The organism is Ensifer adhaerens (assembly GCF_002940685.1).
GTDB lineage: Bacteria > Pseudomonadota > Alphaproteobacteria > Rhizobiales > Rhizobiaceae > Ensifer > Ensifer adhaerens_E.
On record NZ_PNFP01000004.1, the window covers coordinates 1 to 113,040 of the forward strand.

Below are 113,040 nucleotides of genomic sequence, written 5' to 3' on the forward strand. Positions count from 1 at the left end.
TCGCTACGGCGCTGTCGAGGGCGCGCTCGCGAGCGGCTTCGCTACCGCCCAGCTACACCACTTGTGGGGACGCGACCCATCCGAAACCAAAAATGCCGCGCGATGACCTTGAACAGGTCACGGAGAAGGTACGCAGGCAAAATCAAGGCAGTAAGGAGCGACATTGATACGATAAATAAGGGGTAGCTTAAGTATCTAGCGATCATGCCGCTAAATCCGTTTCCAAAAGAAGTGACGCGGAACCAGCGTTCTTTTAGGCGGACAAGATTGCGTAAATGAGACGGGCCTCGGCGCTTAAACAAAATCGACTGTCGTCGCCTCGAAACGGAAAACGGCACTCCAGCGCATCGGCTAACCGCGTCTGTCGTTAATTGATTTCGCTCAATCTTGGCACGCCCAACGGGACTCGAACCCGTGTTACCGCCGTGAGAGGGCGGCGTCCTGACCGCTAGACGATGGGCGCCTTGGTATCCGATCGAAGCGCAGGCGACTACTGCGCATTCGCGTATCTTATGCTTGCCCGGCGAAAACGACGAGAAAAATCGATGCGCGGTCGTTTAGGTGCGGATGGCATGGTCTTCGATGTCAGGGAGATCAACACAGTGGCACGCCCTAGGGGAGTCGAACCCCTCTTCCCAGAATGAAAATCTGGTGTCCTAACCGATAGACGAAGGGCGCACTCGCTGTGTGGGCGCCTTATAGCCAGCGACTCTGGATATCGCAAGCGCCAGATTCAGTTTTTTTGTGCTTTTCCTGTTGAAATCGGCGAGAAAAATTCGGCACCGGAAGGCCCGGAATCGGAGACATGATCGAGACAGCAAACTGCTGTTTCGGATGTGGAAAACGTCGATTTTCATGGGGGGGAGATCAACACAGTGGCACGCCCTAGGGGAGTCGAACCCCTCTTCCCAGAATGAAAATCTGGTGTCCTAACCGATAGACGAAGGGCGCACTCGCTGTGTGGGCGCCTTATAGCCAGCGACTCTGGATACCGCAAGCGCCAGATTCAGTTTTTTGTGCTTTTCCTGTTGAAATCGGCGAGAAAAATTCGGCGTCGGAGCGCGTGAAATCGGAGGCGCGGTCGAGACAGCAAGCTGCTGTTTCAGGTGCTGAAAACGTCGATTTTCATGGGGGAGGAGATCAACACAGTGGCACGCCCTAGGGGAGTCGAACCCCTCTTCCCAGAATGAAAATCTGGTGTCCTAACCGATAGACGAAGGGCGCACTCGCTGTGTGGGCGCCTTATAGCCAGAGGATTTCAGAACCGCAAGCGGCAATTTTCATATTCCTGTAAAAAATCCACAGGCGCAAACAATTGGGGGCTTTCTCGGAATCTCCCATGGAAACAAATGCTTGCGTTCAGCCCTTGGCGCGCCGGCAGCGCCAGTTCCAATCCCGCTGCGTGCCGATATCGATATGGACCGACTCCGTATGGCAATAGGTCCCGACGCCGCCGCGGCCGGGGATGCTGCGCAGGAACTCGGCGAGATCCCACTTGCTGACGCCCTGGACCTGAATGTCGGCCGCCTCGCAACGTGTGTGCAGCGACTGCTTGGCGCGGTTGACCTTGATCGGCCTCAAGCCCGAGGTCACCATGACCTGTTTGCCGTAATGCGTCTCGACCTTCTTCAGCATCTGCATGAGTTCGGGCTTGAAACAGCCGGCATCGACCTTCTCGGTCTGCAGGATGAGCCCGCTTGGCGCCAGCCGGGCGAGACCCGAAAGCGAGGCGACCTGAACAGGAGCGCCGTCGTCATCATCGCCGAGATGCTCTTCGTGCTCGTAGTTATAGAGCGAATTCAGTTTGACGCCCGGAAGCGTGTAGGCGAGGGAGGCCGTTTGCGGCTGGCTCGCATTGCTGGCGGTAATCGTCTTCTTTTCCGCCGGCGGCGTTGCGCGAAGCGCCGCCTGCTGCGGCTTCTCCTTGCGCTTGCCGGCAAAAAGGGCCGCGAGCGTCCAGGTTTTGGATGAATCCTTGTTGTCGTCGGCGGGTGTGACCGCGGGTGTCGGCTGCAGCGCGGTCGCGACCTCGGTCGCCGTTGGTGCGATTTCGGCGTTGGCCACCGCTTGCGGCGTCGACGAGGTTTGGCCGCTGGCGGCTGCCTCGGCGCTCAGCGGCACCGGAACGGCAACGGGGAGGGTGGCGTCCTGCGCGGGAGAGGGAGCATAGGCGGCGACGGCGGCGTCCTTCGCTCCGTCGGTGGCCGTGTTGGCGGCTCCCTGCTGCGGCGTCATGACCGGAAGCGGCTGTTGCTGGGTGCCGCTGAAGAGACTGTTGGACGTTGCGTTCATGCCGGGCTGTCCGGCAGGAACAGGCACCGTTCCGGTTGTCTGCGGCTGGGCGCCCGTCGCTGCCTGCGCCTGGCCATAGATGCTTGAGGAAGCGGCGCGCAGGCCGGTGCCCTGCATCGTCAGTGATTGAGGTTGTCCGGTGTCCTGGGATGTCGCATTTGCGGCTGCCTGTTGCGCCTGCGGATTGCTGCCGAGCGCAACCACCTGTCCGTCCTGAGCCGTGCCTTCCGATTCGGCGGCTTGCGCCGGGACTGCCTGATTTTCGGCTTTCAGTGCGGTCGCGGCATCGTTTTCCCCGGCGGCCGACATGCAGCCGCTCAAGGCCAGCAGCGAAACGGATAAGGCTGCCGCCCGCGCAATTGTGACGAGCACTGCGCCCTTCGTGTCCGGATGTTGCAACGTCCTATCCCCGCTCTCCGTGCATGATCGGCGAAGCGTCACCGGGCCATGCATTAAGTCTCAGTTCCGAAACATCGCTCAGAACAAACAAACTCATGATTCTCGCGGCGACCGGAAGGAGCGCCACGGGAAAAGATCAGGCCAAGTACAAAAGGGGGTCGCCGCCACGAGACATCGCGGATAGGACCCGGCATCAACGTTTCGCGCGAAAAAATACTCAACGATACGCGATTTGTAAACCGGCGCTAACCTTGGGGCCGCATGTTTCCAACATACAAAGGCCCGGCTAGACCGGGCCTGGATCATTCATAGCTGCTGCTGATCGACGGCTCGGCCATGCCCGCCGGGTGTCGCCGGCTGCATGGGGCCATCTTCGTCCGCGAGAATTGTGCGGAGCTTACCAGGCGCCCGTATTGGCCATCGACGCCCAAGGTTCCTGCGGCGGGCGGTTTTCGCCCTTCTGCAGGATCTCGATCGAAATGCCGTCGGGCGAGCGCACGAACGCCATGTGGCCGTCGCGCGGCGGACGGTTGATGGTCACGCCGTTTTCCATCAGGTGCTGGCAGAAGCTGTAGATGTCGTCGACTTCATAGGCGAGGTGGCCGAAGTTGCGCCCGCCCGTATAATCTTCCGTATCCCAGTTGTAGGTGAGCTCGAGGCAGGGCGAGAGTTCGCCGCGGGCGCGGTCGATGTCGCCGGGCGCAGCCAGGAAAACCAGGGTGAACCGGCCCTTTTCATTTTCGTAGCGGCGGATTTCCGTCAGGCCGAAGATCTTGCCGTAGAAGTTCAAGGCTTCGTCCAGATTCTTGACGCGAACCATCGTGTGCAGATAGCGCATTGCAATGTCCCTGTTTTGCAGAAGTTGGCGTATACTGGGCTGTCAGCAAGCCAGAGGCAAGGCTGCGTCCCCATATTAGTTCTCGGCCAAAATATGCCGAGGGTCTTGCGTATCCGCGGCGGGACGATGTTATTCTGGTCAATAAGAATCAGTTAACCGTATCGGTAGTCGCGCGTAAACGAGGGGCTGGGAGAGAATGGCGGATAGGACATCTTCGAAAGACGTCATGCATGGTGACGACTTTGGCAGCGATGCTCTCGACCTCATCGAAATCACCGGCGTGATCAAATGGTTCGACGTCGCCAAGGGGTTCGGTTTCATCGTGCCCGACAACGGCATGCAGGATGTGCTGGTCCACGTGACCTGCCTCCGGCGCGATGGCTACCAGACGGTTCTTGAAGGCGCCCGGGTGGTTGCTCTCATCCAGAAGCGCGACCGCGGTTACCAGGCCTTCCGCATCCTCTCCATGGACCAGTCGACGGCGGTGCATCCGTCGCAGCTGCCGCCGGTCCGCACCCACGTCCAGGTGACGCCGACCAGCGGCCTCGAGCGCGTCCTCGTCAAGTGGTTCAACCGCACCAAGGGTTTCGGGTTCCTCACGCGCGGCGAAGGGACCGAAGATATCTTCGTTCACATGGAGACGCTTCGGCGCTTCGGCCTCACCGAGCTTCGCCCCGGCCAGGTGGTTCTCGTGCGTTTCGGCGACGGAGAGAAGGGCCTGATGGCGGCAGAGATCCATCCGGACGGGCCGTCGCCGGCGAGCCGGTCGCACTAATGGTCGTCGCTCGTAATCTTGTCGGAAAAAGCGCCCTTTTGGCGCTTTTTTTGTTGTTTGCACTGACGGTATCGTCGTTGGCCGACGTTCAGTTCACGCGGGACACGATGCGCCTGGTAACCGCCGACAAGGCGGTTCACGAACTGACGGTCGAACTGGCCGTCGATCCGGCCCAGCGCGAGCAGGGGTTGATGTTTCGCACATCGATGGCGCCGGATCACGGCATGCTGTTCGATTTCGGCGAGACGCGCCGCGTGATGATGTGGATGAAAAACACGCATCTGCCGCTCGATATGCTGTTTATCGACAACAGGGGTATCGTGCGGACGATCCACGAGGACGCCGTGCCGTTTTCTGAAGCGATCATTGATTCCGGCGAGCCGGTGGCTTTCGTGCTTGAACTCAACGCCGGCACGGTCAAGCGGTTGAACGTCAGCCCCGGCGACCGGTTGGAGGGTTCCCGTATCCCGGCCTCTCGGCCGTAAGCGCGCGAGGCGGCTTCGCCCTCCTTGTTCTTCCCGGTTCCGCCCCTAAATTATGTACCGGAACCCGACCGGTTTCACGGTTGAGGTTGTGAAGCCTTTCGGGCATGCTGCGCGTTAATGCGTTGCTAATGTTCTTCTGATGACAGCAGGAGGCATCCGTGGTGATCCGGAGTGTGCTTGTTGCAATCATGGCGGTCTCCGCCGCTGTGCAGACGGCGATGGCGGCGGATCTCGCGGCCGATTTAAGCCAGCCGCCGGCCCCGGTGGTGCAGACATCGCCGGGGTTTGTCTGGACCGGCGGCTATGTCGGCCTTCAGGGTGGCGGTGGCTGGCTCAACGGGGACTTCAGTGCGCCTGGCGGCAGCGCTTCGGAAGACTTCAATGGCGGATTGCTCGGCGCCTTTGCCGGCTTCAACTTTCAGCAAGGCGACTGGGTCTACGGCATCGAGGGTGACGTCAATTATAATTGGAACGACAAGACGTTGGATGTCGGCGGGACCTCCACCGAGGTCGGCACCGATGTTTCCGGCGCGGTACGCGGCCGCGTCGGCTATGTGCTGAACGACAAGGCGTTGCTTTACGGCGCCGGTGGCTGGGCCGTGACCCGCGGCTTCGTCGATGTGCCCGGCGCATCGAAGGAAAAGGAAACCTTCAACGGTTGGACGATCGGTGCCGGTGTCGACTACTCGTTCACCGACAGGGCATTTGGCCGCGCCGAGTACCGCTACAACGACTATGGCGACAAGGATTTCGGCGGCGTCAATGTCGACCTCGACCAGCACCAGTTCACAGTCGGTGTCGGCGTAAAATTCTGATATGAAAGCATATTCTGATCACGGAGCGCCGGCGCTATGCCCGGCGCTCCGTGAGGCCCGCTGGGCTACGAAGCCAGAAGGGCACGCGCGGCGATTTCGGCGCGATCATCCTGCGCTGAAAGATCGAGGACGATGCGGCTGCCATGCCTGATCGGGCGTTGCAGGCCTTTTCGCGCCTCGGGCACAAGCGTGAGCAGTCCACCAGCTTCGAACCTGGTCAGCCTGGCCCGCGACACCGCGAGTTCCGTCGATAGCAGGCGGTCGACACGCAGGCTGCTTACTTGCGCGGCGACAAGAACAATATCGAGCCGCGTGCAGGCTGTGGTCCCGCTCATGACGCGCCTTTCCACATGGCAATCGGCGAATTCCTCGATCCGGTCCGTGCATTGACGAAGCCCTTCGATGTCGAACGCCACCTGGCGGATCCAGCCCGGATCGTTGCCTTGGAGCGCTGCAAGCGCCTCGGGATCGACATTGGCGACATTCCGCCGCTCGAAGATCGGCCGGTTCCAGGTGTCTTCGCAGGCCGCGCAGCGATAGATCAGCCAGGCATCGAGGCGACGGCCATTGGCGTTGAGCCGTGTTTTGCCACTGCATGTGAAAGGGCGGTGGCCGCCGCATCGGCTGCAGGCAAGAAAGGGGCGCGGTGCGGTAACTGGTGTGATGGTCCACTGGACCGTCAATGTGTGAGACATGTCGTCTGGTTCTTCCAATTGGAAGTCCATCGAGACGACGGTTTGAGTACCCGTTCCGGGGACGCGGTCTGGCAGCGTTTGGATGTGATGGTTCCGCCTGACGAAGTTACGTCGGGCTTGAGATCGGCAATGCCATTCCGGTCTCGAACCGCCACCTCAACGAACGCATGAAAATTCAATCCGACAGCTTAGACGCTATCGGGCGTACGGAGTGAAACTAGCGAGACCGGATTTTATAAAGGCAAAGCGAAACTCCAGGAGAGACAGCGCGATTGTGGCTGCCCGATCGTCCTATACGCTTGCACACGCGCCGAAAAGTGCAGCAAAGCCACACGCTCGCGCCAAGGTGGCAATTTCTGGCGGCCTAGGCAAGATTTGGCCACACGTGAATCGAGGCACATTGCGGTAAAATGCGCCTCATACCTCCATCTGAAGCGGATCGGGATATGCTTGGGTCCGCTTCCCTTTTTGAAGGTGGATTGCGGCCAGGTGCTGCCTGAATCAACTGGCGCGATCGAGGCTCAAGACGAGCGGTTCCGGTTCGGCTGGCGCCAAGTCGGACGCGACGCGGTTGCGGCCGCCGCGCTTGGCTGCGTAGAGCGCCGCATCGGCTCTGTTGAACAAATCCTCCCAGGAGCGCTCCGTGCCGCTGGCGGCGGTCAGCCCGATGCTGACGCTGACCGCCACGCTTTGCCCGTTGCTCACCACCTGCAGTTCTTCCACGGCGCGGCGCAGCCTTTCGGCGATCGCGAATGCCTGGGCCTTGTTCGTTCGCGGCAGATAGAGCCCGAACTCCTCGCCTCCGAGGCGCGCGAAGCTGTCGCCCCGGCGCAGGTTTTTTTGGACGAGATCGGCGAAGGCCAAAAGGACCTGATCCCCCGTGTGGTGACCGTAGCGGTCATTGATGCGCTTGAAATGATCGAGGTCCATGACGATCAGGCAATCGCCCTGCCAGCTTGATTTCGGCAGGTGGGCGAGAAACCAGCGCCGGTTGCCGACGCCGGTCAACGCATCGGTGTCAGCCGACCGGCGCAGCGCCGCTTCCGCCCGTTCCTTGACGAGCACGAGGGCGAAGAGCGCGATGGCGAAGTGGCAGATGATCGAGAGGAAGAAGGCGTAGGTGGTGGTGATCGGCACGATGCCAGGCTTGATGAGACCAATGACCACCGCAAGGCAAAGATTGGCCCCGACAGCCATGGCGGCCGCCAGCATGGCGCGGGCCGGGAGCGGCTCTCGCGAGCGATCGGAGATGATTGCAACGGCCGAAGCCGCGAGGAAGAGGAAGGCGGTGGCGTTGAAGACGCTGGCTCGGATGTAATTGACCACCTGAAAATGCGTGATGAGACCGATGAGCGCACCGGTGACGGGCACGCAAAGCGCCAGCCAATCCGCCAGACGACGGCGGCCGGCGCTGAGGCGGCGCACGCCGATCCAGAACAGGGCGTATCCGCCGATCCCGAGCGTGAAGCTGGAGAGTGTCCACAGATAGGGCGGCAGCAATTTCTGCTCGCCGTAGCCCGCGAGCGTCGAGGCAAGCGCCAGGAAGAGGAACCCGCTTGCCAGGATGCCAAGACCTTCGTCGCGCGGAGATTGCCAGCGCGCATAGAGGAAGCAGAAGGCGCCGACCAGGAACGACGACTTGTGAAGCAGGAGAACGGTGGCGAGGTCGAGTTGGGCAGTCATTGGATCGCTCGGGCGGGCTTGGGAGGCGGGCAGCGCCGTTTCGCTCTATCCACAATGGATTTAGTGATTCCTAAATTCGAATGACAAACCCGTATTTTTGTTCCAAATCGGGACAATTTGCGCGGCACGGAACCATGGTTCGATGAAGGCGGACTTGTCCGATACCAAATGTCAGCGAATTTTCATGTTGCAGCCCAAGGGCGAAGCGTGTATCTCCGGCGCCGTTGGCACGGAGTGTAGCGCAGTCTGGTAGCGCATCTGGTTTGGGACCAGAGGGTCGGGAGTTCGAATCTCTCCACTCCGACCATCGTTGAAGCGCGATTGTGGCGCCTGTCTCCCCGATTTCCCTTGGCTAATTGTCCGGCTCTGCGGAGCGCCGCCGACGCTCAATTTGGGTTGTCGGGAAAGATTGGCGGTTCTCCCGCAGAAAGCCAAATTTATCCGGCCAAAAGTCATTCCGTTTTAAATCATTCTGCGTTATGGGAAGACGGAATGCTGGCGCCCGTGAATGTTGCCAGTGACAGTATGGAGCCGCTCGAAACCATGTCCGCAAAGATCTATCGTCCAGCAAAGACCGCCATGCAGTCTGGCAAGGCCAAGACGAATCTGTGGGTGCTGGAGTTCGATCAGGAAAAGCCGCGCACCATCGACCCGATCATGGGCTACACCAGCTCCGGCGACATGAAGCAGCAGCTGCGGCTGACCTTCGAAAACGCCGAGCAGGCGATTGCCTACGCCGAGCGCAACGGCATCGAATACCGCGTGATCGCGCCGAAGGAAGCGACCCGCAAGAGCGTGTCCTATCCGGACAATTTCCGTTTCAACCGGATGCAGCCCTGGACCCACTGAGGTCCAGCCGCATTCGCCGGGCCTCGCCCGGAACGGCCCCTTAGCTCAGTTGGATAGAGCACCTGCCTTCTAAGCAGGTTGTCGCAGGTTCGAATCCTGCAGGGGTCGCCAACGATTTCAATGGCTTACCGGCGGATTTTCGCCCTCTACTGGACCCAGTTTACGGCTTTCTCATAGTCGTTTACAGACTTCATTCACGTGATGTTCTTTTCCATCCGCAGAATGACCGCATCGCTGGTCTGCTAATCCGTCGCCAGATAGTGCTTTTTCAAGCACTCTTCCACCTCTGCAATCGAGTACCCGGCGATCGACGCGTAGCTGATCAGACCGGGACAGACCCGGCCGAGCAGGTGAGGGGGACGTATCGCGACGAGGAACGTGCTCTCGCTTTCGTCGCCCGATCCGGCGGCCTCGTTCCAATGATCGACAATGGGGTGCAGCCGCTCGGCTATTCTCGTACCCAGACGCCGGTCACCGGCGACATCAGCATCATCATGGCGGCTTCGGACCTCGACGGCACCCTCAAGGAAATCGGTGCGATCCGCTTTGGTCCGTTCTGGGCAGTTCTAGCGCCAGCCGGCGTCCGAGCGAAACGATGCGACTCTATTGCGGCGTGGAGCCGGGGAGATAAGGCTTGATTCTTCTTTATGAGAGTGCGCCATCGGAAGAGATCATCCATCGCGTGCGGGTCGATTTGTGCGCGTGCTCTTCGCACGACAGCCCCGTCCTCTTCGATCCGATCTTCACGCCAATTTTCACCGCGCCGTTCACGCCGATCTTCGGCGCCGGTACTGCTCTGACGACGTTCGCCGTCGGCGCCGCCACTGCTGCTGCGATCACGGCCTTGACCGTCGGTTTGCAACTGCTGCTCGCGCCAAGCGTCAGAACGCCGAAATCGGAGGACGGCAAGGTACCGAAGATGCAAGCGATCCCGTATCGTTGGTGGGGAGTTGGGCGCACAGGCGTTGCCGGAGCCTACTCTGGGAAGCAAAGGGGAAGCGCCTGTTCGCGGTTCAAGCCCTCGTCGGGCACCGGATCAAAGCCATCAACCGATACTTTTTGCACCATGACGAAGCCACGATCGGAAGCGGAAACATAGTGAAGGGCTTGGCTGACGGTCGATATGGCAACGGGACGGTGCAGTGTTCTCCCGTCTCGGGGCGGACCCAGAAACGGCTTATGCCGATGTCGTCGCCGGCATTCCGGAGTCGTGGACGAACGCGCATCGGGGACAGCTGACGCGATCGGCACTGCACCGTTGCCTTCAGTGTCACGACATATCGCGCCTGCCCGACGTCGATGGTGACAAATCCAGGCTGCAACGCTTCAAGCGTTATCCCATCGGCTTCTTTCACGCGGACATTGCCGCGTCCAGACGGCTGAGGGCAAGCCTTTTTTCTCTTCGTAGCAATCGACCGTATGAGCAAGTTCGCGGTCACCCGGCTCGTCGACAAGGCCGACAGGCGGGCGGCATGGGAGTTCCTGGAGCATCTCCTTGAGCTGCTGCCATACCGGATCCGCACGATCCTCACCGACAACGGCATCCAATTTGCAGAGCAGCCCCCGCAACCGGAACACCATCTATTCCCGGCCAATGCGTTTCGACATGATCTGCGAAGCAAACGGGATCGAGCATCGACTGACGAAGCCAAGCCACCCATGGACCAACGGTCAGGTTGAGCGGATCAACCGCACGATCAAGGAGGCCACCGTCAAACGCTTCCGCTACGACAACCACGCTCAGCTGCAGGCCCGGCGACTTTGCCATCGACGCGTCTTTGGGCTTACCAATGCAGACAGCAAGGGATGTAGCCTATAAGCAAGCGCCCAATGAAGATCAGCGCAGACCGGAACTCTCCGTATTGGTTCCACGGCATCACGCAGTTTAGCCCCTACCTCAACGGTGGGAGAATGGACAACGTCCTCTTCGCTGATTAGGAGGAAGCCGTGATGGATATCCGGGAAGTCGTTGATGGAGAGGTGACGCGACTACATGGCAAAGTAGAAAATAGGTTGGCGCATCACCTCAATCTTGTCAAAGCTTGATTAGGGACCAAGCCGACCAGAACTTGTAGTGCCGGTAGAAATTGTCCGGCTCACCCTCCGTCGGGCCATGTGGCGACTGTACGAAGCGGTTGTAAGCTTCGATGTCAAACATCAAGCCATGGTCCTGCAGCTTCTCAGTCCAGTAGGAAACTGGCTTGATATTCACGTGCGTGGGATCACCCATGTAGATGTCTTTGGTTTCGCCATATCGAATAGCGTCGAGGACCACGAACATGCGGCCACCCGGCCGCAGGACACGCGTGAATTCAGACATCATCTTGTCAGTGAGCTCGTCGGGGATGTGCTCCAGAACCTGATGAGAATGGAGCAGCGAAACCAGACCACTCTCGATCGGCATCTCGGTGAGTGATCCGTGGACCAGTTGATCCGGTGAGAAGTTGAAGCGCTGCCGGCCGAGCTTCACCATGTGTTCTGTGATATCGATGCCGCAAACGCGAGAGTAAACGCCAGTCTCTCGGAAGCCGTTCAAATGGGTGCCGCAGGCCGCGCCAACATCTAAGACCGAAGGATCTTCGTATTCTTGCTGCAATGTGGCTTCAGTTACCATCCTGGCATAGGAGGAATGCCAGTAGCCATAGGTGAGGTAGTCGAGACCGGATTCCTTGTGTTCGTTGTAGTAGTCTCTGCTATATTCCGTTGTTCGAAATGTGCTTGGCTGCTTCTTCCGCCAGAAGCCCCAAAGGCAATGAGGTGTGCCCATAAAACACCGCCGGGTTGTCGGTTTACAAGCTTGGTCAATTGCAAGTATGTGTTTAGGTAGGCTCCCTACCACGCCCACAGATGAATACGCAAGGTAGAGGAACCGTATCGCGCGCCGTCTGCACTGGAGGGTCGCAAACTCATCTGGTTCAGAGGTTACCAATGTCAGGCAGTCAACATGAAAAGTGCTCTTGCTAAGGTCTTCAATTTCGGTCTAAGCGTTCGGGCAAAGTCCGAACGAGAGGAAGCGAGAATGCGGGCACCTGCTGATTACGCATATTTGGGCAACGGAGTGGGAGTTACAAAAACCCACCGTGGGCACCGTATCTTCGTTTACACGAAGGACTTCGGGCTTACCCCGCACATCATCATGAATGGCGTCTGGGAATGGGGCATCGAGCATGCGATCCTCAAACTAGTCGGGGCCGGTTCCACTGTCGTCGAAGTCGGTTGCAATATGGGCTACCATACCCTGGCGATGGCAGAAGCCATTGGTCCGGATGGAAAATTGTTTGGTTTCGAAGCGAACCCTGAAATCTACCGTCTTCTCCATTGGTCGGTTGACCACAATGGTTTCTTTCCGCGCGCGAAGCTCTACAACCATGCTGTCACCCAAGTTCCAGGCCAGGTGAAGTTCACTTACGATCCGTCCGCGGTTGGGGGTGGTAACGTGTTGAACGGCGATCCGAAGGAAGGCGTGAAGGTTATCACGGTGCCAGGTGTCCCGCTCGATGAAACCTTGGCCACTGTCAGCAACGTTGATCTCCTCCGCATGGACGCGGAAGGCTTCGAGCCGCTGATCATCCGCGGGGCGAAGGGGCTGATTGAGCGGTCGCCCAACATCAAGATTGTTGTTGAATGGTCCGTGCTGATGATGGCCACCCGGCTCAATCTGGGAGAGTTTGTCAAGGAACTTGAGGCAACCGGTTTCCGCGCGTGGGTGATCGATGGGGATTCGAACTTCAATTCGGTAGCGATGTCGGAGCTCACATCGCTACCGCACTGCGAGGTCACATTCTCCAAGTCGGATATCTCGTCGCTGAACACTCCTCAGCAGCGGTAACACAAAACAAAGTTGAGCCTCACCACAGAATGGTGGGGCTCGGCGCTTGCACATCACGGCACTCTCAGAATTGAAACTTTAGATGGTTTACGTTTTCTGCGGGCTTCCTGCGCCTTACGCAACATTCATTGTCAGGTTGGGGCTTGACATTCTTCGGGAGTTCTATGGCGACTTCCAGTACGTGGCGGCAAACACCTTGGACCAACTTCGAGAGGGGTTGGAAAAGAGAGGTGATCGGCCGATCATGATCTACTTTGATGTGCCTGATATCAAAATCGCACAATCTGTGGTGCATAACGGCATCCCCACCGTTCTCGTGACCGAGCCTGTCGAGCAGGCAATACTATACGCCATGAAGGCGCGGTCTCTATCTGCCCTGGCTGCCTCGCGGTTTGTTACTCAGTCAGCGGCATCCTTGTTCCCCGTCGTTTCCGCCAACACGATCTCACCACTACGGATCGGAACACAGTTAAACGAGCTTGAGAGTCTAGTGAATCGTGTTTCATTTTCGCTCGGACTTTCGCTGACTTCAGTGAATGTGGACAACATCCTGGCTCTATACGATCAGGCAAACCGCAACCACTTGAGGCCGCTGACAGAGATCATCTATGAGCGCGTCGAGCATGCTAGCGAGGCTGCTACCGGTACATCTGAATTGACGCCGGAAGAGGTGGAAGTCGTGCAGGCCACCGCGGCGGCGTATGATATGTTGATGTCGGGACAAATACCATCCCGAATCAAATGGCCAGTTGCTGCTTGCTTCAGTGGACAGAGGCCAACCGGCGGCCTTGCCGGTCCAATTGAAATGGTTGGGCCTGCGAGGATGCTTAGCTGGGGACCATATTTTCACTTGCCTGCGGGGGAGTGGCTGGCCGACGTGACTTTCTCAGTCAAAGGCAACTACTCAGGCAACATTATTGTTATTGACGTGTTAGCTGACGGCAAGGTCACTGTGGTGGCAAAATCGGTTCTGCCAAAGAACGGGACCTTTTCGGCGCAACTGGAATTTGAGGTGTCGGCTCCCAACCAACCTGTTGAAGTCCGGGTGGTTATGGCCGAAGGCGCGATAGAAGGAGAGTTCGAACTTGTCAGCCTAACGATTGAAAGGGTGGCATCTTAAATTCTCACTGGGGTGGATTTGTGCCAAGATGAGCGTCGTACGTCATTTCATCTCCGTGGAGTGCGCTAGCGATGCCCTCAGTGAAACGCATTCCCTTATGTTTCGTCCAGAGATGTCTCATCCGCCAAGAGCGAGATCGCAGACGCGCCACCGCGCGGCGCGTGGTTGCGGTCGGTTCTGGCTCCCTCGAGCAGGAAGCTTACCCGCGTTTCCGGAAGCAAGAAAGAAGCGCGGTGACGGGCTTGAACAAAAGCCTGTGGCCCTTGGTGTACATGCGGCCGGGCCGGTGGATCGTCAGCGCGTAGCGATAGGAGCGCCGCTGTTGCAGATAGGTCCGGAATTTCTGGACCACCTGGCGTCGTGCATCGTTCTGTCGGGCCCGCTTACCGTCCGTGAGGCTAAGGTGCTGCGTGACCAGGCTTTCTTCGCAGCCGGCGATCAATCCGCCTCCCAAGGCAAAACGAATGGCCCATTCACGATCGACTGCCCGGCGGAAATTCTCGTCGAAGGTGAACTTCCGCAAGGTCGAAACCCGGGTCAGCATCGTGCAGGTGCCGACCCTGCCGTCGCCGGGGAGGGGATCGTCGCAAAGCAGATGGAGAGCAACCGCGTCGCCACCGACCGGCTGCGCGGTACCCATGGCGCTCAATGTCGTCGTCTTGCCGGCGGAGATCACGCGCCGCGTGCAATAGACCGAGACCGGCGCCGAATGGCGTTCCTCCGCAGCCAGCAGCTTTGCCACCTGGATCTTCAGCCGCTCCGGAGCGTTTTCGTCGTCCGAATCGAGGAAGGCCAGGATCTCGCCCGTGGCTTCGCGTGCAAGCGTGTTGCGAGCGCCAGCGTTGCCCTTGTTGGCGCTGTGAACGACCAGCCTTACACGCGGGTCCTGCTGAATGATCGATCGAACGATGTCTCCGGATCGGTCCGTGGATGCATCGTCGCAGACCAGGATCTCCAGATCATCCCACTCCAGCTGTCTGGCCGACGCGAGGGTCCGCTCGATCGTCTCTTCGGCGTTGTAGCAGCATATCGCAAGTGTTACGCGCATCGAGGCCAGTTCCTATTGCGATTTGCGCTGGCCCAACGGCACTTTTGTCGTTGTCGGGCGCGCTGGATATTTCAGTGGAGGTTAATTCTGCTTGCGCACTAGCCGACCGTACGGACAGGAACGGCGTTGGGTTCCAGCGCCGGGCTGCCCGCGCGGACGAAGAGCACGTCGACGAGGCGATTGTGCGACCGGTGGGGGATGACGTCGGCAACTTCGAAGCCTTGCTCGGCCATGAAGGCGACAAGTTCCGAAAACCGATAACCGCCTTCAAACCGGCGACGAAGACTGGCTTCGGTAAAGACGAAGTGCGTTTCCCGAAGCGTTTGTACGGCACCTTTGAGGACATCAAGGTCGAAGCCCTCCGTGTCGACTTTCAGCCCAAACGGACCGGAATAGCCTTTGTTCGCCAGAAGCTCGTCAAGCGGCGCGATTTGGATCTCTACGGTTTTTTCCGCTTGTCGCTTCCAGTCCCTGCGCTTCATCAGGCTGGAGGAGGGGCCCTCGAGTGCAAGCGTTGCCGTATCTCTTGCCGCGCCTGCTCCTGACTGGATGTAGTCGAAATCGAGGCCCTTTACGCTCTCGGCGGCCTTTTCCATCGTATCAGGCTGCGGGTCGATCAGGATGAACTTCTTGTCCTTGAAAAGCTCGTAGAACACCGGACTGCCTTGATAGACGCCGATATCGATGAATGTGTTGATCTCAAAGCCATAGCGCTTCAGGTACGCCGCCGAATAGCGCTCCTCGGAAACATGGAAACCCTGTCGCGTCAGCATCGAGGCTGCTGAGCGAAGCGCCCGTTTCAACAGCTTTCCCTTGATCATGGTTCCCTCGGCAATTGCAGTGTCTTGCGGACGAAGCGCCCGGCCAGAACGAACGCGGTGATGGCTTAGATTTTGAGGCAGTTGTCCGGCATGTAGAACACGGACGTCCGCCAGGGGCGACCGTTGACCGGTCCGAAGCCGTCGAAGTCCAGGCGGCGATAGCCGCTGTTGATCAAGAGTTCGTAGCCCTCCTGATACCTCTCGCGTTCGCTGTTGTCCCAGATGATCGCGGATGGCTTCTGTTTCAGGTTCATCGTGGCCTTTGCGCAATTTACGCGATCACGGCCGTCAATGACGACAACGTCGAAAGGGATGTCCTGATGGCGCGTCACCTCGGTGGAGTAGTCTCCTCCCTCCACCAGTTCGCGATAGTTGTAACTGACGTTGGCGGGGGATTGCATCGAAATCAATTCGAACCAGCCACGGTCGTGTTCCACGCTGACCACCGATTTCGCGTTGCGGCTCCACCAAAGGGTGGAATTGCCGCTGCCGTATTCAAATATCCGCAGATCAGCCAGGTGCCTGGTATCAAGAAAGTGCAGCATCGGATAGGTGTACCAGGGGCAGGGCTCGCCATTCGCGGTCATTGGCTTGTGCTGCTTTGCACTCTCCAACCAGCCCATCTGCCGTGCGCTTTCGACGAATTTGGGGAAGAAGTCGCGCGGGATATCCGGGGTTTCCCAAATAAGCAGGTCGAGCTTCTGCTCGATCTTTGGAATGCGGCCGATGAGCTTTGTCGCTTTTACGAAGTTCTTCATCGCCCCCAGCATCATAGTCTCCCTCAGTTGCGGAGATGCTTAATGACTTATATGCGTTGCCAGCGCAAGCCGCGGCGATGAGGATACTCGGAGCATCGAAGCTAGGCACGCAACACGCTTCCGCGCCGAGACGGCCGGCGCCTGCGGCCACGGAACCGTGTCGCCTGCCTTCCATCGATAACCGTCGCTCTTGTTGGTGGAAGCTAGCCCAGGTGTGGCACGAGACGGCGCGAAACTTGTCGTCTGCGCTTCGAAAAACACGCCACAAAAAAACGGGCCGGCGGAACATTTCCGACCGGCCCGTTCCGGCAAAAGGCGGAAAGGGGAACGTCTCTGCGCGGGGCTGCAGCGCCGCGCGTAGGGAGATCGATACGGTCTGATAATGCCCGAAAGGCGATGCGGGAATTGACAAATCCCGCTTGAAATTTGACATTTCCCGCATGCCTTCCGATGGACGTCTACAATCTGTGATCGAAGTTTCCGTCGTCATCCTGCCGGAGTCGTCGATCATGTCGCTCGCCTCGGTGCTTGATCCGATGCGCGCCGCCAACCGCATCTCCGGTCGCGAGGTGTTTCGCTGGCGGCTGCTTTCGGCCGACGGCAAGCCGGTGGTCCTGACCTGTGGTGTGCCGATCGCGGTCGAGGGCATGCTTGGCCAGCCGCTTGCCGGCGACGCACTGCTGGTGATCGGCGGCTTCAACCTGGACCGCCATGCCGGCAAGAAATTCATTGGCGCGTTGCAGGAGTGCTCGCGCCATTTCGACATCGTTGCCGGCATCGAATCGGGCTGCTGGCTGCTCGGGCGCAGCGGCCTGCTCAACGGGCGCAAGGCAACGGCACACTGGGAAGAGCTGGAGGATTTCAGCCAGGCCTTTCCGGAGCTTGCCGTGCTTGGCGATCGCTTCGTCATCGACGGCAAGTTCTGGACATCGGGGGGCGCTTCGCCAACATTCGACATGATGCTGCACTGGATCACGCAGAGGCTGGGGTCTGCCTTGGCACTCGATGTCGCCAGCATCTTCGTCTACGACCAGACACACAATGCAGCCGACGTGCAGCCCTATGTCTCGCTCGGCCGGATCGAGACGCGCGACCCGAAGCTTGCCGAGGCTATCCGCCTGATGGAACGCACGCTGGAGCGTCCCTTGACGGTTGCCGCGCTGACGAAGCGGCTGTCGGTCTCGCAGCGCAAGCTGGAGTCGCTGTTTGCAAGGGGATTGTCGACCAGTCCCGGCGCTTACTACCTTCGCCTCCGCCTTCAGTTCGCCCACCGGTTGGTGCGCGATTCTGCCAGTCCGATCCGGGAGATCGCCCTTCGCAGTGGCTTTGACAGCCTGTCGGCCTTTTCGCGCGCCTATAGCCGCGAGTATGGCATGAGCCCGCTGAAGATGCGCTTGGCACGAAGAGGCGCGGTGGCGTGACAATGGGTTCAGGCCACGTGCGGTTGCTGCAGGCCCGGCTCAAGCGCGAGCCCGTCGTCCCTCGGACCTGGCGATCTGGTCTCAGTGGACGGTTTGCGGCGGTTCGTCGGTAAAGGCCTGGATTCCGTCCCGCTGGACGGTGGCGATGAATTCTTCGAAGGCTTCGCGGTCCGTGGGGAAGGGATCCTCCCAGGTGGTGGAAAAGCCCTCCTCGTCGATGACTTCGAGGGTCCAGTCGCGATTGGTGCCAGCCTGTCGGTAGATCCGCAATTCCACGACGACGCCATCGTCACTGAACTGGCCGGAAAACTCTGAAAATTCGTAGCTCTGCTCTTCGTCAATCATTTCGACAGTGTAACACGCTTGATTGAGGACGTCCTGCCAAGTTCGGCCTCGGCCAGATTTCCTTGAGATTCAGCTGGGCGTGCAGGCGCATTCGATCGTTTCCGCAAAGGATTTGACCGGGTTGCGCCTGTCGCCGTGGAGGATGGGGGCGCCCTTACCGGCAGCGTGCCTCGTACCGGCGCCCGTAGCGATCACGATAGATGCAGTAGCCCTGGCGCTCCTGGGAGCGCCCGATGAGGTTGCCGATAACGCCACCGGCCACCGCGCCGATAGCCGCGCCGCCCCAACTGTCGCTCACCGCGCCCCCGATGATCGCACCGGTACCGGCGCCGATGGCGGTCCCTTTCTCTGTTTGCGTGCAGGACGCAAGCGTACCAATCAATCCAAGCGCAATGACAAGATTTCTCATGCTCTTACCCCTTTGCTCGATACCAATCTCAGCGGTTCAGGATCTTGCATCCTCAGCGTGAAGCTCAGCATCTACGCAACGCGACGAATTGTCGAGTGTGGTGTTTCCTGGAGCGAGGATTCCTTCAGGCAACCACGCCGTGGTCAAGCGGCGCCTTCAACCGGCGACAAGGGCTCGTGGGCAATGGAACGCTTACCAGTAGCTCTGCCGGCCATCGACCGATGATCGGCCCATGACGAAGCCAATCGCAAAAGCCAGGAAGCCGACAGCAAGCGTCAGGCCAGTTGCTGTGTATGGGGGAGCGGCGGCTCCGACGGCCACGGCGTTGGCCTGACGGCTGACAGCTCCGGCGGCAGCCTTTGCGAACTTGCGGGCGCCGGTGGAGGGTTCGGTCGGCCCTCGGGTGAAGCCCGCCTTCAGATCGATCGCCACTTTGTATCTCCCTGTGGTGCTCAAGGAGGGAACTGTCGATTCGGCGGGAGAGTTCCGACACGACACGCCGGTCCTCCCGGACATGTCGTTCACAGCGCCCGTTCCGGTGGCACTTTAATCCGTGTGGGCTAGGTATTCATCGGAGGTTCAGGCTCATTAGCCCAAAGTGATTGCCAGATAGGAGGAGTTACAATGAGAAAGCTCTTGTCCGCCTTCGCAGTGATCGGCTTGGCAGCATCTTTCGCCATGCCGCTGAGCGCTGCTCCGGTTTTCGTACCGAAACCCGAAAACGCACAGGTTAACTCCGTCGAACAGGTCAACCATCGAAGCCATCGTCGCTGGCACGCCGAGCGCCGATGGGACCGTCGGTCGGATAGGCGGCACGCCTGGCGTTCGTGTGGCTACTACGGCCGGTGCTATCCGCGCCAATACGGGTACCATGGCGGCTATCGCGATCGCCGCTATTACGGCTACCGTGACGACTACCGCTACCAGCGTCGATCCGGCGTCACGGTCTATTTCGATTTCTAGCACACGGGTCCCGACTTGCCGTCCGCGGCGGCAGGCCGACGAGATCAATTGCCCGGGCTCCAGGCTGAATGGACGTGGCCTGCTGCCAGCGCCAGCGAGCGCTTGCAGCGACGCGCGGTGTCCGCCAACGGCGCGTCAACCGGGGAAGCAATCGATAGGGGGATGTACATGCTCCTGATCGGGCTCGCGCTCGGAACGCTTGCGGAGATGGCGCTGAAGAAATGAAGCCATCGTATGGCATCGCGTCTTCAGTGCCGCGTGCTTTCGGAGGCAAGCTCGATGTATCTGCCGATCGACCAGAGGTAGGAAACGATCTCCAGCTTCAGGGGATCGCGGTCGCCGTATTTCTCGCCGATACGCTGGGCATCTTTCATAGCCCGCTCGCCCGCATCAACGTCTCCGATGACATACATTTCGTGGCCAACTGCGGTGATGTCGCAGTGCGCCGCGATCATCTCGGCCACGAAATTCGGGATTTCACTCCGGCTCATTGTTCGTCGCTTCTTATCGGCCATCTCATGTACTCCCTTGACCAAGGCTAAGCCAAGCAACGCGGGCCGACAGGCGCACAGATGCCTCCTTAAATTTGAGGGTATGGGGCTTAGTGGACCCCAGAGCGCTACATTGGTGGGGCTGGGCCGCGCTCTGGGATCACTCGCGCCAAGTGCGGTTGACGCGCAACTAGGAATGGCAATGCGTTCGAGATTCGGCAATGCGGGTAGGACCTTTGCCCGACCATGTCGGACCTAAGTCCTATCGGGCGGCTTCTTCCTTGCTATCCAGGATGATCCGCAGGGCACGGATCATGTCCGCAGCGTTGGGCGGCGTATCCTGGTGTGAGAAGGTTTCGGCGGCTATTTCCCCAAGCAGAGACCGGCGGCGACTTCCACTGCGGCAAGGATGTTCGTCGGAGAAGCGAGATTGTAAACTACCGATGAAATGCGCTGGCGATTTATCATGGATCACGTCATCAAACCGATCGCGCGCATGTGCCATGTGCCGCAAACATCGTAAAATTACGACGCATTGTAAGGCCGGAAATTCAGCTCAAAGTGTTGATTTTATTGAGAATTCTATGGTGAGCGCGCAGGGATTCGAACCCTGGACCTACTGATTAAAAGTCAGTTGCTCTACCGGCTGAGCTACGCGCTCCCTGGCCGCGGCCCTGAAGCCCGGCGGAAGTGGGCGGACATATGCACGCGTGTTTCCCCCCGGTCAACCCAAAAATTGCGGGTTTTGTGAAGAAACGGTGCATGGCGCAATGATCGCCAAAAGGTGATTGGTATCATCATGATCCTGCGGCTAAGGAATGGCCCAAATGCCGCATGCCGGAGTTCTTGCCGTTGTCGATCGCCGATATTTCCATCTGGACCGCCGTACTTGCTGGCGCCCTCTCGTTCCTCTCTCCCTGCGTTCTGCCCCTGGTGCCGCCCTATTTGTGCTATATGGCGGGTGTCTCGGTTGATCAGTTCCGCAGCGGTGATGCGGCAACGATCGGCAGTACAAGGCGTGCGGTCCTGCCGGCAGCGCTTCTGTTCACGCTTGGTTTTGCGACCGTCTTCGTGGCGCTTGGGGCCGGCGCCTCGTCGATCGGCATGCTGCTGCGGCAGCATATGGATCTGCTGTCGCGCGTCGGCGGCGTAATCATCATCATCATGGGCCTGCATTTTCTTGGCGTGTTCAAGATCGGGCTGCTCGCGCGCGAGGCCCGCTTCCAGGGGGGCGGCAAGCCGGCGACGCTGTCGGGCGCCTATATCATGGGGCTCGCCTTCGCTTTCGGCTGGACGCCCTGCATCGGCCCGGTGCTCGGCACGATCCTCGGCGTCGCCGCTGCGCGCGATACCGTTTCCGACGGCGCCATGCTGCTCGCGATCTATTCGCTCGGCCTTGCCGTGCCGTTCTGGATCGCGGCTGCGTTTTCCGGCTCCTTCATGCGCTTCCTCTTCCGCTTCCGCAGTCATCTCGGTCTGGTCGAGAAGCTGATGGGCGGGCTGTTGGTGCTTGCGGGCCTTGCCTTCCTCTTCGGCTTCATCAGTTCCGTCGCCATCTGGTTCCAGACGACCTTCCCGATCCTGATGAAAATCGGCTAGGGCATACCCTCGTATTTTAGAATCACTTTTCGCTGGGACTGGCCTAATCGTCTGGCCGGTTCATGCGCTAGGCGTGCGGGCGTCGGCGCGGGACGGTGAAGGATGCGAGGGACAAGATGACGGAAATCGCGGGCCTGGTGCTGCCGTTCTTCGGCCTGATCTTCCTCGGCTATCTGACGGCGCGCTTCGTACAGCATCCGGGCGAGGCGATGGGATGGCTCAACACCTTCATCATCTACCTCGCGCTGCCGGCATTGTTCTTCAAGCTCGTCTCGCGCACGCCGATCGAGCAGCTGGCGCGCGCCGACTTCATCCTGACGACGGTCGGCGCCACCTACATCGTCTTTTCGCTGATTTTCCTCATCGGCGTCTATGTCAGGCGCAACTCCATTGCTGAGGCGACGATCCAGGGTTTTGGTGCGGCTTACGGCAATATCGGCTACATGGGCCCCGGTTTGGCTCTTCTTGCCCTAGGGGATGCGGCCGCCGTGCCGGTGGCGCTGATCTTCAGCTTCGAGAATGCCGCCCATTTTGCCGTGGCGCCTGCAATGATGGCGATATCGGGCGGCCGGCAGGAAAAGCCGCTGGCGCTTGCGGCCAGCGTCGCGCGCAAGATTGTCCTGCACCCGTTCATCCTGGCGACGCTTGCCGGCGTCGTTGCCGCCTTCTTCGCCGTTCAGCCGCCGGTGCCGGTTCAGCGGCTGATCGATTATCTCGCTCAGTGTGCCGCCCCTTGCGCGCTTTTTGCCATGGGCGTGACGCTGGCGCTGAGGCCTATCAAGCGCATTCCCGTCGAGATCGGCTACATCGTGCCGGCGAAACTGCTCTTGCACCCGATGGTCATGTTCACGGCGATGAGCCTGACAGGCAACTACGATCCGGTCTGGGTGCAGACGGCGGTGTTGCTCGCAGCGCTCCCGACGGCAACCAACGTCTTCGTCATCGGCCATCAATATGGCGTCTGGCAGGAGCGGGCCTCGGCGACGATCCTGATCACCACGACGCTTTCGGTGGCGACCGTGACCGGCCTGCTTTACCTGATCCGCTCAGGCGCTCTTCCGCCCGATCTTTTCCCCTAAGCCTTCCTTGAAGGCATTGAGCGCGCTGCCGGGGTGAATGCCTTCGCGCATCAGCAGGCTGCGCAGCGGCCCCACGGCGGAAAGCACGTGCAGCCCGAGCGCCCGCAGCGCCTGCACCGGCAGGAAGCCGGACAGCAGCGAGCGGTTGAGCAGATCGACGCTCGCCGTGCGGCTGATGATGTCAGGCCGGCGGCGGCCGTCGAAGCGGTCACCGATATCGCCGGCAAGCGGCTCTCCGTTGGGGGCGCCGATGATATCGACGAGCGTCATCACATCGCGCAGGCTGAGGTTGAGCCCTTGTGCGCCGATCGGCGGAAAGGCGTGCGCCGCTTCGCCGAGAAGCACGACGCGGCCCTTGCCGAAACGCTGTGCCGTCATGCCAGAGAGCGGGAAGGATTGCGGCGCGCCCTCGACGGTCACCTTGCCGAGGATCGATTGCATCCGGTCTTCGACGGCGCGGGAGAGTGCCGCAAGGTCCAGCGTCAATGTCTCGGCCGCATCGTCGGGTTTGCGCACCCAGACCAGGCTGGAGCGATTGCCAGGCAGGGGCACCTGGGTGAAGGGGCCGCTTTCCGTGTGGAATTCGGTCGAGATGTTCTGATGCGGCAGCTCGTGCGCGAAATTCAGAACGACTGCCGTCTGCGGATAGGACCAGGTGCTGACGGAGATCTTCGCCGCGTCGCGCACCGGCGAGCGACGACCGTCGGCGCCGACGAGGAGATGCGCGCTGCATTGACTGCCGTCGGTAAGCGCGATCGTCGCGACGGTATCCGAAAGGTCGAATCCGGTTGCGGAGGAGGTGATGCGGGTCAGCGTCGGGCTTTCTTCGGCGCGCTGGCGGAGGATATCGATGAAAGGCGCGTTCGGGATGTTGTAACCGAAGGCCTCGAGCCCGACTTCGGAGGCGCGGAAGTTGACCGGCGGGGCGCGCAACAGCCGGTTGGTCCCGTCGAGAATGCGCATGGTCGCAAGCGGTGCGGTCAGCGGCTCGACCTTTTCCCAAAGGTTGAGTTTCTTGAGATATTCGATCGACTGATCCATCAGCGCCGTGGTGCGCCCGTCGGCGACCGCCGGTTCCGGTCCGATCAGGGCTACGCGGTAGCCGGCGTCGGCAAGCGCGATCGCCGCGAGCGATCCGGCGAGCCCGGCCCCGATAATGGCGATGTCGTAGTGATCCATGATGCAACCAACCTTTCACGCAGGCACCGAGGCGTCTTGGTCCAGACCCGATCATACCTCTAGTCGCCGGTGCGCGCGAAATAAATGGGTAGAATCAGCGCAGAAGCAATTTGCAGGTGTCCACAGGACAATGGGGCGAGGGGAGGCTGTAATACTTGAATTTTAGTGGCGATGCGTTGCAAAGGGTGCATATTACGGGCGACGCGCCGCAGAGCGGTCGAGGTGGGCCAAGGCCCGCACGGGGAAAAACAGCAGGGGTGGGCGGCGTCCGCAGATGAAGTTCTTTAACTACAGACGAGTTCCCTACGCCGAGATCCGCGCCTTCTCCGTGCATATCTTGACCGCATCGGGATCGTTTCTGGCCTTTCTCGGCGTGGTGGCTGCGGCCGAGCACCGTTTCGTCGACATGTTCTGGTGGCTGGGGCTGGCGCTGCTCGTCGATGGCATCGACGGACCGATCGCCCGCAAGGTTCGCGTCAAGGAAGTGCTGCCCAACTGGTCGGGCGATACGCTCGACAACGTCATCGACTACGTCACCTACGTGCTGTTGCCGGCCTTTGCGCTCTATCAGAGCGGCATGATCGGCGAGCCCTGGTCCTTTGTGGCCGCTGGCGCGATCGTGGTTTCGAGCGCGATCTATTATGCCGACATGGGCATGAAGACGGACGAGTATTTCTTTTCCGGCTTCCCGGTCGTCTGGAACATGATCGTCTTCACCCTGTTCGTCATCCAGGCCAGTGAGCTGACGGCGTCGATCGTCGTCTTCGTGTCGGTGGTGCTGACCTTCCTGCCGATCAACTTCCTTCACCCGGTCCGCGTCCAGCGCTTGCGGCCGCTGAACCTCGGCATCTTCCTCTTGTGGTCGGCGCTCGGCATCTACGCGTTGCTCCTGCATTTTGCGACGCCGGCATGGGTCGTGACCGGCTTCGTCATCACAGGCATCTATCTCTACGTGATTGGCTTCGTGCTGCAGATTTTCCCGAATCTCGGCCGGAAATAGGAGCAGGCAATGGCACAGGCGATTGTGGTACGCGAACTCGGTGGACCGGAGGTCCTGAAACTCGAAGGCGTGACGCTCTCGCCGCCAGGCCCGGGAGAGGTGCAGATCCGCCAGGCGGCGGTTGGCCTCAATTTCATCGATGTCTATTTCCGCACAGGCCTCTACAAGTCGGCCTCGGGCCTGCCCTTCGTGCCGGGCAAGGAAGGCGCCGGCGTCGTGACGGCGGTGGGTGATGGCGTCAGCCTGTTTTCGGTCGGCGATCGCGTCGCCTATGCCTCGGCCGACGGCGCCTATGCGAGCGAGCGCAACGTCGACGCCGCGCAGCTGGTGAAGGTGCCTGATGGCATCAGCCTGGAGACCGCGGCCGCGATGATGCTGAAGGGCATGACGGCGCAGTATCTGCTCAACCAGACCTATCAGGTGGGCCCGGGCACGACGATCCTGTTCCATGCCGCTGCCGGCGGCGTCGGGCTCATTGCCGGGCAATGGGCCAAGGCGCTTGGCGCGACCGTGATCGGCACCGCCGGATCGCAGGACAAGATCGATCTGGCGCTGGCGCACGGCTACGATCACGTCATCAACTATCGCACCGACAATTTCGTCGCGCGGGTCAAGGAATTGACCGACGGTCGTGGGGTCGATGTCGTCTACGATTCCGTCGGACGTGACACCTATCCGGCGTCGCTGGATTGCATCAAGCCGCGCGGCCTTTGGGTCAGTTTCGGCAATTCGTCCGGTCCGGTGGATGCCTTCAGCATCGGCATCCTCGCGCAGAAGGGATCGCTGTTTGCGACACGCCCGACACTCTTTGGTTATGTTGCCACGCGGCCTGCGCTGGAAGCGTGTGCAAATTCCCTGTTTGATATTGTGCAAAGCAACAAAGTGCGTATCAATATAAATCAGACTTATCCGCTTGCCGATGCGGGGCGAGCGCATACGGATCTCGAGACAAGAAAAACAAGTGGAACAACACTGCTGATTCCGTGATCGAAGCCTTAAGGCGGACGCGGATCAACAGAGGGGAAAGAGGGCAGCGTGCCTGTTGAGGGAGTAGCGGCGAACGGTCATCTCCTGGCTGTGAGCAACCTGACGAAATTGTTTGGCAGCTTCGCGGCCTGCAATGGGATCAATCTGCAGATTGAACGGGGCGAGATTCACGCCCTTCTCGGCGAAAATGGCGCCGGAAAATCGACCCTGGTGAAGATGCTGTTCGGCGTCCTGGCGCCGACGGCGGGTGAGATCCTCTGGCAGGGCCAGAGCGTGCGCATCGCCAATCCTGCCGCCGCGCGCAAGCTCGGCATCGGTATGGTTTTCCAGCATTTCTCGCTGTTCGAGGCGCTGACCGTCGCCGAAAACATCGCGCTGTCGATGGACGCGAACATCTCGCTGGCAAAGGTTGCGGAAGAGGCGTCGCGCCTGTCGCATGCCTACGGCCTGCCGCTCGATCCGAAAGCCCATGTCGCCGATCTTTCGGTCGGCGAGCGCCAGCGTATCGAAATCGTGCGCGCGCTGCTCCAGAACCCGCGCCTCATCATCCTCGACGAGCCGACCTCGGTGCTGACGCCGCAGGAAGCCGACCGCCTGTTCGAAACGCTCTACAAGCTGAAGGCCGAGGGCCGGTCCGTTCTCTATATCAGCCACCGCCTCGAAGAGGTGCAGCGCATCTGCGACCGCGCAACTGTTCTGCGCCACGGCAAGGTGACCGGCGCCTGCGATCCGAAGGCGGAAACCCCATCGTCGCTGGCGCGCATGATGGTCGGAAGCGATGTCGCGGCCGTAACGGCGGAAGGCACCAACGCCAAGGGTCAGGTGCAGTTGGAGGCGCGGCATCTGACCGTGCCGGCCCGCACACCCTTCGCGGTGTCGCTGAAGAACATCTGTCTCAAGGTTCATGCCGGCGAGGTGCTGGCCATTGCCGGCGTCGCCGGCAATGGCCAGGGGGAGCTCTTCGATGCGCTCTCGGGTGAGTATCCCGTTGCCGACGACAATGCCGTGCAGATCCGCCAGAGGCCTGTCGGCACCAGGAACATCAACGCCCGCCGCCTGATGGGCGCGGGCTTCGTTCCGGAAGAGCGTCACGGCCACGCAGCCGTTTCGGCGCTGCCGCTTTCGGACAATCTTGTGCTTGCCCGCAGCCGTTCGGATGCCAAGGCGTTCCTCGGCGGCGGCTTTCTGAAGGTCATCCGTCGCGATGCGGTGACGAGCGCCACGAAACGCATTTCCGAGGCGATGGACGTGCGCAAGAGCGGCGAGGACCCGCCGGCGGGCTCGCTCTCGGGCGGCAATCTGCAGAAGTTCATCGTCGGGCGTGAGCTCGACCGGCAACCAAGCGTACTCGTCGTCAACCAGCCGACCTGGGGGGTGGACGCGGGTGCTGCAAGCCGTATCCGACAGGCGCTGGTCGATCTCGCCAAGGCCGGCTCGGCCGTGCTCGTCATCAGCCAGGATCTCGACGAGATCTTCGAGGTGGCGACGGAAATCGCCGTCATCAGCGACGGTCGGCTCTCCGATCCCTATCCGGCGCAGGAGCTTTCACGCGAAAAGATCGGCCTGTTGATGGGTGGCATGTACGGCAAGACGGAAGGTACGGAGGCCGCACATGCGCATTGAACTCGAAAAGCGCGCCAAGGTATCGACGCTGTTTTCGATCCTGTCGCCATTCATCGCCTTCCTGCTGACGATCGTCTTCGGCGGCATCATGTTCGCGCTGCTCGGCAAGAACCCGGTCATGGCGCTCTACAGCTTCTTCGTCGAGCCCTTGAGCGAGGTCTGGTCGCTGCACGAGCTGGCAATCAAGGCCGCACCCCTGATCCTGATTGCCGTCGGGCTTTCGGTCTGCTTCCGCTCCAACAACTGGAACATCGGCGCCGAGGGCCAGTTCATCATGGGCGCCATCGCCGGCTCGATCCTGCCGGTGGTCTTCTATGACTGGCAGTCGCCGCTGGTGCTGCCGCTGATGATGCTGATGGGCATGCTTGGCGGTGCGCTGTTTGCCGCCATTCCCGCCTTTCTCAAGGCGCATATGAACACCAACGAAATCCTGACGAGCCTGATGCTGGTCTATGTCGCCCAGCTCTTCCTCGACTGGCTGGTGCGCGGGCCCTGGCGCAACCCGGGCGGCATGAACTTCCCGGAGACGCGCACCTTCGCCGTTGATGCGATCCTGCCGGAAATGATCGCCTCGGGCCGGACTCATTGGGGCTTCGCCTTTGCCATCATCGCGGCCGTCCTCGTCTGGTTCATGATGCGCTACACGCTGAAGGGCTTCGAGATTTCCGTTCTCGGCCAGTCCGAGCGGGCAGGGCGCTTTGCCGGTTTCTCGTCGCGACGGATGATCTGGTTCTCGATGCTGCTTTCCGGCGCCTTTGCCGGCCTTGCCGGCATCTCCGAGGTCAGCGGCGCGATCCAGCAGCTGCGCCCGGTCATTTCGCCCGGCTACGGCTTCACCGCCATCATCGTTGCGTTCCTTGGCCGCCTCAATCCTCTCGGCATCGTCGCCGCCGGCCTGGTACTGGCACTCACCTATCTTGGCGGGGAGGCAGCGCAGCTTTCGATCGGCGTTTCCGAAAAGGTCACGCGCGTTTTCCAGGGCCTCTTGCTCTTCTTCGTGCTCTCCTGCGACACGCTCATCCACTATCGCATCAAGCTGATCTTCGACCGCTTGACCGCGACAACCAGCGAGGGGAGCCGCTGATGGGTATCGTCGAAGCGATCCTTCTGAGCGTCATCACCGCCGCAACACCGCTGGTGCTGGCCGCGATCGGCGAGCTGGTGACCGAACGGTCCGGCGTGTTGAACCTGGGCGTCGAGGGCATGATGATCATGGGGGCGGTGTCGGCCTTCGCCATCACCCAGATCACCGGTTCCCCCTATATCGGCATGTTCGCCGGCGTCGCCTGCGGCGCGCTGTTTTCACAGCTTTTCGCCTTCCTCACCCTGACCCTGGTGGCGAACCAGGTGGCGACCGGTCTCGCCCTGACGCTGCTCGGGATCGGCGTTTCGGGCATGATGGGTGAGAGCTTTCTCGGCATGCAGGGCGTCAAGCTGCAGCCGATTGCGATACCGCTTCTTGCGGATATCCCCTATGTCGGGCCGCTGCTGTTTAGGCAGGACATCATCTTCTATCTCTCGGTCGCGATCGTCGCCGGCGTGCACTGGTTCCTGTTCAGGAGCCGCGCCGGCCTCAAGCTCCGCGCCGTCGGCGACAGCCATGCTTCCGCGCACGCGCTCGGCGTCAGCGTCATCCGCACGCGCTATCTCGCCGTCATGTTCGGCGGCGCCTGCGCGGGCCTTGCCGGTGCGCAACTGTCGCTCGTCTACACGCCGCAATGGGTGGAAAACATGTCGGCCGGGCGCGGCTGGATCGCGCTGGCGCTGGTGGTCTTTTCTTCGTGGCGTCCATGGCGGCTGGTGGCCGGCGGCTATCTCTTCGGTGCCGTGTCGATCAGCCAGCTGCATGCGCAGGCCTTCGGCCTCGGCATTCCCTCGCAGCTCCTTTCGTCGCTTCCCTATGTCGCGACGATCGTCGTCCTCATTCTCATTTCGCATAACCGGCGCATGACCCTGATCAATACGCCGGCATCGCTCGGCAAACCGTTTGTGCCGGACCGGTGATTTTCAAGCATTTCATACTGACGTTTCTCAAACCGACAGAGGTCAAGAAAATGAAAAAACTACTGCTCGTTCTCGCAAGCACCACGGCGGCGATCGGCTTTGCCACCGGCGCAAGCGCCCAGGAGAAGGCCAAGATCTGCTTCGTCTACGTCGGTGCCAAGACCGACGGCGGCTGGACCCAGGCGCACGACATCGGCCGCCAGGAGCTGGAAAAGGCGCTCGGCGACAAGATCGAAACGCAGTATCTCGAAAGCGTGCCGGAAGGCCCGGATGCCGAGCGCGCGATCGAGCGCCTGGCACGCTCGGGCTGCGGCCTGATCTTCACCACGTCCTTCGGCTTCATGGATGCGACGATCAAGATCGCCCAGAAGTTCCCGGACGTGAAGTTCGAACACGCCACCGGCTACAAGACCGCGCCGAACGTCGCGACCTACAACAGCCGTTTCTATGAAGGCCGCTACATCCAGGGCCAGATCGCCGCCAAGATGTCGCAGAAGGGCGTCGCCGGCTACATCGCCTCCTTCCCGATCCCGGAAGTGGTGATGGGCATCAACTCCTTCGTCATCGGCGCGCGCTCCGTCAACCCGGACTTCAAGATCAAGGTCGTCTGGGCAAACACCTGGTTCGACCCCGGTAAGGAAGCCGATGCCGCCAAGGCGCTGGTCGACCAGGGCGTTGATATCCTGACGCAGCACACCGACACGACCGCGCCGATGCAGGTTGCCGCCGAGCGTGGCATCAAGGCCTTCGGCCAGGCCTCCGACATGATCAAGGCCGGCCCGGAGACCCAGCTGACAGCCATCGTCGACACCTGGGGCGCCTATTACATCAAGCGCACCCAGGCCTTCCTCGACGGCAAGTGGGAAACGACCTCGAGCTGGGACGGCCTGAAGGACGGCATCCTGACGATGGCGCCCTACACCAACATGCCTGACGACGTGAAGAAGCTGGCCGAGGAAACCGAAGCCAAGATCAAGTCGGGTGAGCTGAAACCCTTCACCGGCCCGCTGAAGAAGCAGGACGGCAGCGAGTGGCTCGCCGCCGGCGCTTCGTCCGACGACGGCACGCTGCTCGGCATGAACTTCTACGTCGAAGGCGTGGACGACCAGCTGCCGAAGTAAGCTGCTGCACCAGCAAGACAGAATGCAAACCCCGCCGTTTCGGCGGGGTTTGTCGTTTCTGGGGCGCGCAAGGGTTGCTTTCCGCGTCGGTCGCGCTCGGCTTACGGTATTGCAGGCACCCGGGGGCTTTCCGGAATCGATGGTTCAAACTACATTCATTTGCGCAAGTTTTGTGATGCCCCCTGTGTTTCACAGGAGGACGTTGTTGGCGCGCTGTGCCGTTCGAAGTCAGGCAGGGGAGTGCCTGGAGGAGATTGATTGAACAGGAGTTTGCTGGAAACCGTTGTGTCCGGCTCGCGCAAGCGCACGAGCCACGCACATGTTGTCGATCAACTCGGCAAGGCAATCATATCAGGCGAGTTTCCAGTCGGTTCCATTCTTCCGGGTGATCCGGAGCTCGCGGCACGCTTCAAGGTCTCGCGAACCGTGCTGCGCGAAGCGATGAAGACGCTGGCGGCCAAGGGGCTGGTCGTGCCTCGGGCCCGCATCGGCACGCGCGTGACGCCGCGCAACGACTGGAACCTCTTCGACAACGATATCCTGACCTGGCACTTCGAGTGCGGCGTCGATGAAGACTTCCTGTATCACCTGAGCGAAGTGCGCCTTGCCTTCGAGCCGCACGCGGCAGCGCTCGCGGCGCGAAACGCCTCCGAGGCCGAAATCAGCCGCATGATGCGGCTCGCGGTCGCCATGGGCGAGGAGGGCCACAGCGCCGAGAGCCTCGCAGGTGCTGACCTGAAGTTCCATCTTGCCGTCGCCGAGGCCTCCGGCAATCCCTTTATGCGCACGGTCGGCGGCCTGATCGAGGCGGCGCTGGTTGGCGTCTTCAAGCTCAGTTCACCCGTCGCCGAAAGAGGCGGCATCGATGAGGTTGCCCGCAACCATATCCGTATCGTCGAGGAAATCGGCAGGCGTGACGAACTCGGCGCCCGGCTTGCGATGGAAAACGTGATCAAGATCGGGCGTGAGCGCGTACGCAGCGCGTTGCATAGCCGCAGTTGATGCTGCCACCGGTCGAGATTGTTCAAGAAAACAGCACTCGCCCGTTCCAATGTTCAGAAGATTGCAGCGTTTTCAACGCTTGCGCTTGCTCAGATCGCGCGCTGGCCTTATCTGGTGAGGGCTCGCTCCCTGGGGAGCGGCTGTCGTCAACGGTGATCTGGAGACCATGTCCGAGTTTTTTGTCATTTTCGTCCTGCTTTTGATCAATGCATTTTTTGCTCTCTCGGAAATGGCAATCGTCTCGGCAAGCAAGCCCATGCTTCGCCAGATGGCAAAACAGGGAAACACCCGCGCCGAAGTGGCGCTGAGGCTTGCGGAAGATCCCGGCAAATTCCTCTCCACCGTGCAGGTCGGCATCACGCTTGTCGGCACCTTGGCCGGTGCCTACGGTGGCGCGACCATTGCTGCGAAATTCGCTCCCTTCCTCGACGGAATCGCCTGGATCAATCCCTATGGCAACACGGTCGCCGTCGCGCTGGTCGTGACGCTGATCACCTTCCTGTCGGTGGTTATCGGCGAGCTCATCCCGAAGCAGCTGGCGCTGAAGAATTCCGAGGCGCTGGCCATGTTCGTCGCGCGCCCGATGCACCTCTTGTCGCGGATCGCCGCTCCGATCGTCTATCTCTTCGAGACCGCGGCATCGCTTGCCATGCGTCTTCTCGGCATCCGTCCTGACGATCCGGACCATGTGACGGAAGAGGAAGTCCACGCGATCATGGCCGAAGGCGTCGAAAGCGGCGCCATCGAAAAGTCTGAGCATGAGATGCTCAGGCGAATCATCCGTCTCGGCGACCGCAACGTGAAGTCGATCATGACCCATCGGACCGAGGTGAGCTTCATCGACATCAACGACAGCCTGGAGACGGTCGGCCGCAAGATCGGCCAGTTCGGTCATTCACGCTATCCGGTGGTCGACGGCCCGAGCGGCGATGTCCTGGGCGCGGTTCTCGCCAAGGAAATCCTGAACGCGCCGACCTCCGGCCCGTTCGACGTGCGCAAATACGTCCGTGAGATCCATACCCTGCCGGAGACGGCGTCCTGCCTGAAGGCGCTCGACGCCTTCAAATCGTCGAGCATCAACATGGCGATGATCGTCGACGAATACGGAAGCACCGAGGGCATCATCACCATCGCCGACATTCTCGAAGCGATCGTCGGCGTCCTGCCTTCGAACTACGACGACATCGAGCACGCGCTGATCCGCCAGCGCGAAGACGGAAGCTACCTCGTTGACGGCCGCACGCCGATCGACGAAATCCACCTGACGATCGGTATCGACGGCATCGACGCCGACGGCAACTTCGAGACCATTGCCGGCTTCCTCGTCCAGCAACTGCGCAAGACGCCGGAGGAGGGCGATATTGCGATTGCCCACGGTTACCGCTTCGAAGTGGTCGACATGGACGCGCGCCGCATCGACAAGATCCTCGTCAGCCGCTCGGACGAAACGGCCAACTGATTCCGAACCTGCACGGTCGGAGGTGCCTTGTCCCGACCAGATGCCGCAGCGCGGCGACGGCGCGATGCTGTCAGGTGCTCGCGTGTTGCCACAAGACCCGAGGGGTCGTGCCATGGCGAGGACATGCTGGTCCTCACTTGGGAGCCGCTTGTGCATCGCCGAGATCGTCCGCCTACGGATGAACGGAGAAGGCCGGGTTCTGCCCGGCCTCTTGCTTTTGAAACTGAGGGCCGCCGCGGCTGCGTTGTTCAGCGTAGCCGGAGAATGTCGCAGGACGTGCCTGCGGGCGCTTCGGCGGCGTGAGGCCGGCGCACGATCAGGCAGTCGGACTGTGCGAAGACCTTCATCATCGACGAATCCTGCCGCGAAAAAGGATGGGCGAGAAGCGTTCCTTCGCTGTCCCTAGAAAGGCGGGCGCGCACGTAGTCCTGCCTGACGTCGTTGCCCGGAAGCGGGCTTGCAAGCCGCGCGGTCGTCATGCGGTCGCGCGACGGCAAGCGGGCGAGCTTGCGGGTCAGGGGTTCCAGGAAGAGCAGGGCGCAGACGAGGCTGGAGACCGGATTGCCCGGCAGGCCAAGCACCGTGGCCGTTCCGAGCTGGCCGACCATGAGCGGCTTTCCCGGCCGCATGGCGATGCGCCAGAAATCGAGCGTCATGCCGCAGGCGATCAGCGTCGACTGCACCAGGTCATGGTCGCCGACCGACGCGCCGCCGAGCGTGACGATCACATCGACATCGGCATCCTGCGCTTGGCGGATCCGTGCGCTGATCGCGTCCCGGTCGTCGCGGACGATGCCGAGATCGATGACCTCGGCGCCGTTGTCGCGCGCGATCGCCCCGACGCCGAAACTGTTGGAGGCGATGATCTGGTCTGCGCCGGGCTTGCTGCCCGGCGGCACGAGTTCGTCGCCGGTGGCAAGGATCGCGACCCGCGGGCGTTTGAACACCGGCAGGCTGGCGTGGTTCATGCCGGCGGCGACGGTCAGTCGACCGGCGTCGAGAATGTCGCCGGCCGAAAGCACGGCTTCGCCGGAGGCGAAGTCCTGGCCCGCCAGTCGGATGTGCCGCCCTTTGCCGGGCACGAATTTGGTTCGGATCCGGTTGCCCGGCAACCGCTCGGTGTCTTCCTGGATGATGACCGTATCGGCGCCGGCAGGCATTGGCGCACCGGTAAAGATGCGCACCGCTTCGCCCGCTTTCATCTCGCCCTTGAAGCCATGGCCGGCGGCCGATTGGCCGATCACGATCAATTCGGCGCCGATTGTCTCTATGTCCCGGTGGCGAACCGCATAGCCGTCCATCGCCGAATTGTCGAAGGCCGGGTGGGTGACGAGCGCCGGAATGTCTTGGGAGAGCACGCGACCAAACCCGACATGAAGGCCGACAAGCTCGCTCGTTTGACGTAGATCGGCGCTGCGAAGAATTCTGTCGAGCGCGTCTTCGACCGAAAGCAGCGCCATGATCTCAGTTCCCTTCGCGTCTGTAATCGCCGGAGCGTCCGCCGGATTTTCTGACCACCTGAATCCCGCCGATCTCCATCTCGCGATCCGCGGCCTTCGCCATGTCGTAGATGGTCAGGCAGGCGACGCTGACGGCCGTCAGCGCTTCCATCTCGACGCCCGTACGCCCTGTCAGCTTTGCAAGCGCCTCGACCCGGAGACCCGGAAGGGCTGGATCCGGCGTGATATCGACGGTGACCTTGGTCAGCATCAGCGGGTGGCAGAGCGGGATGAGGTTGGCGGTCTGCTTGGCGGCCATGATGCCGGCAAGCCGCGCCGTGCCGATGACGTCGCCCTTCTTGGCATCGCCCTCGAGGATGAGCGTCAGCGTTTCCGCCTTCATCCGCACATGGCCTTCGGCGACGGCAATTCGCACCGTCTCGGCCTTGTCGCCGACATCCACCATGTTCGCTTCGCCGCTGCCACCGATATGTGTGAGCGTCGGCTTGCTCATCACTCGGCTGCCAGCGTGTTCGTGGCGCCGGTCAGAAGCGTGCGTGTCGCGGCTTCGACGTCGCTCTTGCGCATCAGGCTTTCGCCGACGAGGAAAGTGGTGATGCCGCTCTTTTCCAGCCGCTGGCAATCCGCATGCGTGAAGATGCCGCTCTCGCCGACCAGCAGGCGGTCGGCGGGCACCATGCCGGCAAGCTGCTCGGAAACCGCGAGATCCACCTCGAAGGTCCTGAGATTGCGGTTGTTGATGCCGACGAGCGGCGAGGCGAGCTTCAGCGCCCGTTCCATTTCCTCGGCGTCGTGCACCTCGATCAGCACGTCCATGCCAAGCTCGAAGGCTGCATCTTCAAGGCGGCGGGCGTCGTCGTCGCTGAGCGAAGCCATGATCAGGAGGATGCAGTCGGCGCCCCAGGCGCGTGCCTCCAACACCTGGTAGGTGTCGAACATGAAGTCCTTGCGAAGGGCCGGCAGCGCGCAGGCCGCGCGCGCCGCTTCGAGAAAGGCAGGTGCGCCCTGAAAGCTCGGGGCATCCGTCAGCACAGACAGGCAGGCCGCGCCGCCTGCCTCATAGGCCTTGGCGAGTGCGGGCGGATCGAAATCCGGGCGGATCAGCCCCTTCGACGGGCTTGCCTTCTTGATCTCGGCGATCAGTCCGAACGTGCCGGCCGCCTTGCGCGCGGCGAGCGCCGCATGAAAGCCGCGCGGGGCGGACTGGTCGGCGATGCGCGCCTTGAGTTCGTCGAGCGAAACGTGCGACTTGGCCGCAGCGATCTCGTCGCGTTTGTAGGCTTCGATCTTGCGCAGGATATCCGTCATGTCTGCCGATCCTTCCTCAGGCCGCGTTCGATACGCTGACGAGGCGCTGCAGCGCAGTCTTCGCGCCGCCGCTTGAAAGCGACTGACGCGCAAGCGCCATGCCTTCGGTGAGGTCCTTCGCCCTTCCGGCTATCATCAGCGCTGCAGCCGCGTTGGCAAGGGAAATGTCCCGGTAGGGGTTCTCGGCGCCATCGAGCACCGCCTGGAGCGCGACCGCATTGTACGCGCCGTCGCCGCCCTTGAGCGCGTCGAGCGTCACCGTCTGGAGACCAAAGTCGGCGGGCGTCAGGGTGAAGGTCGAAATCTTGCCGTCCTTGAGCGCGGCAACTTCGGTCGTGCCGGTCGTGGTGACCTCGTCGAGCCCTTCGCCATGAACGACCCAGACATTGTCCGAGCCGAGATCGCGCAGCACTTCGGCAAGTGGCTGCACCCACTGCGGCGCATAGACGCCGACGAGCTGGCGCTTGACGCCTGCCGGGTTGGAGAGCGGGCCGAGCAGGTTGAAGATCGTGCGCGTTCCGAGCTCCACCCGCGTCGGGCCGACATGGCGCATGGCGGAATGGTGCTGCTGGGCGAACATGAAGCCGACGCCGGCTTCGCGGATGCATCGCGAGATGGCTTCGGGACCGATGTCGAGCTTGACGCCGAGGCAGGAGAGCGCGTCGGCGGTGCCCGACTTCGAGCTCAGCGCCCGATTGCCGTGCTTGGCGACGGGCACGCCCGCGCCTGCGACGATCAGCGAGGCCAGCGTCGAGATGTTGTAGGTGCCGGCGCCGTCGCCACCGGTACCGACGATATCGACCGCGTCCGCCGGCGCATCGACCGGCAGCATGCGGGCGCGCATGGCACCCACCGCCCCGACGATTTCATCGACGGTCTCGCCGCGCACCCGCAACGCCATCAGGAAGCCGCCGATCTGCGACGGGGTTGCGGCACCCGACATGATGATTTCGAAGGCGGCGCGTGCGTCTTCGCGGTTCAGCGCCTCGCGGGCGGCGACCTTGGCGACGAATGGCTTCAGATCACTCATCGATGGTTTTCCTTGGCCCTATCGTTGCACAAGTGCGGTTTCTGCAAGCGTCTGGTTGATCGAAACCCCGTAGGCCGCCTGCAGCGTCGCGACCATCTGGTCGAGGATGTCCTCGCCGCTGACGCGTGCGAGGGCTTCGATCTGGCGGCTGTCGTCCTGGAGCGCGTCGGCCGGGCCTGCGTTGTCGACCGAGGTGACCTGCATCAGAACCTGTCCTTCGCCGCCGATGCCGGGCGCGTTGGCGACATGGCCGTTCGCGCCGGAGAATGCGGCGGCGACGGCCGCGGGGCTCAGCGCTGCGTCCGCGGTCGAGCGCGTCAGGCCGGATTTGGTTTCGACGACGAGGCCGAGTTCCGTCGCGATGTCGGCGAGCTTTGCGCCCTGCTCGACGCGCTTCCTCAGCTCGCCTGCCTTCGTGGCGAGGGCGGCACGCTGCTGTTCGGCCATCCAGTCGGCACCGATTTCGTCGCGGGCCTCGTCCAGCGTGCGATCGCGCGCCGGAATGACTTCGTCGAGGTCGAACCAGACGTAACCTTCGCGGCCGACATTGACCGGCAGGGTCTCGCCGCCAACGTCGGCCTTGAAGACTTCCTGGAGGAGGGCTGCCTGCTCGGGCAGGCCGGCAACATCGTCGCCATTCTTGTCCTTGCCGGTTGCGTCCACTGCGTCGACGGTCACGAGCTTCAGCTTGAGCTGGTCGGCGACGTCCTTGATCGGGGCGCCGGAAGCGCGCTCGTCCTCGATCTTGTCGTGCAGGCGCATGACTTCTTCGCCCGCTGCGGCAAGGGCGATGTCCTTGCGCAGTTCTTCCTTCACGTCGTCCAGGCTACGGACGGTTTCCGGGCGGATGTTCGTGACGCGCAGGATGACCGGTCCGAAGGCACCGTCGACAACCGGCGTCACACCGTCAGCCTGAAGGGCGAATGCGGCTTCGGCGATCTTGGCATCGGGTACGCGCTCCTTGGTGAACTCGCCGAGAAGAACGTCGGCGGAGGACTTGCCTTCGGCCTTTACGAGATCGTCGAAGCTGGTGCCGGCAGCGAGCTTTGCCGAGGCGGCGTCTGCGGCCTCGCGCGACGCGAAGGAGAGCTGTTCGATCGTCCGTGCAGCGGCGCTGCGGAAGCTCTCCTTGCGGCGTTCGTACTCGGTGCGGATTTCCTCGTCCGTTACGACGCTCGTATCGGCAACATCGGACGGTTCGAGCTTCACATAGCTGATCTTGCGATATTCCGGCGCGCGGTAGTTCGCCTTGCGGCTGTCGTACCAGGGCGAAAGCACGTCGTCGCCGGGGACCTTGACCGGGTCGATATTGGCGTTCGAGAGCAGCAGGTAATCGAGCGTGCGCTTTTCGTGCCGGTAGGCGCCGATCGCGTCGGTGAGAACCTTGGGGGCTACATAGCCGTCGGACAGCGCGTCGACGATCTGCGAGCGGATCGCGGTCTGGCTCTGGCTGTTGATGTAATCCTGCTCGCGCAGGCCCGCATTGCGCAGCACGCTCGAGAACGTCAGTCGGTCGAACTGGCCGTTGACGCTGTGGAATGCCGGATCGTCAGCGATCAGTTTGGCGAGCCGATCCTGCGAGAGGCCGAGATTCATGTCGTTGGCGAGCTGGTCGAGTGCTGCACCCGCGACGATCTGTGAATAGACGCGCTGCTCGATGCCAAAGGCGCGCGCCTGCTGCGGCGTCAGCCGCGTGCCGAGCTGCCGGGAAGCCTGTGCCAGCATGGTCTCGTAGGCGAGCCGGAATTCCGGCGCCTTGACCTTGACGTCGCCGACGGTCACCACCGCATCCGACTGGTTCGTCATCGTCAGCGATGAGCCGCCCCACACCATGAACGACAGAACGAGAACGATTAGCAGGCCTTTGACGACCCAGGTCTGGGCGGCGCTTCTCAGAAATTCGAGCATGGGGGCAGAAACCTCGTTGCAATGCGGTGGCCATCGGCCAAACGAATTCGTTCCTTAAAACAAACGAAACAGGAAATGAAGGGTTGATTGCCGCAAATTGCGCGCGCTCACGGGATCGTTGATCCCGGTCGTCCGGCTGTTTTTTCGGTGCTTGCCGCGACACGTTTGTCGTTGGCGACGGTGCGGCGAAAGGCGCGCGTCGAACGGGCTGCCGCAGACCCTCAAATCCATGTCGGATTTGTTAGCCGGCAACCGAAAAATATCTGTCACATTGGCTCGAACATGCCTCTGTTCTGTGGTTCTGTTGTGAGGGCGGAGCGATTCTGGCGAGCTTCCGCGGGAATATTTTCATGCAGTCGACAATCGTGATGGTTAACCTGTTTGGAGCAGTTGCGCTGCTTCTCTTCGGCCTGTCCCTGGTCAAGGACGGCGTGACCCGCGCCTTCGGGGCCCGGCTGCGTGCCGGCCTTGCCCAAGGAACCGACGGGTCTCTTCGCTCTTTTGCGACCGGACTTGTCGCAACCCTCGCCCTGCAAAGTTCCACTGCGACCGCGCTGATGACCGCATCCTTCGTGGAGAAGGGGCTCATCCGTTCGCGCATGGCGCAGATCGTGCTCCTCGGCGCCAATCTCGGCACGGCCATGACGGCCTGGATCGTGGCGACCGGGATCGAATGGTTGTCGCCGCTCGTCATCCTCGCTGGCGTGGTCTTGCACCGCGCCAGCCGGTCGAACGCGCGCCAGGGCCTGGGCGCGGCCTTTGTCGGGATCGGCCTCATGCTTCTATCGCTGCATCTATTGGGGACGGCGACGGAGCCGATGCGCGACAGCCCGGCCCTGGGGGCGTTCCTGTCTATGCTCGACAGCGCCTGGCCGGTAGCACTTCTCATTTCCGCGGGGCTTGCCTTTGCGTCGTCGTCCAGTCTCGCGGTCGTGATGCTGGTGCTATCGCTCTCGGCGACAGGCATTCTCAGCGTCGGACTGACGGTGGCGCTCGTGCTTGGCGCCAACCTCGGCGGCGCCGTTCCGCCCGTCATGGCGACGCTCGGCTCTGCGCCGTCGGCACGCCGCGTCACCTTCGGCAATCTGGTCGTTCGCGCCGTCGGCTGTCTGATCGCGCTGCCACTGACGGGTATCAGCGTGGAGTTTCTCCAAAGCCTGCCGCTGCCGCGCCAGAACCTGCCGGTCGACATTCACCTGGCCTTCAACCTCGCCGTGGCCATTCTTGCCTGGCCCTTTGCCGGACTGCTGTCGCGCCTGATGATCCGGTTCATCCCGGACGGAGAGGCGGAGGAAACCGGTCCGCGCTATCTCGACGAGACGGCGCTGCACACGCCGGTCATGGCGCTCTCCGGGGCCACCCGCGAAGTATTGCGTGTCGGCGACCTGGTCGAGGTGATGCTGATGCGGGCGGCCAATGCCTTCGAGAACAACGACCTGTCCGACATCCGCGACATCGGCAAGTTCGAAAAACAGGTCGATCAGCTGCAGCAGGAAGTGAAGATCTTCCTGTCGCGCTTGGGCCGCGATGGCTTGAGCGCCGATGACGGCCGGCGCTCGATCGTCATCATCGACTACGCCATCAACCTCGAGCATATGGGCGACATCATCGAGAAGGGGCTCTGCGAGGAGATCGCCAAGAAGGTCAACAACGGCCTGAAATTCTCCGAGGAGGGCTATCAGGAACTGAAGAGCCTCTTCAACCTGACAATCGACAACCTGCGCGTTGCCCAGTCCATCTTCGTCAGCCGCAACGCGGACCTCGCGCGCCAGCTCATCGAGGTGAAAGTGAGCGTTCGCCACATGGAGAAGCGTTCGGCTGAGCGGCACATCGAGCGGCTGCGCGACGGGCTGGTCCAGAGCCTGCAGACGAGTTCGCTGCATCTCGACATGCTCCGGGACCTGAAGCGCGTCAACGCCCACATCGCTTCCGTCGCCTATCCCATCCTTGAGGAGAATGGGCTTTTGAGCGAGAGCCGCTTGCGACCGGGCGCCTAGCGGCTACGGCCGATCAGCCGCCGGCGTTTGGCGCCGGCTTCAGGCTGTTGCGGATGAAGGCGTCGTAGCAGCCTGTGAGCGTGATCCGGCTGTGGCCCGTTTCGAGGCTTGGCAGATAGAGCGACAACAGGGTCTGGTTGACATTGGTCACCGGGCAGGTCGGCACCAGCGCGATGTCGACCGCGCTGAGGGCGGCGCGAACGCTTTCATCCGGCGGCGGAATGGCGCGGAAGGGATCGGCGCCGATCGCGACATGCTGCGGTGCGCTGCGATCCATCAGCCAAGGAAACGGGTTGGTGAAGTCGATGTTGAAGATCGTCCCGAAAAGCACGTCGTTCCTGGTCTCGTAAGTCCTGAGCGCGTCGACCGCTTCGTCGACGTTCATCAGCCATCCCGCCTGAAAATCGAAGTCGCTGTAGAGCAGGAACGACGGCAACTCGCCAGCCTTGGCGAAGGCGTCGAAAGCGGGGCGATGGGTCTCGTAGAGGGTGCGCAGCCGCTCGGCGCGAAGCGCCAGGATCGGTCGGACGTTGACCGCACCCATCGTTTTGAGGTTGCGGCTTTCCAGCGGCACGTTGTTGACGGCTCCGATCCAGGCGCGGGCGCTTTTTTGCAAGACGGCCGTGGCCGGGGGCAGGGCTGCCGCGAGTGCGAGAATGGCGACGGCGATGGCGACGGGCCGTCTTCCGGCGGCTGTGACCTCATCGATAGCGAGCTTGAAGAGCAGCGGTATGAGGAAAATGAAGGCCTGACTGCCGGTGTTCTGGCTCTCGAACACGATGCCGGCAAGGACAAAGGCCGCCAGCCAGAAAAACGGCTGGTCGAACACCCTTCCGACCGCAGCCAGGGATGGGCCTTTCCCAAGTTGGCTTAGCGACTGGGCGAAGGACGAGAGGTGCGTGCCGAAAAGCACCAGGCAAAGCAGTCCGGCCGGGATCAACAGCCCGGCATTGAGCGAAGCTGCCTGCAGCAGGCGCGGCAGCAGGCTGCCGTCATTGACGGAAAGCAGCGCCAGGATATCGGCAAGATAGGCGGAGACGCCGCCGAAGGCGACTTCGACGATGGCGAGGATCGCAACCACGAGAAGTCCAGCCGCAACGGCGGATCGGAAGGGCAAGCGTCCCGAAACAAAGGCCATGAGGCACAGGAGCGTGCCGGCAACGGCGCCGGTGATCTTGACGAAGAAGAGGGCAGCCATCGCGCCCGCGACCGCGGCGACGAGCAGCCGGCGATCACGCACATGGACCAGTGCGGCTGCGAGTACATAGAGAAGCTGGCAGACCTGGCGGTTGTAGATGCCGAAACCGTCGGAGCCGGGATAGGGGTAGAAGTCGCCGGTGTTGAATGGAAGGACCGAAAACATCAGGAACGGCAGCAGGATCGCATGGGCAAGTGCGACCGAGCGCTTCTGGACATCGACGACCACCAGCGCGATCAGCGGTCCGCTGACGAGGAGCAGGCACCAGCTCGCCAGCAGCAGCGGCTGGCCGTTGGGAAAGATGCCCTGCAGCCCGGTGAAGAGATAGTAGCCGAGGGCGCCAACGGGGGTGAAGAAATCGACCGATGGGATCTGGCCGTCGCGGATGCGGTTGGCGGCATCGAGATAGAGATAGTGGTCCCAGAACATCGGGCCGATCGGCTGCGGGATCGTGAAGCTGAGCAGAACCGCGAGCACACCAAGCGTAAGGACAAGAAGCAGAAGCGGAGATCGAGCGAGAGGCACGACCGCGCCGGTAGACCGTGCCGGTGTGTCGATGTCAGTGCGGCTGTGCATTGCGGCTTGATCCCCCGAAGGAGCGATGCACCCGCACGGCTTGCTGACACAGGCTCCGCGCCTTCTTATGCCATCATCCGGTTTTAAGCCGGTTAATGCGACGTGATTGTGAGAATTATGCTTCTCGCAATATGTTGCTGCTAGCACCGCGCCGAATCGAAAGACGATTTTGTATTTGAGCCGATTCCAATCTAAGGAATTGTGCAGTGGGCGCGAGCCTGGAAAAGACCAAGGAGAGATATATGGAACGGACGTGCCTGGCCATCGTTCTGGCTGCGGGTGAAAGCACGCGGATGAAATCGTCCATGTCGAAGGTCCTGCATCCGGTGGCCGGCCGGCCGATGATCGCCCATGTCGTCGAGGCGCTCTCAAACGCTTCCATCTCGGATATCGCTCTCGTCGTCGGCCGCGACGCGGACGCGGTCTCGGCCGCCGCCGACATCGGCGGCGTGTCTGTTTCCTCCTTTTTGCAGAAGGAACGGCTCGGCACCGGTCATGCGGTGCTTGCAGCCCGCGATGCAATCGCAAAGGGGTACGACGACATTCTCGTCGTCTTCGGCGATACGCCGCTGATCAAGCCGGAACCGCTGCGGGCCGCTCGCGAGGGACTTGCGGCTGGTAACGACGTAGTGGTGATCGGCTTCGAGGCTGCAGACCCGTCGGGCTACGGCCGCCTGATCGTCAAGGACGGCGCGCTCATCGCCATTCGCGAGCATAAGGACGCAACGGAAGAAGAGCGTCACATCACCTATTGCAACGGCGGCCTGATGGCGATCGACGGCCGCAAGGCGCTCGATCTGCTCGGCCGCATCGGCAACGCCAACGTCAAGGGCGAATACTACCTGACCGACCTCGTCGAGATCGTCCGCGAGATTGGCGGGCAGGCGATTGCCGTCGAGGCGCCAGAGGAGGAACTGACCGGCTGCAACACGCGCGCCGAGCTCGCCTTCATCGAGCGGCTGTGGCAGCAGCGCCGCCGGCACGAACATATGCTGTCGGGCGTATCGATGATCGCGCCGGAAACGGTGTTTCTGGCCTGGGATACCGTGCTGGAGCAGGATGTCCTGATCGAGCCCAATGTCGTCTTCGGCCCGGGCGTGCGCGTCGAGAGTGGCGCGATTATCCATGCGTTCTCGCATGTCGAGGGCGCGACGGTGCGCGCCGGCGCGACGGTCGGCCCATTCGCACGCCTCCGTCCGGGCGCCGATCTCGGCGAAAAATCCAAGGTCGGCAATTTCTGCGAGGTCAAGAAGGCGGAGATCGGCGCCGGCGCCAAGGTCAACCACCTGACCTATATCGGCGATGCCTTTGTCGGCGCGGGCTCCAACATTGGTGCCGGCACGATCACTTGCAACTATGACGGCGTGAACAAGCATGAGACCCGGATCGGCGAAAATGCCTTCATAGGCTCGAATTCGTCGCTTGTGGCGCCCGTGTCGATCGGCGACGGTGCTCTGGTCGCGTCCGGCAGCGTGATCACCGAGGACGTGCCGGCCGACGCCGTCGCTTTCGGACGCGCGCGCCAGGAGATCAAGCCCGGCCGGGCACGACTGCTGCGCGAACGCTACGAGGCGGTAAAGGCAGCGAAGAAGGCGGCGAAGGCTGCTGGCTAGGCTTATGGTGCCCGCGCGCCGATGCGCGTGAGGTCGCTGCATGCTGCATGCCCCTTGGATCAGGATTCGCGGGAACATGCGGCGGCGTTAAACATTGAAATCGAAAGTGAAATCGGGGCGGATTGCCTCGATCGGCAAATGCTTTACCAAGGCAGCGCGCCGGGCGGCATTTCCGCCCTCGTTGAACAGGGGCGCCGATTGCGGCGCGCGGACGAATTCGGAGACGACTATGTGCGGTATTGTAGGCATCGTTGGCAACCAGCCGGTATCGGAACGACTGGTCGATGCGCTGAAGCGCTTGGAATACCGCGGTTATGATTCCGCCGGTGTCGCCACCGTCATTGGCGGAAAGCTGGAGCGCCGGCGCGCCGAAGGCAAGCTCGTCAATCTGGAGATCCGGCTGCGCGAAGAGCCGCTTGCCGGCACGATCGGCATTGCCCACACGCGCTGGGCAACCCATGGCGCGCCGACCGAGCGCAATGCGCACCCGCATTTCACCGACGGCGTCGCCGTCGTCCACAATGGCATCATCGAAAACTTCGCCGCGTTGAAAGACGAGCTGATCGCCGGCGGCGCAAGGTTCGAGACGGACACCGACACGGAAGTTGTCGCGCATCTGCTCTCCAAGTTCCGTCGCGACGGACTTGGCCGGCGCGAGGCGATGCATGCGATGCTGAAGCGCGTCACCGGCGCCTATGCGCTGGCCGTGCTCTTCCAGGACGATCCGTCGACGATCATGGCGGCGCGCAACGGCCCGCCGCTTGCGATCGGTCACGGCCGAGGCGAGATGTTCCTCGGCTCCGACGCGATCGCGCTTGCGCCTTTCACCAACGAGATCACCTACCTGATCGACGGCGACTGGGCGGTCATCGGTGCCAACGGCGTGCACATCTTCGATCTCGAAGGCAATGCCGTCGACCGGCCGAAGCAGCTGTCTTCGGCCGCCGCCTACATGATCGACAAGGGCAACCACCGGCACTTCATGGAGAAGGAGATCTATGAGCAGCCGGAGGTGATCGCGCACGCGCTCAGCCACTACATCGATTTTGCCGGCAACCGCATCAAGGAACTCGCAGGCACGATCGATTTCGCCAAGGTTCCGAGCCTCGCGATCTCCGCCTGCGGTACTGCCTATCTCGCCGGCCTCGTCGGCAAGTACTGGTTCGAGCGTTACGCCCGCCTGCCGGTGGAAATCGACGTCGCTTCCGAGTTCCGCTATCGCGAAATCCCGCTGTCATCAGAGGCGGCCGCACTGTTCATCTCTCAATCCGGCGAAACCGCCGATACGCTGGCGTCGCTGCGCTATTGCAAGGAACTTGGCCTGAAGATCGGTGCCGTGGTCAACACGCGCGAATCGACCATTGCCCGCGAATCCGATGCCGTCTTCCCGATCCTCGCCGGCCCTGAAATCGGCGTCGCCTCGACCAAGGCCTTCACCTGCCAGCTCGCGGTGCTGGCGTCGCTCGCGATCGGCGCCGGTCGCGCCCGCGGTACGGTGAGTGCTGAGGAAGAGCAGGTCCTGGTTCGCTACCTTGCGGAAATGCCGCGCATCATGGGGCAGGTGCTGAACGCCGTTCAGCCGAAGATCGAACTTCTGTCGCGCGAACTGTCGAAGTGCCGCGACGTGCTTTACCTCGGCCGCGGCACCAGCTTCCCGCTGGCGATGGAAGGCGCGCTGAAGCTCAAGGAGATCTCCTATATCCACGCGGAAGGTTACGCCGCCGGCGAGCTGAAGCATGGGCCGATCGCGCTGATCGACGAGAACATGCCGGTCATCGTGATTGCGCCGCACGACCGCTTCTACGAAAAGACCGTTTCCAACATGCAGGAAGTGGCGGCCCGCGGCGGCCGCATCATCCTCATCACCGACGAGAAGGGCGCTGCCGCCTCGAAGCTCGAGACCATGGCGACGATCGTGCTGCCTGACGTCGACGAAGTCATCGCGCCGATGATCTTCTCGCTGCCGATCCAGCTGCTTGCCTATCACACGGCGGTGTTCATGGGCACCGACGTCGACCAGCCCCGCAACCTCGCCAAATCGGTGACCGTCGAATGATCTATGTCCGGCACGAGCGCGCGGGAGATGAAGAGGCGATCCGCGGCGTGACAGCGGCCGCTTTCGAAGGGCATCCGCACAGCGACCAGAGCGAACCCTTCATCATCGAGCGGCTGCGCGCGGCAGGCGCGCTGAGCGTGTCGCTCGTCGCCGACATGAACGAGGAGATCGTCGGGCACATCGCCTTTTCGCCCGTCACTCTGACGCCGGAAGAACCCGGCTGGTTCGGGCTTGGGCCGGTCTCGGTCAGGCCGGATGTTCAGTCCCAGGGCATCGGCAGGCAGCTGATCCTCGAAGGGCTCGAATGGCTGCGGGCGGAAGGGGCTGCCGGCTGCGTCGTCGTCGGCGATCCGGCCTTGTATCAAAAGTTCGGTTTCCGCAATGAATCGGCTCTTGTATTCCCCGGTTGTGCGCCGCAATATTTCATGGCGCTGGCTCTCTCCGGCGCGATGGCGGCCGGTACGGTCGCTTATCATCCGGCCTTCGGCGTCGAGTGAGGTTGAGACGGAAGAAGCATGACGGAACATTCGAAACGCGGCTATATCGCGACGCGGCTGCGCAATTATTTCCTGACGGGCCTGATCATCTGTGCGCCGGTGGCGATCACCGTCTGGCTCGTGCGCACCTTCATCGACTGGGCCGACGGATGGGTGAAGCCCTATCTGCCGAACTTCTATAACCCGGACACCTATTCGCCCGTCGCCATTCCCGGCTTCGGTCTGCTCATCGCGATTTTCGTGATCACCTTCGTCGGCTTCATGACCGCAAACCTCGTCGGTCGGTCAATCGTGAACTTTGCCGAGTCGCTCCTCAATCGCACGCCGCTCGTCCGCACGATCTACAAGTCCACCAAGCAGATTTTCCAGACCGTGCTGCAGGAGCAGTCCTCCTCCTTCAAGAAGGCCGGGCTGATCGAGTATCCGAGCCCGGGCATCTGGTCGCTGGTGTTCATCGCAACGGATGTGAAAGGCGAGATCGCCTCGAAGTTCAACGAGCGTGGCATGGACATGGTGGCGGTCTTCCTGCCGCCGACCCCGATCCCGACGGCGGGATTCCTGCTGTTCATCCCGCGCGACAAGATCATCCCGCTCGAGATGAGCGCGGAGGACGCGGCAAAGCTGCTGATTTCGGGCGGCCTCGTGACACCCGATCAAAAGCCGCTCGCCAACGCACCCTTGAAGATCGGTCAGCAGAAGACTGAGATTCCCGTATCTTGATACCGGGCCGCCGTGACCGTCGCCTTCGCAGGGTGGCGGGAGATCACCCGGCGCGCAGGAAGCGGATCGCCTCGTCGCGCCGGTACAGATAGAGCAACGTGCGGAGCGCTTCGCCGCGCTCCGAGGTGAGATCCGGATCGCGCTCGATCACGTAGGCGGCGTCCTTGCGCGCGATTTCGAGCAGATCGCCGTGGGCTTCGAGGCTCGCGATGCTGAAGCCCGGGGTTCCCGACTGGCGGGTACCGAGCAACTCGCCTTCACCGCGCAGCTTCAGGTCCTCCTCGGCGATCAGAAAGCCGTCCTCGCTGTCGCGCAGGATCGAGAGCCGCGCACGCCCGGTTTCGCCGAGCGGCCCCTTGTAGAGCAGGATGCAGGTGGAAGCCTCGTCGCCACGGCCGACGCGACCGCGCAACTGGTGCAACTGTGCAAGCCCGAAGCGCTCCGCGTGTTCGATCACCATGATCGTGGCGTCGGGCACGTCGACGCCCACTTCCACGACTGTTGTCGCGACCAGCAGGCGGAGCTCGCCGTTCTTGAAGGCGAGCATCACCGCGTCCTTCTCCGCTCCGTTCATGCGGCCGTGGACGAGGCCGACATTGTTGCCGAAGCGCTTGGAGAGGCCCTCGTATCTTTCTTCGGCCGACATGACGTCGACGGCTTCCGATTCCTCGACGAGCGGGCAGATCCAGTAAGCCTTCTTGCCCTCGCGCAATGCCGCGTCCAACCGATCGACGATGTCGTCAACGCGTTCCGTCGGGATCGTCACCGTCTGGATCGGCTTGCGCCCGGCGGGCTTTTCCGTGAGCTTCGAAACATCCATGTCGCCGAAGGCGGCAAGCACCAGCGTGCGCGGGATCGGCGTTGCCGTCATGACCAGCATGTGCGGTGAGATGCCCTTGGCGGTCAGGCGCAGCCGCTGGTGGACGCCGAAGCGATGCTGTTCGTCGACCACCGCCAGCGTCAATTCCTTGTAGCTCACCGTATCCTGGAAAAGCGCATGCGTGCCGATCACCATCCGCGTCTCGCCGGAGGCGATGCGCTCGAGCATGGCGTCGCGCTCCTTGCCCTTGGTGCGGCCGGTCAGGACGTCGATGACGATGCCGGCGGGTGCGGCCATCCTTGCGAGCGTCGCATGGTGCTGCCGGGCGAGGATTTCTGTCGGCGCCATCAGCACGGCCTGTCCGCCCGATTCGACGGCTGCCAGCATCGCCATCAGCGCCACCATCGTCTTGCCCGAGCCGACGTCGCCCTGCAGCAGCCGGAGCATGCGCTCGGTGCCGGACATGTCCTTCAGGATGTCGGCGATCGCCGCCGACTGGCTGGCTGTCAACGAAAAGGGAAGGGCGTTTATGACCGGACGGGAAAGCACGCCGGTTGCATGCACCGGCACCCCTGCGACCTTGCGCAGCCGCTGGCGCACAAGGGCCAGCGACAGTTGTCCGGCGAGAAACTCGTCATAGGCAAGGCGGCGGCGGGCGGGTGCCTGCGGGTCCAGGTCCGTCGCGTCGCGGGGATCATGGAGTGCCCGGAAACTTTCGGCCGCGGTGCCGAAACCCTGTCGTGTCTGCAGTGCGTCGTCCATCCATTCGGGCATGTCAGGCACACGGGCGACGGCCGCTTCGATCGACTTGCGTAGTATCCGCGGCGACAGGCCCGCCGTCAGCCCGTAGACCGGCTCGACCAACGGCAGGTTTTCCGCTTCGCTTGCCCGGACCGCATAGTCCGGGTGAACCATGGACGGGCGGCCGTTGAACCAGTCGACCTTGCCGCTGACGATCACCGTTTCGTCGACCGGCAGCGATTTTTCCAGCCAGTTTCCCTTGACGCGGAAGTAGGTGAGCGCCAGTTCGCCGGTCTCGTCATGCAGGAAGACGCGATAGGGCAGGTTAGGCTTGCCGCGCGGCGGCGGCTGGTGGCGATCGACCCGGCCGGTGATCGTGACGATGACCCCTTGCGGCGCGTGGGCGATACCTGGCTGCTGGCGCCGGTCGATCAGCGAATGCGGAGCGTGGAAGACGAGGTCGACGACGCGGCAGTCTTCGATCGTCTCGCGACCGAGCAGACGGGCATAGAGTTCGCCGATCTTCGGGCCGATGCCTGGAAGCGTGTCGAGCGGGGAGAAGAGCGGATCTAGCAGGGCGGGGCGCATGGTGATGAAATTGCGATGATAATTCGGGCTTTGGCAAGGCTGACAATCGGCTATTCAGAGTTTATAGAGCCGTTGACGACAAACCGTACCCCAAAGGCCTCGCGCGTTCGTCCGAGCGTGCAGGCGTCATCGCGGGCGGCAGGAAGGAATTTCCCATGACCGGTATCTCTCGCACCAGCGCCGATCTCGATCCGCGTCGACGGCGGATCCTGTTTCGCGCCTGGCATCGCGGCATCCGCGAAATGGATCTGATCCTCGGGCAATTTGCAGAGGCTGAGCTCTCGACGCTTTCTGAAGCACAACTCGATGAACTCGAGACGATCATGGGCGAGGAAGACAACGACCTCGTCAAGTGGATCATCGGCGAACAGCCGGTGCCGGCTCGCTATCAGACTCAGATGTTTCAACGCATCGCTGCCTATCGTCCGGATTTCGACAAGCTTCCCGAAGGGATGAAATAGACCGATGATGCTGGCTGGCCTTGATCCGAAGAAGATTGTCGAAGCACAGCGAGAGATGACGATCGGGCCGGTGCCCTCCGGGGCCGAGGCGCTGATCCTTGCTGAGCTCGCCCGCGCCGGCCAACCGGTCGCCTATATTCTTTCGGATGGCCAGCGGATCGCCGATCTGGAGCAAGTCCTCTCCTTCGTCGCGCCCGACATTCCGGTGCTGACGCTTCCCGGCTGGGACTGCCTTCCCTATGACCGCGTCTCGCCGAGCGCCGACACATCGGCACGGCGGCTGGCGGCGCTGAGCGCCTTGATTGCGCACAAGAAGAAGCCGCATGCGGCGATCGTGTTAGTAACTGTCAACGCCGCCCTCCAGAAGATCTCGCCGCAGGACGTGATCCAGAGCCTGGCGTTTTCGGCTCGCCCAGGCAACCAGGTGCGCATGGACGATATCGCGATGCGGCTGGAGCGCAACGGCTTCGAGCGCGTCGCGACCGTGCGCGAGGTCGGCGAATACGCGGTGCGCGGTGGCATCCTCGATGTCTTCGTGCCTGGAAGCGGCGAGCCGCTGCGCTTGGACTTCTTCGGCGATACGCTCGAAACCATCCGCTCCTTCGACCCTGCAAGCCAGCGCACCACCGGCCAGGTGCGCTCCCTCGATCTCAATCCGATGAGCGAGGTGTCGCTGACGCCCGAGACGATCAGCCACTTCCGCAAGCAGTATCTGTCCCTGTTCGGCGCGACGACCCGCGACGACGCGCTCTATCAGGCGGTGTCTGAGGGCAGGCGCTATGCCGGCATGGAGCACTGGCTGCCCCTGTTCTACGACGGGCTGGAGACGGTCTTCGACTATCTCGACGGCTTCCGCATCGTCACCGATCATCTGGCGCGTGAAGCCGCGGCCGAACGCTCGAAGCTCATTCTCGACTACTACGACGCCCGCCTGGCATCGGCGTCCCCGGGCAAGGCGCAGGCCACCCAGGGCACGCCCTACAAGCCGGTACCGCCGGAACTGCTCTATCTGAGCGCGCAGGGTTTCAACGCCGGCTTGAGTTCGCGCGACGCCATTCGCCTGTCGCCTTTCAACGAGCACGAGGGTGAAGCCCGCCAGGTCATCTCGGTCGATGCGCGCCAGGGCATGCGTTGGGCGAAGTCGGCGGGTGAGGGCGAAGCCGAAAACGAACGCGTCAACGTCTTCGATCAGGCGGTCAAGTACATCGCCGAGCGCCGCTCGAAGGGCGCCAAGGTGGTGATTTCAGGCTGGAGCGAAGGATCGCTCGATCGCCTGCTCCAGGTTCTCGCCGAACACGGTCTCGGCAACGTCAAGCCGATCAAGGCGCTTGCCGAGATCAAGTCGCTGAAGCCGGGCGAGGCGGCATCAGCCGTGCTCAGCATCGAAGCCGGCTTCGAGACGGGCGACCTCGTCGTCATCGGCGAACAGGATATCCTGGGCGACCGCATGGTCCGCCGCTCGAAGCGGCGCAAGCGCGGTGCCGACTTCATCGCCGAAGTGGCCGGTCTCGATGAGGGCAGCTATGTCGTGCATGCCGAACACGGCATCGGCCGTTTCGTCGGGCTGCGCACGATCGAAGCGGTCGGCGCACCGCATGATTGCCTCGAACTCGTCTATGCCGACGATGCCAAACTGTTTCTACCGGTCGAAAACATCGAGCTTCTGTCGCGCTACGGCTCGGAAGGCACCGATGCGATCCTTGACAAGCTCGGCGGCGTTGCCTGGCAGGCGCGCAAGGCCAAGCTCAAGAAGCGGCTGCTCGATATGGCCGGCGGCCTCATTCGCATCGCCGCCGAACGCCATACGCGCCGCGCGCCGGTGCTTGCCGCACAGGACGGCGTCTATGACGAGTTTGCCGCCCGCTTCCCCTATGACGAGACCGAGGACCAGCTGAACTCGATCGAGGCCGTGCGGGAAGATCTCGGCAGCGGCCGACCGATGGACCGGCTCGTCTGCGGCGACGTCGGCTTCGGCAAGACCGAAGTGGCCCTTCGTGCCGCCTTTATCGCTGCCATGAACGGCGTACAGGTCGCAGTCGTCGTGCCGACAACGCTGCTTGCCCGCCAGCATTTCAAGACCTTTTCCGAACGGTTCCGTGGATTGCCGATCCGCATCCAGCAGGCGTCGCGCCTCGTCGGTTCCAAGGAACTGGCGCTGACGAAAAAGGAAGTGGCCGATGGCAAGACAGATGTCGTCGTCGGCACCCATGCGCTGCTCGGCACGTCGGTCAACTTTGCCAATCTCGGCCTCTTGATCATCGACGAAGAGCAGCACTTCGGCGTCAAGCACAAGGAGCGACTGAAGGAGCTGAAGTCCGACGTGCACGTGTTGACGCTTTCGGCAACGCCGATCCCGCGCACGCTGCAGCTTGCCCTGACCGGCGTTCGCGAACTGTCGTTGATCACGACACCGCCGGTCGACCGCATGGCGGTGCGTACCTTCATCTCGCCCTTCGACGCGCTGGTGATCCGCGAAACGCTGATGCGCGAGCACTATCGCGGCGGCCAGAGCTTCTATGTCTGCCCGCGCCTGAGCGACCTGTCGGAAATCCATGATTTCCTGAAGTCGGACGTTCCGGAGTTGAAAGTGGCCGTCGCCCACGGCCAGATGCCGGCAACCGAGCTCGAAGACATCATGAACGCCTTCTATGACGGGCGTTATGACGTGCTGCTGTCGACGACGATCGTCGAATCCGGCCTCGACGTGCCGACGGCCAACACGCTGATCGTGCACCGCGCCGACATGTTCGGTCTTGCCCAGCTCTATCAGCTTCGCGGCCGCGTCGGTCGCTCGAAGGTGCGCGCCTTCGCGCTGTTCACGCTGCCGGTCAACAAGACGCTGACGGGCATGGCCGAGCGCCGGTTGAAGGTGCTGCAGTCGCTCGACACGCTCGGTGCCGGCTTCCAGCTCGCAAGCCACGACCTCGATATCCGCGGTGCCGGCAACCTGCTCGGGGAGGAACAGTCGGGCCATATCAAGGAGGTCGGCTTCGAGCTGTACCAGCAGATGCTCGAGGAGGCGGTCGCCGAACTCAAGGGCGAGGAAGAAATCCACGACACCGGCTGGTCGCCGCAGATTTCGGTCGGAACACCGGTCATGATCCCGGAACACTACGTACCGGATCTGCATCTGAGGCTCGGTCTCTATCGCCGTCTCGGCGAGCTGACGGACCTGAAGGAGATCGACGGCTTCGGCGCCGAGATGATCGATCGTTTCGGTCCGCTGCCGATCGAGGTCCAGCATCTCTTGAAGATCGTCTACATCAAGTCGCTCTGCCGCACCGCGAATGTCGAGAAGCTCGATGCCGGGCCGAAGGGCGTCGTCGTCCAGTTCCGCAACAAGGAATTCCCGAACCCTGCGGCACTTGTGGGTTACATCGCCAAGCAGGGTACGCTTTCGAAGATCCGGCCCGACCAGAGCATCTTCTTCCAGCGCGAGCTGGCGACCCCGGAAAAGCGCCTGTCCGGCGCGGCGATGGTGATGACGCAGCTCGCCGGCCTGGCAAAATAGCGAATGGCCGTCCTGTTGCGTGACGCGGCGGGACGGCCAAGGTTTGTCGAAAGACGTCTGTTTCGGATCGCCGCGCGATCAGTTCGGCTCGCCGCTTGCCTTCATCTGAGCGATTTCGCACAGCGCGTTCGTCAATACGTCGACGGATTGCGCGCCCATCACGGCATATTGTCCTTCGAGGATGAAGCAGGGAACGCCGGTCACGCCCATCTCGCGGGCCATGCCGACCTCCTCCTTCACCGCGTCCTTGTCGGCGTCGGAGCTAAGCAGCGCCGCAATGACGGGACGATCGAGCCCGGCCTGCTCGGCGATATCGAGCAGGACCGCGTGATCGCCGACATTGCGGCCTTCTTCGAAGTTGGCCTTGAACAGGAGGCCGACGACGGCCGACTGCGCCTGCTCGCCATTCGTCGCCGCCCAGCGCACGAGCCGGTGAGCGTCGAGCGTGTTCGGGCTGATCTTCACCGCATCGAAATCGAAGGCGATGCCGTCGGCATTGCCGAGTTCGCGCAACATGTCATGGGCGCGGTCGACGGCCTCCTGGCCGCCGAGCTTCTCTGCAAGATGCCGCTTGTGATCGATCCCTTCGGGCGGCAGGTCGGGATTGAGCTGGTAGGGGCGCCAATTGACCGTGACGAGCACGTCCGGAACGTTGGCAATCGCCTGGTCGAGCCGTGCCCTGCCGAGATAACACCAGGGGCACACGACGTCCGAGACGATATCGATGCTGACGGTTTGCATGGTGTGGGCGCCTTTCCTTGTTCGGTTGAAGGCGAGATAAGCCGGTTTCATCCGGCTTTCAATGCGTTACCAAAAGGGAACCAACCCTCTATTGCGCGTTTTGATCCCACCAGGTCGGAAGCTGGTAGCCGTAGAGCGGCATGGTATCGGGCCGGCCGATGTGCTTGCGCCGCGCCACCCACTGGGCGTCGAGGTGATAGAGCGGCACCAGATAGGAATTGTTGACGAGCAGCCGGTCGTGCGCGCGCACCGCCGCCATGAAGTCCTCGCTCGTGCGGGCCTGCAGGATGTTGTTGACCATCCGGTCGACATCCTTGTCGGCGACGCCGGCGAAGTTGTCGCTTCCCTGCCGGTCGCGCGCTTGCGAGGTCCAGCGCCCGACCTGTTCGACGCCGGGTGACAGCGTCGAGGGGAAGGACTTGATGATCACGTCGTAATCGAAGGACTGGCTGCGTTGCTGGTACTGCGAATCGTCGACGGTGCGCACCGCCGCCTGGATGCCGAGAGGTGCGAGAAAACGCTGGTAGGCGAGCGCGATCTTTTCCTGGCCGGCGTTCTGGCTCATGATCTCGAAGGCGAGCGGCTTGCCCTGTGGGTCGACCATCTTGCCGTCCTTGATCTGGTATCCGGCCTCGCGCATCAGCGAAACGGCAACACGCAGCACATTGCGGTCGCGCCCGGACGCGTCGGTGACCGGCAGGCGATAGGTGCCGTCGAGGATCGCCGGGTTGATTCGATCGCGCGCGTCGCCGATCAGGCCGAGTTCGCGGTCGTCGGCCGCTGCGCCGAGAAAGCTCAAGGTCGAGTTCTGCCAGTAGCTCTGGGTGCGCGTATAGGCGCTGTCGAAGAGGTTCTTGTTGACCCATTCGAAGTCGAAGACCAGCGCCAGGCCTTGCCGGAGCTTGAGGTTGTCGAACATTGGCCTGCGGGTATTGAAGACGATGCCGAGCATGCCGGAGGGGGTCTTCGGCGTGAAGGTTTCCTTGACGACGTCGCCGGTGCGAACAGCGGGGAAGTCGTAGCCGCGTGCCCACTTTGTCGCGCTACCCTCGGGGTAGATGTCGATTTCGCCCTTCTTGAAGGCTTCGAACAGCGAGTTTTCCTGGAGGAAGTATTCGACGGAGATCTCGTCGTAATTGTCCTGGCCGACCTTCGACGGCAGGTCCTTCGCCCAGTAGTCCGGATTTCGCTTGTAGACGATGCGCTCGCCGGGTTTCACTTCGGCGACGCGATAGGGGCCGGAGCCGAGCGGCAGCTTCAGCGTGGTCTGATCGAAGGTCGCAAGGTCAATGGCGTGTTTCGGCAGCACCGGCGACAGGCCGAGCAGGAGCGGAAGTTCGCGATCGGCGTCTTCGCTGAAGGTGAAGCGCACGCTGCGCTCGCCGACCTTCTCCAGCTTCGCCACCTTGGCCAGGCGGTTGCTGAAAGGAACGCGCCCCTTGTCGCGCAGGAGCTCGAAGGTGAAGATCACGTCCTCGGCGGTGACCGGCTGCCCGTCGGCCCAACGGGCCTTCGGGTTGAGGTTGAACTGGATGAAGGTGCGGTCGTCATCCCACTCCACGGTTTCGGCGAGCAGGCCATACATGGTGAAGGCCTCGTCGCGCGAGCGCTGCATCAGCGATTCGTAGACGAGGTTGCCGTATTCCGGATCCCACATGCCGCGGGCGGTCGTGCGCATGCTCTTCAGGATAAAGGGATTGAGGTTGTCGAAGCTGCCGACGACGCCATAGGAGATCTTTCCACCCTTTTTCACGTCCGGATTGACGTAGGGAAAGTTCTTGAAATCGGCAGGCAGCGCCGGCTCTCCGTGCATGGCAATGGCATGCACAGGAGCGGCTGCCGCAGCAGTGCCGAATGAAGTGGCGGTCAGGATCAGGGCCAGACCAGAAAGAATTGCACGCAAAGTCACCTCCCGTGAGGGGTATCAACAGGCCGATTCCCTGAACGTTACCAACGGCGACCGATGAATCCAACCGATCCGTCGCCCAAATTCCGTCCAGTACGAAGTCAAAAAATGACAGGAAACACTGGATAATCGAAGCGAGCCAATGTAACAGGTGTTTCCGGAAACGGGGTCATGCATTTGCCTTATTTGGCCAACAGGACAACGGCGGCTGACGATACTCACCTGCGGAACAACTGTTCCGTTACCGGATTGCAGGAGACGGAATCACAATGATCTTCAAGTCGAATATTACAAAACGTTCGGGCATGGTTGCGCTGGCGCTCACGGTAGCTGCTGCGGGCGTTCCGAACGTTGCGTCTGCACAGCAGGCGGGCGGCAAGCCGCCGCAGGGCTGGTTCAAGGTCTGCACGAAGCAGGAAGACAACGATGTCTGCATCGTTCAGAACCTCCTGACCGCCAATAACGGCCAGCTCGTGACCGCTGTCGGCCTCATCACCGTGTCCGGCAAGGTCAACCGCAAGATCATGCAGGTTTCCGTACCGTCCGCGCGCCTCATCCCGACCGGCGTTCAGATGCAGATCGATGGCGGCAAGCCGGTCAAGCTCGATTATGCCATCTGCATGCCCGACAAGTGCGTTGCTGAAGCCCCGCTTTCCGACCAGCTGATCGCCAGCCTGAAGAAGGGAAATGAGGTCGTCTTCACCTCGGTCAACTTCCAGCGCGCTCCGAACCCGATCAAGATGGCGCTTACGGGCTTCACCGGTGTGTTCGACGGCGAGCCGATCGAACAGTCGCAGCTCGAAGAGCGTCAGCGCCTGCTGCAGGAAGAAATGCAGAAGAAGGCCGAGGACGCGCGCAAGAAGCTTGAAGAGGCCCAGAAGGCTGCCAAGCAGAACTAAGCGGCGCTCCGCGAACCCATAAAGAAACGCCCGGACCTTGCGGTCCGGGCGTTTTCATTTGTTCGAGAGCGAAGCGCCCTAGTGGCGGAACGTCGCCTTGGGCTTGTAGTGACCGACGCCATCCTTGTCGAACAGGGCATCGACTTGCGCGTGGCGCATCGGCCGGTCGCTGTCGTCGAATTCCAGGTTCTGCTCGGAGACATAGGCGACATACTCGCTGTCGTCGTTCTCGGCGAACAGGTGATAGAAGGGCTGATCCTTGCTCGGGCGGATCTCCTGCGGAATGGCGTTCCACCACTCCTCGGTGTTGGCGTATTCCGGGTCGACGTCGAAAATGACGCCGCGGAACGGGAAAACCCGATGGCGAACCACCTGTCCGATCTCGAATTTGGCGTTTCTCTGTTTCATGACGCAACACATCCTTTCAGGAGATTATCTGGGTTGGCGAACCCAAAACATCAATAGGGATTCCCTTCCGCCCTCCGTTGACCGATTTCGCCGCGCGCGCCCCCGTGGACGCGCAAAAGTTGTCGGCATCATAATATCACACAATTCGACAGTTTCGTGCCGCACCTCGCTCGGGCGCGCATTCGCCTGCGCCAAAGAAAAGGCCGGCGGCTCCGTGTTTGAGGAGCCGCCGGCCTTGAGCACGGTTTGAGCCGGTGGTCGATGCCGCCGGTCCCGGCGGTCTTAGACCGAGTAGTACATGTCGTACTCGACCGGGTGCGGGGTCATTTCGAAGCGCATGACTTCCTGCATCTTCAGTTCGATGAAGGAATCGATCTGGTCGTCGTCGAAGACGCCGCCGGCCGTCAGGTACTTGCGGTCCTTGTCGAGGCTTTCCAGGGCTTCGCGCAGCGAGCCGCAGACGGTCGGGATCTTCTTCAGTTCCTTCGGCGGCAGGTCATAGAGGTCCTTGTCCATGGCCTTGCCCGGGTGCAGCTTGTTCTTGATGCCGTCGAGGCCGGCCATCAGCATGGCTGCAAAGGCGAGGTAGGGGTTGGCAGTCGGGTCCGGGAAGCGGACTTCGACGCGCTTGGCCTTCGGGTTGGTGCCGAACGGAATGCGGCACGAAGCGGAGCGGTTGCGTGCCGAATAGGCGAGCAGAACCGGTGCTTCGTAGCCCGGGACCAGACGCTTGTAGGAGTTCGTCGACGGGTTGGTGAAGGCGTTCAGCGACTTGGCATGCTTGATGATGCCGCCGATGAAGTAGAGGCAGGTCTCCGAGAGGCCGGCATATTCGTCGCCTGCGAAGGTCGGCTTGCCGTCCTTCCAGATCGACAGGTGTACGTGCATGCCCGAGCCGTTGTCGCCGAAGATCGGCTTCGGCATGAAGGTCGCCGTCTTGCCATAGGCATTGGCGACCTGGTGCACGACGTACTTGTAGATCTGCATCTTGTCGGCGTTGCGAACCAGCGCGTCGAACTTGACGCCGAGCTCGTGCTGGGCGGCTGCCACTTCGTGGTGATGCTTTTCGACCGTCACGCCCATCTCGGACAGGACCGTCAGCATTTCAGAGCGCATGTCCTGGCAGCTGTCGATCGGCGGAACCGGGAAGTAGCCGCCCTTGACGCGCGGACGGTGGCCGAGGTTGCCGGTCTCATAGTCGGTGTCGTCGTTCGACGGCAGTTCGGAGGAGTCGAGCTTGAAGCCGGTGTTGTACGGGTCGGCCTTGTACTTGACGTCGTCGAAGACGAAGAATTCTGCTTCCGGACCGACGAAGACGGTGTCGCCGATGCCGGATGCCTTGAGGTAGGCTTCCGCCTTCTTGGCCGTGCCGCGCGGGTCGCGGTTATAGGATTCGCCCGAAACCGGATCGAGAATGTCGCAGATGATGACCATCGTCGACTGCGCGAAGAACGGGTCCATATGCGCTGTTTCCGGATCGGGCATCAGCACCATGTCGGACTCGTTGATGGCCTTCCAGCCGCCAATCGAGGAGCCGTCGAACATGACGCCATCGGCGAACATGTCTTCGTCGACGCAGACCACATCCATCGTTACGTGCTGCAGCTTGCCCTTGGGGTCGGTAAAGCGCAGGTCGACGAACTTGACGTCGTTGTCCTTGATTTGCTTCAGAATATCGCTTGCAGTCGTCATTTGCCGTTATTCCCTGTGTGAGATGACGAGGTTTGAAAAGAACCGGGCCGGACGGCCCGTGATGTCAGATGGCGTCGAGGCCGGTTTCGCCCGTGCGAATTCGGATGACTTCTTCCACATTGGAAACGAAAATCTTTCCGTCACCAATGCGGCCGGTTTGCGCGGCGTTGCGGATCGCTTCAATAACGGCCTCCGCGTTTTCATCCGCCAGCACGACTTCGACCTTAACCTTCGGCAGGAAGTCCACCACGTATTCGGCGCCGCGATACAGCTCCGTGTGACCCTTCTGCCGCCCGAAGCCCTTGGCTTCCGTGACGGTGATACCCTGCAGCCCGACTTCCTGAAGGGCTTCCTTCACTTCGTCGAGCTTGAAGGGCTTAATGATCGCTTCGATCTTTTTCATGAGAAAATGTCTCTCCGCTTCTCCCTTGAAAGCAGGATCATGCCCGCTCGCCCTGAATATGCACGTTGCATGCCAGTTTTTCTGCGAAAATCTGTCAGAACGACAAAAAATCTGCTGCCGGCGCGCCGAATGCGGGATTTCCATGCCTTCGGCGGGATGCAATCTGCCTATTTTTTATGATTTTCGATCGAAAGATGTCCGCCCAGTACGGCGGCTCCCGTCCATCATGATCGCAAAGCTCGTTATTTGAGCACTAAATATGTGCAAATGCACAAGATGAAGGCAAATCCTTTGACGTGATCGCACTCTTGCGTCACGTGCGCGGGCATGGATAAGTCTGGGCATGCGCTCCGAACTTCAGCACGTCTTGGTCACGCCCTCCGAAATGACGACGATCGATCGGGCGGCCGCACAATCCGGCATCGATAGCTTCACGCTGATGCGCAACGCCGGGCTGGCGGTGACCGCAGCAGCCCTGCGACATTTTCCGGATGCCCGCCGCTTCGTCGTGCTCTGCGGTCCGGGCAACAATGGCGGTGATGGCTACGTTGCAGCATGCGGTCTTGCCGAAGGTGGAGCGGATGTCGCGGTGTTTGTGCTCGGCGATCCCGAGACGCTTCAAGGCGATGCTGCGCGGGCATGGTCGGAGTGGCACGGACCGGTGAGGCCGCTTGCCGCATTCGAACCGCAGTCCGGCGACGTCGTCGTTGATGCGCTCTTCGGGGCTGGGCTTTCGCGCGACCTGACGGAGGATGTCGCCAACCTCATCGAGCGGGTCAATGCGCGTGGGCTTCCGGTCGTCGCCGTCGATCTGCCGAGCGGTATCGACGGCCGGACCGGCAAGATCCGCGGCGCCGCTTTTGCCGCCCGCCATACCGTCACCTTCATGGCGCCAAAACCCGGTCATTGGCTTTTGCCCGGACGTTCCCTCTGTGGCGCGCTCGACGTTTTCGACATCGGCATTCCCCAGCGCATCGTGCGCGCCGGCGCAGGTTCGCTGCGCCTTAACGCGCCATCCGTCTGGGCGGACTGGTCGGCCGAGCTGGCGGCATCGACGCACAAGTTCAAGCGCGGCCATCTCGTCGTCTTCTCGGGCGACCGTCAGGCCACGGGCGCGGCACGCCTTTCGGCTGCGGCGGGGCTTGCGGCCGGCGCAGGCCTGGTCACCGTTGCCACGGGCAAGGCAGCGCTCGGCATCAATGCATCGCAATTGACAGCGGTGATGGTGAAGGAAGTCGATGGCAAGCGTGACCTTACCAAATGGCTGCAGGACCAACGCCTGGGCAGCTTCGTGCTTGGGCCAGGCTTCGGCGTCGGCAAGAAGGCGAGGGACTTTGCGCTTGCGCTCTGCGATCGGTCTCTGGTGCTCGACGCCGATGGCATCACCTCGTTCCAGGCGAATCCTGGCGAACTCTTCGCGGCGCTGGCGAGAGGTGGGGGGCAGATGGTCATGACCCCGCATGAAGGCGAGTTCGTCCGCCTTTTTCCCGAGATCGCCGGTGATGACGCGCTTTCGAAGATCGAGAAGGCGCAGGCCGCGGCGCGGGCGAGCCATGCGGTGATCGTCTACAAGGGCGCCGACACCGTCGTTGCCGCACCGGACGGACGGGCCGTCGTCAACAACAACGCGCCGCCCTGGCTGGCTACCGCCGGATCCGGAGACGTTCTTGCCGGCATCGTTGGAGCGCACCTGGCGCAGGGGATGCCGGCCTTCGAGGCGGCGGCCGCCGCGGTCTGGCGCCATGGCGCAGCCGGCGCCAGGGCGGGGCTAGGCTTGACCGCTGAAACGCTGATCGGCGCGATACCGCCGATCAGCTGATCGAAAACGCGCGGCCCGACAATTCACCGCTTGAAAAGGCGCCGTACGCCGCGTCCGGAACGTACGGGCAGTTAGCCGCGCGTGCCCTTGGCGATCGGCTCCTGGTAGGTGAAGCCCAGGTCCCAGGGGAAATAGATCCAGGTGTCCTGGCTGACTTCGGTGACGAAGGTATCGACCAGCGGGCGGCCCTTCGGCTTGGCGTAGACGGCAGCGAAATGCGCCTTCGGCAGCATCGCCCGTACTTCGGCCGCGGTCTTGCCGGTGTCGGTCAGGTCGTCGACGATCAGCACGCCTTCGCCGCCATCCTTCAGGATCTCAGGCGTAATGCCCTTCAGGACCTTCATCTGCCCCTGCGTGTCGTAGTCATGGTAGGAGGCGACGCAGACGGTTTCGATCATCCGGATATTGAGTTCGCGGGAAATGATCGCGGCCGGAACCAGCCCGCCACGGGTGATGCAGACCATGGCGCGCCATTCCTGGCCGTTGTCTGCCAGCCGCCAGGCAAGCGCCCGGGCATCGCGGTGGAACTGGTCCCAGGAAACGGGAAAGGCTTTATCGGGCAGCGACATGGGTGGGCTCCGGCTTGTCTGAACGAAGGTAAGGCGAAGCGTCCGGCAGATCGGGCAGGCGGGAACGCGTCATCCTGATTTGCCGACATGCAATAACGGCATTGAGGCCCCGAGTGCAAGGGCTTCGCGCTATCCCTTTGCCCGCGCCTCGGCGATTGCCTGGATCATCGCCTCGACGTCCGTCTCCGCCGCGGCGAGCGCCTCGGGGTCGCGGGCGCGCACGACGATATCGGTCGAGAAGGTCTTGCCGTCGAACTTCGGGTAGGAGCCGATGCTCGTTTCCGGGTGGTTTTTCTGCACCTCCGTCAGCGGGCTGCCGATATCGCCTTCGCCGAAGGGCGAGCGCACGGTGCGCGAAAGGAGGGGCGAGCCGACCTTGAGTCCTGGCAGCAGCGCATCGAGCATGGCCTGGAAGACCTGCGGCACGCCGGCCATGACATGCACGTTGCCGATGGCGAAACCCGGCGCCGTCGATACCGGGTTCGGAATGTGGCGCGCGCCAAGCGGCATGCGCGCCATGCGCTTGCGCGCGTCGGTAAACTCCATGCCACGGCGCTCGTACATGGCGCCAAGCAGCGCCATTGCCTCCGGCTCATAGATGCACTCGACGCCGAAGGCGCGAGACACGGCATCGGCGGTGATGTCGTCATGCGTCGGGCCGATGCCGCCCGAGGTGAACACGTAATCATAACGGCTGCGCACCGCATTGATCGCCTCGACGATGGCCGCCTCGTCGTCGGCGACGATACGTACTTCCTTAAGGTCGATGCCGGCCATGGTCATCATGTCGGCGAGATGGCCGATGTTCTTGTCCTTCGTTCGGCCTGACAGAAGTTCGTCGCCGATGGCGACCATGGCGGCGGTGACGATTGTTGTGCTGCTCATCGGTAATTCCATCTATTTAAGTCTATCGTTTAACAGTGATTTGTGATTGTTCGAAAGTTGAGAACAGTCTGTTTCCCGGATAGCTCCTGGCAGGCGGCCGCATTTTGATAAATCTTCCCGGCGGCGGTGATCAAGTGGGATCGCTTGAATCCAAAGGAGCATTTCATGGCCAAGGTTCTTGTTCTCTATTATTCGGCGTATGGACACATCGAAACTATGGCCTATGCCGTGGCCGAGGGTGCGAAATCGGCTGGCGCCGAAGTGGACGTGAAGCGCGTTCCGGAACTGGTGCCGGACGAAGTCGCCAAGGCATCGTATTTCAAGCTCGACCAGGCTGCACCCGTCGCCAATGTTGAAGAGCTTGCCCAATACGATGCGATCATCTTCGGCGCCGGCACGCGCTTCGGCACGGTTGCCTCGCAGATGCGCAACTTCATCGACCAGACCGGCAGCCTGTGGGCCAAGGGTAAGCTCGTCGGCAAGGTCGGCTCGGTCTTCACGTCCTCTGCGACCCAGCACGGCGGTCAGGAATCCACCATCCTCGGCTTCATCCCGACGCTGATGCATCACGGCATGGTCGTCGTTGGTCTTCCCTATGCCTTCCAGGGCCAGATGGGCATCGACGAAATCAAGGGCGGCTCGCCCTACGGCGCCTCGACGATCACCGGTGGCGATGGCGCACGCCAGCCGTCAGAGGTTGAACTCGAAGCCGCGCGCTTCCAGGGCGCGCATGTCGCCACGATCGCGGCCAAGCTTTCGGCCTGATCGATCGGCTCACGGCAATTGTTTCAAGAGGTTAGGCGGCGCTGGAAGGGGCCGCCTTTTTCTTTTGCGGCTAGCCTTTCCGGGTGATTCGCGAATGTGGCAATTCGTACCACACTTGTGCTAATATCCGCCGCGTTCGGCATTGAGTATGCCTTTGACGAGGAGGAATGCGGGGCTGTGCGGCAACGGCCCGCCGATGACGGGAACGTCTTTCGGATTACTGGGAGGGAAGCATGGCGCGGATTACTTACACCATCGTTCCTCATGACGGCGGATGGGCCTACAAGGCCGCCGACGCATTTTCGGAACCCTTTCCCAACCGCGAAATGGCGCTTGCCGCCGCCAAGGCAGCCGCCGCCGAACAACAGGTCGGCGGCGACGACGAAGAGATCAGCTTCCAGGACGAACTGGGCCACTGGCACTTCGAACACACGGATGGCGGCGATCGGCCCGAAGCAACCGTCGAGGACGGCTGAAAGCGGTCAAGGCGACCAACTCACTGCGAACACATAGCGTTTGGTATTGCGTGTACACCACTTCTCCATGGAGGGTATTCGATGCACTACAGCGTTCAGATCTTCACCTGGACCCCGCGGCAGGGAGTCCACCAGGTCGGATCGGCAATCGAGGTGGACGCCCCCAATTCGAAGGCGGCAGCAGTCTCCCTTCTCGGCCTCAGGCTTGAGAACGAGGGATGTGCAACGAAGCTCGCGGTCCGCGTATGGCACGACGATGCCTACCAGGCGGAATGCGATTGCTACTACTATAACAATTAGGCCGTCGCTCTTGGCGCCGTATCGATCGCCGCTCGGCGAGCGGTAGTTCCATGCCAAAAATACGGGCTTGAAAGGCGTTTGCCTGGTGCGGGCGGCGGGGATCGAACCCGCACAGCCAAGGCCGAGGGATTTTAAGTCCCTTGCGTCTACCAGTTTCGCCACGCCCGCTTGTGGCCCCTAGATCGAACACTCGCGGGAAACAGTCAAGTGCATCAGTCAGGCGAAAGGTAGATTGGCGCCTAGGCGGCCTGTTGTCTCGACTTCAGAAAATAGAAGATGACGGCGGCGATGAGGGCAGCAATGCCATAGGGGATAAGCGCCGCGACGTAAGGCACGCCAGAGTTGACGGAGTAGATCGCCGGAGCCACGAACGCCATAACGACCAGGCCTGCCAGCCGAGATGAAAACACGCTGAGAGCGGACATCTTGGGCAGCAACCAGCCGAACAGGACGCCGATCAGCACCATGACAATTGTCGCACCGAATATTTGAGCCATTGTCTTCCTCCCGCGGCTGGCGAATTCGCGGCATCACGATCGCTCTGATTCGGGTGCGGTGAATAGAGGGAACAACTGGTGGTGTGCAATTCCATGTCGGCCGCTCACGACCGCCTGCGCTCCCCCTGGCGGATGGCGGGACTACAGAACCAAAATCGCCGCGTCTCTAGAGTGGCAATCGTTCCAGGATCGGCGGCAATCCGCTGAGATCGTCGATCTCGCGGAACCGCGGGTGCCCCTCCGGTTTGTCATGGTGTTCGAACGACCAGGTCAGCGCATGCGGGACGTAGACGCCCCAGCTGCCGGCATCGAGCGCGGGCACGATATCGGACTTCAGCGAATTGCCGACCATCAGGCTCTTCGCCGCGCCGTCGCCATGATGGCGGAAGATGCGGTCGTAGGTGGCGACGGTCTTGTCGCTGACGATCTCGACGGCGTCGAAGTAGTCGCCAAGGCCCGAGGCGGCGAGCTTGCGCTCCTGGTCGAAGAGGTCGCCCTTGGTGATCATGACAAGGCGGAACTGGCCATGAAGCGCCTCAAGGGTTTCCTTGACATGCGGCAGCGGTTCGACCGGATGCACGAGCATGTCGCGTCCGGCGGCGAGGATCTCGGCAATGACCGAGGAGGGGACCTTGCCGTCGGTAACGTCGACGGCGGTTTCGACCATGGAGAGCACGAAGCCCTTGATGCCGAAGCCGTAGAGGCCGAGGTTGCGCTTTTCCGCGGCAAGCAGCCGGTCGGAGAGGTGTTCGGTATCCGTGTGGGCGCTCAGAAGCTCGGAAAAACGCGCTTCCGTCAGCCGGAAGAACTGCTCGTTCTGCCAGAGTGTATCGTCGGCATCGAAGCCGACGGTCGTTACTGCATGGGGCATGGTGTTACGGTCCGGCAATCTTGAACGGTTGGTCGACACTGGCGCTTTTGCCGCTGTTGACGTCATTGAAATGGAAGCGCAGCACATAGTCGCCGGCGGGCGCGCCGGAAACGTCGATGGTCAGCGTCGAATAGATTTCCTGGTTTCTGAGATGGCCGGTGAAGGTGAAATCACCAAACGCCTTCTGACCGGCGAGAACGTCGCCCTTGGGGTTGAGAATATCGAAGTCCACGGTGAAGTGGCTTTCGAGCTGGCCCTTCGTTGCCGACTCCTTCCAGGTGAGCCCGATCGGCTCGATATAGGAGATCAGCGACTCGCCTTCCTTGAAGACCGATCCCTCACGCGGGTCGTACATGGCGTAGCCTGCCGGCGCCTTGGTCACGAACACCGCCTTGGCGATTGCAAGCGGCAACGTCTGCGAGAAATCGCTCATCGCCTGGCGCAGCAGGTCGTGGGCCTTCGCCGCGTCGCCGGAGGCTGCAAGTTTCTCGGCTTGGGCGGCCGCTTCGGCAAGCGGGCCTGCCTGTGCGGCGAGACCGGTCGAAAGCGTGGCTGCGGCGGTCAGAAGCGCCAGAAGCCCCATATGTTTCACCATGACGTTCCCCCATCGCCCGTTCCGACCGACTTTCGGCATCTGTTGCACCAAGTCAAGACGATAGGGCCGGCGCGCGAATGGTCAATGCTTCCAGAAGACCGGCGTCAGGATTACCAGCACGGTCAGCACTTCGAGACGACCGAGCAGCATCATCATCGACAGGAGATAGAGTTCGGGATCGCCGAGTGTCGAGAAATTTCCGGCCGGACCGATGATCGGCCCGAGGCCCGGGCCGACATTGGAGAGGCAGGTGATGACCGCCGAAGTCGCGGTGACCAGATCGTAGCCGAGCGCGCCCATGGCGAGACTGCCGAGCACCCACAGCAGGATATAGGTGATGAAGAACAGGAAGATGGAGCGTTGCGTGTCCGCATCGACGGTGTTGCCGCCATAGCGAACCGCATAGATCGCATTGGGGTAGACGAGCTTGTTCAGCCCCGACCGGATCGCGTTGAAGAGCACGATGAAGCGGTAGGCCTTGATGCCGCCGGCGGTCGATCCGGAACAACCGCCCATGAAGGTGGCGATGAAGGCGGCGATGACGACGAACGGTCCCCAGAGCGTGTAGTCCTGGCTGGCATAGCCGCTGGTCGACAGGATCGAGGTGATGTTGAAGAAGGAATGCGCCAGAGCCAGGTGGAACTCCACGCCGTTGACAAGCCGGTGATAGACGGCAACGGCGATCGAGAAGGCCGAGAGATAGCCGAGGAACACGAGGATTTGCGGGTCGCGCAGCGCGTCGAGCCTGCCACGGGCGACGAGCACGATTAGGATCGAGAAGGGCAGGCTGCAAAGCGCCATGAAGAACGTGGCGGTCCACAAAAGCGGTATGCTGCCGAAATAGGCGAAGGAGGCGTCGTGGGTCGAGAAGCCGCCGGTCGCAACCGTCGACATCGCATGATTGATCGCATCGAAGCGGTTCATGCCGGTGAGGAAATAGCCGATCGTGCAGAGAAGCGTGATGACGATGTAGATCGCCAGGAAGGCGCGGCTGAAGCTCGCGAGCCGGGCAAAGGGTTTGTCGCCGGTGTCGGAGGACTCCATCTTGAAGAACGACATGCCGCCGACCCGGAGATACGGGATGATGAACAGGCCGAGCACGACGATGCCGATGCCGCCGAGCCAGCACAGCAGCGACCGCCAGACGAGAAGCCCGGGTGGCGCATCGTCGAGACCGACGATCACGGTCGCGCCCGTGGTGGTGATCGCCGAGACGGATTCGAACAGCGCCTGGGCAAAGTCGAGCTTCATGGACGACAGCCAGAGCGGGATCGCGCCGACCACGGAGAACACGGCCCAGAGCATGTTGACGAGGACGAAGCCGAATTTTTTTGAAAACGGCGGCGGGCCCATGCGCGTGGCCGCGAAGGTTGCCAGAGAAAGGCCGCCGACCATGAAGGATGAGGCGGCAAAAATCTGCCAGTCCGGGTGTCCGTAATAGAGGTCGACCATCGCCGGCACCAGCATGGCGCAGGCAAGGTAGATGCCGAGGATCGCCGAGATGTGCACGGCATGCCGGATCAGGGTTGCGTTCAAACGTTCATTTCCCGGAAAAACAATGTGGCATACCGGCCGGACAGGTGCGGCCCATTTTCAACGTCGGCCCGATTCGAGTCAAAGCCATGGCTTCGGGCGTTGCGATGTGCAATAGCGACGGCCAGCGACCAACTCAACGGAAGACCGCACGTGATGAAGCAGGATGTCGAAACCGCAACCGAAGCCTTGCGGGAGATCTTCCCGCCGACGCCGCTGCAGCTCAACGAGCACTTGAGCGCACGCTACGGCGCCAACATCTACCTGAAGCGCGAGGATCTTTCGCCGGTTCGCTCCTACAAGATCCGCGGCGCCTTCAACTTCTTCCGCAAGGCGATCGGTGCCGGCGCGTCGGGAAAAACCTTCGTCTGCGCCTCGGCCGGCAACCATGCCCAGGGATTTGCCTTCGTCTGCCGCCATTTCGGCGTGCCGGGTGTCGTCTTCATGCCGGTGACGACGCCGCAGCAGAAGATCGACAAGACCAGAATGTTCGGCGGCGAGTTCATCACCATCAAGCTGGTCGGCGATATCTTCGATCAATGCTACAAGGCGGCCCGCGACCACGTGGATGCGATTGGCGGCGTGATGGTGCCGCCTTTCGACCACGTCGACATCATCGAGGGGCAGGCAAGCGTCGCGGCGGAAATTGCCTGGCAGCTTCCGGAAGGCGTGGCTCCTGATCTCGTCGTACTGCCGGTCGGCGGTGGCGGCCTTGCCGCCGGCGTCACCGGCTACCTCAAGGACAAGGTCGCGGCCGATCACTTCATCTTCTGCGAGCCGTCGGGCGCGCCGAGCCTGCGGGAAAGCCTGGAAACCGGCAGCGTCGTGACCCTCGACCAGGTCGACAACTTCGTCGACGGTGCTGCGGTTGGACGCATCGGCGACCTCAATTTTGCAGCACTTCGGCGCTTCTCGCCCGACCAGGTCATGTTGCTGTCGGAGAATGCGATCTGCCAGACGATCATCGACATGCTGAATGTCGAAGGCGTCGTGCTTGAGCCGGCTGGCGCGCTTTCGATCTCGGCGCTGGAAGCGCTGGGACCTGAGACGCTCGCCGGCAAGACGGTGGTCGCGGTCGTTTCCGGCGGCAACTTCGATTTCGAGCGCCTGCCCGACGTCAAGGAACGGGCGATGCGCCACGCCGGTCTCAAGAAGTACTTCATCCTGCGCATGGCGCAGCGGCCGGGCGCCCTTCGCGACTTCCTCAACCTGCTCGGTGACGAGGACGACATCTCGCGCTTCGAATATCTGAAGAAGTCGGCGCGCAACTTCGGCTCCATCCTGATCGGCATCGAGACCAAACATGCGGAGAATTTCCCGGTGCTGAAGGCGCGATTCGACGCTGCAGGGCTTCGCTACCAGGACATCACCGAGAACGAGATCCTCTCCAATCTGATCATCTGATGGATATGAGGACGTCGCGGTCGATTATAGGCACTTAAGCTTTGACAGTGTCGGCCGCGGCGTCTAAGTCTTGGGCATGGCATCGTTTTTCTCGAAATTGTTCGGCCGTTCCGGCAACTCCGAAGACCAGGCGCAGGCAGCACCGGGAAAATCCGAGGCCTATGCGGATTGCACCATCCGCGCAACGCCGATGCGCGAGGGCTCGCAGTTTCGTCTGGCGGGTAATATCGAGAAGGTCTCGGCCGAAGGCGGGGCCAAAATCCGCAGCTTCATCCGCGCCGATCTCTTCACGTCCGAGCAGGACGCAATCGACGCGGCGCTGCGCAAGGGGCGCCAGATCATCGATCAGACCGGCCCGTCGCTGTTTTCAGACGACGCTCCCTCGCGCCAGGTCTGAGCTGCCGCCGGATTTCAAACTAATTTAGAATAAACAGATGCTTGTCGGGCGTCTCTGATGTTCTTCATCATCGTGCGGCAGATTTTTTGCCGGTGGCGTCGCTCGACTGTGGCGATCTTGGCAGGCGTATGGGCCGCCATAACCGGCAGCCCACACTCGATCGGTTGCGGCTCAGAGCTTGATGCGGAAGCGCGCAAAACCCTCTGCGGCGTCGCCGGCGTCCTCGATCGTCACGCCCTTGACCTGCGCCAGGAACTGCCGGGCCTTCGGACCGCTGTCGAAGGTGACGCTCGTGCCGGAGAGCGGCACGAAGGTCCAGTTGGCGTCGGCCGACGGGTTGATCGTGCCCTGATCGATGATGTAGCGCACGACGACGTCGCGGTTGGTGTCAGGCGCCACGAAGACCACCTTGTCGGCGGTGATGTCTGGGAAGTTGCCGCCGCCGCCGGCACGGTAGTTGTTGGTAGCCACGACGAATTTCTGCGCCGGATCAATCGCTTGTCCGTTGAACTGCAGGTTCTTGATGCGGTTCGAGGCGGCGTTGATGGTGTTGCCGTCCTTGTCGAATTTTGGCGGCACGGAAAGGTCGATCTGGTAGGTGACCCCGTCGATGACGTCGAAATTGTAGGACGGGAAGCCGCCGTTGATCAGCGGTGCGTCCGCACTCCCTGGCTTGACCTCGTTGAAGATGCCGGCTGACATTTCCAGCCAGTTGCGCACCTGCTCGCCTGATATGACCACCGCCTGGACAGTGTTCGGATAGAGATAGAGATCGGCGACGTTCTTGATGGCGATGTCGCCGGCCGGAACGTCGGTGTAGTAATCCGCGCCGCCGCGGCCGCCGGCCTTGAAGGGGGCTGCTGCCGAAAGCACCGGCAGGTCGCGGTGCTCGGTATCCTTCAGCATGTCCTTGATGTACCAGGTCTGTGCCTGGCTGACGATCTGGACCGATGGGTCGTCTGCGACCAGGGCGAAGTAGGAATAGAGCGGTGCGCTGGTCTTGCCGACCGGTGTGCGCACATATTCCAGCGTCGCCTCGTGATCCTTCTGCGCTGCCGCCAGGACGTCCTTTCTGTCGGCGACTTCGGCGACGACCTTCTTTTCAACGCGGCGATAGATCGGCCGCGCTTCGCTCGTCGAACTGACGACGCGCCAGGCGCCGCCCTCGCGCTCGATGAGCAGGTCGATCAGACCGAGATGCGAACCCCAGAAGCCGCCCATTACGCCGGGCTTGCCGGCGATCAGCCCCTTCTTGTTGTCGACGCCGGCAAGGCCGTCGAACTTCGGCCCGGGGAAATCCAGGTGGCTGTGACCGGTGACGATCGCATCGATGCCTTCGATCGCGGCCAGCGGCACGGATGCGTTCTCTAGGTTTTCCGCATAGGCCTCCTGGCCGATACCGGAATGGGAGAGCGCCACCACGATGTCGGCACCTTCCTCCCGCATCTGCGGCACCCAGGCCTCGGCCGCCTTGACGATGTCGCGCGCGTTGGCCTTGCCCTCTAGATGCTTGGCGTCCCAGGTCATGATCTGCGGCGGGACGAAACCGATGAGGCCAATGCGGATCTCGTGCTCCTCACCGGAGCCGTCCTTCACCTTTCGGTCGAGAATGACATAGGGCTTCAGGAACAGTTCGTCCTGGCGCGCATCGGCGGCAAGTGCCCCCTTCGTCAGGTTGGCGCAGACGAGCGGGAAGTTGGCGCCGTTGAGCGCCTTGAACATGAAGTCGAGGCCGTAGTTGAACTCATGGTTGCCGAGCGTGCCACAGTCGTAGCCGAGCACGTTCATGGCGGCGATAACAGGGTGGATGTCGCCGTCTTTCATGCCGCGCTGATAGGCGACGTAGTCGCCCATCGGATTGCCCTGCAGGAAGTCGCCGTTATCCACGAGGATGGAATTCGTCGCTTCGGCGCGGATGGCATCGATGATCGAAGCGGTGCGCGCAAGGCCGACGGTGTCGTTGGGCTTGTCGCCGTAATAGTCGTAGGGAAAGACGTGGACGTGCAGGTCCGTCGTTTCCATGATCCTGAGATGCGCCTGGTTGGCGGCGGCCCGAACCGAGAATGGATGCAACATGACGAGTGCCGAGGAGGCTGCGACCCCCGCAAGAAGCGAGCGGCGCGTGAGGTGAAGCGGGGATGTCATCGATGTCATGCGGTCCTCCATTGATCAAGAATGCGGGTCTTCATGGAAAAGGAATACAATCGGGAGTTTTGCCCGCCGGAAGGCGAGCCACGGTGGGTTGGCGCCGACTATGCCGGAAAGCCGACGTTTCCGAAAGCGGCAGATTTTCGCACCCCAAGGTCGAGCGACAGCGGACTTCCGGTAAAGTTTTCTTCAAGTTTCCTGGTTAACGGTGCTTGAGGAAACGGAACTTTCTCAAGCACATGCCAAACGCCAACCTTCTTCTTTTCGTCGGCGAGGCGCTGGTCTACGTGACGGCGATGATCGGGCTGCTGCACCTTCGCGCCCGGTTGGGGCTCGGCGTGTTCGTCGCCGCCCTCGGGGTGATGCATTTCATCGAGACCTATCTTGCGGCGGTCTTCTATGTGCAGTTGCCGTTCGGCGTGATATCGCCCGGCTCGGCGGTGCTGTTTTCCGGCAAGCTGATGATGATTCTCCTCCTCTACGTGAAGGAGGATGCGGCAACGGTGCGCCAGCCGATCTATGGCTTGCTCGCGGGCAATTTCCTGACGGTGGCGCTGAGCCTGCTGCTGCGCCAGCACGATACGGTATCGATCGTGGCGGAGCGCTCCGCCGACCTCGCCTTCATCGACGAGATGGGATGGCTGATGGTCTGGGGAACGACGATCCTTTACTTCGATTCGCTGATGATCATTCTGCTTTACGAGCGCCTGGGGCGGTGGCTGCGTCATTTCGTGACCGTGCGCTTCCTCATTTGCGGGATCGTGGTGCTCACGTTCGACCAGGCGGCCTTCTATGCGGCGTTGCGCTGGTGGAACGGCGCGCCTGCCGAGGTGTTCTGGGGCGGATGGATGGCGAAGATGCTGGCGGCGCCCTTCTATGCCATTGCCGTCGGCCTTTATCTCAACCTCTCGCGCCATCCGTCGCTTGCCATGTCAGACCGGCTGCTCGGAGATATCTTCAACACGCTGACCTTCCGCGAACGCTATGAGGACCTCTTGTCGCGCTCCGGTCAGGACACGCTCACGGGCTCGCTCGATCGCAGCCGGTTCGAGCTCGAGGCGCCGGAAATGCTGCGTGCGGCGCGCGCTGAAAACGCCGCCGTGACGCTGATGATCATCGACGTCGACCACTTCAAGGGCGTCAACGATCGCTTCGGCCACCTGGAAGGGGACCGGGTGCTGCAGCGGCTGGTGGAGACGGTGAAGTCGAAACTGCGACCGGTCGACAGGCTGTTTCGCTATGGCGGCGAGGAGTTCGTGATCCTGTGTCCGGCCATGGCGCATGAAGATGCGCTGAGGCGCGCCGAAGAGATCCGGATCTCGATCTCCGATCAGATCGCGACGCCGGACGGTCGGCCGGTCACGGCGAGTATCGGGCTTTCTTCGACGCCTGCCGATGGGGCCGCGGTCGAGGATCTGCTGGCGCAGGCGGACCTGAGGCTCTATGCCGCCAAGGGACGCGGACGCAATTGCGTCGTCGGCCGATAGGTCATCCCGGCGTCGCCTTCAGATGCCGACATTCGGCCGGTCGATGATTTCGCGCAGCGAAAAGCTGGAATTGATCTTCACCACGTGGGGCAGGGCCGAGAGCCAGTCGCGGTGAATGCGCTCATAGTCCTGCAGATCCTTGGCCGCGACCCGTAGGATGTAGTCGTACTCTCCCGACATCAGGTAGCAGACGAGCACGTTCGGACAGAGCTTCACTGCCGCCTCGAATTCGGCGAGCGTCTTGGCGAACTGGCCGGAGAGCGAAATATGGACGATGACCATGATCTGGTAGTCGAGCGCCTTATGCGCAATGCGGGCATGATAGCCGGCGATCGTTCCGGATTTTTCCAGGATGTCGACCCGTCGCGAACAGGCCGACGGCGAGAGCCCGACCTTCGCCGCCAGGTCGGCATTCGAGATCCGGCCGTTCTGCTGGAGAATGCGCAGAATCGTATGATCGATGGCATCGAGTTCGCCCATTCGTGATTTCTCCCGATCTTGCTCCAGTTTGCGCAATATTATTCGAAATCAATGCGCCTTGGGTTTCGTCTTTGCAAGGACATTCGATTGTCGGCGTGTTTTGCTGATTGCCTCGTCATAAGCGGCGCAAAGCCCATAACAGGAGAGGAACGCTAGGATGCGTGTCGGTTGCCCGAAGGAAATCAAAAACCATGAATATCGTGTCGGCCTGACGCCCGGCTCGGTGCGTGAATATGTTGCCCATGGCCACGAGGTAATCGTGGAAACCAAGGCCGGGGCAGGGATCGGCGCGGATGACGATGCCTACCGTGCCGCTGGCGCGAAGATTGTCGCGACGGCAAAGGATGTGTTCGAAAAGTCGGACATGATCGTCAAGGTCAAGGAGCCGCAGCCCTCCGAATGGGCGCAGCTGCGCGAAGGCCAAATTCTCTATACTTACCTGCATCTCGCGCCCGATCCTGAACAGACAAAGGGTCTGCTCAATTCCGGCGTGACGGCGATCGCCTATGAAACCGTTACCGATGATCGCGGCGGCCTGCCGCTGCTCGCGCCGATGTCCGAGGTTGCCGGGCGCCTGGCGATCCAGGCGGGTGCGACCTCGCTGCAAAAGGCCAATGGCGGCCGCGGTATCCTGCTTGGCGGCGTGCCGGGCGTGCTCCCGGCCAAGGTGACCGTCATCGGTGGCGGCGTCGTCGGCCTGCATGCGGCGCGCATGGCGGCCGGTCTCGGTGCCGATGTCTCTATCCTTGATCGCTCGATCCCGCGCCTGCGCCAGCTCGACGATCTCTTCGCCGGCCGCGTGCACACGCGCTACTCGACCATTGACGCGCTGGAGGAGGAAGTCTTTTCCGCTGACCTCGTCATCGGGGCGGTGCTCATCCCGGGTGCCGCGGCACCGAAGCTCGTCACCCGCGAAATGCTGACCGGCATGAAGAAGGGCGCGGTCATCGTCGACGTCGCCATCGACCAGGGCGGCTGCTTCGAAACCTCGCATGCCACCACGCATTCCGATCCGACCTACGAGGTCGACGGCATCGTGCACTACTGCGTTGCGAACATGCCGGGCGCGGTGCCGGTGACATCGGCGCATGCGCTGAACAACGCCACGCTGCACTATGGCCTTCAGCTTGCCGACAAGGGGCTGAAGGCGATTGCCGAAGACCGGCATCTGCGCGCCGGCCTCAACGTACACCGCGGTCGCGTGACCAACGCGCCTGTCGCCGAAGCGCTCGGCTATGATGCCTATGCACCCGAGGCGGTGCTGAACGTCGCATGACGGAATAATCCATCGGCCCGGCAGCGATGCCGGGCCGATGGCCACGAAGGCGTCAGGCGGTGACGATCCGGCACTGGTAGCAGTTGTACCTGGTCGAGCGCACATGGACGGCTGAAATGTCGGATCGCGCCAGCAGTTCATTCGCTCGCGTTTCAAGCTGTTCCCTGGCGATGACGTCACCGGTCCCATAGACGATGCGTTCGTCGGGGCCGTAGCCGCGCAGGAGATAGCTGTCGCGCGAACTCAGGATCGGCGGCAAGGTTTCGCCATCATGCGCCGGGCACGCCTCGGCGTGCATGAACACCGGGCCGGTTTCCGCATAAGGCTGCGATGTCGAAAACGGTCGAAGCGCGAAAATCAAATAGGGCGCGCCGGCTTCGACATAATCCAGGCAATGACGGCAGGGCACACCACCGCCATCGGAGATCTGTCGCTCCGGCGCATTGCCATAGGCGTCCAGCCCGCCGTCTCTTATCCGGCGGGCTTCCGCGTCAGACATCGGAACATAGCGCAGCGGCATGTGTATCTCCCTGATCGGTTTGTTTGTTCGATCAGGATAATGCGCCGGCCGCAGCCATCGGGACACCCGGAACTTGCCGGATGGTGTTCGTCAGAGGTTTTTCACCAGGCTCAGAAGTTCGGCATCGGTCAAAGGCTCGACCGTCGCCTCGCGCGTCGCGACCGGCGAGAAGCCGAACTGTTGGTAGAGCTGCAGCGCGCGCGGGTGGTCGAGATTGTTGGTGGTGACCTTCAGCTTGCTCGGGCTCAGCGCCCAGGCGGCAAACAGCGTCTGCAGCAGGAACCATTTGCCAAGCCCGAGGCCGAGTGCGTGTTCCATCAACCCGAAATGCACGAGCTCGACGACGTCGTCCTCACCCTGATGCAGTTCGAAGAAGCCGGCCGGCGCCCCGTTGACGTAAAGGACCGTCACGCTCGTCCGCTTGTCGCCAAGCGTTGCGGCCAGCTCCTCGTCGCTCATGCGCAGTCGTTCCGTCCAGTGCCAGCGGCGGCCGACGCGCAGATAGAGAAACCTGTAGTAGCCGAGCGGAATGTCGGAGACGCGCAGGATCGCGGTCTGGATATTGACCGGCATCGGCAGGCTCTGCTTCGGCGGAGCCGTCATTTCGAGTTCGGTAACGTGCGCCGTTAGCGAGGCGAGCTTGGGAGTGCGCATGGCGTCACTCGCGACCCGTGACGACCGTGGTGTCGGCACGTCCACCCCATTCGGACCAGGAGCCGTCATAGAGCGTGTTGTCGGTGTGGCCGAGCGATTGCAGCGCCAGCGTGATGATGGCCGCGGTTACGCCCGAACCGCAGGTCGTGACCACAGGCTTCGAAAGATCGACACCGGCGTCCTCAAAGGTCTGGCGCAGGGCGGCGAGATCCTTGAGCTTGCCGTTCTCGGAGAAGACGCCGGACGGCAGGCTGTGGGCACCCGGCATATGACCGGAGCGCAACCCGGCGCGCGGCTCGGCCTCTTCGCCGTAGAAGCGGGCAGCGCCTCGAGCGTCGGCGATCTGGATAGCGCCGTCGGCGACGATGTCCTTCATCCCGGCCAGGGACGTGACGGCCGCTGGCGTAAAGCTCGGTCTGAACGTGGCAGGGTTCGGCGAGGGCACTTCGGTCGTGACGCGGCGGCCTTCCCGGTTCCAGCCGTCCATGCCGCCATCGAGCACATAGACGTCTTTCGCGCCCATGATGCGCAGTTCCCACCAGACGCGTGGCGACGTCATGATGCCCGGGCCATCATAGACGACGATCGTGTCCGTCTCGCTTACGCCGAGCGCGCCGACCGCTTCGGCGAAGGCCTCCGGGGAGGGCAGCGTATGCGGCAGGCCGCTCGTGTGGTCGGCAATGGCGTCCTGGTCGAAGAATACGGCGCCGGGAATGTGGCCCGCTTCGTACTCGGCCTTCGCGTTGCGCTTCTGCGCCGGCAGGTACCAGGATGCGTCGAGGATCCGGATCGAGGGATCGCTGAGCCGCTCCTCAAGCCAGTCGGCGGAAACGACAAAGGCGCTCTTGTTGTTGGTCACGGTCGCAACTCCTTACTCAAACTGATGCGCGGTCTTCGGGGGTGCCGAAGCGGATACGGAACCGGCGGTTCTCCTTACCCTTCTTCTCGATCTTGGCGATGTGAATGGCGCCGACTTCCTGCGTCTCCGACACATGCGTGCCGCCGCAGGGCTGGCTGTCGACCGCCGAGTTCTCGCCGATGCAGACAAGGCTGACGCGCCCGAGGCCCATTGGCGGCCGCACGTTCTTCGACTTGACGATGCCGGGATTGGCGGCGAGCTCGTCGTCGGTGATCCACTGGACGTAAACGGGATGGTTTTCTTCGACGAGCTTCATCAGCGCCGCCGTGACGTCGTCCCGGTCGATCGTCTCGCTCATGTCGAAATCGACACGGCTCTCGTCCTCACCGACGGACGCGCCGGTGATCGGGAAGGGACAGACGACCGAAAGCAGGTGGCAGGCGGTGTGCATGCGCATCAGGCGGTAGCGACGCGGCCAGTCGATATGGAGAACGAGCTTCTCGCCGATTTCGGGCACCGGCTGCTCTGCGGCCGGCACATGGACGATGATGTCCTTGGTTTCGCCGTGACGCGCGACCGCGATATCGATTCGGCTGCCGTCGGCGCGCTCCAGAAAACCGGTGTCGCCGGGTTGGCCGCCGGACGTGGCATAAAAGCAGGTCTGATCCAGTTCGATCCCGCCATCTTCGAGGATTCCGGTGACGCTGGCCTCGCAGGTCGAGAGGTAGAAATCGTCACGGAAGAGGGCGGTCACGGTCCTGGTCATCGCATTCCTATCCAACTGATTCGTATGGCACTGCAATGTTGGAAGCCGTCTTCAACCATGTGGGCACCGGCAGCCCCTTGGAGGCGAGGAAGTCCGGATTGAAGAGCTTCGATTGATAGCGGTTACCATAGTCGCACAGGATCGTCACGATCGTATGTCCCGGTCCGAGATCCTTGGCGAGCCGCACCGCACCGGCAATGTTGATGCCAGTCGAGCCACCGACGCAAATGCCTTCCTGTTCGATCAGGTCAAAGACGTAAGGCACGGCTTCCGAATCCGGAATCTGATAGGAGAAGTCGGGCGTGAAGCCTTCGAGATTGGCGGTGATTCGGCCCTGGCCGATGCCTTCCGTGATCGAGCTCCCCTCGGATTTCAGTTCGCCGTTGGTGTAGAAATTGTAGAGCGCCGCCCCTTGCGGATCCGCAAGGCCGATCTTGATCGCGGGATTCTTCGCCTTCAGGCCTTGCGCGACGCCGGCCAGCGTTCCGCCCGAGCCGACGGCGCAGATGAAGCCGTCGACCTTGCCGTCCGTGTCGCGCCAGATTTCCGGCGCCGTCGTTTCCACATGGGCGTCGCGGTTGGCGACGTTGTCGAACTGGTTCGCCCAGATGGCGCCGTTCGGCTCGGTCCTGGCCAGTTGCTCGGCAAGGCGGCCGGAGATCTTCACGTAGTTGTTGGGGTTCTTGTAGGGAACGGCGGGCACTTCGACGAGCTCGGCGCCGAGCAGCCGCAAGGCGTCTTTCTTCTCCTGGCTCTGGGTCTCCGGGATGACGATGACGGTTCGGTATCCGAGCGCCTGGCCGACGAGCGCCAGACCGATGCCGGTGTTGCCGGCCGTGCCTTCGACGATGACGCCGCCCGGCCGCAGCTGACCGGTACGTTCCGCATGGCGAATGATCGAGAGCGCCGCACGGTCCTTCACCGATTGTCCGGGGTTCAGAAACTCGGCCTTCCCGAGGATCGTGCAGCCTGTCGCCTCGGACACGGACTTCAGCCGGATCAGAGGCGTGTTTCCGATAGCTTCGAGCACGGACGGTAGAATGGCCATTTGCAGAACCTCGTGTTTGAGGACAGGCACCGCGGCAAGGCGGCACGTACCAGGTAAAAAACGAACGGCGGCCGGCGAATGTCGACAACGTTTCCGGACCGCCGAAATGTTGGCGTGTTTTCGGCTCAGCCTGCACTTCAGGCAAGAAATAGCGTTTCGCCGCCGCTCTGTCCCGAACAAAAATCGTCTCCAGGGCATGTGAGAGCCAGCGACGAAGACCGTTGCCGCGATGAAGGGCCGGGCAAGTCATTTTTCGCCCACAGAAGGAGATGCGTGCGTGTTTCCCGGCGCGTGCCGAGGAGTGAGTGATGAGTATCCAATCTACGAAATCGGAACGGAAACTGGCTTGGGTTACGGGCGCAAGCTCGGGAACCGGACGGGCGCTCGCGCTCGCGCTCGTGCGCGAGGGCTATGCCGTCGTGGTGACGGCAAGAAACCACGACAGGCTCGTGGATCTTCAGCACGAAGCGGCGAGCGAAGGCCGCATCACCGTGCTCGACGGCGACGTCACTGACCCCGCGGATATGGAGCGGGTGATAGCGGCGATCGAATACGATCATGGGCATCTTTCGCTCGTGGTGCTGAACGCCGGTGTCGCGCTACCGGTCCGGGGAGACGAACTCCACCGCGAGGCCTTCGAGAAGAGTTTTGCCGTCAACTTGAATGGCGTCGTCAACTGTCTCTTGCCGGCCGTCGCTCACATGAAGGCGCAAGGACGCGGCCACATAGCCATCGTATCGTCCGTCGCCGGCTATGGCGGGTTGCCGAGCAGTGCTGCCTATGGCGCCACAAAGGCCGCGCTGATCAACATGGCGGAGAGCCTGAAGTTCGATCTCGACCGGATTGGCATCCGGTTGCAGATCATAAGTCCTGGCTTTGTCGATACGCCTGGGACCGCGCGTATTCGCTTCCCGCGGCCGACCCCAGTGACGAGCGAAGAGGCCGCAAGCCGCATTCTCGCCGGTCTGAAATCGCGCCGTTTCGAAATCGCCTTCCCGCGTCGCTTTGCCTACGCGGTGAAGCTCATCGATCTCCTGCCCTACAGCCTCTACTTCAGTCTGTTGAACTGGCTGACCCGCGGCAAGGCGGAAGCCATGGAAGGCAAGAAACAAGCCGGGCCCCGCGGGCGTCCGCGTCAGGCGGTGTGAAGCACCAGCACCGCGCCGAAGATGAGCGCGAGCCCGGCCCAGCCGATCGGTTTCAGCTTCTGGCCGAACAGAACACGGCCGCAGATGGCTGTCCCGAAAATCCCCGTTGCGCCGAGCACGGCATAGGCGATGGCAAGCTCCATGCCCTTGATGGCTTCGGCGAGGAAGGCAAAGGCGGCGAGCACCAGCAGGATCGAAAGCATACCCCAGCCGCGGCGCGCGAAACCTTCCGATTTCGTCGAGGCGAGGTTGGCCGCAACATCGAGGATGCCGGCGATGACCGCAAGAATGAAGTAGATGCTAGGCGCGCTCATTGGCCGCTCCCTCGCTCGCCGCTTCATCCTCGTCGTGATACTCGCCGGCATTCACAAGCAGGATGCCGACGATCGCCATCGAAAGGCCGAGCATTTCGCGTCCGGTCAGCACATGGCCGAAGACGAAAACCGAAACCAGCGTGATGATGGCAACGCCCGAACCTTCCCAGATCGCGTAGGCGACGCCGACCGATATCGTCTTTACCGCCTTCGCCAGGAAGACGTAGGAGAGGGCGATCGAGACATACATGACGGTGTGGCCGAGATAGGAGCCGCTTTCGGAAGCGGCCTTCATCACCGTCAGCCCCACCACTTCGGTCGCGATGGCGAGCGCGAGGAAAAACCATGCAAGACGCATGCAGTACCTTCGAAGAGAGATTTGGATCAACCGCCTCTTAAGCGCTACGGGTGACGCGGTAAAGCCGTGCCGCGTGCGCTTACTCGAAGACGATCTGCCGGACGTCGATGTTGCGGGCGCGGAACCCGGCCTCGCAGTAGTAGAAGTAGAACTCCCACAGCCGCTTGAAGCGCAGGTCGAAGCCGAGCGGCTCTAGCCGGTTCCAGACCGACCAGAACCGTTCCCGCCATTCGCCAAGCGTGCGGGCATAGTCGCCACCGAAGCCGAAGTCGTTGATCATGCGCAAGCCGACGTTGCGGCCAAGTTCGACCAGATGCTCGCGCGTCGGCAGCATGCCGCCCGGAAAGACATATTTCTGGATGAAATCGGGGTTGGAGCGGTACTCCTCGTAGGCTTCGGGCTTGATGGTGATGATCTGCAGACCGGCCTTGCCGCCCGGCTTCAGGCATCGCTTCAGCTGCGAGAAATAGGTCGCCCAGAATTTTTCGCCGACGGCCTCGAACATCTCGATCGAGACGATGCGGTCGTAGGTACCTTTTTCCTCGCGATAGTCCTGGAACTTCAGTTCGACGCGGTCGGCAAGGCCCGCACGCTGCATGCGCTCGCGCGCGAAGGCCAGCTGTTCGCGGCTGATCGTCAGGCCGGTGACCCTGCAGCCGATTTCCGTTGCCGCGAACTCGGCAAAACCGCCCCAGCCACAGCCGATCTCAAGCACATGATCGCCAGTGCGCAGGTTCGTCGCCTCGGCGAGCGCGCGGTATTTGGCCCTCTGCGCCGAGCGGAGATCGTTGGCGCCCGTAGCGTAGAGGGCGGACGAATAGGTCATGCTCGGATCCAGCCACTCGCTGTAGAAGGCGTTGCCGAGATCGTAATGGGCCGAGATGTTGCGTCGTGCGCCCGAATGGGTGTTGGCATTGCGCCAGTGCAGGAACTTGTCGAATAGGCGCAGAAGCCCGCGCGCACGGTTCGGAAAGTTCCTGCCGATTTCGGCGTTGACGAGGAACAGTTCGAGAAAGGCGCCGACATCGGGACTGTCCCAGTCGCCGTCGATATAGCTTTCCGCAGCCCCGATCGTGCCGCCTGAGATGGCGCGCTGTGGCAGGTTCCAGTTGTTGAGGTTGAGTATGGCGCGGGGGCCGACCCTGGTACCGTTGATGATCAGTTTGCGGCCGTCGGGCGTGGAGAGCATCAGCGTCCCCACCTGAAGGTGCACCAAGGCGCCAAGCACCAGCCGCGCCTTGAGCGGAAAGTCCCGCACGGCCGTCGCCAGATTGTCGGAGGAGAGCTCCACCGCACCCTCGAATGCGGCAAAATCGGCTTCCAGGTTACGCATACACCACCCCCTCAGCTGTTGCATCCGTAGCGTGAGCCTAGCCGCAATCGCGCCATACGCCAACTGCGGATTTCTACCGGAGGGCTCTATGTCTTCCCGGAATCTCCCGGTGCGCTTGTGATCTGCCGGAAGGCTGCCAGTGCCCGATCCCGTGCGACGGCATGGTCGACGATCGGTTTCGGATAGGTCGCGCCAAGTTCGATGCCGGCTTCGGCAAGGGCTGGGGCCGGCGCCGCAAAGGGGCGATGGACGTAGCGCGGGTGGAGGCGCTCCAGTTCCGGAACGAAGCGCTTCACATAGAGACCGTCGGGGTCGAACTTTTCGCCCTGGAGGATCGGGTTGAAGATTCGGAAGAACGGCGCGGCGTCCGCGCCTGATCCGGCCACCCATTGCCAGCTTGCGGCATTGTTGGCCGGATCCGCGTCGACCAGCGTGTCGCGGAACCAGGCCTCTCCCTTGCGCCAATCGACCAGGAGGTCCTTGATCAGAAACGAGGCGACGATCATGCGCACGCGGTTGTGCATGTATCCGTGGCGCCAGAGCTGACGCATGCCGGCGTCGACGATCGGGTAACCGGTGAGCCCCTTGGTCCAGCGGGCGAAGTCGTCCTCGTGGTCCAGCCAATCGAGACGATCGAATCGACGATCGAGATTGCGGCGCGGCAACTCCGGGTAATGAAACAGCAGATGATAGGAGAACTCGCGCCAGGCGAGCTCCTTGCGGAAGGTGGCCGCGCCTTCGCCGCTTTCGGCCTGGGGCCTTGCCGCCGCATGCCAGGCTTGCGCCGGCGAAATTTCTCCGAAGGCGAGGTGAGGCGAGAGCAGGGACGTGCCGTCCGCATCGGGATAGTCGCGGCGATCCTTGTAGCCGTCGAGCCTTTCGTCGACGAATTCTTCGAGGCGGGCGGTCGCACCCTCTTCGCCCGGCGTCCAGATCTCGCTGAATGTCGCCGCCCAGTCGGGATTTGTCGGCAACAGCGACCAGTCGTCGAGACGATCCGACTGCGGCCAGGTTTCCGGCGCCGCGATGCGGCGCGGCCGGTCGATCGGAGGCGCCGGCTCGCTCTTGGATCCGAGCGCGCGCCAGAACGGCGTAAACACCCGGTAGGGCCCGCCCGTCGTTGTCAGCAATCGCATCGGTTCATGCAAAAGCTGCCCGGAAAAGCTCTCGGCGATGATGCCCCTGTCGGCGAGCGCCTTCTTGAGCACGCTATCCGTGGCAACGCCGCTCGGGTCGTAGCGCCGATTCCAGTAGACGCGCTCCGTGCCGCTCGCCCGCGTTATTTCGACGATCACGTCCAGCGGGTCGCCGGAACGAAGAATGAGCCGGGACGCATGCTGCGCGAGGCTCGTGCCCAACGCCTCGAGCGAATGGTGCAGCCACCACTGCTGTGCCGCGCCAAGCGGGCCGTTGCCGCTATCGGTGGGTTCCCGGATGTAGAGGGGGATGACAGGGGCTTCGCCCGCTGCGGCCGACAGGGCGCGATTGTCTGCAAGGCGGAGATCCTTGCGGAACCAGACGATGATGGGCGGCGCCGCGGCCTTTGTCATGAAGAACCATCGGGAGGTTGGGGATTGATCACCCGGTGAACATAGGTGCAAAATGAAAAAGAGCCATTCGCATCGCTGCAAATGGCTCTTTTCGAAACTGGCTCCCCGGGCCGGATTCGAACCGGCGACCTGTCGATTAACAGTCGAATGCTCTACCGCTGAGCTACCAGGGATCATCCGCGCCGCTGTTGTGCTGTGCGCTTCAGAAGTGAGGCTGCTAATACGCATGCTTTTCTGATTTGCCAAGCGATTTTTCAAAAAAAATGACAAGTTCCGTTGCGAGGCTGTGGAGAAGCCCCCAATTGTGGGAAAACACGCCGGATAGGGAATGATGAATAAAAACAGGAAGCAGACGCATTTCGGCATTGATCCGCAGACACGACAGATCGTGCTGGGCAAATGGCGCATTAGCCTGCCGGAATCACCGTTGCTGCGTATTCTCTTGGGCTCGCTGCTGGTGCTCTGCGGGTTTCTCGGCTTTCTGCCGGTGCTCGGCTTCTGGATGATACCGTTGGGCCTGATCGTGCTTTCTCATGACATCCCCTCCGTTCGCCGCCGCCGCCGCCGCCTGGCCGTCTGGTGGGCGCGCTGGCGCGGGAAGGCCAATTCCTCGAAGAACTCCTGACCACGGCACCGCCTCCGTACGGCTTCCTGCCGGGGCGTAACGCGGCAGAGTGCTCCCGAATCCCGGTGCCTCGCACTTCAATCCCGAATCTCCCGCTGGCGATTGTGGTCCCGCGTGGCAAATGAACCGAGTTCACAGGGTCTCCCTTTCTGTTGGGGAGCTCTCGAAAACTTTTCGGCAACGCATCAAACGCATAATGCGGTCTCGAATCAGGATGAGGACCGATGGCCAAAGCCACTACGAAACGTCGACGCCGCAGTTCGGGCCGCAGCAGCAGCAAACAGGGCGGAATGGCGCCGTGGTATCTGGCTGCAGCGCTGACCCTTGGCGGCGTGATGGCCTATGACCATCGTGCCGAACTCAAGCACTGGCCGGTGGTTTCCGATGTGGTGGCCTTTGCGTCGCGTTCGGAAACGAGACCGAAGCCCGCGCGCTCGGTTCCGCATGCGCAGGAGCGTGTCGCGCAGCAGGCCGACAGGCACAAGTCGAATCCGAAGCCGAACCCGGTCACGAAGGTCGCGCTTGCCGCCCCGGTGCCGTCGGTGAATGTCGGCGTCACGCCGCCAACTCCCGTCGTGCGGCCGAACGAAGAGGTGAAGACGGCGTCCATCCGCACCGACCAGTTCTATTTCTGCGGCATTCGCAACGACAACTGCGTGATCGACGGCGCCACCTTCGTCTTTCACGGCGAGACGATCCGCGTGGCCGACGTCGATGCACCGCGAATTCGCCAGGCGAGCTGCGACAAGGAACGTTCGCGCGGATTCTACGCCAAGCAGCGTCTGCGCGAATTGTTGAACGCGGGCGATTTCAGGCTGGTGGCCGCCGGCAACCGGCAGGATGCAAAGGCAGGCGAAAAGCTGCGCCTGGTTACCCGCGGCGATCAGTCCCTCGGGCGCGTGCTCGTTTCCGAGGGGCTTGTGCGCCCATGGGAAGGGAGGGCGACACCGTGGTGCTGAAATCAGTCGGGACACGCTCGGCCGAAATTGTCGATCGTTCTGTGGAAAGTATCTGTCTCACAAATCGGCGGCGCGTTTTTCGGAAAATGCCTCTTGCGGTTTTTCTGCAATCATTCTAAATCCGCGCCAACGCTCGGTTATCCGAGCTGTGAGGCCTCGTGGCGGAGTGGTGACGCAGAGGACTGCAAATCCTTGTACCCCGGTTCAATTCCGGGCGAGGCCTCCAAATAAATTCACCTCATTTTAGTTCGGATTTGTGTTCTGCCTTCGTGCAGCGCGGTCGATGTTTGCCGCCCCACGTCCGCACAAGCCACATCTTCTATATCTCCGTCGGATCTTATCGCTTCGGTGAATTCGGTAGAGGGGGAACGATGACTCCGCTGAGATCAGCCGCGTCGGTAGCGTCCGTAAACATTAAGAACGGAGGCAATGGCATCAATGAAAAAGAGACTGATCCTGACGGCGTTGGCGTGTTTCGCGGCGACCGCCGATGCCGCGCGCGCGGAAGACCTGGTATTTCAGCTGAAGAACAACACCAGCGCGGTGCTGACGAACTTCTACACCTCGCCGGTCGGGGTCAACGAGTGGGAAGACGATGTTTTCGGTCGGCAGGTTCTAAACCCCGGCGAGAGCATGGAGATCACCATCGCTGACGGGCGGGACGTCTGCAAATACGACATGCGATTCGAGTTCGAGGAAGGCTCGGCCCTCGATACGACCGAGGACACACAGGACCTCTGCGAACTCGGCGAATACACGATCCACGAATAAGCGGCTCGGCTTCGGATCGCCTAAAACAGAAAGAGCCTCGCCGCTTTCGGCGGCGAGGCTCTCTTGATTCGGCGTTCTGCCGGAAACTCAATGGTAGCGGCGGATGAGCCCGACGAGCTTGCCCTGGATCTTCACCCGGTCCGGCCCGAAGATTCTCGTCTCATAGGCGGGGTTGGCAGCCTCGAGCGCGATCGATGCGCCCTTGCGGCGGAAGCGCTTCAGCGTCGCTTCCTCGTCGTCCACCAGCGCCACGATGATATCGCCGGGATTGGCCGTGTTGCCGTTGCGGATGATCACGGTATCGCCGTCGAAGATGCCGGCCTCGATCATCGAATCGCCCTTCACCTCCAGGGCGTAATGCTCGCCGTTGCCGATCATGTCGAGCGGAATGGTAATGTCGTGGGTGTTGTTCTGGATTGCCGAGATCGGCACACCGGCGGCGATGCGCCCCATCACGGGAACCGACACGGACGTGCTTTCGGCGACCGGCGCCGGCTTCGGCGCGGCAGGAGCGGCGGCCGGTGGCTTGCCGAGGCTGCCCTCGATCACGCTCGGCGAGAAGCCTCTGCGCGGTTGCTGCTGGCCGGCGGCGTAGGCTTCCGGAAGCTTGATGACCTCGAGCGCGCGCGCCCGGTTCGGCAGCCGGCGAATGAACCCGCGTTCCTCGAGCGCGGTGATCAAACGGTGGATGCCGGACTTCGACGCCAGGTCGAGCGCATCCTTCATTTCGTCGAATGACGGCGGGACGCCCGACTCCTTCATGCGTTCGTGAATGAACAGAAGCAATTCCTGTTGCTTGCGGGTCAGCATGGCACGTCGCTCCAGAGGCGTGAAACAAATCAAGAACAGACACTATCTGTTCCATATGTGTTCCGCAAGTGCCTAAAATTCCGTGAACTCTGGCAATTGACCGCTTCTATGGGCGCCGATCGGTCACTTTTGCGGGAGCAGGGCAGGTTTGGGCGGCGGTTGTGGGCCAAATGGCACCAGACGCGGCCGGTCACGCCGCGATTCGAACGAATCGCCATGCTGGTTGGGAAAGACCAAGGGCGTGCCGCGTGAAAGCGCAAAGCGGTCGCGTCAGGCTCAAATCATGAATTCAAGCGCACCGAGTAAACCTGCACGATCGCGGCGCGCTTTAGGTCGGCTGCGAGGCGGAGCAGGCGTCTTCGAACTCCTTCACCGTCTCGGCGTCGTTGTCTTCCGGAAGCACCGCGTCGGCCGCGTCGGTCGCAACAGGCGTGTCGCCGTCATAGACGAACGACTGAATGTAGAACGCGAGCGCGCCCTTCCACACATTGCGCCCATCGATCTGATGGCACGGCACCGCCCGTTCGAAATCGGTCTGGAGTTCGTCCACCGTTGCGGCACTGAGCTTGACGTCAGGCATATTGGGCGATGCGACTATCGAAGCGAGGAGCAGGGCGGCAAGCACGGTGATCGTCCACTTGATGAAGGGGTGGGACTACGGGTCGGTTAACGATCTGAACCGTGCTTTCGTTCCGAAGTCCAGCAAGCTTGGCGTTCACTCCGTCGTGTTCAACAGCTCTTTGCCTGCAGGCTGTGTCCGATTTGCGCCAGCCGCTCCATTGCAAGCTCGTCGTGGCGGTTCCGCATGGGGTGCGCGAAGGATGAAGTGCCAGCGCGCTGTCGACGAGATCATCGCCGATGAAGGGCGCAAGTCCGAGGAATGAAGGCCGGCCCGGTCAATGGGCGGCGACAGGGTAGGAGATGCGGTCTTTCTGGTGGAGCCGAAGGGAGTCGAACCCTCGACCTCCGCAGTGCGATTGCGGCGCTCTCCCAACTGAGCTACGGCCCCATCTCGACCAGTCAACACGACAGCCGTCGAGCCTGTCAACATTTTCCGCGCGGCAGAGAGCCGGCGTACGGCCGACGCGGTGCGTCCTCCTCTTCGGGTTCCCGCGGGCGCAAGACTTCAGAACCGTTTCTTCAGGAAGTATCGCGCAATCGCGCCATTTCCGCCTTCCAGTTCACCAAAGACTTCGAAGCCCAGTTTCTCGTAGAAAGGCCGCGCCTGGAACTCGAAAGTATCGAGCCAAAGGCCGATGTAGCCTCGATCCCGCGCGATCTTCTCCGCTTGCTCGATCAGGCGCCGGCCGAGGCCCTGGCCGCGGTACTCGTCGGGAACGGCGAGATAACGGATGAAGGCCCAGCCATAGCCGTCCGTCGCATAGAGCCCCCCGGTTGCAGCCTTCGTCTCGGGGTCGCGAAGAACGATCGCAAAACCGGGCAGATCGGCCATGCCGCTTTGGGCGTCGTTGTAGGCGTCGAGCGGCGCGACGATACCGCGCAGGTCCTCTCTGTTCGGGTCGTCGAGGATGATGTCCATTAGGGGAGCAGGCATGGAGAAACCCCTGTTCGTGTCTGACCGCTGATTGCCACACAAAGCGGAGCCTTTCGGCCGGTGTCCGCTCACTCGATGCACAAGCAGGGATGGTATTCATGTTTTGTTCCGGATGGCAAGCTGCCTCGGCGGAGGCTTGGATTTTTCCTTGTGGCCGCCAGATCTTATGCAGAACCCCGCATGTTTCTGGAGGCACCTGTGGCTTGTGCCGCCGTATGCTACAGTAGGCCACGCCCTCGCGCACGGGGAGCCATTGTCGAACCATGCCGGCGGGTTTACCCTTGCAGCTGACGGTAACGCATCCGGCCCCGCAGGATCCTTGTCGTGCGCGAGCCACGAATGACGCCCGAATGCCGGTTGCGAACATCGACGGCATCCGTGCGAGCGTACAGCATTCCGTATCCGAAACAGACGCCTGCCGGCCCACAGTCCCCCTGGGAGGCCTCTCCGTGGCCTGGCGATTTGGAGGAGGATCAGCAATGGCCAAGACGATGAAGGCGGCCGTCGTTCGGCAGTTCCGCGCCCCCCTTGTGATTGAGGAAGCGGCGATGCCCACGCCGCAGGCGGGTCAGATCCTCGTCAAGTATGAAGCGACGGGCGTCTGCCATACCGACCTTCATGCTGCCAATGGAGACTGGCCGGTGAAACCGAGCCCGCCGTTCATTCCAGGGCACGAAGGCGTTGGCTATGTCGCGGCGGTCGGTGCCGGCGTCATGCGAGTGAAGGAGGGGGACAGGGTGGGCGTTCCCTGGCTTCACAGCGCCTGTGGTTATTGCCCGCATTGTCGCACCGGTTGGGAGACACTTTGCGCGTCTCAGTCGAACACCGGATATTCGGTCAATGGAACGTTTGCCGAGTACGGATTGGCGGATCCGGACTTCGTTGGCAGCCTGCCTGACGCACTGGAGTTCGGTCCTGCTGCGCCGGTTCTGTGCGCCGGAGTAACCGTTTACAAGGGGCTGAAGGAAACGGAAGTCCGTCCCGGGGAATGGGTCGCCATCTCCGGCATCGGCGGTCTTGGCCACATGGCGGTACAGTATGCAAAGGCGATGGGCATGCATGTGGTCGCCGCCGACATCTTCGACGACAAGCTGGCGCTGGCAAGGCGGCTGGGCGCCGACATTACAGTCAACGGCAAGACGAAGGATGCCATCGAGCAGGTAACCAGAGCGACCGGCGGAGTGCACGGAGCGCTCGTAACCGCGGTTTCGCCTGCGGCGATGGAACAGGCGTTCGGATTCCTGCGATCGCGGGGAACGATGGCGCTCGTCGGCCTGCCCCCCGGGATGATCTCGATGCCGGTTTTCGAAACGGTTCTGAAGCGCATCACCGTGCGTGGATCGATCGTCGGTACCCGCCAGGACCTGGAGGAATCGCTGCAGTTTGCTGCTGAAGGCAAGGTGGCGCCGCATTTCTCATGGGACAGCCTGGAAAACATCAACGACATCTTCCACCGGATGGAAGCCGGAAAGATCGACGGTCGCATTGTAATGAGCCTGCAGTAGCCGGCGCGGACCTGCAGGTCCGGGCGGGGAGCCGTTTCGTGCTTCAGTGGAACGGTGCCGTCTCGATCGAGGAAGCCGCGGGCCTGCGTTGACACCCTGAGTGGAGCATGTGTTGCGCGCCAGTCTGTGCGCCCTCTCAAGCAACCACCCACAACGGGGCCGTCCAGTGAATGCCAATAGACCTTCTGTAGAATGGAGATGGCAATGAGCAAGGGCATGGTCCTGGATCAGCACACTCTGTCGAGACGAGATCTCCTGTTGGTGGCAGGGACTGCGGCGGCCACGCTCGCCACATACAGCCACGCTGCCCGCGCAGCGCCGGGCGCAGGCACGCTTGTGATCGATGAAGTGAAGCAGGGCGAGGACATCTTTGCCTACGTCAGCAGGATCAAGGGCGGGTTTGACGAGACGACTTACAGACAGGTGCTGGGGTGTGCGAACGCGTTCAAGGAAGGCGATCAGACGATCGGGGTCGCCGCTGAAAATGACGCGGCGCGCGCGAATGCCCGGACCCTCCTTGCGAATACGAAGATCGGAGACCTTCACCAGCACCCGCTGCTTGAGGACGATCTGCAACGACTGATCTGGCAGACCACGGACAAGGCCCAGCATGAAAAAGTCAAGAACTGGACCATGGGCCAGCTGAAGGCATTTCTGCTGACCAAATCGGAAGAAGAGATCAAAGCGGTCATGAATGGTCTGACCAGCGATACCATCGGCTGCGTGCCGAAGCTCATGAGCAATGAGGAACTGATCTCCGTCAGCCAGAAGATCTTCAATGTCATGCCCGGCACCAAGCTGGGAGCCAAGGGGTACATGGGCGCGCGTATCCAGCCGAATTCGCCGACGGATCACCCCGAGGACATCATGTGGCAGGTCTTCGACGCGTTTTCCTATGCGACCGGCGACATCGTCATCGGCACGAACCCGGTCGACAGCACCGTGGACAGCGTCGTTACGGTGGAGCGGGCGCTCAAGGACATTGTGGATACCTTCAAGCTGGTCGACGTCATTCCCTGGTGTGTGCTGGCCCATATCGACGTCCAGGGCGAGGTGAGCGATCGTTTCCCGGGGACGGTCGCGACCGTGTTCCAGAGCCTCGCCGGAACGGATGACTGCAACAAGATTTTCGACATCACCAATGACAAGATCCTGAAGTATGCAAGCGCGAAGGCAGGGGAAAGGTATGGTCTCTACTTCGAGACGGGGCAGGGCTCGGAGTTCACCAACGGCGTGGCAAACGGCGTCGACATGATGGTGCTCGAGTCGCGAAAGTATGGGTTCAGCAGAGCGATCGGCATGGAGCTTGCGAAGGTGCAGCCCAAGGGCGCATGGCTCCATGTCAACGATGTTGCCGGCTTCATCGGGCCGGAGGTCTTCAAGAGCCGCGAACAGCTCGTCCGGTGCTGCCTCGAAGACATGGTCATGGGCAAGCTCCACGGGCTGACCATCGGCCTCGATATCTGCACAACCCTGCACATGACGGTCAGCCTGGACGATCTCGATTGGTGCCAGGACCAGATCATGCCGGCAAATCCCGCCTATCTGATCGCCTTGCCCACCAAGAACGACCCGATGCTGAGCTATCTCACGACCGCATTTCAGGACCACGTGCGTGTGAGGGAGAAATTCGGCTTCAAGGTCAACGATGCGATGTGGGATTTCTACAAGCGCATCGGGATCGTCGCCAGCGACAACAGCTATACGTCAAATTACGGAGACCCCCTCTGGGTCTATTACCAGTACCGCCTCGCCAAGGGTGACAAGCGGGCCAAGGACGCTGTCTATGCCGAAGGCAGGCTGATGATGGAGGCAGTCGAAGCGAGAGGCGTCGACCTGGCGACAGGACATGGAGACAAGATCTGGGATCTCAACCCGGCGCTCGCGACGAAAGTGAGGGGCCTGTATGACGACGCCAAGCAATCTCTGTGGGCCGAGCTCACACCGGAGTTTGTCGCCGCCGTACCCGGCGTCGTGCCGGTCCGCACCCTCTCCAAGGACCGCAACGACTACATCGCGCACCCGACCACCGGAGAAACGCTGAGCCCGGAATCCGTCAGGGCGATTGACGCGATCAGGACGTCCTGGAAAGGCGATATGCCCAAGGGCCAGATCGTCATTTCAGATGGTCTGAACGCCAAGGCCATCATGGATGACGGCCATCTTTCGCCCTATCTGGAGGAAATGCGCAGGCTGCTCGGTGCTGCCGGCGTCTCGGTGAGCGACAAGAACATCCTGGTCACCAGCGGCCGAGTACGGGCCGGCTACCGGATTGGCGAGATGCTGTTTGCCGACGCCGATCCCAACACGTTTCGAGGAATTCTCCACATCATCGGCGAACGGCCCGGAACCATGCACCACGCCTACTCGGTCTACATCACCGTAGCGAAGGGAAAGCGTTGGGCTGAGAAGGATATCGATCACGATATGACGAAGCTGGTCAGCAACGTCGCCGACACAGCACTTGCACCCAAGGAGGCGGCGAAGGAAACCTTGACCATTATCCGGGAGATCATCGGCAAGGACGTGAACGGCAGTCGGCGATTTGGTTGATCGCCCTCTCGGAACGCAGTGAACCGAAATGCCATCAGTAAATTCCCTGGCGCAAGCACCGCGCCAGGGAATTTGCCAGGCGGTCCGCATATACGCGGCCTAGTGGCATTGTAGTCGTTGCCCTATTGAGGCTTGGCAAAAGGATTCCCTTATGGACGGGGCGTCGGCCTCTCTGGGCCCGTAGCGGCCGGAAGACCGAGCTCGAAGCGAGCGAGCTCGCACTGCCGATCAATAAGCTCAAGCAACTTCTCACCTAAGGCAGCGGTAGGCTTGTCGGAATCTGACCAACGGTACATGGAGCCGTCTTGTAGGGATAAAACGGCGAAATCGTCAGGGCGGTTTTCAACCGGATAACGCGTCGCAACGGTAGACAGAGCCGCGAGCACGAGAGTCGCAGTGAGTGGATGCTTCGTATTCCAAACATGTACCGCAGTGCGTCGCCCGTTGATCTCCAACAGAAAATCCGGAGTGAAGTTGACCTTGAACAAGCTTTTTGGGCTGTTGTAAATCAACCCATCGCAAGCGCTTAGGGGGCCTGGATTAACGTGCCGCCATTGGAAGAAGCGCAACAGGCCGCGCTTCGCCGACTCGCGTTCGGGTGTTTTTTTAATCTGCGTCACGGAAGCCAACGCGGCCGTCGGCGAAATTCCATCAAATGCGATTTGACGAATACGTTGCCTCAAGCTCTTGTGGTAGTCATAGCCACCTTCGCTCGGAACATACCGTTCACGAACGATGCGTCTTTGAGGCTTAGGGTTGGAGTTTATGATTTTCAGGAAGGCCGAGAAGCCGATCGTCGGAGTCTGAGACATCGCTCATCCTTTTCGTTGATAACCTCTGAAGCCCAACTCGACTTTTAGATCCGACTCTCCGTATAATGCCTTTGCTACAGGGTGGAGAGCTTCTCGTCTTCGCCCCACGAGGGCCTCAGTGCTTGTTCGTGGTATCAAAAGCCGAATCCTGACAGGGGTTCGGCTTTTGTATTTCAGATTCGTCTACCAGTCGTGTCATCGAGGACGGACTTAGTTTCCTATTTGTTCCTCAATAACTTTCCGGGCAGTTGCCTGCCCGGAAGCGCTTGGAGCGATTTTGTCGATCTGCACCCAAACCTGCCCGTGAGCAGCGTTCGGATGGGCAGCACCACCACAAAATCTTAGCTGCAACCGCTCGTTGCGCCGCAGGTGTCGCACTTCTCGCAGGTGCCGTTGCGCACCATCGTGAAGTTCTGGCACTCGGTGCACATGTTGCCGGTGTAGCCCTGCATGATCGAGCGGGCGCGGCGTTCGGCTTCCACCTTCTTGGCGTCCGACTTGGCCGATGCCGCTTCGGCGGCGGCCTTGTCGGAGAAGAGGGCGGTCACTTCCTGCTCGACTTCGGTGGCGACCTCTTCGGCCAGTTCCGCAGCGCGTTCTTCATAGTCGCGCTTGAAAGCGACGATTTCCGAGGTGGCGATCGAGGTCGTCGTTTCCAGCTTGCGCACCGTGTTGCCGGCGATCGCCGTTACGGTAGAACCCGAGGAGGCGCGGGCGGGCGCTCCCGTCGACGAGCCCTTCGGCTCGCTGGAGGCCCGGTCACCGGTGCCGCCGACGATGGTCGGCTTGTAGCCGCGGGTCCAGCCGGTCGAGATCAGGTTGGTCTTGCCTTCCTGGATGCCCTTGCCGAGCGCCGTGTTGCCGAAGTCGGAGGTGTCGACATGGGCAAGGTCGTGGCGGCCGAGATAGGAGACCGCCAGTTCGCGGAAGACGTAGTCGAGGATCGACGTCGCGTTCTTGATCGCGTCGTTGCCCTGGACCATGCCGGCCGGCTCGAACTTGGTGAAGGTGAAGGCCTCCACATATTCTTCGAGCGGCACGCCATACTGCAGGCCGAGCGAGATGGCGATCGCGAAGTTGTTCATCATCGCGCGGAAGGCAGCACCTTCCTTGTGCATGTCGATGAAGATCTCGCCGAGGCGGCCGTCACCAAATTCGCCGGTGCGCAGATAGACCTTGTGGCCACCGACGACGGCCTTCTGGGTGTAGCCCTGGCGGCGGTTCGGCAGCTTTTCGCGGGCGCGGATCACCTTCTCGATGACGCGCTCGACGATCTTTTCGGTGATGGTGACGGCCTGGGCGGCGGCCGGCGCCTGGATCAGATCCTCCAGCGCATCCTCGTCCTTGTCGTCTTCGATCAGCGAGGCGTTGAGCGGCTGCGAAAGCTTGGAGCCGTCGCGATAAAGAGCGTTCGCCTTCAGTGCCAGCTTCCAGGAGAGCATGTAGGCGTTCTTGCAATCCTCGACGGTCGCCTCGTTCGGCATGTTGATCGTCTTGGAGATCGCGCCCGAGATGAACGGCTGGGCAGCCGCCATCATGCGGATGTGGCTTTCGACCGACAGGTAGCGCTTGCCGATCTTGCCGCAGGGGTTGGCGCAATCGAAGACCGGCAGGTGCTCGTTCTTCAGGAACGGCGCGCCTTCGAGCGTCATCGCACCGCAGACGTGGATGTTGGCCGCCTCGATGTCCTTCTTGGTGAAGCCCATGTGGTCGAGCAGGTTGAAGTCCATCGCGCCGAGCTGTTCGTCGGTGACCTTCAGCGTGCCCTTCAGGAAGTCGGCGCCAAGCGTCCACTGGTTGAAGACGAACTTGATGTCGAACGCGCTCTTCAGCGCGGCGTTGACCGCTTCCACCTTCTCGTCGGTGAAGCCCTTGGCCTTCAGCGTCGACGGGTTGATCGCCGGCGCCTGGTTCAGGTTGCCGTGGCCGACTGCGTAGGCCTCGATCTCGGCGATCTGGCTTTCGCCATAGCCGAGCGAGCGCAGCGCTTCGGGAACCGCGCGGTTGATGATCTTGAAGTAGCCGCCGCCGGCGAGCTTCTTGAACTTGACGAGCGCGAAGTCGGGCTCGATGCCGGTCGTGTCGCAGTCCATGACAAGCCCGATCGTGCCGGTCGGCGCGATAACCGTTGCCTGGGCGTTGCGGTAGCCGTGCTTTTCGCCGAGTTCCAGCGCCTTGTCCCATGCGCTCATGGCGTGGATGACGAGGTCCTGGTCCGGATTGTCGCCATGGATGAGGGCGACCGGGTTGACCGAGAGCGCCTCGTAACCGGTCGTCTCGCCATAGGCGGCGCGGCGGTGGTTGCGGATGACGCGCAGCATGTTGTCGCGGTTCGGGGCAAAGCCCGGGAACGGACCGAGCTTCTCGGCCATCTCGGCCGAGGTGGCGTAGGAGACACCGGTCATGATCGCGGTCAGCGCACCGGCGATGGCGCGGCCTTCGGCGCTGTCATAGGGGATGCCCGACGACATCAGGAGGCCGCCGATATTGGCGTAGCCGAGGCCGAGCGTACGGTATTCGTAGGAAAGTTCGGCAATCTCGCGGGACGGGAACTGCGCCATCATGACCGAGACTTCGAGGACCATGGTCCAGAGACGGACGGCATGCTCGTAATCGGCGATGTTGATGCGCTTGGTCGCCGCATCCTTGAACGTCATCAGGTTCAGCGAGGCGAGGTTGCAGGCGGTGTCGTCGAGGAACATGTATTCCGAGCACGGGTTCGACGCGCGGATCGGGCCGGCGGCCGGGCTTGTGTGCCAGTCGTTCATCGTCGTGTTGAAGTGCAGGCCCGGATCGGCCGACGCCCAGGCGGCGTAGGAGATCGACTCCCAGAGGTCGCGGGCCTTGAGCGTCTTCAGCACGCGGCCGTCCTTGCGGGCGGTCAGGTGCCAGTCGCCATCGGCCTCGACGGCGCGCAGGAAGTCGTCCTTGATCGAGACCGAATTGTTGGAGTTCTGGCCCGAAACCGTGAGGTAGGCTTCCGAATCCCAGTCGGTGTCGTAGGTCTTGAACTCGAGGTCCTTGTAGCCCTGCTTGGCGAACTGGATGACGCGCTGGACGTAGTTTTCCGGAACCAGCGCCTGCTTGGCAGCGCGGATCTCGCGCTTCAGCGCCGGGTTCTGCTTCGGGTCATAGCAGGCGTCGTCGGTACCGTCGCAGTTGACGCAGGCCTTCATGATCGCCTTCAGGTGCTTGGCGACGACCTTGGAACCGGTGACGAGGGCTGCAACCTTCTGCTCTTCCTTGACCTTCCAGTTGATGTATTCCTCGATGTCCGGATGGTCGATGTCGACGACGACCATCTTGGCGGCGCGGCGGGTGGTGCCGCCCGACTTGATTGCGCCTGCAGCGCGGTCGCCGATCTTCAGGAACGACATCAGGCCCGAGGACTTGCCGCCGCCCGAAAGCTTTTCGCCTTCGCTGCGCAGATACGAGAAGTTGGAGCCGGTGCCCGAGCCGTACTTGAACAGGCGCGCTTCACGCACCCAGAGATCCATGATCCCGCCTTCGTTGACGAGATCGTCACCGACCGACTGGATGAAGCAGGCATGCGGCTGCGGATGCTCATAGGCCGACTTGGACTTGGTCAGCTTGCCGGTAAAGGGGTCGACGTAGAAGTGGCCCTGGCCGGGACCGTCGATGCCATAGGCCCAGTGCAGGCCGGTGTTGAACCACTGCGGCGAGTTCGGGGCGACGCGCTGGGTGGCAAGCATATAGGCGAGTTCGTCCTGGAAGGCGGAGGCGTCTTCTTCGGTATCGAAGTAGCCGCCCTTCCAGCCCCAGTAGGCCCAGGTGCCGGCCAGGCGATCGAAGACCTGGCGGGCATCGGTTTCGGAACCGTACTGCTCTTCCTTCGGCAGCGCCTTCAGCGCATCCGTGTCGGGAACCGAGCGCCAGAGGAAGGAGGGGACATCGTTCTCCTCGACGCGCTTCATCTTGGCGGGAACGCCAGCCTTGCGGAAATACTTCTGGGCGAGAATGTCGGCGGCAACCTGGCTGAACTGCGCCGGAACGTCGATATCGGCCAGGCGGAAAACGATCGAACCATCGGGGTTCTTGATTTCACTCGTAGCCTTGCGGAATTCGATCTCCGCATAGGCGGATTGCCCGGCCTTGGTGAAACGACGTTCGATCTTCATTGTCCCTTGTCCTTCGTGTTGCCTCGCGCCCGCGAAAGGCGCAATTGTCCCCGCCCGGTCGCGAGGGCATCCCGCAACCAGTCTCAGCTTCCGTCTTTGGAGGGAAACCCATTCCTGGGTGACCCTGTATCTTGTGAGATAGGCTGGCTGCAAATACTAAATATAGTATCAACAGCTTCTTCATGCCAGCCAAATGTTGCCCCGGTGGACCCAAAAGAGCGCACAGAAATCCTCAGGGCGACCGCATGGTGAAATCCATGACTGCCGCCTGTCAGAACCGCCGATTTGGGGAGAGGAACCGGGACTTGAACAATCCGGTCCGCCGCCGTTGCAACGTGAAATCCATTAACCGTGAATCGTCCGGGGGCGTCAAGGGGTGGTTTGTGACGGAAGTTTGAGCCCTAGATGTTGTGTGGACGAGCTGTGGAAAACGGGGACATCGACCAACTCCATGAAAATCAGGCACTTCCGGAGGTTGCCTGTGAGACTGACGCAACGGTCGGCGCGCAAACGAAATTTTGACGGGTAAAAACCCGCATAAAAACTGTCCGTTACGGCAAGCTTGGTTGCGTCGGCGAAAACGATATGGGGTGGGGCAGTGATTCGTTTTTTAGCGGGATCGCAAGAGTGCGGTTTGCTTCGCCAAGGGAGCCAGAATCGCGGTCTGCGGACGAACGCGATGGCCCCTGCGACCAGCCTGAATATGGTGTCGATTGGCCGTGGCACGCGATGCGGCGTGGAGGGAAGCCAGATGCGCGTCCACGCGCACCTAGCCCAGGCTGATGTCAAGCGACGCGCTTTTGCAGTTCGCGCGCGCCGTTCGGTGCATTCACCTTGCCTTCGGTAATGAAGAAGGCGAACACGTCGCGCGCTTCCTTCTTGGCCTTGCGATCGGGCGCGCTCTTTTCCAGTTCGCTCGGCTCGTCGCCCGCGGCAAAGGTCTTGGCCCGCTCGGCCCACAGGTCGAGCTTGTCGGCGGCATAGCAGGTCTTGATATCGTCGCTGCCTTTCTGCAGGCGGAGATAGACGAAATCGGCTGTCACGTCGGCGATCATCGGATAGTCCGCATGCTCGGCGAGCACGACGGCAACCTTGTACTTCTCCAGAAGCGAAACAAAGTCCGGCGTCTGGAAGGTCGGGTTGCGCACCTCGACCACGTGGCGAAGCGGCAAACCGTCCTGCTCTGCCGGCAGGAGCTTCAGGAAGCCTTCGAAATCCTCCGGCTCGAACTTCTTCGTCGGCGCGAACTGCCACAGGATCGGCCCGAGATGCGGCCCGAGCTCGGTCAACCCCTGCGTCAGAAAACGCTCCATGGATTCACCGGCTTCCGAGAGAACCTTGCGGTTGGTGACGAAGCGGCTCGCCTTCAGCGAAAAGATGAAATCGTCAGGGACTTCCGAGGCCCATTTGGCGAAGGTCTCCGGCTTCTGCGAGGAGTAATAGGTGCCGTTTACCTCGATCGCCCGCAGCTCCTTGCCGGCATATTCGAGCTGCCGCTTCTTCGACAGAGTCTCGGGATAGAAGGTGCCCTCCCAGGGCTCGAAGGTCCAGCCGCCGATGCCAGCGCGGATCGTTCCGGATTTTGCCATGCCATCCTCCTCGACAGCGACCTGCATATGGTCGCGTGCTTGTCAGTCCGTGATCGATTTCGTCATGTCCACGAGTGTCCACCCTGGACGATAGGGATTGGGTCGGCGACCCGTTTCTTGAAATCCATAGGCGCGATAGAGCGCGATGTTTCGCTCCATGCGTGAATTGGTGTAGAGCCGCACCTCCGGCAAGCCCCACGCGGCCGCCTTGGCGTCGACGAAGCGCAGCAACTCGATGCCGATCCCCTGACCCTGGCAGTCAGGGGCAACGGCAAGGCTGAAGATCATCAGGTGATCGGCATGCCGCTCGAAAACGGCAAGTGCCGAGACAACCTCACTTCGCTCCCGAAGCCAGACCTCGTCGCGAAGAATGCGAGGCGCGTAGTCCTCGGTGACTGGAAGCGGCGGCCCGCCGAGCAGCGCCCGATAGGGTTCGTAAGCCGCCTCCGTCAGGCTTTGCACAGCCGCCAGATCCTCCAGGCGAGCAGGCCGCATCATGCCGCGATCACTCCCTGTGGCCGCCGAACGGCGTGAGGGCGCTCACTCCGCCGCCTCGACCTTCTTCATTGGGCGGCGCTCCAGAAGCTCCTTGAGGAACTGGCCGGTATAGGAACGCTTCTCCATGACCACGTCCTCGGGCGTGCCCTTGGCGATGACCTCGCCGCCACCGTCACCGCCTTCAGGGCCGAAGTCGATGACCCAGTCGGCGGTCTTGATGACTTCGAGATTGTGCTCGATGACGACGACCGAATTGCCCTGGTTGACCAGCTCATGCAGAACTTCAAGAAGCTTGGCTACGTCATGGAAATGCAAGCCGGTGGTCGGCTCGTCGAGAATATAGAGCGTGCGTCCGGTCGAACGCTTCGACAATTCCTTGGCGAGCTTGACGCGCTGGGCCTCGCCGCCCGAGAGCGTGTTGGCCTGCTGGCCGACCTTGATATAGCCGAGACCGACCTGGTTCAACGTCACCAGCTTGTCGCGCACCGAAGGGACGGCAGCGAAGAACTCGACGCCTTCCTCGACGGTCATGTCGAGCACGTCGGCGATCGACTTGCCCTTGAAGTGCACGTCGAGCGTTTCGCGGTTGTAGCGCTTGCCGTGGCAGACGTCGCAGGTGACGTAGACATCCGGCAGGAAGTGCATCTCGATCTTGATGACGCCGTCGCCCTGGCAGGCTTCGCAGCGGCCGCCCTTGACGTTGAAGGAGAAGCGACCCGGCTGATAGCCGCGCGCTTTCGCCTCTGGAAGACCGGCGAACCAGTCGCGGATCGGGGTGAAGGCGCCGGTATAGGTCGCCGGGTTCGAACGCGGCGTGCGGCCGATCGGCGACTGGTCGATATCGATCACTTTGTCGATATGCTCGAAGCCGTCGATGCGATCGTGCTCGGCCGGATTTTCGCGTGCACCCATGATGCGGCGGGCAGCCGCCTTGTAGAGCGTCTCGATCAGGAAGGTCGACTTGCCGCCGCCGGAAACCCCGGTGACGGCGGTGAAGACGCCGAGCGGGATCGAAGCGGTAACGTTCTTCAGGTTGTTGGCGCGGGCGCCGACAACGGTGATTTCCTTTTTCTTCTTCGGCTTGCGCCGCTCGGCAGGCACGGCCACCGAAAGCTCGCCGGAGAGATACTTGCCTGTCAGCGATTTCGGGTTGGCCATGACGTCGGACGGCGAGCCTTGCGCGATGACCTCGCCGCCGTGGATGCCGGCGGCCGGGCCGATATCGACGACATAGTCGGCGGTCAGGATCGCGTCTTCGTCGTGCTCGACCACGATCACCGTGTTGCCGATGTCGCGCAGATGACGGAGCGTTTCGAGCAGGCGGGCATTGTCGCGCTGGTGCAGGCCGATCGACGGCTCGTCGAGCACGTAGAGAACGCCGGTCAGGCCCGAGCCGATCTGAGAGGCCAGGCGAATGCGCTGGCTTTCGCCGCCCGACAAGGTGCCGGAGTTGCGCGAGAGGCTCAGATATTCGAGACCGACATCGTTGAGGAAGCGCAGGCGGTCTCGGATTTCCTTCAGGATGCGGACTGCGATTTCGTTCTGCTTGGCATTGAGATGCTCCGGCAGCGCCTCGAACCAGTCGCGCGCGATGCGGATCGACATCTCGGTCACCTGGCCGATATGCAGCGCATTGATCTTGACCGCGAGCGCCTCGGGTTTCAGGCGGAAGCCGGCGCAGGCCGGGCAGGGGGCGGCCGACATGTAGCGCTCGATTTCCTCGCGCGCCCAGGCACTGTCGGTTTCCTTCCAGCGGCGCTCGAGATTGGGCACGATGCCCTCGAAGTTCTTGGTGGTGTTGTAGGAGCGCGCGCCGTCTTCGTAGTGGAAGACGATCTTTTCTTCCGTTCCGTGCAGGATCGCGTTCTGGGCAGCAGCCGACAGTTCGTTCCAGCGATTGCCGAGCTTGAAGCCGAAGACCTTGCCGAGCGCTTCCAGCGTCTGGTTGTAATAGGGCGAGGAAGACTTGGCCCACGGCGCGATCGCGCCGTCGCGCAGTGTGCGGTGCTCTTCCGGCACGATCAGCGCCGTGTCGATCTTCTGCTGGCTGCCGAGACCGTCGCAGGTCGGGCAGGCGCCGAAGGGGTTGTTGAACGAGAACAGCCGCGGCTCGATCTCGGAGATCGTAAAGCCGGAGACCGGGCACGCGAATTTCTCCGAAAACAGCACGCGCTCGTGGGTTTCGTTGAGCGACTTGTTGGCCGAGCCGCCGGCAGCGGTCTCCTCGGGCGGCAGCGGCTTGTCGGCGAATTCGGCGACTGCAAGGCCATCGGCGAGCGTCAGGCAGGTCTCCAGGCTGTCGGCAAGGCGCGAGGCGAGATCGGGCCGGACGACGACGCGGTCGACCACCACGTCGATGTCGTGCTTGTACTTCTTGTCGAGCGCCGGGACCTCGGCGATCTCGTAGAAGGTGCCGTCGACCTTGACGCGCTGGAAGCCCTTCTTCATCAGCTCGGCGAGTTCCTTCTTGTACTCGCCCTTGCGGCCGCGTACGAGCGGCGCAAGGATATAGAGGCGCGTGCCTTCGCCGAAGTCGAGCACCCGGTCGACCATCTGGCTGACCGTCTGGCTTTCGATCGGAAGCCCCGTCGCCGGCGAATAGGGCACGCCGACGCGCGCAAAGAGCAGACGCATGTAGTCGTAGATTTCGGTCACAGTTCCGACCGTCGAGCGCGGGTTGCGCGAGGTCGTCTTCTGCTCGATCGAGATCGCCGGCGACAGGCCGTCGATCTGGTCGACATCCGGCTTCTGCATCATTTCCAGGAACTGGCGCGCATAGGCCGACAGGCTCTCGACATAGCGTCGCTGGCCCTCGGCATAGATCGTATCGAAGGCAAGCGACGACTTGCCGGAGCCGGAAAGGCCGGTCATCACGATCAGCTTGTTGCGCGGCAGATCGAGGTCGATGCCTTTCAGATTGTGCTCGCGCGCACCACGAATGGAGATGGTTTTGAGTTCACTCATCGGAAGCCAGCTTTTGCATGTCGGTTGAAAGCCCCCTATGTAATGACGCTAGCGCCCATGTCGAGGCGCAATCGGCAAATGAGGCGGCCAATTCGAGTCGGTTGACAGGATCATAGTCAAATACTAGAACAAATAAAGAACAAATCGTCCATAAAACGACCAAAACTGTTGTGGATTATGTGCGAGGCGGGGCGTATCGGTAGCATCAGGCCGCTAAGATGCGCGCTCTTGAAATTCGAAGCCGGGCCGATGGTCCGGTGAAACCACGGGAAAAGCAACATGGCTGGAAGCGTCAACAAGGTAATCTTGATCGGAAATGTCGGGGCAGACCCGGAAATCCGGCGCACGCAGGACGGCCGGCCGATTGCCAACCTGCGCATCGCCACTTCCGAGACCTGGCGCGACCGCAACAGCGGCGAGCGCAAGGAAAAGACCGAGTGGCACCAGGTGGTGGTGTTTAACGAGGGTCTCTGCAAGGTCGTCGAGCAGTACGTCAAGAAGGGCGCCAAGCTCTACATCGAAGGCGCGCTGCAGACCCGCAAGTGGCAGGACCAGAACGGCAACGATCGTTATTCGACCGAAGTCGTGCTGCAGGGCTTCAACTCCACGCTGACCATGCTTGACGGTCGCGGTGAGGGCGGCGGCGTCAGCCGCGGTGGCGGCGGTGGAGCTGGCGACTTTGGCGGCGGCAACTATGGTGGCGGCGGCGGTGGCTACGACGACTACGACCAGCCGCGCCAGTCCTCCGGCGGCGGACGCTCTGGCGGTGGTCAGGGTGGTCAAGGCGGCCAGGGCGGCGGCTTCTCGCGCGACATGGACGACGATATTCCGTTCTGATCGCAATCGGATCCTTTTGACGAAAACGCCCCGTCCTTGCGACGGGGCGTTTTTCGTTGCGGGTTTCCGCTGCGGTTCTGGCAGCCCGCCGTTCTATAGGGCCATCGCCGATTTGACCCCGTCGACGACGAACTGCACAGCAAGTGCCGCGAGGATGACGCCGAGCAGGCGGGTGAGGATGGCGCGGCCGGTGACCCCGAGGAAGCGGTCGACGCGTTCGGCGATCACCAGTGCCAGAAACAGGCTGAGCATCGACAGCGCGATGACGATCAGGAGCTGCGTGCGCTCGACGGCCGTCGGGAACGAACCCGCAAGCAGGATCGTCGCCGAAATCGCGCCCGGCCCGGCAATCAGCGGCAGGGCGAGCGGAAACACCGCGATGTTGTGGATGTGATCCTTGACCGTCGCGTTCTCGCCGGTCTTTTCCTTGCGCTCCTGCCGCTTCTCGAAAATCATCTCGAACGCGATCCAGAAGAGCAGCAGCCCGCCGGCAATGCGGAAGGCACCGATCGAAATGCCGAGCAGGCCGAGGATGCTGTTGCCGAAGAGTGCAAAGGCCGCGAGAATGAAGAAGGCGATCAGCGAGCCGCGCGTGGCCACCTGAAAGCGTTCCTGGCGGCTGAGGCCGACCGTCAGGCTCAGGAAGATCGGCGCAAGCCCCGGCGGATCGAGCGTGACGAGAAGCGTGGTGAGTGCATTGACCAACAGGTCGACATTGAACATCCGTTTCCCCTTCCGGATTTTCGCCCCGGGTTTTCCCGGTGGCATGGGGCATTGTTAGGCAAGCGGTGCGAGCTTGGGAAGAGGGCGGCAAACAAAGTCTCAGCAATGACTTAATGAGCATTTTCTTGTCGCAAGCGGGACTGAAAGCGGCGACGTCGCGGTGATTGTCGGCCGGGGCCTTCCGATTTCCGGCGCGATGCCCTAGAAAAGCCTGCTCCGGCGGCAAAAGACTGTTCACAACTGCTGTGCGGCTCATCGGACCCGGGGCGGATTATCGAATGAATCGTGCAGCGAATCAAAGCGTTACAAGGACATCTTCACAGTCTGGCCGGCAAGCGGCGCCAAGGGCCGCAAATTGGCGCTTCCGGTGGCAATCCGCTATAAATATCCGACTGATTCTGAACAAAGATCGTGATCACCATTGACTGAGCAAAGCACCCCCGGCGGCGGAAAAACTCCGCCAGGCATCGAGCCGATTTCCATCATCGAGGAAATGCAGCGGTCCTATCTCGATTACGCCATGAGCGTCATCGTCAGCCGCGCGCTTCCCGACGTGCGTGACGGTCTGAAACCCGTGCACCGCCGCATCCTCTACGGGATGAGTGAGCTCGGCATCGACTGGAACAAGAAATACGTCAAATGCGCCCGCGTGACCGGGGACGTGATGGGTAAGTACCACCCGCACGGCAACGCCGCGATCTACGACGCGCTGGCGCGCATGGCGCAGGACTGGTCGCTCCGCCTGCCGCTGATCGACGGCCAGGGCAACTTCGGCTCCGTCGACGGCGACCCGCCGGCAGCAGAGCGCTACACCGAATGCCGCCTGCAGAAGGCAGCGCATTCGCTGCTCGACGATCTCGACAAGGAAACGGTCGACTTCCGCGACAACTATGACGGCACCCTGCAGGAGCCGGCAGTCGTTCCCGCGAAGTTCCCGAACCTGCTCGTCAACGGCGCCGGCGGCATCGCCGTCGGTATGGCGACGAACATCCCGCCGCACAACCTGGTCGAAGTCATCAATGGCTGTATGGCGCTGATCGACAATCCGGCGATCGAACTGCCGGAGCTGATGGAGATCATCCCGGGTCCGGACTTCCCGACCGGCGCGCTGATCCTCGGCCGCTCCGGCATCCGCTCGGCCTACGAGACCGGCCGCGGCTCGGTCATCATGCGCGGCCGCGCCCATGTCGAGCCGATGCGCGGCGACCGCGAGCAGATCATCATCACCGAGATCCCCTTCCAGGTGAACAAGGCGACGATGATCGAGAAGATGGCCGAACTGGTGCGTGAAAAGCGCATCGAGGGCATCTCGGACCTGCGCGACGAATCGGACCGCCAGGGCTATCGCGTCGTCATCGAGCTGAAGCGCGACGCCGTTGCCGACGTTATCCTGAACCAGCTCTACCGCTACACGCCGCTGCAGACCTCGTTTGGCTGCAACATGGTTGCGCTGAACGGCGGCAAGCCCGAGCACATGACGCTGCTCGACATGCTGCGCGCCTTCGTCTCGTTCCGCGAGGAAGTCGTTAGCCGGCGCACGAAGTATCTGCTGCGTAAGGCGCGTGACCGCGCCCACGTGCTCGTTGGTCTCGCCATCGCGGTTGCCAACATCGACGAAATCATCAAGCTCATCCGCCATGCGCCCGACCCGCAGACCGCGCGCGAGCAGCTGATGGAGCGCCGATGGCCGGCGCGTGACGTCGAAAGCCTCATTCGCCTCATCGACGACCCGCGCCACCGCATCAACGAGGACGGCACCTACAATCTCTCGGAAGAGCAGGCCCGCGCCATCCTCGACCTGCGCCTGCAGCGCCTGACGGCGCTCGGTCGCGACGAAATCGGCGACGAACTCAACAAGATCGGCGAGGAAATCAAGGATTACCTCGACATCCTGTCGTCGCGCCTGCGTATCATGAGCATCGTCAAGGACGAACTCGTCGCCATTCGTGACGAATTCGGCACCCCGCGCCGGTCCGAGATCATGGAAGGCGGCCCGGACATGGACGATGAGGACCTCATCGCCCGTGAAGACATGGTCGTGACCGTCTCGCATCTCGGCTACATCAAGCGCGTACCGCTGACGACTTACCGGGCGCAGCGCCGCGGCGGCAAGGGCCGCTCCGGCATGGCGACAAGGGACGAAGATTTCGTTACCCGGCTATTCGTCGCCAACACCCACACGCCGGTACTGTTCTTCTCCTCGCGTGGCATCGTCTACAAGGAAAAGGTCTGGCGTCTGCCGATCGGCACGCCGCAATCGCGCGGCAAGGCCCTGATCAACATGCTGCCGCTGGAGCCCGGCGAACGCATCACCACCATCATGCCGCTGCCTGAGGACGAGACGAGCTGGGAAAACCTCGACGTCATGTTCTCGACGACCCGCGGCACGGTTCGCCGCAACAAGCTGTCGGACTTCGTCCAGGTCAACCGCAACGGCAAGATCGCGATGAAGCTCGAGGAAGAGGGCGACGAGATCCTGTCCGTCGACACCTGCACGGAGCGTGACGACGTCATGCTGACGACGGCGCTTGGCCAGTGCATCCGCTTCCCGGTCGACGACGTGCGCGTCTTTGCTGGCCGCAACTCGATCGGCGTCCGCGGCATCAACCTCGGCGATGGCGACCGCATCATCTCGATGGCAATCCTGGGTCATGTCGACGCCGAACCATGGGAGCGTGCAGCCTATCTCAAGCGCGCGGCCGCCGAGCGGCGCGCGACCAACGGCGACGAGGAAGAAATCGCGCTGGTGGGCGAGGAAGTCACCGACGGTGGCGAGCTGTCGAACGAGCGCTTCGACGAGCTGAAAGCGCGCGAACAGTTCGTGCTGACGGTCTCGGAAAAGGGCTTCGGCAAGCGCTCGTCGTCCTACGATTTCCGCACTTCGGGCCGCGGCGGCAAGGGCATCCGCGCCACAGACACCTCGAAGACGACGGAAATCGGCGTACTCGTCGCGGCCTTCCCGATCGAAGACAACGACCAGATCATGCTCGTCTCCGATGGCGGCCAGTTGATCCGCGTGCCGATCAATGGCGTCCGGCTTGCGAGCCGCGCCACCAAGGGCGTCACCATCTTCTCGACCGCCAAGGACGAGAAGGTCGTTTCGGTCGAGCGTATCAGCGAGCCGGAAAGCGACGAGGAGGAAGGCGACGAAGCAGCCGTCGAAAACGGTGCGCCGGAAACGCCAGCCGAATCCGAGGGTTAAGCGCTCCGCTTGAAGCGCCAAGGAAACTGAAAGCCCGCCGTTTTGGCGGGCTTTTTTGTGGGGCGATAGCGCTGCAACGTGGCTGGCCGGAGAGACGTTGATGCGAAATCAGATCTCGGTGTTTGTGTCTACGAGCGCGGAGCCACGAATGTAGGCCCGCAGCCCCGCGGCAAGCGCATCGAAAGTGACGCGACAACGGGGCGCCGTCTTCAGGTTCTCATGCATCACCAGCCAGGTGTCGAGCTTCATTTCGAAGACGTCCGGCAGCACCGGGAGAAGGTCGGCGTCGCGCGCCGCCAGCCCGTTCTGGCAGATGCCGATGCCGAAGCCGGCGCGGATCGCGGCCAGTTGGGCGAGGTTGCTGTCCGCCTTCAAGGCAAAGCGCGCACTCGGCAGCGCGGGTGCGCGGGCGATGATCGCCCGGATCGCCGCAGTCTCGCGGTCGTAACCGATGAGGCTGTGATCGGCGAGGTCGCTCAATGCCTGCGGCATGCCGCGTCGCTCGATGTAGCGGCGATGGGCGTGAAAGCTCAAAGGGACCGCGCCGATATGGCGGGCGATCAGCGCGTCCTGGGTGGGTGCCACCATGCGCACGGCGATATCGGCCTCCTGGCGCAACAGGTCCTCAACCGCATCCGAGGCGGAGAGTTCGATCGTCAGCTCCGGATAGGCGGCGTGCAGTTCGGCCAGGATCGGCGGCAGGACTTCGATACCGATGACCTCGCTGGCGCTGATACGCACGGTGCCACCGACCGTATCGCGTTGGCTGGAGGCCGCGCGCAGCAGTGCGGCTGAGGTCGCGGCCAGCGTTTCGGCATAGGGCTTGAGCGCCAATGCGGCATCGGTCGGCAACAGGCCGTGCGGGGAGCGTACGAAGAGCGGATAGCCAAGTACGCCTTCCATCGCGTCCACGTGTCGGCCGACGGTCGGCTGCGTCAGGCCAAGCTCGCGGGCGGCCGCCGACAGCGATCCCTGCTGCAGCACCGCGAGGAGCGTTCTGTAGAAGTCCCAGCTCAGATCCATCTTGCCCATATATTTCAGTATAGCAGGGCAAGATTTTTCGGCAATTCCGTCTAGCTTGGAGATGCGCAATCCTGTTTCCGTCAAAAACGGATGGAGCGTGTGACATGACCGACCGGCGGGAAAGAACAAGGAGCGTGCTGGTGCTCGGGGCGACGGGTGGTATCGGCAGTGCCGTCGCGCACGGGCTCAGTAGGCGCGGCTGGCAGGTGCGCGCCCTGAACCGAAACGCGGGAGAGTGTGCGCAAACCGAGCGGACATTCGACTGGCGGCAGGGCGATGCCATGAACGCGGGCGACGTCCGCGCTGCCGCCGAAGGTGTCGATCTGATCGTGCATGCCGTCAATCCGCCCGGTTACCGCAACTGGGGCACCTTGGTACTGCCGATGCTCGACAGCACGATCGCTGCTGCCAAGGCCACGGGCGCATGCATCCTTTTGCCGGGTACGATCTACAATTTCGGCCGCGATGCCTTTCCTGTTCTGACGGAGGATGCGCCACAGAATCCCGATACCGACAAGGGGAGAATTCGCAAGGAAATGGAACGGCGCCTGAAGCAGGCGTCCGAAGCCGGCGTCGGGGTGATCATCGTCAGGGCAGGGGATTTCTTCGGTCCCGGCGCCGCCAACAACTGGTTCTCGCAGGGGTTGGTGAAACCGGGAAAACCGCTGACGGCGATCTCGTATCCGGGGCGCGCAGGCATCGCGCATCAATGGGCCTATCTGCCCGATGTCGCCGAAACGATGATCCGACTGGTGGAGCGCAAGGACCAGCTGCCTCGCTTTGCCGTCTACCATATGCGCGGCTTCCTCGACCGGAATGGAACGGCAATGATCGAAGCCATAAGACGTGCGGTCGGCAAGCCGGACCTGCAGGTCCGAGCATTTCCCTGGTGGCTGATCACCTTGGCCTCGCCCTTCGTGCCGCTCTTTCGGGAACTGCGCGAGATGCGTTATCTGTGGCGCGAGCCCCTGCGCATGCCGAACGAACGACTTCTGGCTGTTCTCGGAGAAGAGCCGCAAACGCCGATCGACGAGGCCGTTGCAACAACGTTGCGAGGGCTTGGCTGCTTGGACAGCCAGCAGGCGATTATGCCTCCGCAAGCGATCGCAACGCGCTAGCGCCCTGCCATGTCCAGGATCGACTTCCGACAGGTGCTCGGTGCGGCGTTCGGCAGCAGCCTCTGCCCGCCGCTCTACTTTGAAGAGGCTTCGCCGCACGAGTGCTATGAAGTGCTCATGGATGTGCTCGGGGATGGGCTCATGCCCGAGCAGCTATCGGCGCTGACCGATCGCGAGATCGGGGTGCTGGCCGCACGGTTCGGCGAATACTTCGAGGCCGATCCTCCATCGCAGGAGCAGACGGCGGTCCAGGGGGGCGCTCCGCCGCGGGCCCCTCAGGGTCGCTCTAGCCTCAACACCTGTCAGTTCCGGAAGACCAGGCAGGCGCCACCACTCTTGCGGATGGTGGCGCAAAGCTTGTTGGCGTCGGTCTGGGTCTCGCGGCCGATGCGGGCGGCGTAGCGGATCCTCAGGCCAAAACTCGCATTGCGCTCCCGGAGCAGCAACGGTTTCTCGCTGCGGATCGACTCCGGCAGGCGCTTGACCGCGCGCACGAACAGCCGCTGTGCCACGGACTTCTGAAAGTGCGCGGCAAGCTGCACGCCCCACGGCGCCCATTCCGCCTCGTCGATCACCTCGATGCCGCGCAGCTGGCGGGTGCTAGCGAGCGCCACGCAGCCGTCGATAAAGTTCTTGTTCTTGTCGAGCGTCAGGTCGAGCACCTTCGGCGGATTGTCGCGCCAGTCCTCGACGCTATAGGCGGTGATCGCCAGCACGTAATTGCGCGTTTCGGCCGGCAGCCAATCGACCTCGAGAAACCGCTCCAGCCCGTTTTCGCCGGCATTGTAGGCCGCGGCGGCAAAGCCGAGATTGCCGTAGCGCGACTTGAGTTCGTTGAGATATTCGGCCGACTTGCCGAGCGCCTCGACGGCATCGAAACTGTTGTTGAGGCCGCGCATCTTCGCCGTTCCCGGCATGAACTGCGCGATGCCTTCGGCGCCCTTGGGGCTGACGGCATTCGGCCGGAACAGGCTTTCGCGCCAGATCAGGCGGGCGAAGAAGGCCGCCGGCAGGTCGTTCACCGCCGCATAGTGGTCGATGACGCCGCAGATGTCGCGGGCGAAATTCTCCTTGCTGATGCAGAGAGCTTTCTCAGGCTCGGTGGCCGAGCGTCCGGAATAGACGCATTTCGGTTGCGGGATGAGGTCGTCGATGCGGGCCGCGGCGGGAACCGCTGCGTATGTCGGAATGCTGGCGACCAGCGCCAGCGCCACTCTCGCGACACGTGCCCAGGCGCCCGATCTCAGCATCCGTCGAAGACCCACGTTACGGTTTTTCCAGAAACAGTCCCTGCGCGTTCATAGCATCTCCGGTCGTCTCGACAAACGGCCATTGTCGAGACGGATGTCGCTGGCTTAGCGCGGCGAACCTGTCGGAAGCACCAGTTGCATGAAGGTCAGGTCGAGCCAGCGTCCGAACTTCGTGCCGACCTCGCGCATACGGCCGGTATCCTCGAAGCCCAGCTGGGCATGAAGGCGGATCGATGCCGTGTTTTCCGACTCGATGCCGGCGATCATCACATGCTTGCCCAGCCGTTCGGCCTCGGCGATCAGCGCGATCATGAGTTGTCGGCCAATGCCGCCTCCGCGCCGATCCCTGTGCACGTAAACGGAATGCTCGACCGTGTGGCGATAGCCGTCGAAGGCGCGCCAGTCACCAAAAGAGGCATAGCCGATGACATCGCCTTCGTCGGAGACGGCCACGAGCACCGGATAGCTGGCGTCCGTACGGGCCTTCAGCCAGGCCGCTCGATTGGCGACATCGACCAGGGTCTCGTTCCAGATGGCGGTCGTGTTCGCCACCGCGTCGTTGTAGATCTCGCAAATGACTGGCAGATCGTTCTGGATGGCCGCCCGGATCAGCATGCTTGCTCCTCGTATTCGTTCACTATATGACTACGTAATGAATACTAAAGTAGACAGCCTCGATCAACGGCTCAGTGAACGAATTCGTCTCGAAAGGGAGGCGCGCGGCTGGTCCCTGAGTGAGCTTTCGGAACGTTCCGGTGTCTCGCGCGCGATGATCCACAAGGTCGAGCGCGGGGACAGCAGCCCGACGGCGACCTTGCTTGCAAAGCTTGCGGGCGCCTTCGAGCTCACCATGTCCAGCCTGATCGCGCGCGCGGAAATGAGCCAGGGCAGGCTGTCGCGGCGGCAGGATCAGGCGGTGTGGCGCGATCCGCAGACCGGTTATCTCCGGCGCCACGTCTCGCCGATGTCGGATCTGCCGCTGGAGATCGTCGAGATCGAGCTTCCGGCGGGCGCGGAAGTACCGATCCCGGCTTCCGCCTACGCGCTGCATCGGCGGTGGATTTGGGCGAAAGAGGGTAGACTGGCCTTCGTGGAAGGCCCTGAGACCCATGTGCTCAAGGCGGGGGATTGCCTGGAGCTCGGCCCGCCGCAGGATTGCGTCTTCCGCAACACCGGCAGCGAGACCTGCATTTATGCCGTCGTGCTGTTGCGGACGGGCTGAGCTTAGCGGTCGAGCTCGGCGATTGCGATCCGGGCCATGGTGAGGTCGCTCTCGACGCCGAAATCGTCATCGTCTTCCAGGAACCAGGCCGCGGAAAGCCCGGCATAGGCCAGCACCCAGTTGAGGATACGGCGCGGGGCGAGACCGGTTTCCTCGGCGACGACGGGCAGGTGCCGTTGCAGGCGGCCCGGAGCCGTGACCACAGGCAGTTCCGGATTGCAGAAGAGATTGGCGTAGTCGTATCCGCGATCGCCGACAACTCGTTTCGGGTCGATCGCCAACCAGCCACGTTCGCCGAAATCGAGAATGTTGGCGTGATGCACGTCGCCGTGCAGCACGACGGGTGGCTCGGGATCGGCGAGCAGAGTTCGCGCCGCATCGAGTGCGCGCGCAAACAGTCCGCCTTGAGCCGGAGCAGCCGTTTCGAGGGAGGCGAACCACTTGTCGAGCGGGACGAGGTCCGCAGGAATCGGTGTCGAACGTGGCGCGTGTAGCTCTGCGACCGCGCGGCAGATGATGCGCGTTACCGCTTCGTCGCTTCCCGTCATTGCCATGTGGAACAGGTTGCGCTGGCTGTCGGTACGCTCCATCAGGACAGCGTCCGTGTCCCATTCATAAACTTTCGCCGCGCCCTGGCCGTTCCAATACACCATCGGCAGGCGACCAAACTTCTCTTCGGGATCCTGTGCGACCTTCAGCATCGCCAACTGGTTACGATAGCGAACAGGATAGAGATGGCTGGAGGGCGTGACGATAACCTCGCCATCGGCGTGCAATGACCATTTTTCGAAGTAAGGCTGAAACATAGAGAGAAATTTTCCGAGGCGGGTTCCGTCGGACGACGGAGCTCTTGGCCATGTGGGTTTCACGATGTTCCCGTTCAAGGGGCTGGAGGCGGGGGCGTGTTCACCGCACGGTTGCGCGGCGGTCGAGGTGGAAAGAACCGGGTCCGCCATGGTGCGGGCAAAAAAAGAGGGCCTCAAGAAAACTTGGGCCCTTGTAGTTGTGAAGGTAATGAGAACCTCCAGAGGGGAACAGCTAATGCGGTGGCGGGGAGGAGAAGCCACCAAGAATGCATCAGCTGCATTTTAATATGGGAAGCGAAGTATCGGCTTTCAATAGCCGGCTGTGATTTTCGTCACGGTTCGCCTGTATCTAACAGTAGACAAAAAAAGAGGGCCACAAGATGACTTGGGCCCTTATAAGTTGTG

General features: G+C 62.0%; 102 protein-coding genes, 11 tRNA genes and 1 pseudogene. 50 read left to right on the forward strand and 64 right to left on the reverse strand.

Annotated features, from left to right (window positions below; genetic code table 11):
- Positions 1–388 precede the first annotated feature (388 nt).
- The 6 genes from C1A35_RS08595 to C1A35_RS08620 all read right to left on the reverse strand — a co-directional run bounded on the left by C1A35_RS08595 (position 389) and on the right by C1A35_RS08620 (position 3,529).
- Positions 389–463, reverse strand: a tRNA-Glu gene (locus C1A35_RS08595).
- A 140-nt stretch (positions 464–603) separates the two neighbouring features.
- Positions 604–678 (reverse strand) — tRNA-Glu (locus tag C1A35_RS08600).
- Positions 679–876: 198 nt separating this feature from the next.
- Positions 877–951, reverse strand: a tRNA-Glu gene (locus tag C1A35_RS08605).
- A gap of 198 nt (positions 952–1,149) precedes the next feature.
- Positions 1,150–1,224 (reverse strand) — tRNA-Glu (locus C1A35_RS08610).
- Between the two features lie 135 nt (positions 1,225–1,359).
- Positions 1,360–2,691, reverse strand: coding sequence for a D-Ala-D-Ala carboxypeptidase family metallohydrolase (locus tag C1A35_RS08615; RefSeq protein WP_104663945.1), 1,332 nt, complete (start codon positions 2,689–2,691; stop codon positions 1,360–1,362).
- Positions 2,692–3,088: 397 nt separating this feature from the next.
- Positions 3,089–3,529 (reverse strand): VOC family protein, encoded by a 441-nt coding sequence (locus C1A35_RS08620; protein ID WP_104663946.1) that lies wholly within the window; start codon positions 3,527–3,529, stop codon positions 3,089–3,091.
- A gap of 196 nt (positions 3,530–3,725) precedes the next feature.
- On the opposite strand from C1A35_RS08620, the gene C1A35_RS08625 reads away from it, so the two are divergent.
- The 3 genes from C1A35_RS08625 (at position 3,726) to C1A35_RS08635 (ending at position 5,604) form a co-directional block, all read left to right on the forward strand.
- Positions 3,726–4,304 (forward strand): cold-shock protein, encoded by a 579-nt coding sequence (locus C1A35_RS08625; protein WP_104663947.1) that lies wholly within the window; start codon positions 3,726–3,728, stop codon positions 4,302–4,304.
- Positions 4,304–4,789, forward strand: coding sequence for a DUF192 domain-containing protein (locus tag C1A35_RS08630; protein ID WP_104663948.1), 486 nt, complete (start codon positions 4,304–4,306; stop codon positions 4,787–4,789). Before C1A35_RS08625 ends, C1A35_RS08630 begins: the two co-directional genes overlap by 1 nt.
- Before the next feature lie 161 nt (positions 4,790–4,950).
- A complete protein-coding gene (locus C1A35_RS08635; protein WP_104664348.1) occupies positions 4,951–5,604 on the forward strand; it encodes an outer membrane protein in 654 nt (217 codons plus the stop codon).
- 65 nt (positions 5,605–5,669) lie between these two features.
- Here the strand turns inward: C1A35_RS08635 and C1A35_RS08640 are convergent, their stop codons facing one another.
- The gene (locus tag C1A35_RS08640; protein ID WP_104663949.1) at positions 5,670–6,299 is read right to left on the reverse strand and encodes a DUF1062 domain-containing protein; all 630 of its coding nucleotides are present in this window, start codon (positions 6,297–6,299) and stop codon (positions 5,670–5,672) included.
- A 501-nt stretch (positions 6,300–6,800) separates the two neighbouring features.
- Positions 6,801–7,982 (reverse strand): GGDEF domain-containing protein, encoded by a 1,182-nt coding sequence (locus C1A35_RS08645; RefSeq protein WP_104663950.1) that lies wholly within the window; start codon positions 7,980–7,982, stop codon positions 6,801–6,803.
- A 230-nt stretch (positions 7,983–8,212) separates the two neighbouring features.
- Here C1A35_RS08645 and C1A35_RS08650 point away from each other — a divergent pair.
- From C1A35_RS08650 to C1A35_RS36680, 6 genes and pseudogenes are all read left to right on the forward strand, one after another.
- Positions 8,213–8,289, forward strand: a tRNA-Pro gene (locus tag C1A35_RS08650).
- Positions 8,290–8,525: 236 nt separating this feature from the next.
- The gene (locus C1A35_RS08655; protein WP_034791376.1) at positions 8,526–8,831 is read left to right on the forward strand and encodes an ETC complex I subunit; all 306 of its coding nucleotides are present in this window, start codon (positions 8,526–8,528) and stop codon (positions 8,829–8,831) included.
- A gap of 34 nt (positions 8,832–8,865) precedes the next feature.
- Positions 8,866–8,942 (forward strand) — tRNA-Arg (locus C1A35_RS08660).
- A 308-nt stretch (positions 8,943–9,250) separates the two neighbouring features.
- The gene (locus C1A35_RS08665; protein ID WP_104663951.1) at positions 9,251–9,469 is read left to right on the forward strand and encodes a hypothetical protein; all 219 of its coding nucleotides are present in this window, start codon (positions 9,251–9,253) and stop codon (positions 9,467–9,469) included.
- Positions 9,466–9,930 carry a hypothetical protein gene (locus C1A35_RS35850; protein WP_158665024.1) on the forward strand — a complete coding sequence of 155 codons (465 nt, stop codon included), beginning with the start codon at positions 9,466–9,468 and terminating at the stop codon, positions 9,928–9,930. Before C1A35_RS08665 ends, C1A35_RS35850 begins: the two co-directional genes overlap by 4 nt.
- Positions 9,931–10,066: 136 nt before the next feature.
- Positions 10,067–10,581 (forward strand): annotated as a pseudogene (locus tag C1A35_RS36680) (DDE-type integrase/transposase/recombinase); the annotation flags it as partial.
- Between the two features lie 285 nt (positions 10,582–10,866).
- Here the strand turns inward: C1A35_RS36680 and C1A35_RS08680 are convergent.
- Positions 10,867–11,598 (reverse strand): class I SAM-dependent methyltransferase, encoded by a 732-nt coding sequence (locus tag C1A35_RS08680; protein ID WP_104663953.1) that lies wholly within the window; start codon positions 11,596–11,598, stop codon positions 10,867–10,869.
- Between the two features lie 177 nt (positions 11,599–11,775).
- Here C1A35_RS08680 and C1A35_RS08685 point away from each other — a divergent pair, with 177 nt between their 5' ends.
- Positions 11,776–12,660, forward strand: a complete 885-nt coding sequence (locus tag C1A35_RS08685) for an FkbM family methyltransferase (protein WP_104663954.1) — start codon at positions 11,776–11,778, stop codon at positions 12,658–12,660.
- Between the two features lie 82 nt (positions 12,661–12,742).
- Positions 12,743–13,780, forward strand: a complete 1,038-nt coding sequence (locus C1A35_RS08690; RefSeq protein ID WP_104663955.1) for a hypothetical protein — start codon at positions 12,743–12,745, stop codon at positions 13,778–13,780.
- A 199-nt stretch (positions 13,781–13,979) separates the two neighbouring features.
- Here C1A35_RS08690 and C1A35_RS08695 read toward each other — a convergent pair whose 3' ends face one another.
- From C1A35_RS08695 to C1A35_RS08705, 3 genes are all read right to left on the reverse strand, one after another.
- The gene (locus C1A35_RS08695; RefSeq protein WP_104663956.1) at positions 13,980–14,828 is read right to left on the reverse strand and encodes a glycosyltransferase family 2 protein; all 849 of its coding nucleotides are present in this window, start codon (positions 14,826–14,828) and stop codon (positions 13,980–13,982) included.
- Positions 14,829–14,926: 98 nt separating this feature from the next.
- Positions 14,927–15,649, reverse strand: coding sequence for an FkbM family methyltransferase (locus tag C1A35_RS08700; RefSeq protein ID WP_104663957.1), 723 nt, complete (start codon positions 15,647–15,649; stop codon positions 14,927–14,929).
- Positions 15,650–15,714: 65 nt separating this feature from the next.
- Positions 15,715–16,419, reverse strand: a complete 705-nt coding sequence (locus tag C1A35_RS08705; RefSeq protein ID WP_158665026.1) for an FkbM family methyltransferase — start codon at positions 16,417–16,419, stop codon at positions 15,715–15,717.
- Between the two features lie 428 nt (positions 16,420–16,847).
- On the opposite strand from C1A35_RS08705, the gene C1A35_RS08710 reads away from it, so the two are divergent.
- Entirely contained in the window at positions 16,848–17,828 is a 981-nt protein-coding gene (locus C1A35_RS08710) for a GlxA family transcriptional regulator (RefSeq protein WP_104663959.1), read from the forward strand.
- A gap of 81 nt (positions 17,829–17,909) precedes the next feature.
- On the opposite strand, the gene C1A35_RS08715 is transcribed toward C1A35_RS08710, so the two are convergent.
- The 3 genes from C1A35_RS08715 to C1A35_RS08725 form a co-directional block, all read right to left on the reverse strand.
- Positions 17,910–18,173: a hypothetical protein gene (locus C1A35_RS08715; RefSeq protein ID WP_104663960.1), complete on the reverse strand. Its 264-nt coding sequence runs from the start codon at positions 18,171–18,173 to the stop codon at positions 17,910–17,912.
- A gap of 154 nt (positions 18,174–18,327) precedes the next feature.
- Entirely contained in the window at positions 18,328–18,582 is a 255-nt protein-coding gene (locus C1A35_RS08720; protein WP_104663961.1) for a YMGG-like glycine zipper-containing protein, read from the reverse strand.
- Positions 18,583–18,774: 192 nt separating this feature from the next.
- A complete protein-coding gene (locus C1A35_RS08725) occupies positions 18,775–19,014 on the reverse strand; it encodes a hypothetical protein (RefSeq protein WP_104663962.1) in 240 nt (79 codons plus the stop codon).
- Positions 19,015–19,206: 192 nt separating this feature from the next.
- On the opposite strand from C1A35_RS08725, the gene C1A35_RS08730 reads away from it, so the two are divergent.
- Positions 19,207–19,545, forward strand: a complete 339-nt coding sequence (locus C1A35_RS08730; protein WP_104663963.1) for a hypothetical protein — start codon at positions 19,207–19,209, stop codon at positions 19,543–19,545.
- A 248-nt stretch (positions 19,546–19,793) separates the two neighbouring features.
- Here the strand turns inward: C1A35_RS08730 and C1A35_RS08735 are convergent, their stop codons facing one another.
- From C1A35_RS08735 to C1A35_RS08740, 3 genes are all read right to left on the reverse strand, one after another.
- Complete coding sequence (locus C1A35_RS08735) at positions 19,794–20,060, reverse strand: hypothetical protein (RefSeq protein WP_104663964.1); 267 nt, start codon at positions 20,058–20,060, stop codon at positions 19,794–19,796.
- 238 nt (positions 20,061–20,298) lie between these two features.
- Positions 20,299–20,541: a hypothetical protein gene (locus C1A35_RS35855; RefSeq protein ID WP_158665027.1), complete on the reverse strand. Its 243-nt coding sequence runs from the start codon at positions 20,539–20,541 to the stop codon at positions 20,299–20,301.
- Between the two features lie 80 nt (positions 20,542–20,621).
- Positions 20,622–20,697: transfer RNA gene (locus C1A35_RS08740), tRNA-Lys, on the reverse strand.
- A gap of 191 nt (positions 20,698–20,888) precedes the next feature.
- Between C1A35_RS08740 and C1A35_RS08745 the strand changes: the two genes are divergently transcribed.
- Both C1A35_RS08745 and C1A35_RS08750 read left to right on the forward strand, forming a co-directional pair.
- Positions 20,889–21,635, forward strand: coding sequence for a cytochrome c biogenesis CcdA family protein (locus C1A35_RS08745; protein WP_104664349.1), 747 nt, complete (start codon positions 20,889–20,891; stop codon positions 21,633–21,635).
- Between the two features lie 116 nt (positions 21,636–21,751).
- Positions 21,752–22,714, forward strand: coding sequence for an AEC family transporter (locus C1A35_RS08750; RefSeq protein ID WP_104663965.1), 963 nt, complete (start codon positions 21,752–21,754; stop codon positions 22,712–22,714).
- Here the strand turns inward: C1A35_RS08750 and C1A35_RS08755 are convergent.
- Complete coding sequence (locus tag C1A35_RS08755; RefSeq protein ID WP_104663966.1) at positions 22,682–23,893, reverse strand: UbiH/UbiF family hydroxylase; 1,212 nt, start codon at positions 23,891–23,893, stop codon at positions 22,682–22,684. The two genes, C1A35_RS08750 and C1A35_RS08755, sit on opposite strands and share 33 nt — an antisense overlap.
- A 274-nt stretch (positions 23,894–24,167) precedes the next feature.
- Between C1A35_RS08755 and pcsA the strand changes: the two genes are divergently transcribed.
- The 8 genes from pcsA (at position 24,168) to C1A35_RS08795 (ending at position 33,089) form a co-directional block, all read left to right on the forward strand.
- Positions 24,168–24,893 (forward strand): phosphatidylcholine synthase, encoded by a 726-nt coding sequence (pcsA, locus tag C1A35_RS08760; RefSeq protein WP_104663967.1) that lies wholly within the window; start codon positions 24,168–24,170, stop codon positions 24,891–24,893.
- Positions 24,894–24,902: 9 nt separating this feature from the next.
- Positions 24,903–25,880 carry a quinone oxidoreductase family protein gene (locus C1A35_RS08765; protein WP_104663968.1) on the forward strand — a complete coding sequence of 326 codons (978 nt, stop codon included), beginning with the start codon at positions 24,903–24,905 and terminating at the stop codon, positions 25,878–25,880.
- Between the two features lie 48 nt (positions 25,881–25,928).
- The gene (locus C1A35_RS08770) at positions 25,929–27,503 is read left to right on the forward strand and encodes an ABC transporter ATP-binding protein (RefSeq protein WP_104663969.1); all 1,575 of its coding nucleotides are present in this window, start codon (positions 25,929–25,931) and stop codon (positions 27,501–27,503) included.
- Positions 27,493–28,587 carry an ABC transporter permease gene (locus tag C1A35_RS08775; protein WP_104663970.1) on the forward strand — a complete coding sequence of 365 codons (1,095 nt, stop codon included), beginning with the start codon at positions 27,493–27,495 and terminating at the stop codon, positions 28,585–28,587. The genes C1A35_RS08770 and C1A35_RS08775 overlap by 11 nt, the downstream gene beginning before the upstream one ends.
- On the forward strand, positions 28,587–29,507 hold the full coding sequence (locus C1A35_RS08780; protein ID WP_104663971.1) for an ABC transporter permease: 921 nt from the start codon (positions 28,587–28,589) through the stop codon (positions 29,505–29,507). Before C1A35_RS08775 ends, C1A35_RS08780 begins: the two co-directional genes overlap by 1 nt.
- Before the next feature lie 50 nt (positions 29,508–29,557).
- Complete coding sequence (locus C1A35_RS08785) at positions 29,558–30,628, forward strand: BMP family ABC transporter substrate-binding protein (protein WP_104664350.1); 1,071 nt, start codon at positions 29,558–29,560, stop codon at positions 30,626–30,628.
- A gap of 258 nt (positions 30,629–30,886) precedes the next feature.
- Positions 30,887–31,630 carry a FadR/GntR family transcriptional regulator gene (locus tag C1A35_RS08790; protein WP_104663972.1) on the forward strand — a complete coding sequence of 248 codons (744 nt, stop codon included), beginning with the start codon at positions 30,887–30,889 and terminating at the stop codon, positions 31,628–31,630.
- A 166-nt stretch (positions 31,631–31,796) separates the two neighbouring features.
- On the forward strand, positions 31,797–33,089 hold the full coding sequence (locus tag C1A35_RS08795; protein ID WP_104663973.1) for a hemolysin family protein: 1,293 nt from the start codon (positions 31,797–31,799) through the stop codon (positions 33,087–33,089).
- Between the two features lie 248 nt (positions 33,090–33,337).
- Here the strand turns inward: C1A35_RS08795 and C1A35_RS08800 are convergent, their stop codons facing one another.
- Genes C1A35_RS08800 through C1A35_RS08820 form a run of 5 tightly spaced genes read right to left on the reverse strand, consistent with a single transcriptional unit; the run spans position 33,338 to position 38,795 of the window.
- Positions 33,338–34,549 (reverse strand): molybdopterin molybdotransferase MoeA, encoded by a 1,212-nt coding sequence (locus C1A35_RS08800; protein ID WP_104663974.1) that lies wholly within the window; start codon positions 34,547–34,549, stop codon positions 33,338–33,340.
- A gap of 4 nt (positions 34,550–34,553) precedes the next feature.
- Complete coding sequence (gene moaC, locus C1A35_RS08805) at positions 34,554–35,042, reverse strand: cyclic pyranopterin monophosphate synthase MoaC (RefSeq protein WP_104663975.1); 489 nt, start codon at positions 35,040–35,042, stop codon at positions 34,554–34,556.
- The gene (gene trpC, locus C1A35_RS08810) at positions 35,042–35,857 is read right to left on the reverse strand and encodes an indole-3-glycerol phosphate synthase TrpC (RefSeq protein WP_104663976.1); all 816 of its coding nucleotides are present in this window, start codon (positions 35,855–35,857) and stop codon (positions 35,042–35,044) included. The genes moaC and trpC overlap by 1 nt, the downstream gene beginning before the upstream one ends.
- Before the next feature lie 16 nt (positions 35,858–35,873).
- Entirely contained in the window at positions 35,874–36,887 is a 1,014-nt protein-coding gene (trpD, locus tag C1A35_RS08815; protein WP_104663977.1) for an anthranilate phosphoribosyltransferase, read from the reverse strand.
- An 18-nt stretch (positions 36,888–36,905) separates the two neighbouring features.
- Positions 36,906–38,795, reverse strand: coding sequence for a peptidylprolyl isomerase (locus C1A35_RS08820; RefSeq protein ID WP_104663978.1), 1,890 nt, complete (start codon positions 38,793–38,795; stop codon positions 36,906–36,908).
- A 350-nt stretch (positions 38,796–39,145) separates the two neighbouring features.
- On the opposite strand from C1A35_RS08820, the gene C1A35_RS08825 reads away from it, so the two are divergent.
- Positions 39,146–40,792 (forward strand): Na/Pi cotransporter family protein, encoded by a 1,647-nt coding sequence (locus C1A35_RS08825; protein ID WP_104663979.1) that lies wholly within the window; start codon positions 39,146–39,148, stop codon positions 40,790–40,792.
- Positions 40,793–40,805: 13 nt separating this feature from the next.
- Here C1A35_RS08825 and C1A35_RS08830 read toward each other — a convergent pair whose 3' ends face one another.
- Positions 40,806–42,566, reverse strand: a complete 1,761-nt coding sequence (locus C1A35_RS08830) for a hypothetical protein (RefSeq protein ID WP_104663980.1) — start codon at positions 42,564–42,566, stop codon at positions 40,806–40,808.
- A gap of 242 nt (positions 42,567–42,808) precedes the next feature.
- Between C1A35_RS08830 and glmU the strand changes: the two genes are divergently transcribed.
- From glmU to C1A35_RS08850, 4 genes are all read left to right on the forward strand, one after another.
- Complete coding sequence (gene glmU, locus C1A35_RS08835) at positions 42,809–44,179, forward strand: bifunctional UDP-N-acetylglucosamine diphosphorylase/glucosamine-1-phosphate N-acetyltransferase GlmU (protein ID WP_104663981.1); 1,371 nt, start codon at positions 42,809–42,811, stop codon at positions 44,177–44,179.
- A gap of 229 nt (positions 44,180–44,408) precedes the next feature.
- Positions 44,409–46,235, forward strand: a complete 1,827-nt coding sequence (glmS, locus tag C1A35_RS08840; protein ID WP_104663982.1) for a glutamine--fructose-6-phosphate transaminase (isomerizing) — start codon at positions 44,409–44,411, stop codon at positions 46,233–46,235.
- The gene (locus C1A35_RS08845) at positions 46,235–46,732 is read left to right on the forward strand and encodes a GNAT family N-acetyltransferase (RefSeq protein WP_199772905.1); all 498 of its coding nucleotides are present in this window, start codon (positions 46,235–46,237) and stop codon (positions 46,730–46,732) included. The genes glmS and C1A35_RS08845 overlap by 1 nt, the downstream gene beginning before the upstream one ends.
- A gap of 18 nt (positions 46,733–46,750) precedes the next feature.
- Positions 46,751–47,452, forward strand: a complete 702-nt coding sequence (locus tag C1A35_RS08850; RefSeq protein WP_104663984.1) for a DUF502 domain-containing protein — start codon at positions 46,751–46,753, stop codon at positions 47,450–47,452.
- Between the two features lie 43 nt (positions 47,453–47,495).
- On the opposite strand, the gene recG is transcribed toward C1A35_RS08850, so the two are convergent.
- Entirely contained in the window at positions 47,496–49,601 is a 2,106-nt protein-coding gene (gene recG, locus C1A35_RS08855) for an ATP-dependent DNA helicase RecG (RefSeq protein ID WP_104663985.1), read from the reverse strand.
- A 155-nt stretch (positions 49,602–49,756) separates the two neighbouring features.
- On the opposite strand from recG, the gene C1A35_RS08860 reads away from it, so the two are divergent.
- Entirely contained in the window at positions 49,757–50,062 is a 306-nt protein-coding gene (locus C1A35_RS08860) for an FAD assembly factor SdhE (protein WP_104663986.1), read from the forward strand.
- A gap of 7 nt (positions 50,063–50,069) precedes the next feature.
- Complete coding sequence (mfd, locus tag C1A35_RS08865; protein ID WP_104664351.1) at positions 50,070–53,573, forward strand: transcription-repair coupling factor; 3,504 nt, start codon at positions 50,070–50,072, stop codon at positions 53,571–53,573.
- Positions 53,574–53,651: 78 nt separating this feature from the next.
- Here the strand turns inward: mfd and C1A35_RS08870 are convergent, their stop codons facing one another.
- Positions 53,652–54,314, reverse strand: a complete 663-nt coding sequence (locus C1A35_RS08870) for a DsbA family oxidoreductase (RefSeq protein ID WP_104664352.1) — start codon at positions 54,312–54,314, stop codon at positions 53,652–53,654.
- An 88-nt stretch (positions 54,315–54,402) separates the two neighbouring features.
- Positions 54,403–56,217, reverse strand: a complete 1,815-nt coding sequence (locus tag C1A35_RS08875; RefSeq protein WP_104663987.1) for an extracellular solute-binding protein — start codon at positions 56,215–56,217, stop codon at positions 54,403–54,405.
- A gap of 272 nt (positions 56,218–56,489) precedes the next feature.
- Here C1A35_RS08875 and C1A35_RS08880 point away from each other — a divergent pair, with 272 nt between their 5' ends.
- On the forward strand, positions 56,490–57,119 hold the full coding sequence (locus tag C1A35_RS08880) for an invasion associated locus B family protein (RefSeq protein ID WP_104663988.1): 630 nt from the start codon (positions 56,490–56,492) through the stop codon (positions 57,117–57,119).
- 78 nt (positions 57,120–57,197) lie between these two features.
- On the opposite strand, the gene hspQ is transcribed toward C1A35_RS08880, so the two are convergent.
- The 3 genes from hspQ to C1A35_RS08895 form a co-directional block, all read right to left on the reverse strand.
- Entirely contained in the window at positions 57,198–57,527 is a 330-nt protein-coding gene (gene hspQ / locus C1A35_RS08885) for a heat shock protein HspQ (RefSeq protein WP_077961281.1), read from the reverse strand.
- Positions 57,528–57,809: 282 nt separating this feature from the next.
- Positions 57,810–59,219 carry a type I glutamate--ammonia ligase gene (gene glnA, locus C1A35_RS08890; RefSeq protein ID WP_057255946.1) on the reverse strand — a complete coding sequence of 470 codons (1,410 nt, stop codon included), beginning with the start codon at positions 59,217–59,219 and terminating at the stop codon, positions 57,810–57,812.
- 64 nt (positions 59,220–59,283) lie between these two features.
- Positions 59,284–59,622, reverse strand: a complete 339-nt coding sequence (locus C1A35_RS08895) for a P-II family nitrogen regulator (protein ID WP_003528058.1) — start codon at positions 59,620–59,622, stop codon at positions 59,284–59,286.
- Positions 59,623–59,965: 343 nt separating this feature from the next.
- Here C1A35_RS08895 and C1A35_RS08900 point away from each other — a divergent pair, with 343 nt between their 5' ends.
- The gene (locus tag C1A35_RS08900; RefSeq protein ID WP_104663989.1) at positions 59,966–61,441 is read left to right on the forward strand and encodes an NAD(P)H-hydrate dehydratase; all 1,476 of its coding nucleotides are present in this window, start codon (positions 59,966–59,968) and stop codon (positions 61,439–61,441) included.
- Between the two features lie 71 nt (positions 61,442–61,512).
- Here the strand turns inward: C1A35_RS08900 and gpt are convergent, their stop codons facing one another.
- Positions 61,513–62,010 (reverse strand): xanthine phosphoribosyltransferase, encoded by a 498-nt coding sequence (gene gpt, locus C1A35_RS08905; RefSeq protein ID WP_104663990.1) that lies wholly within the window; start codon positions 62,008–62,010, stop codon positions 61,513–61,515.
- Positions 62,011–62,139: 129 nt separating this feature from the next.
- Complete coding sequence (locus C1A35_RS08910; protein WP_104663991.1) at positions 62,140–62,895, reverse strand: competence/damage-inducible protein A; 756 nt, start codon at positions 62,893–62,895, stop codon at positions 62,140–62,142.
- Positions 62,896–63,060: 165 nt separating this feature from the next.
- Between C1A35_RS08910 and wrbA the strand changes: the two genes are divergently transcribed.
- From wrbA to C1A35_RS08925, 3 genes are all read left to right on the forward strand, one after another.
- Complete coding sequence (gene wrbA / locus C1A35_RS08915) at positions 63,061–63,660, forward strand: NAD(P)H:quinone oxidoreductase (protein ID WP_104663992.1); 600 nt, start codon at positions 63,061–63,063, stop codon at positions 63,658–63,660.
- Positions 63,661–63,893: 233 nt separating this feature from the next.
- Positions 63,894–64,136 carry a DUF2188 domain-containing protein gene (locus C1A35_RS08920; RefSeq protein WP_104663993.1) on the forward strand — a complete coding sequence of 81 codons (243 nt, stop codon included), beginning with the start codon at positions 63,894–63,896 and terminating at the stop codon, positions 64,134–64,136.
- Positions 64,137–64,217: 81 nt separating this feature from the next.
- Positions 64,218–64,436 (forward strand): hypothetical protein, encoded by a 219-nt coding sequence (locus C1A35_RS08925; RefSeq protein ID WP_104663994.1) that lies wholly within the window; start codon positions 64,218–64,220, stop codon positions 64,434–64,436.
- An 83-nt stretch (positions 64,437–64,519) separates the two neighbouring features.
- On the opposite strand, the gene C1A35_RS08930 is transcribed toward C1A35_RS08925, so the two are convergent.
- The 5 genes from C1A35_RS08930 to C1A35_RS08950 form a co-directional block, all read right to left on the reverse strand.
- Positions 64,520–64,604, reverse strand: a tRNA-Leu gene (locus C1A35_RS08930).
- Between the two features lie 71 nt (positions 64,605–64,675).
- A complete protein-coding gene (locus tag C1A35_RS08935; protein WP_158665028.1) occupies positions 64,676–64,933 on the reverse strand; it encodes a hypothetical protein in 258 nt (85 codons plus the stop codon).
- A 166-nt stretch (positions 64,934–65,099) separates the two neighbouring features.
- Positions 65,100–65,804, reverse strand: coding sequence for an HAD family hydrolase (locus C1A35_RS08940; RefSeq protein ID WP_104663996.1), 705 nt, complete (start codon positions 65,802–65,804; stop codon positions 65,100–65,102).
- Between the two features lie 4 nt (positions 65,805–65,808).
- Positions 65,809–66,399, reverse strand: coding sequence for a hypothetical protein (locus C1A35_RS08945; protein ID WP_104663997.1), 591 nt, complete (start codon positions 66,397–66,399; stop codon positions 65,809–65,811).
- Positions 66,400–66,480: 81 nt separating this feature from the next.
- Positions 66,481–67,935 (reverse strand): TrkH family potassium uptake protein, encoded by a 1,455-nt coding sequence (locus tag C1A35_RS08950; RefSeq protein WP_104663998.1) that lies wholly within the window; start codon positions 67,933–67,935, stop codon positions 66,481–66,483.
- Positions 67,936–68,088: 153 nt separating this feature from the next.
- Between C1A35_RS08950 and ilvA the strand changes: the two genes are divergently transcribed.
- On the forward strand, positions 68,089–69,336 hold the full coding sequence (gene ilvA, locus C1A35_RS08955; protein WP_104663999.1) for a threonine ammonia-lyase: 1,248 nt from the start codon (positions 68,089–68,091) through the stop codon (positions 69,334–69,336).
- A 76-nt stretch (positions 69,337–69,412) separates the two neighbouring features.
- Complete coding sequence (locus C1A35_RS08960) at positions 69,413–69,733, forward strand: HlyU family transcriptional regulator (RefSeq protein WP_104664000.1); 321 nt, start codon at positions 69,413–69,415, stop codon at positions 69,731–69,733.
- A 171-nt stretch (positions 69,734–69,904) separates the two neighbouring features.
- On the opposite strand, the gene C1A35_RS08965 is transcribed toward C1A35_RS08960, so the two are convergent.
- On the reverse strand, positions 69,905–71,878 hold the full coding sequence (locus C1A35_RS08965) for a bifunctional 2',3'-cyclic-nucleotide 2'-phosphodiesterase/3'-nucleotidase (protein WP_104664353.1): 1,974 nt from the start codon (positions 71,876–71,878) through the stop codon (positions 69,905–69,907).
- A gap of 242 nt (positions 71,879–72,120) precedes the next feature.
- On the opposite strand from C1A35_RS08965, the gene C1A35_RS08970 reads away from it, so the two are divergent.
- On the forward strand, positions 72,121–73,368 hold the full coding sequence (locus C1A35_RS08970) for a GGDEF domain-containing protein (protein ID WP_104664001.1): 1,248 nt from the start codon (positions 72,121–72,123) through the stop codon (positions 73,366–73,368).
- An 18-nt stretch (positions 73,369–73,386) separates the two neighbouring features.
- Here the strand turns inward: C1A35_RS08970 and C1A35_RS08975 are convergent, their stop codons facing one another.
- On the reverse strand, positions 73,387–73,848 hold the full coding sequence (locus tag C1A35_RS08975; RefSeq protein WP_104664002.1) for an Lrp/AsnC family transcriptional regulator: 462 nt from the start codon (positions 73,846–73,848) through the stop codon (positions 73,387–73,389).
- 157 nt (positions 73,849–74,005) lie between these two features.
- Between C1A35_RS08975 and ald the strand changes: the two genes are divergently transcribed.
- Positions 74,006–75,124, forward strand: coding sequence for an alanine dehydrogenase (gene ald / locus C1A35_RS08980; RefSeq protein ID WP_104664003.1), 1,119 nt, complete (start codon positions 74,006–74,008; stop codon positions 75,122–75,124).
- 52 nt (positions 75,125–75,176) lie between these two features.
- On the opposite strand, the gene C1A35_RS08985 is transcribed toward ald, so the two are convergent.
- From C1A35_RS08985 to C1A35_RS09000, 5 genes are all read right to left on the reverse strand, one after another.
- Positions 75,177–75,644, reverse strand: a complete 468-nt coding sequence (locus C1A35_RS08985) for a DUF1203 domain-containing protein (RefSeq protein ID WP_104664004.1) — start codon at positions 75,642–75,644, stop codon at positions 75,177–75,179.
- Positions 75,645–75,734: 90 nt separating this feature from the next.
- Complete coding sequence (locus tag C1A35_RS36685) at positions 75,735–76,298, reverse strand: GNAT family N-acetyltransferase (protein ID WP_234822836.1); 564 nt, start codon at positions 76,296–76,298, stop codon at positions 75,735–75,737.
- Positions 76,299–76,302: 4 nt separating this feature from the next.
- Positions 76,303–77,157: a 3-mercaptopyruvate sulfurtransferase gene (gene sseA, locus C1A35_RS36690; RefSeq protein WP_234822837.1), complete on the reverse strand. Its 855-nt coding sequence runs from the start codon at positions 77,155–77,157 to the stop codon at positions 76,303–76,305.
- 16 nt (positions 77,158–77,173) lie between these two features.
- A complete protein-coding gene (locus tag C1A35_RS08995; RefSeq protein ID WP_104664005.1) occupies positions 77,174–77,923 on the reverse strand; it encodes an alanyl-tRNA editing protein in 750 nt (249 codons plus the stop codon).
- Positions 77,924–77,930: 7 nt separating this feature from the next.
- The gene (locus C1A35_RS09000) at positions 77,931–78,971 is read right to left on the reverse strand and encodes a cysteine synthase A (RefSeq protein WP_104664006.1); all 1,041 of its coding nucleotides are present in this window, start codon (positions 78,969–78,971) and stop codon (positions 77,931–77,933) included.
- Between the two features lie 305 nt (positions 78,972–79,276).
- Here C1A35_RS09000 and C1A35_RS09005 point away from each other — a divergent pair, with 305 nt between their 5' ends.
- The gene (locus C1A35_RS09005; RefSeq protein ID WP_199772894.1) at positions 79,277–80,119 is read left to right on the forward strand and encodes an SDR family NAD(P)-dependent oxidoreductase; all 843 of its coding nucleotides are present in this window, start codon (positions 79,277–79,279) and stop codon (positions 80,117–80,119) included.
- Here C1A35_RS09005 and C1A35_RS09010 read toward each other — a convergent pair.
- The 5 genes from C1A35_RS09010 to C1A35_RS09030 all read right to left on the reverse strand — a co-directional run bounded on the left by C1A35_RS09010 (position 80,107) and on the right by C1A35_RS09030 (position 83,847).
- Positions 80,107–80,433 carry an SMR family transporter gene (locus tag C1A35_RS09010; protein WP_104664008.1) on the reverse strand — a complete coding sequence of 109 codons (327 nt, stop codon included), beginning with the start codon at positions 80,431–80,433 and terminating at the stop codon, positions 80,107–80,109. The two genes, C1A35_RS09005 and C1A35_RS09010, sit on opposite strands and share 13 nt — an antisense overlap.
- On the reverse strand, positions 80,420–80,791 hold the full coding sequence (locus C1A35_RS09015; RefSeq protein WP_104664009.1) for an SMR family transporter: 372 nt from the start codon (positions 80,789–80,791) through the stop codon (positions 80,420–80,422). The genes C1A35_RS09010 and C1A35_RS09015 overlap by 14 nt, the downstream gene beginning before the upstream one ends.
- A 79-nt stretch (positions 80,792–80,870) precedes the next feature.
- Complete coding sequence (locus tag C1A35_RS09020) at positions 80,871–82,124, reverse strand: SAM-dependent methyltransferase (protein ID WP_104664010.1); 1,254 nt, start codon at positions 82,122–82,124, stop codon at positions 80,871–80,873.
- An 86-nt stretch (positions 82,125–82,210) separates the two neighbouring features.
- Positions 82,211–83,674, reverse strand: a complete 1,464-nt coding sequence (locus tag C1A35_RS09025) for a cryptochrome/photolyase family protein (RefSeq protein ID WP_104664011.1) — start codon at positions 83,672–83,674, stop codon at positions 82,211–82,213.
- 98 nt (positions 83,675–83,772) lie between these two features.
- Positions 83,773–83,847: transfer RNA gene (locus C1A35_RS09030), tRNA-Asn, on the reverse strand.
- A gap of 158 nt (positions 83,848–84,005) precedes the next feature.
- Between C1A35_RS09030 and C1A35_RS09035 the strand changes: the two genes are divergently transcribed.
- The 4 genes from C1A35_RS09035 (at position 84,006) to C1A35_RS09050 (ending at position 86,029) form a co-directional block, all read left to right on the forward strand.
- A complete protein-coding gene (locus C1A35_RS09035) occupies positions 84,006–84,299 on the forward strand; it encodes a hypothetical protein (protein WP_104664354.1) in 294 nt (97 codons plus the stop codon).
- Between the two features lie 224 nt (positions 84,300–84,523).
- Positions 84,524–85,258, forward strand: coding sequence for a thermonuclease family protein (locus C1A35_RS09040; RefSeq protein ID WP_199772895.1), 735 nt, complete (start codon positions 84,524–84,526; stop codon positions 85,256–85,258).
- 152 nt (positions 85,259–85,410) lie between these two features.
- A tRNA-Cys gene (locus C1A35_RS09045) sits at positions 85,411–85,484 on the forward strand.
- A 203-nt stretch (positions 85,485–85,687) separates the two neighbouring features.
- Positions 85,688–86,029: a hypothetical protein gene (locus C1A35_RS09050; RefSeq protein ID WP_440271512.1), complete on the forward strand. Its 342-nt coding sequence runs from the start codon at positions 85,688–85,690 to the stop codon at positions 86,027–86,029.
- Positions 86,030–86,116: 87 nt separating this feature from the next.
- Here C1A35_RS09050 and lexA read toward each other — a convergent pair whose 3' ends face one another.
- The 4 genes from lexA to C1A35_RS09075 all read right to left on the reverse strand — a co-directional run bounded on the left by lexA (position 86,117) and on the right by C1A35_RS09075 (position 88,394).
- The gene (gene lexA, locus C1A35_RS09055) at positions 86,117–86,839 is read right to left on the reverse strand and encodes a transcriptional repressor LexA (RefSeq protein ID WP_104664014.1); all 723 of its coding nucleotides are present in this window, start codon (positions 86,837–86,839) and stop codon (positions 86,117–86,119) included.
- A 328-nt stretch (positions 86,840–87,167) separates the two neighbouring features.
- On the reverse strand, positions 87,168–87,464 hold the full coding sequence (locus C1A35_RS09060; protein WP_104664015.1) for a hypothetical protein: 297 nt from the start codon (positions 87,462–87,464) through the stop codon (positions 87,168–87,170).
- Positions 87,465–87,772: 308 nt separating this feature from the next.
- Positions 87,773–87,848 (reverse strand) — tRNA-Ala (locus C1A35_RS09070).
- A 117-nt stretch (positions 87,849–87,965) separates the two neighbouring features.
- A complete protein-coding gene (locus C1A35_RS09075) occupies positions 87,966–88,394 on the reverse strand; it encodes a GNAT family N-acetyltransferase (RefSeq protein ID WP_104664017.1) in 429 nt (142 codons plus the stop codon).
- Between the two features lie 479 nt (positions 88,395–88,873).
- Between C1A35_RS09075 and adhP the strand changes: the two genes are divergently transcribed.
- Together adhP and C1A35_RS09085 are read left to right on the forward strand one after the other, a co-directional pair.
- Positions 88,874–89,899, forward strand: coding sequence for an alcohol dehydrogenase AdhP (adhP, locus tag C1A35_RS09080; RefSeq protein ID WP_104664018.1), 1,026 nt, complete (start codon positions 88,874–88,876; stop codon positions 89,897–89,899).
- 204 nt (positions 89,900–90,103) lie between these two features.
- On the forward strand, positions 90,104–92,452 hold the full coding sequence (locus tag C1A35_RS09085; protein ID WP_104664019.1) for an ethanolamine ammonia-lyase: 2,349 nt from the start codon (positions 90,104–90,106) through the stop codon (positions 92,450–92,452).
- Positions 92,453–92,601: 149 nt separating this feature from the next.
- Here the strand turns inward: C1A35_RS09085 and C1A35_RS09090 are convergent, their stop codons facing one another.
- From C1A35_RS09090 to uvrA, 5 genes are all read right to left on the reverse strand, one after another.
- Positions 92,602–93,264, reverse strand: coding sequence for a hypothetical protein (locus C1A35_RS09090; RefSeq protein ID WP_104664020.1), 663 nt, complete (start codon positions 93,262–93,264; stop codon positions 92,602–92,604).
- A 341-nt stretch (positions 93,265–93,605) separates the two neighbouring features.
- Positions 93,606–97,403 (reverse strand): vitamin B12-dependent ribonucleotide reductase, encoded by a 3,798-nt coding sequence (locus tag C1A35_RS09095; protein ID WP_104664021.1) that lies wholly within the window; start codon positions 97,401–97,403, stop codon positions 93,606–93,608.
- A gap of 785 nt (positions 97,404–98,188) precedes the next feature.
- Positions 98,189–98,992 (reverse strand): DUF72 domain-containing protein, encoded by an 804-nt coding sequence (locus C1A35_RS09100; protein WP_104664355.1) that lies wholly within the window; start codon positions 98,990–98,992, stop codon positions 98,189–98,191.
- A 42-nt stretch (positions 98,993–99,034) separates the two neighbouring features.
- Positions 99,035–99,490: a GNAT family N-acetyltransferase gene (locus C1A35_RS09105; RefSeq protein WP_234822838.1), complete on the reverse strand. Its 456-nt coding sequence runs from the start codon at positions 99,488–99,490 to the stop codon at positions 99,035–99,037.
- Positions 99,491–99,532: 42 nt separating this feature from the next.
- Complete coding sequence (gene uvrA, locus C1A35_RS09110) at positions 99,533–102,454, reverse strand: excinuclease ABC subunit UvrA (RefSeq protein WP_104664022.1); 2,922 nt, start codon at positions 102,452–102,454, stop codon at positions 99,533–99,535.
- Between the two features lie 279 nt (positions 102,455–102,733).
- Between uvrA and C1A35_RS09115 the strand changes: the two genes are divergently transcribed.
- Complete coding sequence (locus C1A35_RS09115) at positions 102,734–103,291, forward strand: single-stranded DNA-binding protein (protein WP_104664023.1); 558 nt, start codon at positions 102,734–102,736, stop codon at positions 103,289–103,291.
- A gap of 93 nt (positions 103,292–103,384) precedes the next feature.
- Here C1A35_RS09115 and C1A35_RS09120 read toward each other — a convergent pair whose 3' ends face one another.
- Entirely contained in the window at positions 103,385–104,014 is a 630-nt protein-coding gene (locus tag C1A35_RS09120) for a MarC family protein (protein ID WP_104664024.1), read from the reverse strand.
- Positions 104,015–104,435: 421 nt separating this feature from the next.
- On the opposite strand from C1A35_RS09120, the gene gyrA reads away from it, so the two are divergent.
- A complete protein-coding gene (gyrA, locus tag C1A35_RS09125; RefSeq protein ID WP_104664025.1) occupies positions 104,436–107,216 on the forward strand; it encodes a DNA gyrase subunit A in 2,781 nt (926 codons plus the stop codon).
- A 108-nt stretch (positions 107,217–107,324) separates the two neighbouring features.
- On the opposite strand, the gene C1A35_RS09130 is transcribed toward gyrA, so the two are convergent.
- Complete coding sequence (locus C1A35_RS09130; protein WP_199772906.1) at positions 107,325–108,239, reverse strand: LysR family transcriptional regulator; 915 nt, start codon at positions 108,237–108,239, stop codon at positions 107,325–107,327.
- A 104-nt stretch (positions 108,240–108,343) separates the two neighbouring features.
- Between C1A35_RS09130 and C1A35_RS09135 the strand changes: the two genes are divergently transcribed.
- A complete protein-coding gene (locus tag C1A35_RS09135) occupies positions 108,344–109,357 on the forward strand; it encodes an NAD-dependent epimerase/dehydratase family protein (RefSeq protein WP_104664027.1) in 1,014 nt (337 codons plus the stop codon).
- Between the two features lie 302 nt (positions 109,358–109,659).
- Here the strand turns inward: C1A35_RS09135 and C1A35_RS09140 are convergent, their stop codons facing one another.
- A complete protein-coding gene (locus C1A35_RS09140) occupies positions 109,660–110,607 on the reverse strand; it encodes a lytic transglycosylase domain-containing protein (protein ID WP_104664028.1) in 948 nt (315 codons plus the stop codon).
- A 105-nt stretch (positions 110,608–110,712) separates the two neighbouring features.
- A complete protein-coding gene (locus tag C1A35_RS09145) occupies positions 110,713–111,222 on the reverse strand; it encodes a GNAT family N-acetyltransferase (protein WP_104664029.1) in 510 nt (169 codons plus the stop codon).
- Positions 111,223–111,259: 37 nt separating this feature from the next.
- On the opposite strand from C1A35_RS09145, the gene C1A35_RS09150 reads away from it, so the two are divergent.
- Positions 111,260–111,829: a helix-turn-helix domain-containing protein gene (locus C1A35_RS09150; protein ID WP_104664030.1), complete on the forward strand. Its 570-nt coding sequence runs from the start codon at positions 111,260–111,262 to the stop codon at positions 111,827–111,829.
- Positions 111,830–111,831: 2 nt separating this feature from the next.
- Here C1A35_RS09150 and C1A35_RS09155 read toward each other — a convergent pair whose 3' ends face one another.
- A complete protein-coding gene (locus C1A35_RS09155) occupies positions 111,832–112,635 on the reverse strand; it encodes an aminoglycoside phosphotransferase family protein (protein WP_104664031.1) in 804 nt (267 codons plus the stop codon).
- Positions 112,636–113,040 lie beyond the last annotated feature (405 nt).

Coding starts and splice junctions, on each gene's coding strand:
- C1A35_RS08620 (WP_104663946.1), bottom strand. CDS start 3,529: ATGCGCTATCTGCACACGATGGTTCGCGTCAAGAATCTGGACGAAGCC.
- C1A35_RS08625 (WP_104663947.1), top strand. CDS start 3,726: ATGGCGGATAGGACATCTTCGAAAGACGTCATGCATGGTGACGACTTT.
- C1A35_RS08630 (WP_104663948.1), top strand. CDS start 4,304: ATGGTCGTCGCTCGTAATCTTGTCGGAAAAAGCGCCCTTTTGGCGCTT.
- C1A35_RS08640 (WP_104663949.1), bottom strand. CDS start 6,299: ATGTCTCACACATTGACGGTCCAGTGGACCATCACACCAGTTACCGCA.
- C1A35_RS08645 (WP_104663950.1), bottom strand. CDS start 7,982: ATGACTGCCCAACTCGACCTCGCCACCGTTCTCCTGCTTCACAAGTCG.
- C1A35_RS08655 (WP_034791376.1), top strand. CDS start 8,526: ATGTCCGCAAAGATCTATCGTCCAGCAAAGACCGCCATGCAGTCTGGC.
- C1A35_RS08665 (WP_104663951.1), top strand. CDS start 9,251: ATGATCGACAATGGGGTGCAGCCGCTCGGCTATTCTCGTACCCAGACG.
- C1A35_RS08680 (WP_104663953.1), bottom strand. CDS start 11,598: ATGGGCACACCTCATTGCCTTTGGGGCTTCTGGCGGAAGAAGCAGCCA.
- C1A35_RS08685 (WP_104663954.1), top strand. CDS start 11,776: ATGAAAAGTGCTCTTGCTAAGGTCTTCAATTTCGGTCTAAGCGTTCGG.
- C1A35_RS08690 (WP_104663955.1), top strand. CDS start 12,743: ATGGTTTACGTTTTCTGCGGGCTTCCTGCGCCTTACGCAACATTCATT.
- C1A35_RS08695 (WP_104663956.1), bottom strand. CDS start 14,828: ATGCGCGTAACACTTGCGATATGCTGCTACAACGCCGAAGAGACGATC.
- C1A35_RS08700 (WP_104663957.1), bottom strand. CDS start 15,649: ATGATCAAGGGAAAGCTGTTGAAACGGGCGCTTCGCTCAGCAGCCTCG.
- C1A35_RS08705 (WP_158665026.1), bottom strand. CDS start 16,419: ATGCTGGGGGCGATGAAGAACTTCGTAAAAGCGACAAAGCTCATCGGC.
- C1A35_RS08710 (WP_104663959.1), top strand. CDS start 16,848: ATGCCTTCCGATGGACGTCTACAATCTGTGATCGAAGTTTCCGTCGTC.
- C1A35_RS08715 (WP_104663960.1), bottom strand. CDS start 18,173: ATGATTGACGAAGAGCAGAGCTACGAATTTTCAGAGTTTTCCGGCCAG.
- C1A35_RS08720 (WP_104663961.1), bottom strand. CDS start 18,582: ATGAGAAATCTTGTCATTGCGCTTGGATTGATTGGTACGCTTGCGTCC.
- C1A35_RS08730 (WP_104663963.1), top strand. CDS start 19,207: ATGAGAAAGCTCTTGTCCGCCTTCGCAGTGATCGGCTTGGCAGCATCT.
- C1A35_RS08735 (WP_104663964.1), bottom strand. CDS start 20,060: ATGGCCGATAAGAAGCGACGAACAATGAGCCGGAGTGAAATCCCGAAT.
- C1A35_RS35855 (WP_158665027.1), bottom strand. CDS start 20,541: ATGGCACATGCGCGCGATCGGTTTGATGACGTGATCCATGATAAATCG.
- C1A35_RS08750 (WP_104663965.1), top strand. CDS start 21,752: ATGACGGAAATCGCGGGCCTGGTGCTGCCGTTCTTCGGCCTGATCTTC.
- C1A35_RS08755 (WP_104663966.1), bottom strand. CDS start 23,893: ATGGATCACTACGACATCGCCATTATCGGGGCCGGGCTCGCCGGATCG.
- pcsA (WP_104663967.1), top strand. CDS start 24,168: ATGAAGTTCTTTAACTACAGACGAGTTCCCTACGCCGAGATCCGCGCC.
- C1A35_RS08765 (WP_104663968.1), top strand. CDS start 24,903: ATGGCACAGGCGATTGTGGTACGCGAACTCGGTGGACCGGAGGTCCTG.
- C1A35_RS08775 (WP_104663970.1), top strand. CDS start 27,493: ATGCGCATTGAACTCGAAAAGCGCGCCAAGGTATCGACGCTGTTTTCG.
- C1A35_RS08780 (WP_104663971.1), top strand. CDS start 28,587: ATGGGTATCGTCGAAGCGATCCTTCTGAGCGTCATCACCGCCGCAACA.
- C1A35_RS08785 (WP_104664350.1), top strand. CDS start 29,558: ATGAAAAAACTACTGCTCGTTCTCGCAAGCACCACGGCGGCGATCGGC.
- C1A35_RS08795 (WP_104663973.1), top strand. CDS start 31,797: ATGTCCGAGTTTTTTGTCATTTTCGTCCTGCTTTTGATCAATGCATTT.
- C1A35_RS08800 (WP_104663974.1), bottom strand. CDS start 34,549: ATGGCGCTGCTTTCGGTCGAAGACGCGCTCGACAGAATTCTTCGCAGC.
- moaC (WP_104663975.1), bottom strand. CDS start 35,042: ATGAGCAAGCCGACGCTCACACATATCGGTGGCAGCGGCGAAGCGAAC.
- trpC (WP_104663976.1), bottom strand. CDS start 35,857: ATGACGGATATCCTGCGCAAGATCGAAGCCTACAAACGCGACGAGATC.
- trpD (WP_104663977.1), bottom strand. CDS start 36,887: ATGAGTGATCTGAAGCCATTCGTCGCCAAGGTCGCCGCCCGCGAGGCG.
- C1A35_RS08820 (WP_104663978.1), bottom strand. CDS start 38,795: ATGCTCGAATTTCTGAGAAGCGCCGCCCAGACCTGGGTCGTCAAAGGC.
- C1A35_RS08825 (WP_104663979.1), top strand. CDS start 39,146: ATGCAGTCGACAATCGTGATGGTTAACCTGTTTGGAGCAGTTGCGCTG.
- C1A35_RS08830 (WP_104663980.1), bottom strand. CDS start 42,566: ATGCACAGCCGCACTGACATCGACACACCGGCACGGTCTACCGGCGCG.
- glmU (WP_104663981.1), top strand. CDS start 42,809: ATGGAACGGACGTGCCTGGCCATCGTTCTGGCTGCGGGTGAAAGCACG.
- glmS (WP_104663982.1), top strand. CDS start 44,409: ATGTGCGGTATTGTAGGCATCGTTGGCAACCAGCCGGTATCGGAACGA.
- C1A35_RS08850 (WP_104663984.1), top strand. CDS start 46,751: ATGACGGAACATTCGAAACGCGGCTATATCGCGACGCGGCTGCGCAAT.
- recG (WP_104663985.1), bottom strand. CDS start 49,601: ATGCGCCCCGCCCTGCTAGATCCGCTCTTCTCCCCGCTCGACACGCTT.
- C1A35_RS08860 (WP_104663986.1), top strand. CDS start 49,757: ATGACCGGTATCTCTCGCACCAGCGCCGATCTCGATCCGCGTCGACGG.
- mfd (WP_104664351.1), top strand. CDS start 50,070: ATGCTGGCTGGCCTTGATCCGAAGAAGATTGTCGAAGCACAGCGAGAG.
- C1A35_RS08870 (WP_104664352.1), bottom strand. CDS start 54,314: ATGCAAACCGTCAGCATCGATATCGTCTCGGACGTCGTGTGCCCCTGG.
- C1A35_RS08880 (WP_104663988.1), top strand. CDS start 56,490: ATGATCTTCAAGTCGAATATTACAAAACGTTCGGGCATGGTTGCGCTG.
- hspQ (WP_077961281.1), bottom strand. CDS start 57,527: ATGAAACAGAGAAACGCCAAATTCGAGATCGGACAGGTGGTTCGCCAT.
- glnA (WP_057255946.1), bottom strand. CDS start 59,219: ATGACGACTGCAAGCGATATTCTGAAGCAAATCAAGGACAACGACGTC.
- C1A35_RS08895 (WP_003528058.1), bottom strand. CDS start 59,622: ATGAAAAAGATCGAAGCGATCATTAAGCCCTTCAAGCTCGACGAAGTG.
- C1A35_RS08900 (WP_104663989.1), top strand. CDS start 59,966: ATGCGCTCCGAACTTCAGCACGTCTTGGTCACGCCCTCCGAAATGACG.
- gpt (WP_104663990.1), bottom strand. CDS start 62,010: ATGTCGCTGCCCGATAAAGCCTTTCCCGTTTCCTGGGACCAGTTCCAC.
- C1A35_RS08910 (WP_104663991.1), bottom strand. CDS start 62,895: ATGAGCAGCACAACAATCGTCACCGCCGCCATGGTCGCCATCGGCGAC.
- wrbA (WP_104663992.1), top strand. CDS start 63,061: ATGGCCAAGGTTCTTGTTCTCTATTATTCGGCGTATGGACACATCGAA.
- C1A35_RS08920 (WP_104663993.1), top strand. CDS start 63,894: ATGGCGCGGATTACTTACACCATCGTTCCTCATGACGGCGGATGGGCC.
- C1A35_RS08925 (WP_104663994.1), top strand. CDS start 64,218: ATGCACTACAGCGTTCAGATCTTCACCTGGACCCCGCGGCAGGGAGTC.
- C1A35_RS08935 (WP_158665028.1), bottom strand. CDS start 64,933: ATGGCTCAAATATTCGGTGCGACAATTGTCATGGTGCTGATCGGCGTC.
- C1A35_RS08940 (WP_104663996.1), bottom strand. CDS start 65,804: ATGCCCCATGCAGTAACGACCGTCGGCTTCGATGCCGACGATACACTC.
- C1A35_RS08945 (WP_104663997.1), bottom strand. CDS start 66,399: ATGGTGAAACATATGGGGCTTCTGGCGCTTCTGACCGCCGCAGCCACG.
- ilvA (WP_104663999.1), top strand. CDS start 68,089: ATGAAGCAGGATGTCGAAACCGCAACCGAAGCCTTGCGGGAGATCTTC.
- C1A35_RS08960 (WP_104664000.1), top strand. CDS start 69,413: ATGGCATCGTTTTTCTCGAAATTGTTCGGCCGTTCCGGCAACTCCGAA.
- C1A35_RS08965 (WP_104664353.1), bottom strand. CDS start 71,878: ATGACATCCCCGCTTCACCTCACGCGCCGCTCGCTTCTTGCGGGGGTC.
- C1A35_RS08970 (WP_104664001.1), top strand. CDS start 72,121: ATGCCAAACGCCAACCTTCTTCTTTTCGTCGGCGAGGCGCTGGTCTAC.
- C1A35_RS08975 (WP_104664002.1), bottom strand. CDS start 73,848: ATGGGCGAACTCGATGCCATCGATCATACGATTCTGCGCATTCTCCAG.
- ald (WP_104664003.1), top strand. CDS start 74,006: ATGCGTGTCGGTTGCCCGAAGGAAATCAAAAACCATGAATATCGTGTC.
- C1A35_RS08985 (WP_104664004.1), bottom strand. CDS start 75,644: ATGCCGCTGCGCTATGTTCCGATGTCTGACGCGGAAGCCCGCCGGATA.
- C1A35_RS36685 (WP_234822836.1), bottom strand. CDS start 76,298: ATGCGCACTCCCAAGCTCGCCTCGCTAACGGCGCACGTTACCGAACTC.
- C1A35_RS08995 (WP_104664005.1), bottom strand. CDS start 77,923: ATGACCAGGACCGTGACCGCCCTCTTCCGTGACGATTTCTACCTCTCG.
- C1A35_RS09000 (WP_104664006.1), bottom strand. CDS start 78,971: ATGGCCATTCTACCGTCCGTGCTCGAAGCTATCGGAAACACGCCTCTG.
- C1A35_RS09010 (WP_104664008.1), bottom strand. CDS start 80,433: ATGAGCGCGCCTAGCATCTACTTCATTCTTGCGGTCATCGCCGGCATC.
- C1A35_RS09015 (WP_104664009.1), bottom strand. CDS start 80,791: ATGCGTCTTGCATGGTTTTTCCTCGCGCTCGCCATCGCGACCGAAGTG.
- C1A35_RS09020 (WP_104664010.1), bottom strand. CDS start 82,124: ATGCGTAACCTGGAAGCCGATTTTGCCGCATTCGAGGGTGCGGTGGAG.
- C1A35_RS09025 (WP_104664011.1), bottom strand. CDS start 83,674: ATGACAAAGGCCGCGGCGCCGCCCATCATCGTCTGGTTCCGCAAGGAT.
- C1A35_RS09035 (WP_104664354.1), top strand. CDS start 84,006: ATGAATAAAAACAGGAAGCAGACGCATTTCGGCATTGATCCGCAGACA.
- C1A35_RS09040 (WP_199772895.1), top strand. CDS start 84,524: ATGGCCAAAGCCACTACGAAACGTCGACGCCGCAGTTCGGGCCGCAGC.
- C1A35_RS09050 (WP_440271512.1), top strand. CDS start 85,688: ATGGCATCAATGAAAAAGAGACTGATCCTGACGGCGTTGGCGTGTTTC.
- lexA (WP_104664014.1), bottom strand. CDS start 86,839: ATGCTGACCCGCAAGCAACAGGAATTGCTTCTGTTCATTCACGAACGC.
- C1A35_RS09075 (WP_104664017.1), bottom strand. CDS start 88,394: ATGCCTGCTCCCCTAATGGACATCATCCTCGACGACCCGAACAGAGAG.
- adhP (WP_104664018.1), top strand. CDS start 88,874: ATGGCCAAGACGATGAAGGCGGCCGTCGTTCGGCAGTTCCGCGCCCCC.
- C1A35_RS09085 (WP_104664019.1), top strand. CDS start 90,104: ATGAGCAAGGGCATGGTCCTGGATCAGCACACTCTGTCGAGACGAGAT.
- C1A35_RS09090 (WP_104664020.1), bottom strand. CDS start 93,264: ATGTCTCAGACTCCGACGATCGGCTTCTCGGCCTTCCTGAAAATCATA.
- C1A35_RS09095 (WP_104664021.1), bottom strand. CDS start 97,403: ATGAAGATCGAACGTCGTTTCACCAAGGCCGGGCAATCCGCCTATGCG.
- C1A35_RS09100 (WP_104664355.1), bottom strand. CDS start 98,992: ATGGCAAAATCCGGAACGATCCGCGCTGGCATCGGCGGCTGGACCTTC.
- C1A35_RS09105 (WP_234822838.1), bottom strand. CDS start 99,490: ATGATGCGGCCTGCTCGCCTGGAGGATCTGGCGGCTGTGCAAAGCCTG.
- uvrA (WP_104664022.1), bottom strand. CDS start 102,454: ATGAGTGAACTCAAAACCATCTCCATTCGTGGTGCGCGCGAGCACAAT.
- C1A35_RS09115 (WP_104664023.1), top strand. CDS start 102,734: ATGGCTGGAAGCGTCAACAAGGTAATCTTGATCGGAAATGTCGGGGCA.
- C1A35_RS09120 (WP_104664024.1), bottom strand. CDS start 104,014: ATGTTCAATGTCGACCTGTTGGTCAATGCACTCACCACGCTTCTCGTC.
- C1A35_RS09130 (WP_199772906.1), bottom strand. CDS start 108,239: ATGGATCTGAGCTGGGACTTCTACAGAACGCTCCTCGCGGTGCTGCAG.
- C1A35_RS09135 (WP_104664027.1), top strand. CDS start 108,344: ATGACCGACCGGCGGGAAAGAACAAGGAGCGTGCTGGTGCTCGGGGCG.
- C1A35_RS09140 (WP_104664028.1), bottom strand. CDS start 110,607: ATGCTGAGATCGGGCGCCTGGGCACGTGTCGCGAGAGTGGCGCTGGCG.
- C1A35_RS09145 (WP_104664029.1), bottom strand. CDS start 111,222: ATGCTGATCCGGGCGGCCATCCAGAACGATCTGCCAGTCATTTGCGAG.
- C1A35_RS09150 (WP_104664030.1), top strand. CDS start 111,260: ATGAATACTAAAGTAGACAGCCTCGATCAACGGCTCAGTGAACGAATT.
- C1A35_RS09155 (WP_104664031.1), bottom strand. CDS start 112,635: ATGTTTCAGCCTTACTTCGAAAAATGGTCATTGCACGCCGATGGCGAG.